Origin of the sequence: Ottowia thiooxydans DSM 14619 (assembly GCF_000422885.1) — a bacterium.
Lineage (GTDB): Bacteria > Pseudomonadota > Gammaproteobacteria > Burkholderiales > Burkholderiaceae_C > Ottowia > Ottowia thiooxydans.
The window spans coordinates 173015-260579 of sequence record NZ_AUGX01000013.1 but is presented as its reverse complement, the minus strand read 5'-3'; the positions used below and the strand labels follow the sequence as shown (position 1 = coordinate 260579).

Sequence of the window (87565 nt, the reverse complement as noted above, 5' to 3'; positions counted from 1 at the left end):
CCCCTACGCCAGTGCTCGATCTCCTACCGTCACTTTTGACAACGAAAACAAATCGACCCCGAAGATTGCGCCCACCAGGCTGGAGAGCATCAACTTGCGGGGTGTGTTTCGCTTCCCGGTTGACCGCTATGCTGACCAAATCCTGCCTTCGCGGCCAAATGCATCGATAACTGGCACCAATGGATGAAACCGACCACGGTTTGACGCCACGAATCGCAGATTTGAAAGTGAACAGGAAAGTCAATGAAATCAACGATCTACCAACACCACCTCCGCGCCAGTGCTAGCTTTTCGTACCGTCACTTATTGCACTGAAAACGAGGAGACCCCTCATAGAACTGGCTGCCGATCTGCCGGTCAAGCTGGCGCACGCTCCAGCCGCCACGCAGCGCCTCGGTTTCGTAGAACCGGCGGGCATGGTCGTCCTTGAGCACCAGCAGCCGGACATAAGCTGACCACGGCAGAGTGAACACCTGCGCCAGCTCGGCGAGGCTCAATTTCCCAGACACCGTCTGGGATTTCTGGCCGGGCGGCTCGTTTCCCAATTTCCCAGACAGTGTCTGGGAAATCTCGGAAACAGGGTATGCGAGGAAGAACCGCCGCATGTTCTCGAGGTTGTTGACGCCAAAGCCCCGCCCGAACCGCGCGGTCAGGTCGGCGGACAACCGGGCCATCAACTGTTCGCCGTACCCCGCGCGCCGCTTGCCCTGTTGTTCGGCCTCCACGATGCGGCGGCCAATCTCCCAGTAGCTGGCCGTCATCAGCGCATTGACGCTACGCGCTGCTGCCTGGCGCGCGGCATCGAGCAGTTCCACGATGCCGCCGTGGGTGCCGGCGTAGCCGGCAGGTACGGCGGCGGGTGCGGCTCCCACCGCCGCAGGCGTCTTCCTGGTCATGCGACCACCCCCGCAGGCCGCTGCGCCTCGGTGATTGTCTTGCGCCGGTTCGCCATCAACTCGGCGGCCTTGCGCACCGGGTCGTCCTCGGTGTGGACGTAGCGCATGAACATCGCCACGGTCTTGTGCGCCGTCAGCGCCATGCCGACCTTGACAGGGATGCCCGAGTTGGCAATGTCCGTGGCCGAGCGATGGCGGATGCCGTGCGTGCCCACATGGGCCGCGCCCGCCGCCTTGAGGGCGCGGCTCCAGCCCCCGTAGTACTCGCCCGTGGTCAGATGCTTGCCGGGATGGCTTGGGGACGGCAGCACGTAGGGAATGCCTTCCTGCCGTGGCGCCGCCGAGAGCAGCCGATAGGCTTCCTCGCTCATGGGCTTGGACATGCCGCCCGTCTTGCTGTCTGGCCAGACCACGCGGCGGTTGTCCAGGTCCACCCAAGCCCATTGGAGCGTCACGATTTCGGAGCGGCTGCCGGCGAACTCGAACTGCAGGCGAATCGCTAGCGGGATGACGTAGTTCTCCAGGCCCTCGGCCTCGATGTACTCCAGTCGCCGAAACAGCTTGCCCATGTCCTCGTCGCTGATGAGGTGGGTGGCCTTGCCGTTGGGGTACATCGGGACGTGGCGGCAGGGGTTGGTGCCATCGGGCCGATGGCCCACACCTCGGCCAGATTGAGCATCTTGCGCATCACGCTGAAAGCGCGGTTAGCCTCGGCCGGCTTGTGGGCCATCTTCTTCATCGCCGTGGTCACGTCCGGCCGCTTTACGTCCTGAACCTTCAAACGGCCCAGCATCGGAACGATGCAGCGGTCGATGACGGCCTGATACCCACGCAGGGTGCTGGGCTTGCTGCGCTGTTTGGAGTAGTCCTCCATGAACTTGGTGCACAGTTCCTTGACCGTGGGGGCTGAACGGGCGGCGGCCTTGGCCGCGCTGGGGTCGCCGCCCCGGCGTACCTCGGCCAGCCATTCCTGTGCCAGCGAGCGGGCCTGTTCGACCGTCAGTTCCCCGTACAGGCCCAGGGCGGGCTTGCGCCGCTCGCCGGCGTTCGTGCGGTACTGGAGCATGAAGACCTTGTGGCCCGCTGGTGTAATCTTGCACAGGAAGCCGGGCACCAGCGTGTCCCGGAGTTCGACGGCCTGCGCCTGGGGTTGTGCCGCATCGACTGCGGACTTGGTGAGCTTGAGTTTTTCCACGATGACTCCTCGGAAAGACCCGATTCCCAAGAGCCATGTAGGGGCCAGCAGAGGGGAAGCCGGGTCAGGTTTCGGAAAGCACCGGCAATGTTGGACTCGCCTAAGTTATTGATAAACCTGCTGTATCGGGCTTCGGCGTAGTCCAGCGAAGTTCGGTGCTGGAGTCATGGTGAAATGAAAAAAGCCCGCACATGGCGGGCTAAAAATTGTCCCCTTGGAGAGACCTGCTCGGCGCGAACCTTGCGCCGAGCTTGAGCAATTACCGGTTGTAAGCAGTTTCGCCGTGACTGCTGATGTCGAGACCTTGGCGTTCCTGCTCTTCAGTGACACGCAGACCCACCACCATATCGACGATCTTGTAGGCGATGAACGAGACCACGCCAGACCACACGATGGTCAGCAGCACGCTCTTGATCTGGATCCATACTTGAGTACCCATGGCATAGGTGTCAGGTGTCAGACCGCCCGTGCCGCCCAGACCTTGCGAGGCAAATACACCAGTCAAGATGGCACCGATGATGCCGCCTACGCCGTGAACGCCGAAGACATCGAAGGAATCATCCGCACGAAGCATGCGCTTCAGGCCACTCACGCCCCAGAGGCATACGAAGCCAGCGATGGCACCGATCACGATGGCGCCCATAGGGCCAACGAAGCCAGCTGCCGGCGTCACCGCCACCAGACCAGCCACCGCACCGGAGGCTGCGCCGAGCATGGAAGCCATGCCTTTGTGAAGCGCCTCGCCCAGGCACCATGCCAGGGTAGCGGCTGCGGTTGCCAGAACGGTGTTGATGAATGCCAAGCCAGCGTTGGCATTGGCGGCACCAGCGGAGCCAGCGTTGAAGCCGAACCAGCCAACCCACAGAAGCGAGGCACCCACCATGGTGAGCGTGAGCGAATGTGGCGTGAACGCTTCACGTCCGAACCCAAGCCGCTTGCCCAGCATGTAGGCACCTACCAAGCCAGCGATACCGGCGTTGATGTGCACCACGGTACCACCCGCAAAGTCGAGCGCTCCATCCTTGCCCAGCAAACCACCGCCCCAAACCATGTGAGCGATTGGAATGTAGCTGAACGTGAACCACAGCACAGCGAACAACAGCACAGCGCTGAACTTGATGCGCTCGGCAAAAGAGCCGACGATCAGGGCCACGGTGATGGCTGCAAAGGTGCCTTGGAAAGAGATAAACACGTACTCAGGAATGGTGGCCAGCGCACCAAAGGTTTCCTGCGACACGCCCTTGAGGAAGATCTTTTCAAGGCCGCCGAAGAAATTGCCTTCTCCGCTGAACGTCAGGCTGTAGCCATAGATAGCCCACAGCAGGCTGATCAAGGAAAAGATCACGAACACTTGCATCAGAACACTCAGCATGTTCTTGCTGCGAGCCAGGCCGCCATAGAACAACGCGAGGCCTGGAAGGGTCATCAAGATCACCAGCAAGGTAGAGGTCAGCATCCAGGCGGTGTCGCCTGAATCAACTTTCGGCACGACAGCCGCAGGCGCTGCCGCTTCAGCGGGCGCAACTACTGCTGACACCAGGAGAATCTCCACTGCCCGAGCTTCGTCTGGGCTGCCCGCCTTGGCTGTTTCCTCGGGCTTCTTCAGCTCGATGGCAGCTTCTGGCACGCCAGCACCTTTGAGTGCATCACGCACCGCGAAGGCGCGGTTCTTGGCCAACTCCGCATTGGCTGCGGGATCACCAGAGGTGTCGGTGTAGCCCGAAACCAGGAGTTTGGCACCGCTGTTCGCTGCCACGTAGGCTGCAGCGCCCTTGACGGCTTCCTGACCCTGTGGGCCCACGTCAACCGCGCCGGTTTCAAACAGTACCTTGGAGGCGGGGAAATCCGCTGCCATGGCTGGCACGCTCGCGAACAAGGCTAGCGCAAATACGAAAAATGAAAATATGCGTTTCATGATGCTGTCGCTCCAGATAATCACAGCGCGTCGACGCCGGTTTCGCCAGTGCGGATACGCACGACTTGCTCAATGTCGGTGACGAAAATCTTTCCGTCTCCGATTTTTCCGGTGCGCGCCGATGACTCGATGGCTTCGATTGCACGCTCCACGATGGAGGCGTCAACCGCGGCTTCGATCTTCACTTTGGGCAGGAAATCGATGACATATTCAGCACCGCGATACAGCTCGGTGTGGCCCTTCTGGCGGCCGAATCCCTTGACTTCCGTCACGGTGATTCCTTGTACGCCCAGTGACGAGAGCGCCTCTCGCACCTCGTCCAGCTTGAACGGCTTGATGATGGCTGTGATCATTTTCATGATGCTTTTCTCCTTGTGAATGCCGCTGTGAGATCAGAAGGTGTACTTGATGCCCACGACCAACCCAGTGCGGCCAGTGAAGCGGCCAGAAGGCGTGGCGTAGAGCGACTTGCTGGCGTCAGTACCGACAATGGCAGCACTGGCAGTGAAGCCGCTGCCGAGGTCTTTACCTACGGTGAGTGAATAGTCTGTGTAGGAAGCAGCGCCATTGTTCTTAATCCATTGACGGCCCACGTGCGGCGTCAGCGACCAGCCATTGCCGAGATCGAAGGCAGCAGACACGTCGAGGTAGCCGCTGTTCTTGCTGTTATCAAAACCGAACAGGTTAGTCACCGAGTGAGAGTATTTCACTGTGACCATCTCCCACGTCACAGCACCATAGATCTCAGTGGTGTTAGGGCTAACGCCCAGTTTGTTGCTGGGATACATATAGCGCAGCACACCGACGTCGTAGCCGATCGGGCCGGCTGTGCCCTTGTAGCCGCCGTAGACGTCCCACTCAGCCGAGGTATCTCCGCCTGCATCCTTGATCCATTGGATAGAGCTGAGCCAGGTGCCTACATAAAAGCCGCTGGAATGCGCGTAGTCAACGCCGCCGGAAAGTGCGGGGTTAAGCCGGCTTTGCGAAATGCCGCGATAGCGGTAGTCGCTGATCAGACCTACGTTGAAGGACAGCGGGCTGGCTGGTGCGGCTGCGGCAGGTGCGCTCTCAGCGGGCGGCGTAGCGGTCTGCGCCGACGCACTCATAGCTGCTGCCAGCAAAGCCATGCCAGCGATAAGTTGATGCGATTTGTTGAATGCGGTGGTCATGCTTGCTCCATAGGTTGACGGGACTTCGTCATTACCTAAGCAGGGAGCATGCCAATTTCGTTTTAGAGGCAGAACCGGGGATTGAGCGAGCTTGAAACTCGATTTTTGCACCAAAAAAGTGCAGATAGAGTTTGCAGTGCACACCGTTTAGGGGCATTAATTCAGAAACGGTGATTAACCACTCGTTACCTAATGCCCCATAAAGGTGTGGCCCCAAGGGGCCACACGGATACAGCTTGTCGGTCCCAGGTGACCCCTGCGCCACGGAATTTTTCACACTGCGTCAGCTAGGGTTGGGCAACGCACACGCCCAGGCCCAGGCCAACCAATCTCTTCTCAGATTGGATTGACCTTTAAGTTCTTAGTCGATCGTGATTTTGGCGATGCGCACGATCCGCGTGTATTTCTCCACATCCTTCTGAATGTGAGCCACAAACTCGGCGGAGGTATTGCCCACCGGAATGAGGCCCTGCGCCGCAAACGAATTGCGCATGGCCGGCACCTGCAAGGCCCGGACACTCTCCGTGCGTAATTTTTCAATCACGGCCGGTGGGGTGCCCGTGGGCGCAAACAAGCCAAACCAGGCGCTGGCCTCATACCCTTTGACGCCTGCTTCATCCAGCGTGGGGATATCTGGCAACGAGGGCGCACGCGTGGCGCCTGAGGTGGCCAGAGCCTTCAGCTTGCCACCTTTCAGTAGTGGCTGGACCGTGGGGATATTGATGATCATGGCGGCAACGTGGCCGGCTGCCACATCCGTCAGTGCAGGCGTGGCGCCTTTATAGGGCACATGCACCATATCGATATCCGCCATGTTCTTGAACATTTCCGCCGCCAGGTGCGAAAGGCTGCCGTTCCCGGCAGAGGCGATGTTGAGCTTTCCAGGGCGGGCTTTGGCGTAGGCGATGAATTCAGCCACCGTGTTCACAGGAAGCTCGCTGCCCACCACCAAGACGTTTGGCGCGGTCGCAACCAGTACAACCGGTGCGAAATCCTTCTGCGGAGAGTACGTGAGTTTCGTATAAAGCGCAGGCACCACGGCGTGAGAGCTGGCGTTGCCTAGCAGCAGCGTGTAGCCATCTGGTTTTGATTTGGCTGCCCTGTCTGACGCCAGGATACCGCCAGCTCCAGGCCGGTTGTCGACCGTGAAGGGCTGCTTCAGGCTGGTGCTGAGTTCTTGCGCAAGAAGGCGTCCGAGCACATCGGAGCCGTCACCGGGCGGAGAAGGCACCACGAGGGTCACCGCACGGTTGGGATAGTCGGTAGCTTGCGCATGCAGCGCGCCGGTGAACCCGGCGCCGCAAAGCAATGCGGTGGTGAAGATCGCTGCGCGCCGGGTGAAGTCGAATCTCATCATGTCTTACTTCCTTGCTTAAGATTTTCTCGATAGCGGAATATCAATTCAGAATGTCAGCTCAGGCCGAAGAACCGGCGTGCGTTGCCTGCCAGGATATCTTCACGCTGTGAAACTGAAAGAAACTCTGCGTCGGCGACGAGCTGGCCGATCTGCTGTTCGCCGAGCGGAAACGGATAGTCTGACCCCATCATCACGCGTTCCGTGCCCATCACGTCTGTCAGCAAGCGCAGAGCGCGCGGTTCAAACACCGCGCTGTCCACGCTGAACCGGTCCACATAGGACGATGGAATATTGGGGCAATCCTGGCGCACGATGTCACGATGCTTCCAGGCGTTATCCACCCGGCCCAGGACAAAGGCAAAGGCACCCCCACCATGGGCAAAGCACAGCTTCAACGAGCGAGGAATACGCTCAAACGCGCCAGACAAGATCAAGGACAAGATACCGAGCTGTGTTTCCGCCGGCATGGCAACCAGCCAAGGAAGCATCCACTTCTTCATGCGCTCGCCGCCCATCATGTCCCATGGGTGCGCCAGAACGGCGATGTCATTGTTCGCGCAGTGCACCAGGAAATTGACGAGATGGGGATCATCCATATCGCGATCGCCCAGGTGGTTGCCAATCTGCACGCCCACGTGGCCACTGGCCTTGGCGCGGCTGGCTTCAGCACATGCCAGATCAAGATCTTGTAAAGGCACCTGGGCCAACACCTTGAGGCGTGCGGGATTGGCGCTGGCAAACTGCAAGGCATGGTCGTTCATGCGTTGTGCCCAGTCCGCCGCCACTTTAGGCGGCGCGCTGTAGCCAAACATGATGGGCGTGGCGCAGCTGATCTGAATATCCACGCCTTGCTCGTCCATCTCAGCCAGGCGGGCATGTGCATCCCACAGCACTCGGTTCACGGGGCGGAACGCCTTGTCACCGGCCATGATCTGGCCGCGCTCACCATCAGGGTCTATGCGCAGCCACGGACCTGTTTCCGCATTCAATATGGCCGCTTCAGCCTGCGTGAGTTGTGGGAAGTGGTGGGCATGAATATCTATTTTCTCGGGCATCTTCTCGCCTTAAAGTGTGGGGTTCGCCGCATGAAGACTCTGGTGCCAGGTCTTGAAGTCACGCCCGGTATGCTGCTCGCCGCACTGGGGGCAGATACGCTCAGCGTCGCTGGTGGCGTAGAAGGCGTCGTAGACGGGTGGCAGATCTGTCACGATGCTGTTCAGCTGCATTTCGTAGCGCTTGACCACCGTTCCGCAACTCGCGCAGCTCCACTGCAATGCGTCAAATTCTCCCTTGGGGCGTTGACGTTCAATCACCAGGCACAGGCTGCCTGGTTCGGGACGCTGAGGCGAGTGGAGGGTGTGAGGTGCCATCAGGAAGATATCGCCTTCCTTGAGCTCAATCTTGTCATACTGCCCGCGATCCCAGATGAGCAGGTAGGCGTTGCCTTTGAATTGATGGAAATACTCCTCAACCGGATCGTCGTGAAAGTCGGTCCTCTGGTTGGGGCCACCCACCACGGTGACCATGAAGTCGCTGTCTTTCCAGATTTGCTTGTTGTTGACCGGAGGCTTGAGCAAATGGGCGTTGTCGTCCAGCCAGCGCTGGAAGTTGAGAGAGCGGCCGTACTTGTACGTCATGGAATTTCCTCGTGCGGGAAGGGAGGGTTCAGATGGCGGCTGACAAGGGCTTGTAAGCCACAGCCTTGATTTCGATCAGCAGGTGCGGGTGGGGCAACTGGTGCACCGCCACCGTCGTACGGGTAGGTCCGCTCTCGTCGAAAAACTCGGCATAGACTGCGTTGTAGCCGCCAAAATCGTTCATGTTCACCAGGTAGGCGCTAATTTCCACCAAGTCGGAAAGGCTGGCGCCGGCGCTGGTCAGGATGTCGCCAATGTTCTGGATGACGGCGCGGGTCTGCACACGGATGTCTAGCGCGGTGGTGCCCATTTCGTCCACCTGCACCCCCGCGAAACTGTTGTCAGGCAGGCGGGAGCTGGTACCTGAGACGAAGATGAAGTCGCCCGCGCGTTTGTAGTGCGGGAATCGTCCGCGCGGTTTTGCTTTGCCTGGAACGACCTGGCCATGGGTAGCTTGATTCATGATGCAGCTCCGGTAAAGAATTCGACCCTGTCCAGGCCATTGATATCGCAGCGAATATGGGAACCGGGCGTCAGCGCATGCGCCGCGGTGGCAGCACCGGCCATGACCAGCGAGCCTGCCGGCAGAGTGCGCTCGCATGCACTCAGCAATCTTGATGCTTGCACCAGCGTGCGCAGTGGGTGGCCCAAGATGGCAGCGGTAGAGCCTGACAACACCAGACGCCCATTGACCGTGACGCCCACGCCCGCATTGCCCAAGCCGTCAAACCGGCGTGACCAGGGACCAACCACCAAGCCTGCGGAGGAGCAGTTGTCGGCCACCACGTCTTCCAGGGTGAACTTGAAGTTGCGGTAGCGCGAGTCAATGATTTCCAGCGCGGGGGCTACAGCCTCCACGTAATCAGCAGCCTCCAGCGCCGTGATAGGTCGGTCTATGGTGCGGCGAGTGAGAAAGCACACCTCTGGCTCCACCCTGGGGTGGATGTAGCGAGCTAGGTCGACGAAGCCGCCTTCTTCCTCGATCATGGTCTCCGTCAGCCATCCCCAGATCAGGCTGTCTACGCCCATCTGGATCATCTTGGCGCGGCTGGTAAACCCCAGCTTGATGCCTCTGATGCCATCGCCACGTGCCACACGCCGCTGAATCGATGCCCGTTGAATGCGGTAGGCGTCGGCAAGGTCAAAACTGCCCGGGGCAAACTGATCCACAGCCTGAGCGTTGAAGGCCGCATCGTCCAGCAATGCGGCGGCGTTGGTGATGATGTTCCCGCTCATGCTGCAGTTCCTTCTGTTCCTTGCTTGCGTGCCTTGAGCATGTCCAGCGCCACATCCACGATCATGTCTTCCTGTCCGCCCACCATACGGCGGCGCCCCAGTTCGCAAAGAATGTCGAAGGCCGGAATGCCGTACTTCTCTGCAGCCGCTTCACTGTGTCTCAGGAAGCTGGAGTACACCCCCGCATACCCCAGTGCCAGCGTTTCACGGTCTACCCGCACAGGACGTTCTTGCAGGGGACGCACAATGTCTTCGGCTGCGTCGATCAGCTTTTTCACATCGCAACCGTGGTTCAGCCCCATGCGATCCACAGCGGCTATGAAAACCTCCAGCGGAGCGTTGCCTGCGCCTGCGCCCATGCCAGTGAGACTGGCATCAATGCGATCGCAGCCGTGCTCCAGTGCCACCAGACTGTTGGCAACGCCCAGACTCAGGTTATGGTGGGCATGCATGCCGGTCTCGGTCGTGGACTTCAGCACATCCTTGAAGGCCTTGAAGCGGTCGGCGATCTCATACATATTCATCGCCCCACCGGAGTCCACCACGTACACGCACTGGGCGCCGTAGCTTTCCATCAGCTTGGCCTGTTCAGCCAAGCCCTGTGGCGTGTTCATGTGGCTCATCATGAGAAAACCCGTGGCGTTCATGCCGAGCTTGCGGGCGTACTCGATGTGCTGCCGCGAGATGTCGGCTTCAGTGCAATGGGTCGCGACACGTACGATGCGAGCGCCCGCATCATACGCGGCGTGCAAGTCATGAATGGTGCCAATACCGGGCAGCAGCAAAGTGGCTACTTGTGCATGCTTGAGCACACCGGCCACGGCCTCAATCCACTCGAGGTCTGTGTGGGCTCCAAAACCATAGTTGAAACTGGATCCTCGCAGACCATCGCCATGGGCCACCTCGATGCTGTCGACCTTCGCCTCGTCCAGCGCGCGGGCAATGTCCACCGCGTTCTGCAAGGAATACTGGTGACGGATGGCGTGCATGCCATCGCGCAGCGTCACGTCTGAAACGTAAATCTTCTTGCTTTTGTCAAACATAGGGAATCCTCAGACCGTGGCATTCAGGGCGGCGAGCATGCGGACAGCTTGCTGCTCCGCTGCGGCCAGTGCGGCGCTGGTCATGATGTCCAGGTTGCCGGCATACGCGGGAAGGTAGTGCGCTGCGCCTTCCACTTCCAGAAAGATGCTGACCTTCAAGCCCGGCAACAGGCCTAAGCCAGGGACGTTAAGAGGGTTGCGTGCGTCAAAGCGCTCGAACTGCACCTCTTGCTTCAAGCGATAGCCCGGCACATAAGCCGCGACATCCTGCGCCATGCGCTGCACTGAATCGGCAATCGCCTCCTGATCAGCGTTCACATCCGCAAAGCAGTACACGGTGTCGCGCATGATCAAAGGAGGCTCAGCGGGATTGAGCACGATGATGGCCTTTCCGCTTTGGGCGCCGCCCACGTCCACGATGGCTTTGGAGGTGGTCTCAGTGAACTCGTCGATGTTGGCACGGGTGCCTGGGCCAGCTGATTTGCTGGCGATCGAGGCCACGATTTCGGCGTAATGCACCTTCGCTACCCGGGAAACCGCGCGCACCATGGGAATAGTGGCCTGGCCACCGCACGTCACCATGTTGATGTTCGGTGCATCCAGATGGTCTTCAAGGTTCACCACAGGCACCACATAAGGACCGATGGCAGCCGGCGTCAGGTCGATGACCTTGATTCCGTGCGGCTGAAGCAGGGCGTTATGCCGTGAGTGGGCGCCCGCGCTGGTGGCATCGAATGCGATACGGATCTCAGAAAACCCTGGCAGCGCCAGCAAGCCTTGTATGCCATCGGAGACAGCAGGTACGCCCATTCGAGCGGCGCGTGCCAGGCCTTCGGATTGGGCATCAATGCCCACCATGGCCCCCATGCTCAGGTGCCGCGCGTTGCGCAGCACCTTGATCATCAGATCGGTGCCGATGTTGCCCGAGCCAATGATGGCAACAGGGATTTTTTTGTCAGATGTATTCACGTTGATAACTCGCTTTGCTAGCCTCAGACGGCGGGGCTGAACATGGCGTCCACCGAGCCCAGGCCTTCGATGTGTGCGCTGAAAACATCCCCGGGCTGGGCCACCACCATGGGCCCAAGGGCGCCGGTCATGACCACGTCGCCCGCGCGCAATGGCGCACCCAGTGCGGCCATCGTGTTGGCCAACCAGACTGCAGCGTTGAGCGGATTCCCAAGGCAGGCAGCGCCGATGCCGGTGGACACCGGATCCCCGCGCCGCTCCATGGACATACCGCAGCGGATCAGATCGAAATCGGACAGCTTCACAGGCCGGGAACCCAGAACAAACAAGCCCGACGACGCGTTGTCAGCCACCGTGTCGGTCAGACGGATGTCCCAGTTGGCGATGCGGCTGCCCACAACCTCAATGGCAGGCAGGGCATACGCCGTGGCCGAGATGATGTCAGCCACGGTATGGCGTGTATGAGGCAGATCACGCTCCAGTACCAGCGCGATCTCGGCCTCCACCTTGGGTTGCATGAGCCGATGGGAAGCGATTTCCTCGCCATGGCCTACCGCCATGCTGGCAAAGAGTGCACCGAAATCGGGAGAGTCCACGCCAAGCTGCTTTTGCACAGCCAGAGAGGTCAGACCAATTTTTCGCCCCACCAGACGCTCACCTGCGGCCAGGCGGCGCTGAGTGTTGGTGGTCTGCACTGCATAGGCGGCTGCCAGCGCGTCGGCGGCCGTACTACCGGACGCTGCGGCGGCTATTGCCTCGCGCAGAGGGGCCACGGGTGTGCCGGTCTGCTCGGCCTGCCACAGGGCGTCGGCAATCTGTTGGATGCTTAGTGTCATGTCTCTTATGCTTTGGCGGACGGGGTTTTATAGAACGAGAACTCAATCTCTACGGCGGCACCCAGCGGCAAGGCCTGGACCCCCAGGGAAGTGCGAGCAGGCGCTGGAACCCCTGCCAGTATGGCTTCCCAGATAGCGTTGATCTCCGGGAACGCGGCGAAATCAGTGGTGTAGATTCTGGCAAGCACCATGTCTTGCAGGCTCAGGCCGTAGTCAGGCAGCGCGAGCAGCAAGTTGTCGAAGATGCGCTGTGTTTGCGCTGCAGTCCCTCCAGCCACCAGCTGCCCCGTGGCAGGGTCCAGCCCCACCATGCCAGATACGCTGTAATGCGCACCCGCTTGCACGCAAGGGGTGTAATGGAACTTGGGCGCCGGGATGGCCGATGAGCTGAAGCGTTTCATGAAAGGCGGATGCAAATATTGCTAATTTCTGAGTAGAAGTCCAGCGAATGCCGCCCGCCTTCGCGGCCCAGGCCCGACAGCTTGGCTCCCCCAAACGGAGTGCGCAGATCGCGCAGGAACCAGGTGTTCACCCAGGCGATCCCAACGCGGAACTGGCGTGAAACGTTGTGGGCACGCTTCAGATTAGTGGTCCAGACGCAGGCAGCCAAGCCATAGGGGCTGTCGTTGACACGAGCAATCACTTCCTCTTCTGTGTCGAACGGGGCAATGTGGCACACCGGGCCAAAGACCTCCTCACGCACGCAACGAGCCGTGTCCGGCAAGCCCGTCCAGATGGTGGGCTGCACGAAAGCGCCGTTGTCGCGTTCGTCGCCAAACTGAGGGACGCCGCCGCCAGTCACCACCGTGGCACCTTCCTCGACCGCGAGCTTGAAATACGACAGCACCTTGTCGCGGTGTCCATGGGAGATGAGCGAGCCCATGTTCACCCCACTCTCATCCGGAAAGCCGATCTTCAGCGCCTCAGTCTTTTCCTTCAGGGCAGCGACGAAGCGGTCAAAAATCGGGCGCTCCACGTAGACACGCTCAGAGCAGAGACAAACCTGGCCTGAGTTGGTGAACGATGAGCGGATCACGCCTGCGACGGCTTCATCAAAATCCGCATCCGCGAACACCACGGCGGCGTTCTTGCCACCCAGCTCGAAAGACACCTCACGCACGCCCTCCGCCGCAGCCTTCATGATGGTGCTGCCCGTGCGGGATTCACCCGTGAAAGTGATGGCATCCAGCTCAGGGTGACGCGTCAGGAATTCGCCAGCCGAATCCGGGCCAAAGCCATGCAGCAGATTGAACACACCAGGCGGAACGCCAGCTTCGTGCATTACTTCTGCCAGCAAGGTAGCAGATGAAGGCGTCTCTTCCGAAGGCTTGACCACCACCGTATTGCCGCATGCCAGCGCTGGCGCCACCTTCCACGTGAGCAGCAGCAGCGGAAGATTCCACGGCGAGATGATGCCGACCACCCCGTGCGGCTTGCGCACGGTGTAGTTCATGATGTCCTGGCCATCGGCGGTGCGCATGTCGAAGGTTTCTCCGCCCGCCAGCCGAACGAGATCCGCGAAGGTCCGGAAATTGGCAACACCCCGATAAACGTCCAGAGTGCGGGCCTGCGCTACAGGGCGCCCGGTGTCGGCCACCTCTGCTGCCACGAAATCCTCAAAGCGGCGCTCAATGCCATCGGCCACTTTATGCAGCACAGCAGCTCGCTCTGCCGGAGACATGCTGCCCCAAGGACCGTTTAGAGCTTTGCGTGCCGCCTGAACTGCGCGGTCCACCAAGCCAGCATCTGCCTCGTGAACATCGGCCAGCTTGACGCCGTTGATCGGGCAGATATTAGGGAAGGTTTTAGCCGTCGTGGCGAAAGCGCCGTCCACGTAGTTGCGCGTGGGCGATAGAGAGGCAGGCCAAGGAACAAGGTGCGGCAAGGTGGGGCTCCCGAAAAGTCCATCGATAGGGTGAACGCATCAAAGCGTCTTCTGCGACTGGACTTTAGGGAGAAAACACCGGCTTGGATAATGAAAGAGCCGGCTGTATGTATAACTAGCAGGAATAGTTTCCTAGGCTTGCACCTCTGCTCGCACTCCTATCGGCGGATGGCAACGAAATTTGCTGCACCGCAGCAACCGCAACAAGTACAACCAAACAATCTCAGCTGACCGTGCTCGGGCTGTTTTCAATCAGCTGCAACCGCACGCTTTCACCCACTTCGTGCAGCGTCTGCAGCAGCCGTTGCGTGGCGGCCGTGGGCGTGCGTGCAGCGTATAAGGTGTAGCCCACCTTGCCGAAACTGCTGACCAATTGCAGCGGCAGGATGCTGATGAGGCCGGAACGCACGAATTGCTCTGCCACTGCATGCGGCATGAGCGCCACCATGGACGATTCCAGCAAAAGACCCAAGTTGGTCAGAACGGACACCGACTCCACCAGGCGCTTGGGAACCGTGAGCCCAGCAGACTCGAAGAACGACTGCGCTGAACGCCAGGCAGCAGATTCCGGGGTGGGAACAATCCAACCCAGACCTTCGAGCTGATGGGCGTCGATAGTGGTGCTGCTGGCCAGGGGGTGGTGGCGTGCGACCACCGCGCACAGTGTCTCGTCATACAAGGGAACGTGGGTCAGATTGGCCAGCGGAGGTTCCGCACTATCACCCGGTAAAAGCCCCACCACCACATCCACCACGCCACGCGCGAGCTCTGGAAAGAGCACATCGTTGGAGCCCACACGCACAGTCACCACCACGTTGGGTGCTGTTTCGTGCAGGAGCACCACTGCGCGGGGCAGCAATCGGGCCGATGCTGAAAGCAGCACACCCACCACCACCTGCCCAGAAACGCCGTTGCTCCACGCATTCACGTCATCTGCCAGGAAACGCAAATCGGCCAGCAGCGACTGCGCATGGCGCTGCAGCATCACCCCAAACTCCGTGAGCTTCACGCCCCGCTTTCCCCTGGTGAAAACCAACTGCCCGAACTGACTTTCCAGTTCGTGGATCGATTTGCTCACTGCAGGCTGGGTCATGTGCAGCTCACGCGAAGCGGCAAGGATGGACCCGGTCTCCACCACCTTTTCGAAGATGGCCAGTTGCTGCAGCTTGAGTCGGCGCGCCAGGGAGAGCTTGGAGTGTTCCATGGAGCAACGATAGCGCATCGCAAAGGATGGGCGAATCCGTGCCGGTGGTCTGAGAAGGGCCCTTGATTTTCCTCTTCGCGCGCAGGGACCAAAAATCTAGGGCGTCGTGGGTAGTGCGTTGATGGAACGCAGAACACCGCGCGTAATGCTCTGACGCTTCGCCAGATCACCAAGCCGGTTAGGGGTGTCTATGTTCAAAGCGAAGAAGACAGGGCCATCGGGCCACTCCACCCAGCCTACCCACCAGCCAATTTTCCCCGTCCACCCCGTTTTGGCGCGCAATATCCAGTCAGCGCCCGCTTCACTGATCATCACGTCCTTCACGATCCGCTGGTGCTCAACTTGAAAGGGTAGTTGATTGCGGTAGAGCCGCTGCAAAAACGCAATCTGCTCGAACGATGAAATGGCGAGATCGCCTTCAACCCAAAATGGCTTTTCACCTGTAACAACCGCATTGCCATACCCCACCTTTTGCATGTAGGCGGTCTCGCTTGCATCGCCGAGTTCTTTCGCGAAACGCTCATACACCCAGACGGTGGAATTTCTCATCGCGGAACGCAGGTTCTGGTCTGCGTTCCAAGGCGCCGAAGAGCGTTTCACCCCGTCCCAGGGGATAACCTGGAATTCATCGCGCAGCAGCCCGGCATCCAGCGCAAAAAGGCTGTGAGGGATCTTGAAAGTAGAGGCGGGCGAATAACGCTTCTCAGCCCGCAACACGTTATAGACGTGGGTAGTTTCGGACTTACCCCGGGCGTCGAGTACGACGACGCTGCCTACGGCACCGGCCTCAGCAAAAAAACGAGACCACTCAGCCTTCTCCTGGCGCTGCTGGGCAACCACCGCCGCTGGTAAAAAGCCGGCGGCAATGGCCGACACCACTAAATTTCTTCGATTCATATCGATAGTTTAAAGAGAGCTGGAGGCGCCTTCTTTCGCTCTGCAACCCGGTCGAGGCAATTTCAGACCCGGTATTTTCTATATGAACGGAAGAGCTCCACCGATGCGACGCACATCGTCTGCGTACACACTGTCGAAGTGCTCAAGCAACATCGCTTCCCCATCCGACTTGCGCAATGCATAGAAAGCAGGGATGGCGGCGAGCGCTGCCCTCCCAGCTGAAAGCACCGCTTAGTGTCAGGTCGTTGCTGACTAGAGCGTGTTCACGCCCTAACCCAACCGGGGTGGCGAAATGGCCGCCCGGCCGTTGCCCAGCACCGCATCAAGCATCTCCAGGCGGTCCTGGCCCCAGAAGGGCTCATCACGGTAGAAATAAAACGGTGCGCCGAAGAGCTGGCGATCCACCGCTTCGCGGGTGAGTGCAGCTTCGCGCTCAGACAAAGCTGCACCACCATCGCCCGTGGCGCGGCGCAGCAGGGCTGGGCCGTCAAGCCCGCTAGCCGCCGCCAACTGCACCAGCGTGGTTGGATCTGCGATGTCCAACTCATCGGCCCAAACGGCTTTCAAACACAGGTGCACGAAACTCGCCACGTCGCGCCCCTCATCCAGCGCGGCCAGCAGCATCCGGTGACCCAGGGATGGGTCGGCAGGATAGTGGCGGGGGTGCAGCACCAGTTCAATGCCACGGATCTGAGCCCAGCGCTGCATCTCCACCAGGCGGTAAGCCTGGCGCTGGAGCGGGCGCTCACGCACTGGCTTGCCACCGCCCGCCGCGAACACCTGCAGCAGATTGATCGGTTTGTATTCGACCTGAACGCCACGGCGCTTTACCAGGTCCTGAAACACCAGGCTCCCCACATAAGACCAGAGCGAGATGAAGCTGAAGTAGTAGTCGATACGGGGAGCGGTGGTGTTCATGGTGTAACTGTGCCGATGTAGGCCTCAAGAATGGCCGGATCCGATGCGATGGTGGCGGCGCTGCCGTGGCTGACGGTTCGGCCCTGGTCGACGATGTAGACCTCATCGGCCATCTCCAGCGCAATGCCTACGTCTTGCTCCACCACCAGCAGGCAGGTGCCGTCAGAACGCACCTGCGCGAGCGTTTCGATGAGCTGGTCGACGACAGCGGGTGCGAGGCCTAGCGACAGCTCGTCGATCATGAGCAGCCGGGGCGCAGCCATCAAACCACGGGCAATAGCGCACATCTGCTGCTCACCGCCAGACATGGTGGTGGCGTCCTGCCGGCGCCGTTGCGCCAAGCGCGGGAACAGTGCGTACATGCGCTCAAGGTCGGCCTGAACGGCGCCACGCCCGTCCCGGCGGCAGTAAGCACCAAGCATCAGGTTGTCGTGCACCGTGAGCCCGGCGAACAGGCGCCGGCCTTCGGGTACGTGGGCAATGCGGTGCGCCACGAAGTCCGGTGGCGCCGCACCCGCAAGTTCGTGGCCGTCCATGAGGATGCTGCCCGATAGCGGAGTGATCAGACCTGAAAGGGTGCGCAGAAGAGTGCTCTTGCCGGCGCCGTTCGAGCCGATCAGCGCGGTGGTGGTGCCCGTGTGCAAGCGCAAGTCTGCGCCCCACACCACTTGCACGTCTCCGTAGCCAGCCTGCAGTCCGCGAACTTCGAGAAGAGTCGATTTCATTGTGCTTGCTCCGCCAGTCGCTGTGCGTAACGGCGGCCCAAGTAGGCTTCGACCACCGCCTCGTCGGCCAGCACTTCTGCCACCGGGCCGTCAGCCAGCAAGCGGCCGTGGTGCAACACCACCAAGCGCTGCGCTGTACGGGTGACCACCTTCATCAGGTGCTCAATCAGCAACACGGTAATGCCGCGAGCAGCGATGGCGGCGATCAGCTCCAGTGCATGGTCGATCTCCGCTGGGTTCAGCCCGGCATTGACCTCGTCGAGCAGCAGCACTTTAGGCCGCAGCGCCAGGCTCTTGGCCAGTTCCAGCCGCTTGCGGCCGGCAAGTGTCAACGTCGCCGCCGGCTTGTGCGACTGGCTGGCGAGGCCGCAGAATTCGAGTTGTTCCGCGGCCGCTTCGCGCGCCCGTGCAATGGTTCCCGCACCACCCGCGAACAGTGCTGCGGCAGTGACGTTTTCCAGCACCGTCATGGCCGGAAAGGGCTGAACCACCTGAAAAGTCCTGGCGATGCCCAGCCGGGCAATCTGGTCGGGCCGCTGGCGGGTGATTTCACGGTCGCCGAACAGCACCGCACCGGCGTCGGCGCGATGCACGCCAGTCATCACGTTGACCAGCGTGGTCTTGCCCGCGCCGTTAGGCCCAATCACCCCGATGATCTCGCCCGCCTTCAGACTCAGGCTCACATCATCAAGCGCCAGCAGCCCCCTGAAACGCTTGCTGACACCGCGGACCTCCAACAGCGCTGTCATGGCGCCCGCCTCGCCCATCGCAGCAGGCGCGGCCAACTGACACCGCGAACTTGGCCAAGCCCCTGCGGCAGAAACAACACCAACAGCACCACCATGAGGCCGAGTACACCCGCGTGGAATTCGAGGATGTTGCGCCAAAGCAGCTCCTCAAGACCCAAGTAGGCCAGCGTTCCAAACAACGGGCCCCAGAGCGTGCCCACGCCACCGAGCAACACCATCAGGATCGGCTTGACAGACAGTGCGCCATCGAACACGTCGGTGGGATCGATGTAGGTCACCCACGAGGCATAGACCCCACCGGCGCAACCCACGAATACGCTGGAGAGTACAAATGCCGCGGTCTTGGCCCGCCGGGTATCGACTCCCAGGATCTGCGCAGCATCCTCATTCTGTGCAATGCAGCGCAAGGCCATGCCCAGGCGCGATTGGTGAAGCCATAGCGTGACAGCGATGGTGGTCGCGGCGATCAGTAGCATGGCTGCCAAGTAGATCTGCGCCTGCCCGAATGTGCTGCCACCAACCAGTGGCAGGTTGATGCCCATGCCGCCGCCCGTGACAGCGGTCCAGGAATTGGTGAGCTGACGCAACACCTCGGCTATCACCAGGCTCGCGATAGCGAAGTACCTCCCGCGCAAATGCAAGATGGCCAAGCCCAGCAGGCTGGAGAAAGCTGATGCCACCAGACCAGCCAACACCACTGCCCAAGCCAACGAGAGGCCCTGACTCTGCGCTACTGCCGTGACATAGGCACCCAGGCCAAAGAACGCTGCGGTAGCGAAGGAGGGATAGCCCGCAAAACCTCCGATCACATTCCACGAGAAGGCCAGCGTGACGTACATGCCGAAGGTGGTGGCCAACCGGAGCAGGTAGGCATCGGTCTGGCTCAGCAGCGCGAATGCCAGGGCCGCTCCTGCGAATGGAAGCCACAGCTGCGTCCTCATGCGAAACCTCTGCGACCCAGCAATCCGGAAGGCCGCACCGCCAGCAACAGAACCAGCACCGCGAAAGCAAGGGTCAGGGCGTGCTCCGGCCCCAGGAACCAGGCACCAAAACTCTCGATGATGCCCAGCGCGAATCCGCCCAACACGGCGCCGGGAATACTGCCCAGCCCACCCAGCACACAAATGACAAAGGCCTTCCCCAGGTAGTCTGCCGACGCTACCGGAGAAATCGGGAAAATAGCGCTTAGCAATGCCCCGGCGCTTCCAGCCATGAAGGCACCCAGGCCAAAGGCGATGGCATAGGTACGCCGTACCGGGATGCCCAGCAGGGCTGCCGCCTCCCTATCCATACGGACAGCGACAATGGCCCGGCCCAACTGCGTGAACCGCATCAGCGCCGCCAATGCACCAATCAGCACCAGGCCGACCAGCGTGGCATAGACACGGTCAGCCGGCACCACCAGCGAGCCCAACTCGAAAACCCCGGGGCTAGGGTCAAGGATGACCTTGCGGTAGTTCGCGCTGAACAACCAGAGCATCGAGTTGTCCAGGAAAAGATTCAACCCGAAAGTCAGCAACAGGGTGATCAGAAACGGCCGCGCCATGACGTGGTTGATCACGAGCGATTGGATCGAAACGCCCAATATGAAAAGCGCCAGGCCAGCCACCGGCGCAAACAGGAAGGGATTTACCCCCGCATACTGGTTGGCAAAAAAGGCGAGGTAACCGCCGAGGATGATGAAAGAGCCGTGCAGAATATTGACCACATTCAACACCCCCCACACCACCGAGAAGCCCACCGCGATGCAGGCATAGAGCCCGCCCACGGCCAAGCCGTTAAGCAATATCTGAAGCCACAACATAGCTGGTTCCGGTACCGGCGGCGCCTCAATGGCGCTGCCGGTGCGCCCTGTCAGCGGCGCTGTCCGGTGCGAAACGGCGCGGTGGAGATTTCCGCAGGAAACACCACTTCCACCTTACCGTTCTGGATCTGCAGAACCGGCGGCACATAGGAATCAGCAATACCGATCTTTGAGAAAGTGATCGGGCCGAAGAAGGTCTTGAAGCCACCCTTTTGCAGCTCTGCACGCACCTTGCCATGATCGGTCGAGCCCGCGCGTTCGATAGCAGTCTGCAGCACGACGCCGACGGCAGCACCAGAAGCCTGCGTGAAGTCAGGCTCGGAACCGTACTTCTGCTTGAACAATTCAACAAAATTCCTGGACGAGCCGAATACGTCCTCGCTCTGGTACTTCACAACCGGATGGAACCAACTCGCGGTGGTGACGTTTTCAGCCAGCGGGCCCACCGCCTTGATCCACTCCTGATAGGCCGGGCCATTGATCAGTGTGAACACTTCGCCGCCCACCTTCAGATCCGAGGCCTGCTTGCGGATGGTGATCAGGTCGTTGATGTAGCCAGTGACGATCACCCAATCCGGCTTGGCAGCACGCAACTGAGTCAAGGCCGAGGCATGGTCAAGCGTGCCGATGGCGTATTTTTCAAAGTACACCACTTCAAAGCCGCGTTTGCGTGCGCTTTTCTCGAACTCGTTGGCCAGCGACAGCGGATAAAGATCGTTGCGGGCCAGGATGGCGACGCGCTTTGCGTTCGGCAGCTTGGTTTTCACAAGTTCAGCAATCGGCTCGCTGAACGTGCTGTTGTCCGTATAAATGCCGAAGATGTTTTTGTAGCCTTGGTCAAACACTTCCACCGAAGAAGCGGAAGACGCCAGCATCGGCACGCCGTATTTTTCAGAAACCGCACTCACCGCCTTGGCGGCGCCCGAGCCGAATGGCGAAAACAGAAAATCAACCTTGTCATCGGTGATCAGTTTTTCAGCCAGCTGTATGGCGCGCGGGGTTTGTGACTGGTAATCGTAATAACGAATATCCACCTTGAGCCGGCTATTGCCCACCTTGACACCGCCAGCCGCATTGACCTTTTCCTGCCAGAGCTCATAGCCCTGCTTGAGTTTGGCACCTTCGGGTGCGAGCGCTCCGGTAATGGGCAAAGGCGCCCCAATGGTGAGCTTGTCCTGCGCCAAGCTAGCTGTGACACTGACCGCCATCAAAAGGCCAAAGAGCGATTTTCTTAATTGGATTTTCATAGATTACCTAAGTCAATCTTGAATCTATCCCCTTGAAATCAATCGAACAAATAGGAAATGCGCATAAGGTTATTTGCTTTGAAATGCCATCTCCACCGTCAGCCCCATGCCAAGTTCATGTGGCTCGATGCACGCGCTTGTAGTGCTGACTTCCAGCTCAAAGCGCCCTGGCAATCAACGCCATTCGTCCAATACCTTCCTCTACACTCGGCCAATGGACGCCTTACCCACCCCCATGTCAGAGTCCCAGTTTTGGGAACTTGTGACGCAGATAGATCACCCTCTCCTGTTGTCCGGGCAAGACACCGAAAGTCTGCGTCCATTGCAGATAGCGCTAAGCGGTTTACCTCCCGACGAAATCATGGCCTTTGCGCTGCGATTAGCTGACCGATTGGGAGTGCTTCTCAACGCCTCGCGCGCAAGACAAGGGCCATTCGGTGATGACGCCCTGCTGTATGCCGCCTGCCACTCCATTGCACGTGGGCAAGCCTGGTTCGAGGCGTCACGGCATTGGCCAGGAATATTCGACCAACAAGGTGCGGATTCGGAGATGGCTTGGTGCGAGGCCCTGCTGTATGTGGGGCGCAAAGCGTGGAGTAGGGCGACGGGGCTTACGGAAGATGATTTTCCAGTTTGGACACTCGAAGAAGGTTTAAACCCCTTCGTGACCAAGCTACCTACGGCACAGCGCCTCGCTGAAGACCATTCCCGCGCCGCCGCTACTTGGCTCAGCCCCTTCACTGTCTATGCTCACTTCGAGCAACATCCAGGCCTTGAACGCACCGTGGAGCCTGATGCGCATGTCCCCGTCACGCTTGCCGAAGTTATGGCTGACTATTTCTGGTGCTTGCTGGATCTAGGCGACTATCTTGGCTTCATTGATGAGGATGGAAACAGCTTTCAGATCTTGTACGACGCCAGCAAAAATCTATATTGGGCTGAAGTCCCCAACGAAGCGGAGCGCATTTCCTACGGACAAGAATTTTCGAGGGAAGCCATCTTGGCTCTTCTTCACCAATTGCCCAAGCGCTTCAGTCCGACCATGTTCGAATCCCCACAGGCGCTGGCGTGGGATGAGTAGCGGTCAAAGACGAACCTGAGAGTTCGAGCGCCCGCCTCTTTTCAAGTACCTAGTCGGATCTGATCAACATCACATCCAGCGCGCGCACGCAGCGCCGCCCCTCCACGGGCTATGTCAAGAAAACCCCGGAGAGGGCGATCCTCCGAAAGCCTGAGAAATCTTTGCCGCTGCGGAGACTAATTGAGCAGCCATGTCGGGCCTTGCCGGAGCGGGCAAAAAGTGGATGGAGCCCACAATCGCCAATGAGCCGAACAATTGATTGCCGTTGCGAAAAAGAGGCGCGGCCAACGCATTGACCCCCATGAAAAGCTCTTCGGGCGCTTCGGCCCAACCCTTCTGGCGAATGTCTTCGAACTCTTCACGCAAAGTGTCCGCATCCAAGATGGTGTGCGGTGTGCAGCCTTCCAATGGGCGGCCGAGCGCGTGAGCGGTGTTCTGCTGATCGCCGAAGGCCAGAATGACTTTGCCCTGCGCAGAGGCATGCAGCATGTATTCCGTACCCGGCCTCAGGAAGATCTCCAGTGGAGTGCGCCCTCGTACCAGGTCAAGCACCACAACATGCTTTTCGTTGTATGTCGTGATGACAATGGTGTGCCCGACCAGATCACGAAGCTCTTGCATCACAGGTCGGGCCATGGCGACGACGTCGAAGCTCTTGACTAGCTTTTGCCCCAATAGGAACAGTCGCCAGCCAATCCGGTAGCGGCTGGTTTTTTCAGACTGCGTGACATAGCCGTCTTTGCGCAGCGCGGTCAGGTGCCGATGCACCCTAGCCTTGGGAATGCCTAGCACCGCCGCCAGTTGTGTCACACCCATTTCCTCTTCCGCGTCCGCCAATGCCTCCATGAGAGCCAGAGACACCAACGAGGTCGAGGCGCTGGCTTCTGAATCAGCCCCTGCGAGATCTTCGGCCATAGGATGAACCGCTTCGACACGGGCCTCGCTTTGAGCTGTAACGGACTTGGGGGAGCGGGGCATCATATTTTTGAGCAAGGGGTGTGCAATTATCTAATGGATAAAGCGCTCCCCAAACACGTGGTACTGCTGCGTCTTGGCCTTGGCGGCGTCTTCCGGCAACACATAGCGAATCGAGCTGCGGCCACGACAACTGCGCGGTAGCAAGAAGCAACGGATGAAGGTGGTGGGCGAGCTCGGCGTCGTAGGAGCAAGCACCGGCGCGTGGCCCAGCTCGAACCAGGCCTGGCCGACGGGATGCGTGTGTTCGGCCCCAAGGGTATCGATCGTGATCTCTCCCGACAACACGCACCGAATGCCCGGGCCCTGGTGCACGTGTGTCAGCGCCACGCCACCAGGCGGGAAGTCTACGCGGTCGCAACGCATGAGCCAATCCGTGCGCGAGTCCAACTCCACAACCTGCTCCAACTTGAGGGTGGAAGTTGTGCCTGGCGCTGAGCGGAGCTCAACCGGCAGCGGCTGCTGGGGGTCATGGAGTTCCCAGCGCCAAGTACGGACCGCTTCGCTACCGGCGAGCAGCGTGGCTTCACTATCGCCAAGCCACGCCGTCTGGGATGGAACGTGCTGTGCTCCCTCCGGAAACTCCACCGTGATACCGCCTTCGACGATGTAGAGCGCGCGGCTTGCTCTGGGCAGATAGATCGGCGCGTGGCCGGCGGGAATGCGATCTTCAACCAACCTCATCAGCAATTGACTCATGGAGACTCCTTAGAAAGTAAAAGTATCGCTGATCGATACACATAGATCTAGTAATGGTTTTTCCTAATGGATATCAGCAAAATTCTGTCAAACTCGCATCATTGATGATTATTCATGTATCGATCATCGAGACATTTTAATAATGAACGGAGATTCGGATGAAGACCACGCGTAGACAAGTTCTGGGGTTTGGAGCCGCTGTCGCCACCTTGGCCAGCAGTTCAGCCCTTTGGGCGCAAACGCTTTCGCAAAAGCCTGTCACGTTGATCGTGGGCTTCCCGCCGGGCGGGAATATCGACACGGTGGCGCGCAGCCTGTCGATCCCGTTGGCCAAGCTCCTTGGCACTACCGTTTTGGTCGACTACAAGGCCGGCGCAGGCGGCGCCATCGGGGCCACGCATGTGTCCAAATCTGCACCTGACGGACATACGCTGCTCGTCGGCATCCCAGAGCAGGTGACCACTCTGCCCCACATGTTCAAGACGAGCTACAAGCTCAGCAACTTTCAGCCATTAAGTCTGGCCAGCCGCACTTCGCTGGTCATGGTCGCGCGCAAGGCAGATACCCGGTTCAAGACCTACGAAGACGTGGTGGCCTATGCAAAAGCCAAGCCCGGTGCGCTCAACGTGGGGCATGCCGGACCAGGCACAACGAATCACCTGGGCATCCTTCAATTCGAGGATGCCACGAAGCTCAAGCTCAACACCATCGCCTACAAAGGTGCTGCGCCAGCCATCGTCGACTTGATTGGTGGCCAGGTGGACGTCGTCTTCGACCAGGTGACGACCTCCATGCCGCACATCAAGGCCGGTGCGCTTCAGCCCTTGGCGGTCATGGGAACCAGGCCAGACCCCGCGCTGCCAGGCGTGCCCACGATCCGCCAGCTAGGTTTGAAGGAATTTGACAGCACCACCTATGTAGGAGTGCTCGCGCCAGCAGGCACACCGGCGCCCTTGGTCGCGCTGCTCACCAAGGCCATACAGCAAGCCTTGACCGACGAGAAGATGGGTGCAACGTTGCGCGACCTGGGCAGCAGTGTCTATGGAGGAGAGGCTGATGAGTTCAACCGCATTCTCCGCACGGGAGATGCATTGGCCGCCACGATGGTTCAAGAGGCTCGCCTTCGCAGCGAATGATTTCGCGGGCGGGCTTCCAGCGGTAGCGGGTCTTGAGGTGTCCAAACTGGCGTTTGATAACCCGAAATGAGTGTTCGACCTTGGCGCGGATGGTGGCTTTGATCTTCTCGAGATTGTCGATCAAAACATCCTTGGCGTTTGCTTTGTCTAGCGCTCGGAGCTTGCCCGGGCGCATAGCAATGTGCCAAGTCAGCCCAGCATTTGCGTCTGCTCTTTTGCCTGGTATCCCGCATCGCCAAAGGCATCCGTCTCCTTGCTATGCAGCAGTGTAGTGGCCCACCACATCACTGACGTTGCCACTGGTGCCTCTGACGGTGTGCACTAGCCCTGAGTCTGCAGTCATGCCAATATGGCACTTCATGCCGGAATAGTACTGTTGGCCCTTCTTGCTCTGGCACATCTCGGGGTCTCGCTGGCCGTCTTTGTTCTTGGTTGAACTCGGCGCGGCGATCAGCGTGGCGTCTACCGCTGTGCCTTCGCGCAGTAACAAACCCTTGCTTTGCAACATTTCGTTGACTACAGACAGCATCTTCTCGGCCAGTTTGTAGCGCTCCAGTCGGTGGCGAAACCGCGGAATCGTGCTCTCTTCGGGCAGCCGAGTTTGACCATCAAGACCAGCGAACTGGCGGTACAGCGGTACATCGAACAGCGCCTCTTCCATCGCTTGGTCCGACAAGTTGAACCACTGCTGGATGAAGTGCAGCCTCCGCATGCTCTGCAGTGCAAACGGAGGGCGGCCAGTGCGACCTTCGCCGTAGTAAGGCGCGATCAACTCCTCTAGCGCCGTCCAGGCCACTACCTGCTCCATCTCCTGCAGGAACAACCGCTTGCGCGTCTTCTTCCTGCTTAAATCCAGATCAAGGCCCGATTGCTTCATGGACAGGGAGCATGCCTGAGAAAAATGACGCAGAGCACACAGTCGTGGGAGTTTTGCAGGATGTCCTTGGGCGTGACAAGAAATTCTTGAAGCTTTTGTTGAGCCTGTTGATAATCAGATTGGCCCATGAATCCGTATAGGGCACGTGTGCGCCTCTGAACCAGACCAATCCATATGACCTCTGTAAAAGTCAAAAACACACTTGCAATGATCTTCCTGCTGCATGCCAGCCTAGCGTTCTCGCAGCCAAAACTGGAGCCTGACTACAGAGAAGCCACCCGTGAGGACTACTTCGAGAACTACTGCATGGTGTTCACGATGACACCCAAGAACCTGATAGGCAGCTTGATTCAGAAGTTCGAGAAGTCGCCGTACACGCCAGAAGAATACTTTTTACATTCGAAGTGTCAGCCAACAGGTTACTCGTGGGCGGTGAAAAGCCCGATGGTCCACTACGTGATTGAGAAGCCTGAATCACGGGCAGAGTTTTTGAACAGTATCCGGCTCTACTACGACAAAAAAAGAAAGCAGCCGGAGATCTTCACTGAAATACTCAATGTCAAAAACACCAAGGGCGAGACCATGCTGGACTATATGGAGACATTGAGGCAGAGGGGTACGAATGTGCACCCTGATCTGCAGCTTCCCGTGGCAAACATGATTTCGTATATCTGCTCTTATGGCGGGAGGTATGCCGTTTACAACAAGAGCTGCCCTTGAGACGGGGCGATTGGCTTTGTTGCACAAAGCCGTGGCGTGGTCCTGATAGGCTGCGCGCATGAATGAAGCCAAGGGAGCCAGAGGTCGCTACAAGGCCGCCAACTGGGCTGCGCACAACGCGGCACTGAAGGCACGAGGGTCGCTGACGATTTGGCTAGACAAAGACATGCGGTGGTACGCCTCGGCCAGTGGTCACAGAGGTCGCCAACGGGTCTTCTCCGACGCCGCTCTTGTTCATCGCGATGACAAAGCTCGGGCCAAGCCTGAACCAGCTTGAGCGATGCAGTGCTCAATAAAGTTCAGACTGCTGGTTGAAGCGTGCGATGCAAGGTATGCGATGTCGATGGTTATGTCCAAGAGGCGTGACTTCCCGGCGATTGGCACACGAGCAAGCCCTCGGTGATTGCCTGCTGCCGAGCCTGGCACCAGTGCGACCCCGAAGTTCCCCGCCACCAAGGACTGAATCGTAAAGATATGGGCAGCCTCCTGGACGATGCGCGGTTGAAAACCAACCTCCAGGCATGCGCCGACGATTCGCTGCGAGAACGCAGGTACCCGGTCTGCCGAGAACGACACAAAGCGTTCCTGCGCAAGTGCAGACAACGGAATGCTCTTGCGCGAAGCCAATGGATGCTTGGCAGGAAGAATCGCGACGAGACGATCCGCGTGCACGGTTTGACAATCCATCGGAGTTGAAAAATTAACGGGTGGGCTCAAGAAACCTATATCTGCTTTCCCGGTTGAAAGAAGGTCCGCCACCTCCACAGATACCGCTTCCACCAGTCGCAGGCGCACTTCGGGGTAGCGCTCGGAGAACGTGGCGAGTACGTCAGGCAGGAAACTAACCATTGCTGAGGTAATGAAAGCGACACGGATCTCTCCTGCCAGACCAGCCGCCGTAGCCCGGGTCAACTCGATGGCGCGGTTCGCATGAGAAAGCAATGCCGTCGCTTCCCGCTCCAAGACCTTGCCTGCGTCGGTGAGCACGATGCCTGCCGCGGTTCTCTCAAAGAGCCGAGCTCCGATGTGGGCCTCCAAATTCCGCATCGCTACGCTCAATGGCGGCTGAGACATATTGAGTCGCTCAGCGGCTTGCCGGAGGCTGGTTGAAGTGGCCACCACGGAAAACTGCCGCAGAACCCGAAGTTCTGGCATGTGAAAGGGGGTATTCATAACGTATCACTCCTTACACCAATGATATTGGACGCGAAACCCGCACGCTTCTATATTTCGCCTACCCCCTCAATGCCAAGGCCCAAACCGTGAGCAACCTCCTCTGCCTCAGCGCCGCCATCGGCGGCGCATTACTCACCCTGTCTGTGTCCGCTCAAGCGCAGAACTACCCTGAGCGCCCTATCCGCATCGTCGTCGCCACACCTGCCGGGTCAACGCCCGACCTCGGCGCGCGTCTGGTGGGTGCGTTTGTATCGGCGGATTTGAAGCAGCCCGTCGTGATTGACAACCGCCCAGGGGTCAACGGCACGCTGGCGGCACGCGAAGTACTCAAGGCTGCTGCAGACGGATACACCTTCCTGATGGCGCCGCAGAGCACCATGTCGATCACGCCGCACGTGTATCCCAAGCAGGCCGGATCGTTTCTTACGGATTTCTATGCAGTCAGCCAGATCTACAGGACAGACTTCAGCCTGGTGGTGAATTCCGCGTCGAACCTGCACAGCGTCAACGACGTCATCGCAGCCGCCAAAAAGTCTCCGGGAAAACTCACTGCCGCCTATGCAGCTATTGGCAGCGCTTCCCATGCCTCTATCGAACTCTTCAAGCAAACGGCACGCGTTGACATCTACGCGGTGCCCTTCAACGGCAGCCCGGCCGCAGCTCTTGGTGTGGCGTCAGGTGAGGCGGACCTGCTGTTCGAATCCATTCCATCGACCGAATCCGTGGTGGCCAGCGGCAGAGTTCGCCGGATCGCAGTCACTGGTAGCAAGAGATTCCCGCTGGCGCCTGCGATCCCCACCGTTGCCGAGTCGGGATTGCCGAACTTTGCAGTGACGACGTGGGCGGGCCTCTTCGCAAGCAAGGACGTGCCCAGAGACAGAGCGGAAAAAATTGCGAGCGCTGTTGCACGCGCCTTTGCCAATCCCGAGCTGGTCAAGAAGCTGTCGGACGCAGGGTTCCTGCCCGGTGACAGCTCACTAGCGGCCTTTCAGAGATTCTGGCAATCCGAATCCGAGGTCTGGAAAACGACGGTTGCACACGCACCCGCACTACAACAGGAGCGTTGAACATGGATTTAGGCATCAACAAGAAAACGGCCCTCGTGATGGCCGGCGGCGGCGGCCTGGGAGGAGCGATTGCCCATGCACTCAGCAAAGAGGGATGCAATGTTGCAGTTGCCGACGTCAACCTGGAAGCAGCGGAGTCCATAGCCGCCGGGATCCGGGCGTCTGGAGGGAACGCAAGCGCGATGCAATGGGACCTTGCCATAACGGAGCATCACGCCGAAAGACTGGCCACCCTTGAGAAGAATTTCGGCCCAGTCGACATCCTCATCAACAACTCTGGCGGGCCTCGACCTGCCTCCACAGATCAGGTCTCGGACGAGCAGTGGCGCGGCTATTTCGATTCCATGGTTCTTTCTCTCATCTCTCTCACACGGCCTATCGCGCAAGGAATGCAAAACCGCGGATGGGGCCGAATCATCACCTCGACTTCGTCAGGGGTGGTCGCGCCTATTCCCAATCTCGCGGCTTCAAATGCGCTGCGTTTGGCCTTGGTCGGCTGGTCTAAAACGTTGGCAGCAGAGGTCGCCAGGCACGGGGTGACTGTCAACGTGACGGTGCCAGGCCGGATCGCGACTCAGCGAATAGTCAACCTCGACCATGCAAAAGCCACGGCGGCGGGGTCGACGCCGGAAGAAGTCTCGGCCAATAGCGTGGCAAGCATCCCGATCGGACGCTATGGCAACCCGAATGAATACGCGGACGCGATCACTTTCCTGGCGAGCGCACGCGCTAGCTACATCACCGGCACTGTTGTCCGAGTGGACGGCGGCCTGATTTCCAGCATCTGAAAGAGCAAACAATGCAATTGACTAGCCAACAGCGACGCGAGATCCGTGAGCGATTCTTAAACGTAGATACCGCCAACGTGGCGGATGTCCTCGACGAGATGGGCTTTCTGAACCAGGGCCTGGCGCCGGAGTTTCAACAGCTCAGCGGGACCGACCGCTTGGCCGGGTGGGCATTTACGATTCGGGGGCAAATGGTGCCCGGTCCGCAGGGTGGTGATCCCAAGAAAATGCTTGCGTGCAGCGAGATCAAGGAAGATGAGATCAGCGTGTGGTCCGGCGATGGGCAGGGTATCTGCTATTTCGGAGAACTGATCGCGATCGGAATGAGAGAGAAAGGCAGCGTGGGGGCACTGATCGACGGCGGCATCCGCGATCTTCTTTGGCTAGGGAAGATGAACTTTCCCATCTTCGCGCGCTATCGCACGCCGGTTCAGTCCATAGGCCGCTGGCAGGTAACGGGATGGCAGGAGCCGGTGTTTCTAGCGGGCGCCACTACAAAAACCGTTCAAGTCAGCCCTGGCGACTTTATTCTGGCCGACCTGGACGGCGCCATTGTCATTCCGGCTGCACAGGTGGAGGTCGTTCTGGCTGAGGCGGAAAGATTGACTCAGAAGGAAGCAGAGATTCGCAAAGAGCTTGCCGCCGGGTTGAGCTTGGCAGATGCTCTCAACAAGTATGGCCACGTCTGACGTGGGCATCAACGAACAGCAACCGTCTCGCAGTCGGGTTGAGCCCTCGAGCACCCAGGAGCTGTACGCTTTTCGCATTGCTCACTTCACGGCACATGCGTTCATTGCCCCTTCCGAGAGGGTCGTTTCGTCCTTCGGAGCGAGAAGCGAACGGGGAGCCCTTCTGGTCTCCTTGACCGACGAAAACGGTTGTACCGGTTGGGGCGAGGTGTGGTGCGGAATGCCTGCTGCAGGGGCTCTGCATCGATTCAACCTGCTGCGTGAGTTCGTTGCACCAGCGCTCGTAGGTTGCCATGTCACCGACATTTCCAGCGTCATCGGCCATCTGCAGGCGGCCCTCATGCCTTTGATTACCCTGGCAGGTGAACCGGGGCCTGTCTCGCAAGTGCTAGCTGGTGTGGACTGCGCGCTCTGGGACCTGCGAGCCCGCATCGCCGGGCAGCCGCTGTTCAAGCTCCTCGGTAGCCGCACCAACACCATGCGGTGCTATGCCAGCGGACTTGCTCCCGACATGCCCGCCGCAGGTCTTGATGCCCTCAGATCTCAGGGGCATCGTGCGTTCAAGTTCAAGGCGGGGTTTGACGACGCAAAGACGCTTACGTCGATCCTTGACCAAGGAAGCCGGCTGGCCCCATCTGAGCGAATGATGGTCGATGCCAATTGTGGTTGGACCATGGATGAAGCCCTGGATGCGGTAGCGGAGCTGAATCAGATTTCGCTGGAGTGGATTGAAGAGCCTATGTCGCCGCATCGGTCCGAAGACGACTGGGAGCGTTTGGCACGCGCATCGGTTGCTCCTTTGGCTGGCGGTGAAAACCTGCTGTCTGAAGGAGCATTCCGCGAGGCATGTCGTTGGCTGGGAGTGATCCAGCCAGATGTGGCAAAGTGGGGCGGCGTCAGCAGTTGCCACCCAATGGGCGTCGGCACTGAGAACGCGGGCCGTCTGTTTTGCCCCCATTCATTCGGAACGCACATTGCCGCCGCCACCTCTGCACACGTACTTGCCGCGACGGGTGGGCGTGGATACGCCGAAATCGACGTTAACCCTAATCCGCTCCGAGACTCCAGCAGCTATGCGTCATGGATTGACGATGGATTTCTTCGTCTGCCGACGACTCCTGGCATAGGCGTTGTGCCCCATCTAGCTCGGATCGACTGTTTTCTTCGCGATCGATTCGAGCTGTCGTATGGTGGACGGTCAAGGTGACCCAAATGCCGTGTCTTGACCTTAAGCGTACGAAGAAAGGCAGTCGCCGATATTCCCGGCTCCGCAACCGTCCGTCCATAGCCGTTCATGCGCCTATCAGTCCGCCTTGATGCTCGCGTCCTTGATGACTTTCGACCAACGTCCGACGCTCGACAAGAACATTGGCAGATGATTGAAGCGCTACGTGCCGGAAATCGAGCGGCACTGGTCAATTTGTGTGCCGAGTATCTTTTGCCGTCGCGCGATGCTTACCTCAACGCCCAACGGCAACGTATCTAGTGTCGTGAGTTGGAAGTTCGCTGTCTGCGGCGAGCCAAAATACACATTGGAGCGCCCAATTTCCAACTATCTGGGGTTAGCGCTTGGCCCTACACCTGTCTGCGGCACGGGATCACAGAGAGAAAGTATCCCCTGCTTCAGCCTGCGCCCGCAACCAGGGAAACAGTTGCTCTGCGTTTGACACGATGGGACTGAACACAGTGCTTTCGTCATGCGACCAGTAGTACACCACGCCCATGTGAGGGTCATCAGTGCGCAGCAGGAAGCAGTCGGACGACTGCTCATCGCCCACGATAGGCAGCATGCGCATCGGGTCGATGCCGTCATCGGCAATGGCCTGGCGGATCTCGGAAGCCAGCTCTGGTGAGCTGTCGTCGTGCAGGCTGAGCCAGTCCATCATGTCCGCATGCTTCTCCAGAGCCTGCGCTATGCTGAACAATTGATAGGCTTGGCGGTACTCACCATCTATTACGGTGAGTTGATGTGGCTGGTCCGGCGAGCTAACCCATTGCACATAGGCCGCGCAGGCAGCGTTCTTCATGGCGGCGGGAAAGTGCTGGCGGAGCAGATCGAGGTCCACAGCTGTGGCGCTTTGGCCCGGTGCGTATTCAAATTTCAACGCGTCGATGCGCAGGCGCTCGGATTCGTTGGCCTGCGCCGTTTCGCCCGCCACGAAGGCCTGGTAGGCGGGGTCATTCAGCACTTTAGGCATGCGCAGGCTCCATTTTCGATGGCATGCATGCGCCTCGTCGTTTCGACCCAGTTGAAGCAGAGCAGTGACGCGGTACTGCTCTATCTGCGTTGTGCCGCTGCTGGTGCTATCGGCCAAGGCAATGGCTTGTAACGCCTGCTCCGGCTGATCAGCAACACACAGTGCGTACTCGGCCATCGTCTGAGCAGCAGCAGCCAACTGCGAAGGGGCGCCCCCGTAGCTGTCGCCGAAATAGTAACTACTGCTGCCTGTGTGCATGTAGAACGGGTTGGTCTTTTGCTCCTCCGCGCTGGAGACGATGGCGATGCAGTGATTGAGCGCGGCGGTCCAGTCATCATCCGCATCAGGGCCGGGATTTGCGCGTGCGCGGTTGGCATGCGCTCGCCGTGCGGCTGTATGCAAGTACCACGCACCTTCGCTGTTTTGGCACTGCAGTAGCTGCGCCAACGCGCCATCGTTATCGCCGCATTCGGTGTGCAGCGCCGCCAGATCCATCCGACATTCATCCTGGGTCTTGGGCCTGTGGCCGGCGATGCTGCCAGGCCCGTACACCTTGTCCGGTGCAACCACCTCTTGAAAGCCACTGCCAGCCAGCGTACTGCGCAATTCGATGAAGCGCTGCAGCACCACCTGCGGCCCCACGTCGGCAGCAAAGGTGAGATCCTCCACCATCTTGAACCGCTCTGCCGAGGTGCGCGCCTCCTGCCGCTTCCAATAGGCCTGCCCGTCGTAGCCATTGGGGTGCAACGTGAGTTGGATGAGCAGCGGAGCGCTACTCTTGCGTTTGGGTGCGGTTTCGATCCAGTGGCAGGTGTAGGCAGTCATGCAAAGTCTCAGAGCTCGGGCAGGAGAAAGCGGATGTGGAAGCGCCGGCAAACTCCGATGGATGCAGCGTTGGCAATGCATTTCACAGCGGCTCGCGCCATTATAAAAACGAGGCAGCTTGCATCCCTCGCTTAGTGAATAGATACTCGGTTTTGCGGAGCTTCTCCAGCTCGCCTGACTCGTCTTCAACCACTCGATTGCCTGACTCAAACGGATGTGCGGCGATCTTCGACTAGGAGCAAACCATGAGCTACATCGACGGATTTGTGGTCCCCGTACCTTCCGACAAGCGCGACGAGTACATCGAACTGAGCAAGACGTTTTACGAGAAAGCCAAGAAACTCGGCGCCCTGCGACAGGTCGAATGCTGGGGAGACGATGTGCCCGACGGCAAGGTCACCGACTTCAAGCGTGCGGTTGATGCGAAGGTGGGCGAGACCGTAGTCTTCTCATGGATCGAGTGGCCATCAAAACAGGTGCGTGACGCCGCCAACAAGAAGATGATGGAAGATCCAGATATGCAAAACATGGATATGCCGTTTGATGGCAAACGCATGATCTTCGGTGGTTTCGTTCCCATGCTTGACATGGGCGAGTCCAAAGACTGACGTACGGCTGCGAGCCGTTAGGTCGAGTCAAAGAAATCGATTGAACGGCCGGCGACGGCCCTTCCTCTATCCGAAGTGCGTAATTATTAAAACTTATTTACTAAGTTTTTCTCAACTTCGCAGACAATAGAGTCCTGCGGCATCAGACCCACCCCAAGTTCGGGCTTGGTGCTGCCACCTACTGCGTTCGCTCCTGTGGATAGTTCGCGATCCAGGGAGTGTTTTCTCAGGGAGCATGCCCACTAAAGATTCGCAGAGTGAAAAAGCTCCAAGCGAACAGGCAGACACTTAGCGTGTGCCGCACCATCCGCGTGCGGAACACGCTTGGTGCATCACCCGTTTCTGATTGTTCATGAAAAGAAAAAATTCGGTATGGGCTTGAGTCTAGTTGCCAGCCGCGCGCTGATGGGTTTGGCGGCGCCACAAGTCACAGTGGAAGTTCATCTGGCCAACGGCCTGCCAAGCTTCACGCTGGTGGGGCTGGCTGATGTGGAGGTGAAGGAAGCGCGAGAGCGCGTGCGCAGCGCTCTGCAAAACAGCGGCCTTGAGTTTCCGCACAACCAGCGTATTACCGTGAACCTGGCACCGGCCGACCTGCCCAAGGATTCAGGCCGTTTTGATCTGCCCATCGCGCTCGGAATTCTGGCCGCCAGCGGTCAGATCAACGGCCAGCGCCTGGAAGGCTGGGAGTTTGCTGGGGAATTGTCGCTCTCGGGTGAGCTGCGGCCTGTTCGCGGTGCGTTGGCCATGGGGGTGGCGCTGCATCAACAAGGCGTCGGTGCTCAACTGGTACTGCCGCCCGGCAGTGCAGAAGAAGCGGCTCTGGTGCCCGGCATGGCTGTATACCGCGCGCGTCATCTGCTGGATGTGGTGGCCCAGTTCCTGCCCGCCGCCGAGCGATCGCAAGGGGAGGCAACCGACACGCCAGCCGACGGTTGGTCGCGCGTAGAGCCGGCGCCACGCTCAAGCATTCCGCGCTATGCGGATCTCGCTGACGTGAAAGGCCAGGCAGCAGCCAAGCGAGCGTTGGAGATCGCCGCCGCCGGAGCTCATTCGCTACTCATGATGGGCCCTCCTGGTACCGGAAAATCCATGTTGGCGCAGCGGTTTGCTGGTTTGCTGCCACCCATGGCGGTGAGCGAAGCCTTACAAAGCGCAGCCATTGCAAGCCTGGGCGGCACCTTCAAACTCGATCACTGGTGCCAACGACCCACGCGCGCGCCGCATCACTCTGCCAGCGCCGTGGCCCTTGTGGGAGGCGGCTCACCGCCGAGGCCAGGCGAGATTTCCATGGCACATGAAGGTGTGCTATTTCTGGACGAACTGCCTGAATTCCCACGGGCCGCACTGGAAGCCTTGCGCGAACCACTTGAAAGTGGGCAGATCACGATCTCCCGTGCGGCGCAGCGGGCCGATTTTCCCGCTCGCTTCCAACTTATTGCAGCCATGAACCCGTGCCCTTGCGGGTACCTGGGTTCTCGGGTGCGTGCCTGCCGCTGCACTCCTGATCAGGTTTCTCGCTACCAAGGCAAGCTCTCGGGCCCGTTGATCGACCGTATCGATCTACACGTGGAGATTGGCTCGCTCTCCACGGATGAGCTACTCGCCGCTCCTCTAGGCGAATCCACCGCCACATTGCGCGAGCGCTGCACGGTCGCTCGTGAGCGCGCCATGGCCCGACAAGGCCACGCCAATCAGGCATTACACGGGCAGGCCATCGACCAACACGTACAACTGGCCCCCAACGCTGCCAGCTTCCTGACCACAGCCGCTGCCCGGCTTGGCTGGAGTGCGCGCGCGACTCATCGCGCCATGAAAGTGGCGCGCACAGTAGCTGATCTGGAGGGCTGCGAAGACGTTGCGGTCAGCCACGTAGCGGAGGCCGTGCAGTACCGGAGGGGCTTGCAGGGGCGCTCCTGAAAGGCAACAACCTGGCGCCATGAGAGCGTGTTCACACCAAATTCACCCCCAGGCCGAAGGGTGGATTTAGTGCGAACACGCCCTGGTTCAGCACGCCCAGCTTTGAGTTGAGGGACTATCAACAGAGTGGAAGTTACAGATCACGAACACCGTATTTTTCGAGATAAGTTACCCGAAGCTCCTGCTCATTCACATCGCCGCCGAACTTGTACGCAGGTGAAAACAGTGGGCTTGCATCCGTCACTTCAACAGAGATGACTTCATGAACAGGATATTGCTTGCCATTCACTTCCCAGACCCACTCGGCAACAGATGCATAACCAGGATCTACAGGCGTCAGGATGGAAGCCTTTCCGGAAAATCTATAGCCCCGACGCGAGAAGATATCAACCACATTGATGGCAATTGCAGGATTTCTCTTCAAGTTCTCAACAGTGTGCGGAGACGCCATGTTCGCAAAGCAAAGTGCGTTCTCACGGACGGTCAAAGAGGCCTTGGGAGAAAGGTTCGGCGTCCCGTCCTCGTTGACAGTGGCAAAGAACGCCAGCTTCGCGCGGGCTATGACCGCCACCATATCTTCTGTAATAGTCATGATGTGATCCTTAAGGTGTAACCCGGCCACCGTTCACATGGATAACCTGCCCGGTAATGAATGCAGCGCTGGGACCTGCAAGGAACAGTACTGGACCGACCACGTCCTCAACTTGGGCAATTCGTCCCATTGGAATGGTCGGAACGTATTTGGTCATGTTCCTCAGCCATGCATCCCCGCCCGCCGCTGCAGCTGTTGCGCCTCGCTCACCGCCTCCCCCAGCAAGGAATGGCGTGTCGATCGCACTGGGTGCCACCAGGTTGGCTCGAATCTTCGGCGCGTTTTCTATGGCCAGCGACTTGGTAAGTGCCACCAAGCCCGCTTTTGCGGCAGCATATGGCGCTACTCCGGGCAGAGGGTTGTACGCGAGACTTGAACCCACATTCACAATACTGGGGCTTTCGGCTGCCCTCAACATCGGCAGCAACGCCCGACTGACAAGATACGCAGCCCGCAGGTTGCCCATGGCCACGCTGTCCCATTCCGCTGGGTCAATTTCGTCAACAGGGCGTGGTGGCACGGTCATGAACCCCACCAGGAACACCAGAGTGTCGAGGGAGTCCCAGTGACCCTGAAGCGATTTCACGCCTTCGGCTACTGACGCCTCATCCGCAACATCCACAGCAATGGATATCACCCCTTCAGGCGGTGGATTGGCCTTCAAAGAACGTGGAAGCGCGAAAACCGCGACTTCAAGCTTCATACGCACGCACTCAGAGACGAGCAACCGACCTATCGCACCGCACCCACCCACAACCAGTATTCGGTTGCCTGGAAGCGGAGCCAAACGAGAGAAATCTATAGCGGATGCTGAAGCTGTCATTGAGGTTCCTTGTTGTATTGCGCAAAGTATCTGCAAGCTGCTTTAATACGTCCAATATGATTTTTTATAGACTTTGATCTGATTTCCCTATCATGGATTTCCGCCAGATTCGCTATTTCATTGCCGTTGCCGAGGAGCGGCATTTCCGTCGTGCGGCGGAAAAATTGCATATCTCGCAGCCACCTTTGAGTCAACAAATTCAAGCTCTGGAAAAAGAACTGGGCACGGTCCTCCTGGCACGTAACCGACGATCTGTGGAACTTACCGCTGCGGGGGAGGCTTTTTTACGCCGCGCTCGGGCGCTTGTTGAGCAAGCGGCCAGTGCCGCCACAGAAGCCCGTCAAATTGGAAGAGGTGACGCGGGACGGCTGAAAGTGGGCTTCATGAGCTCAGCAATGCTCAGCCGCTTTGCGCCACTGCTGAGCGCGATTCGTGGCGAAAGTCCAAACACGACCATCGACCTTATTCAGTTGCCACCAAAGGAGCAGATCGAAGCGATTGCGGCGGGGGCGATTGACATAGGTTTTCTCGCCATTGAACCTTCGCTCGCCCCCTTCCCTGAACCTCAGGCTCGGCTAAATGTGTCGCAGATTTGGGAAGAGGAACTCGTCGCGGCAGTGCCCATGGGTCATCATCTCGCGGGCAAACCGGCCATACCACTGAGCGCCCTGGCATCAGAGCAATTCATCACTCTGTTGAGGTCTCCGGAAACGGGGCACTATGACCAGGTCACGAAGTTGTGCGAGCAAAGGGGAGGATTCCGCGTCAAGATTGGCCAGGAAGTTGAACAACTACCTGCAGCTCTGGCGCTCGTTGCAGCTGGATATGGTGTGAGCCTGATGCCAGCTTGCGTAACGAACGATTGGATTGGGCTAGTGGCCTTTGTGAGATTGAAGGAGCGCCCACGCATACCGGTCACTATCGTCTGGCGTATAGACAATGCGTCACCTGTCTTGGACGCATTCAGGCGCGTTCTTCTTAAAAAGGCAACGGCCAAGTTCTATCCTGCACTTTTACTGAAGAAGTAGAAACCAGGCAGCATGCTCAGTCCCATTCGCGCCCAGTCTGCGACAAAAACTGAGGTTGAACACAAACGCAAAAAACTCATGTCGTGACCGGCACGCCCAAAGCAGCATCGTCGCACAACACCATGGCCTCAGGCACCTTGTATTCTTCGGCTCGCGGTGGGTATTGCAGGCACAGAACTTCCAGACCATTGAGACCTGCGGTCACGGTGTAAGGTGCTTCATCCTCTGTGACGAAGATGTGCTCCCAGTCCAGCATCTCTACGCCGTCATGCACCATGCTGCCCGCCAGCACGACATAAAATTGCCCCCCCGATCCACCAGGGCTGCGCCCGGTGATGGACATCCCCGCAGGCAGTCGGGTGATGCTGGCGGCCAACTTATCAGGCTGCAGCGGAATCGGCTCGCTGGTCTCGATCTGCGTCAGATTTTCTAAGTACGCCGGGTCGGTTGCCGGTAACGATTCACTGGTGACCATGCGCTTGGGGCCGCGAACCATCTTGTCCCTGTTCTCGGGCATCAGCAGGGCGCCCTGCTCATACACAGGCCGCATTGTGAAATAGCCCAACCCTTCGGGGCCGGCCACCAGCGGCCCATAACCCGTGAAGGCGCCAGCGTAATGCACCGTGACCGGGCTGAGCTTCTGTTTGCCAATGGACCCATTACCGGTGAGGAAAAGCTGGAACTGATTGTTCCTGTGAAAGTGCGGGTTCACCGTCGAATCAGGGTCCATTTCCACCAGGAAAACCGTGGGAGAAGACTGACCATCACGCCCGGTATCCATCCACTCGCTCTTGTGATACGGCTTCATGCCCGTGATTTGCAGGCGGCGGCGTGTTTGCCGTGCGCGTTCAGCTGTGCCTTTGTAAATCATGGTGTCTCCAGTGCGCCGGTCAGAACCAGCAAAGTGTTGTGAATGAAAGTTTCATACTCTGAAGGCTTAGCCAGCTACGGCGGCCACGAGCCGGACAGGGACCGTGTGAGGCAATCCCGCACGTACGGATCCGGGCGGGGGTGTTGGGTGACTGGCATTCCCACTCTGATTTTCGTGGTTGTGAACAGCGTGTTATTGCACAGCAAGTTTGGCAGTCACCACGTAACCTCGCCACTTCACGCGCTCAGACCTGTTCAACTCAACACACTCCTGCAGGCTCATGGGCCGCGGTAAAAAAGACAGGCTTTCCAGTTTGGCCTTGACAGCTTCATCCGTCGTCGCCTCGTTGATCATCTTGTTCAATGATTCCTTCACCGCCAGCGGGGTAGCAGCTGGCACGGCAACTCCAAGAAAGCTGACCATCTCAAAGCCAGGGTACGTCTCCGCGATAGTCGGGATGTTGGGGTCACGAGGCAGGCGTTTTGTATGAGTCACTGCCAGGGCCCGCAACTGCCCTGAAGCAACATACGCTTCGGATGCAACTGTATCGATAAACATCATTTGCGTCTGCCCACCAAGCAGGTCAGTCACCGCGGTACCAATCTGCTTGTATGGCACGCCAGTCATCTCAATCCCTGCGCGTTCGGATAGCAATGCGGCAGGCACTGCGCTGGCAGCGCTGAACTGGCCGAAATTGATTCGGCCGGGCTTCGCCTTCGCCTGTGCCACAAAGTCGGCCAGTGTCTTCCAAGGGGCATCGGCACGTACCAGCAGATAGCTACCACCTACACCCAGAATACCCACGACGGTAAAGTCCTTTTCGGGGTCATAAGGCAGCTTTCTGAAAAGGCTCGGGTTAGCACCTTGCGTACCCGACGACACCACCACCAGCGTGCGACCATCTGCAGGCGCGAGCTTGCCGGCCTCCATGCCGATAATGCCGCTGGCGCCGGGCCGGTTGTCGATAACCGCAGATAGGCCGCTTTTCTCAGTCATGTAGTGCGCCACTAGCCGCGCCACAATGTCAGCTGAGCCCCCTGGGCCAAAGGGCACGATGATCTGCGTTGCTGCGCTGTTCCGCTGGGCAAACAAATGCGTCACAGATGACAGCAAACCTGCCCCTGCAAGGACGTGCACGATTTGTCGACGTTTCAAGTTTTTTCTCCTCAATGCTCAGGTGTATGCAAAGAGTTGCACCCTGCAAGAGATTATTTAGACCGCCACGTCAACCAGCAACGCATTAATTTCAATAACTGAAATTATTCAAAGTGGTACCGCCTCGATTCTTGCTCGCCACGTTTCAAGAATCTGCTCCTTCAACCGGAGCAGCATCTGCGCGTAACGTTTGACCTGTGCTGAGTTTTCCGCCTCCTTCTCGCCGATTGGGAAACTGATATTCAGCGCATACAAGGTCTGGTCGGGCGCGGGCAACGGCGCAGCAATAGCGATCACCCCGGTTTGCCAACTCGCCTGACAATAACCATTTTTCTTTATATGCATCACTCCGCGGTTTATTTCAGCCAGCAGCGCCGGCCAACCCTTATCGTGTTGCTGCGCAATGCGCCCCAGCAGTTGCTGACGCTCTGGCTTCGGAAGCCCTGAAAGATATGCTCGCCCCAAAGATGTCAGCTCAATCGGTATGCGCGAGCCCGCTGACAGGCGCCTGAATATCCCCATTCGGCTTTCGCGCGCTGACTCAAGGTAAACCATTTCCAACTGGTCGGGCACCGCCAGTCCCACGTTAATCTGCTCGCCCTCGGCCACCTTGCGCATCAGCGGCAGCGCTACTTCCAGCACCGGCAATCCATACCTGAAGGCTTGCGACAAACTCAGGGTCACTGCACCCAGCCGGTAAGCCTGCAGTTGCAGGTCGTATGACAAAAAGCCGGCATCGACCAGCGAGCGTGTGAGTCTGCTGACGGTCGGGCGCGGCAAGCCTGTGCGCCTGGCCAGCTCAGCATTAGTCAACTCCCCAATGCCAAGCCGAAAGGCGCGCAGTATCTGCAACCCGCGCTCCAGGGACTGGCTGCCCGGCGTCACACGCGTAAAGCGGCCTACCTCCTTCGTTAAGCGCCGGCTTGAAAGCACTTCCTTCGTCATGTGTGATTTTTCATAATTTCGTTTTCTGAAATCTTACGCTACTGCGATTGGCGCAATCACCGAATAATCAAGGCCATCTAAAGCCCGCTAGCGCGCACCGGCTGGCAATACCAAGAGACATGAACTATCAGCAGCTCCAGTACGAAGTGCGGGACAAGGTCGCCGTCATCACCTTCAACCGGCCTGATCGGCTGAATGCCTGGACAGCTGTACTCAAGGGCGAACTGCGCAACGCGGTCATGGCAGCCGATAGCGATGGCGCCGTTAACTGTATCGTGCTGACAGGCGCCGGCCGGGCTTTCTGCGCCGGCATGGATATGGAGGTGCTGGGCAGCATGCGTGGACAGTCCGCGGACACGTCTGACCCTACCGAGCGTTACAGCTATTTGATGGCCGTCAACAAGCCATTGATTGCTGCCATCAACGGAGCCGTGTCTGGCGTTGGCCTGTGTGTGGCCTTGTATTGCGACATCCGTTTCATGGCCAGTGGCACCAAGCTCAGTGCGCCCTACGCACGCCGAGGTCTGGCGGCGGAGCATGGCAGCGCTTGGCTGTTGCCGCGCCTGATTGGCCCCATGCATGCGGCAGATCTGCTGCTTTCTGGCCGCACCGTACTGGCTGAAGAGGCGGCCTACATGGGCCTCGTCAATCTGCTGCCGGCAGAAAGTTTTCGCGAGGCTGTTCAGCAGCGTGCTTCGGACATTGCCAACCTTGGATCGCCACGCTCAGTTCGCATCATGAAGCGACAAATGCTGCTTGCACAACAACAGTCGATTGAAGCGGCCATCGAACTGGCTGACGCAGAAATCGTTGCCTGCCGCACTACCAGCGACTTCAAGGAAGGCATTGCCCACTTCATGGAAAAGCGCGCCCCGAAATTCTCCGCACAGTAAGGCAAACGAGATGAACAAAGACAGCATGCAGAAACTGGCGCAATCACTGCCACTCAAAGGCATTCGCGTTGTAGAGCTCGGGCAAAACCTGGCTGGCCCCTACGCGAGCGCAGTGTTGGGATCGCTGGGGGCCGACATCGTCAAGGTCGAGCGACCGGGTTGCGGCGACGACGCTCGCGGCTGGGGGCCGCCCTTTTGGCGTGGAACCGCCACTACCTTCCAGGCCATGAACCATGGCAAACGCAGCCTGGCCGTCGATTTGAAAGACCCCGAATCCATTGCCTGGTTCAAGCTATACCTTGCTGAATGCGATGTACTGATTCAGAACCTGCGCCCCGGTGTGATGGACGAGCTTGGCCTTGGCGCCGAAGAGCTCTGCCAAGCCAACCCGCGTCTGATCTATTGCTCACTGGGCGCCTTCGGTCACATGGGCCCCATGAACATGAAGCCAGGGTATGAGCCCATCATTCAGGCCTTTTCCGGCATGTTCTCGATGAATGGCTCAGAAGACGCTCCCGGCGCTCGGGTCGGCATGCAAGTGCTGGACCTGGGCACCGGCATCTGGGCCGTCGTGGGCTGCCTTGCAGCCCTGTTCCAGCGCACCACTACGGGCAAGGGCTGCGTCATCGATACCTCGTTGCTCGAAACCGCCATGGGCTGGATGCAAGTTTTGTTGGCGGGCTTTAACGCCAGCGGTAAACAGCCGCCACGACATCGCAGCGGCAATCCAGCCGTGGTGGTCTTCCAGGCCTTCGATACGCAGGACGGCGAAATCTTGATCGCCGCCGCCAACGACCGTCTTTTTGCAAAGCTCTGTGTGGCGCTCGACCACCCTGAATGGGCGGCCGACGAGCGCTTGAAAACCAACGCCCTACGGGTAGAGCACAAACCATTCATCCTGCCCGTGCTGCAGGACGCATTGATTACTCGGGGCACCGATTACTGGATAGAAAAACTCGAAGCCGCCGGCGTTCCGTGCGCGCCCATCCTTGACCTAAAGCAGGCGTTGGCGCAGCCTCAAATCGAAGCCATCGGCATTTTGCAAGAGATTCCGGGACTTGATCTACGCATCGTTGGTCTACCGATTTCATTTAACGGGGAGCGCCCCCCAATTCGCCATCGCGCACCGGAGGTCGGTGAGCACACCGAAGAAATCTATCCATCGAAGCCACAAGCAACGACTAGCGTAGAAGCACCTACCTGAGCTGTACAGTTATCTTGAGGCACGTAGTCAGCCTTAGACAAACTCCTCACTTCCTCACTTCCTCAACGATCACAAGGCGCTCATGTCCGTAGAAACTGTAACCGTCATACATACCGGCCACGTAGCCACCATCGTCCTTAATCGCCCACCGCACAACTTTGCTGACGCTGACCTGCTGCGGGAGTTGGCCGAGCAACTTGAAGTGCTAGACGCTGATGCAAATTGCCGCGCCGTAGTGCTAGCCTCAGATGGGAAAACATTCTGTGCGGGTGCTGACTTCAGCAGTTCCGGTGCAACGGAACTAGCCTCGTTCTATACACATGCGATGCGGCTCTTTCGAACGAAAAAGCCCATCGTTGCTGCAGTACATGGTGCTGCTATCGGCGCGGGTCTGGGCCTGGCGCTGGTAGCGGATTTCCGCGTGACCTGCGAATCAGCGCGCTACAGCGCCAGCTTCACGCGACTTGGCTTTCACCCTGGTTTTGGCTTGACGGTCACCTTGCCTCATTTGATTGGCGAACAAAAAGCCGCACTGCTTTTCTACACCGGTCGCCGGATCGATGGTGCTCAGGCATTTGCCATGGGCCTGGCCGACGAGCTGGTGCCCGAAGCTGATGTACGCGCACGCGCCATGGCTTTGGCGCAAGAAATTGCAATAGGCGCTCCGCTAGCCATCATCTCGACCCGCTCCGAGATTCGCCGTGGGCTGGCAGATAGGGTCACCGAAGCCAACCTGCGCGAGCGTGGCCATCAGGAGTTGCAGTTTGCGACCGCCGACTTCAAAGAGGGCGTGACCGCGATGGCCGAGCGGCGCGCGCCCGTTTTTTCTGGGAAGTGAACGAGTCATGGATGCACGCAAGGCTATAGATGCATCATTCGAAACGTATGACATAGCGCAATCAGGTATCCGGTCGTGACGACGATGTGGAAGAACGCTGAATGATCGATGCAATGCGGCATGCTCTGGATCGGCTTATCGCCAGAAAGCAACTGTTGGAACAGGCTCATTGATGACGGGTTCGATTGAAGTAAAAGTAACCTGCAAGACAGAAGAAGCGACCGACATCGCGAGTTTCGAGCTAGCCCGGCTGGACGGCGCGCCGCTGCCTCGGTTCAGCGCCGGTTCCCACATCGACGTGCACATTCCCGGAGGTCTGACCCGCCAGTACTCGCTGTGCAACGACTCCACCGAGCAGCACCGTTATCGGATCGCCGTGCTACGCGATCCGGCCTCGCGCGGCGGCTCCACCGCCATGCACGACACGGTGAAGGAGGGCGATGTGATTCGAATCAGCACACCAAGAAATCACTTCCCGCTGCAACACGCCAAACGCTCGCTGCTGTTTGCTGGCGGCATCGGAGTCACCCCTTTGCTGTGCATGGCCCAGCGGCTGGCCGCGATCGATGCGGACTTCACACTGCACTATTGCACCCGCTCAGAAGATCGCACGGCCTTCATAAAGGAAATCGAGGCATCGGATTTTTCGAAGCGCGTCAAGCTCCATTTCGACGCGGGCCCGCCGATAAATAGGCTGGACATTGTCGAAACACTCGCAGAACCCGCCGCGGACAAACATCTCTATGTATGTGGGCCGGGCGGCTTTATCGACTTCGTGATCAATAGCGCGAAAAACAACGGCTGGGGCCACGAGCAGATCCACCTGGAGTATTTCGCCAACACGCCGCAAGACACGTCCGGCAACGGCAAGTTTGAAGTGAGGATTGCCAGCACCGGCAAGACCTATAGCGTTGAGGCCGGCCAGAGCATCACCAGGGTGCTACAGGATAACGGCATTGACGTACTCACCTCATGTGAGCAAGGCGTTTGCGGCACTTGCATTACCCGTGTGCTAGAAGGCGAGCCAGATCACCGTGACCTCTACTTCACAGACGAGGAAAAAGCTAAGAACGACCAATTCACGCCCTGCTGCTCGCGTTCAAAAAGCAAGCTGCTGGTGCTGGATTTGTAGTCCTTCCGTAAGCGCGCGGGCAATCCATCTTCACCGCATGTCATGGTCGTATTTTTGAGGCTTCTTTGTCAGTCCAGCTAGACAAAGAATTCAGCGGCGTGCCAGACAGATTGATGCCAGTACGCCTTGTTCAGGCACTTAAGCCAAACCAGCCTTGTCCAAGCCCCAGGCCTTGTCATGAGTACCAGGTACGTTGCGGAATGCGATGTTGGCGCGGTTCCACCCATTGATGGCCATCACGCGGTAGGTCAGGTCAGACAACTCTTTTTCAGAAAACTGCTCTCGCACCTCAGCGTAGAGTTCATCTGAAACGCCTGTGGGTGCAATCTGGGTCAAAGCCTCAGTCCAAGCCAACGCAGCGCGCTCGCGCGGGGTGAACAGGGGCGACTCGCGCCAAATCGCCACGTGATGCAGGCGTAACTCGCGCTCCTGATGGATTTTGGCCTGCTTGATATGCATATCCAGGCAGAAAGCACAGCCATTGAGTTGCGAAGCTCGAATATCGATCAGGTACGACAGGCTGGTCTCGATGCCCGCTGCACTGATCGCGTTGCTGAATTCAAAGAACTTCTTGAACAGCTCAGGCGATTGCTGCATGTAGTTCAGGCGGGGGATATGGGTTTGCTGGCTCATGGTCTTCGGCTCCTGTTGATGAAGGGATGTAATTGATGGCTACACCCTGAAGACGTACAAGCCTGGCCATTTGTGACAGCTCAAGAGAAAAAAATGCGACGTCGAGAAAACTATGCAGCGTCGTTGCCATCTCCATCGCTGTGACGGTTAGCAAAAATCATGGCGATGCGGGCCAACTTGTCCGGATTGCGCTGTACGTGCAAGCGCAAGATCCTTTCACCATCCGTCTCGAAGGCCTGAACCGACTCCAGCTCGCCATCAATGAAGCGCAGCAGGCTCCACTGCCCGTTGATGACAGCCATTTCAATGCGCTGCACTGCACCGTGGCGCATATGCGTGGCCAGGAACAGTTGGGCAATACGCTTGCCGCCAAGCAACACTTTGCCAAAGCTGGGCACCTTACCGCCACCATCTCCGATTAGCTCGGCGTCTTCCACCAACAAGGCTTGCATGGCTGCGAAGTCGCCACGCCGTGCGGCATCTGCAAAGCCGCTGAGCAGACGGAAATGCTGATCTGACGACACCGTATGCCGCGGTCGCGCATCCTTCAACTGAAGTTTGGCGCGCGAGACAATCTGTCGGCACGCGGTCTCGCTTTTGCCGAGAGCCTTCGCCACCTCCGAATACTCCGCGTCGAAAATCTCGCGCAACAAAAAGGCTGCGCGTGCCTCTGGTGTCAGCCGCTCCAGCAAGGCCAGAAAGGCCACTGAGATATCGTCAGCTCGCTCCAATAGCTGCTCGGGACTGGCCGGCGAGCTGTGTATATCGCCTTCATCGAGCTGAGGTTCTGGCAACCAAAACCCAGGGTAATGTATGCGTTGCTGCTTGGCCGCGCGCAGCCGATCAATGGCCAGCCGTGTGGTCACGGTGACCAGCCAGGCTTCGGGGTTGTCCAGCTCGGCCTGGTCGGCACCGTGCCAACGGAGCCAAGCGTCTTGCACAACCTCCTCAGCCTCAGCCACTGACCCAAGCATGCGGTAGGCAATGCCCTGCAGGCGCGGGCGCAGGAGATCGAAGCTGAAAGGTGTCAGATGGGAGGTGTGGGTGTCGTCCATGAAAGCCTAGACGTAGGGCGCTCTATTTTGTGACATTCCGCCCCCTATGCCAATGGGCGCGGCCTCGTCCGGAGCCAAGCATACGCCGGAGTCTTGTGAGCGATAGCCCAACCGCTCCTCACGCCGCCAACCCACTCACCCCCGGCGCTTACGGCTCAGGCGGCGCAATGCTCGCACATCGGCCTGCACCGCAGCCAGCGAGGTGTTCAACGCTCGCTCAGCTTGTATGCGCCGCCACTTGGTAACCAGGCCTGCCGCCGCAAATCCCCAGGAGGCCCACTTGGCAGGAACATGGCGTACTGTTGCTGCGGCGTGCAGCACGCGCGCTCCGGTAGCCGCCACCGCAGGCAAGGCCGCCGCTCGCCGCGGCGGCGGCGGCGGTGGTGGTGGCGGCACCCGGTTCACTTTTGATTGGGGCAGCAAAACGGCAGGTTTTTCGTATTTCCCGGCAAATCGCTTAGAAACCATGTACCCGCCAACCGCCGCGAGCGCTGCCCACAAACCTAGGGCAGGAGAGACTCCAGCGGGCTCAGGCAGCCAGCTCCCTTTTTCCCGGAACTCGGCGGCCGATGGCAGTAGAGCGCCAACTGGCTCCTGACCGCGCCTGGTCACCGTAGCAACAGCGCGCTCTCCTTGCGTCCGCATTGGAGTACCCCTCGACTGCGCAGTCTCGGCATTGACTGCTGCAGCCTCAGCCGCGGCGGGCGGAATGGCGGCGCGAGAGAAATCGCCTTCCTGTTCGGCCAGTACGCGTGCGCAACTCGCAGAATACAAAAGCACTGCCGAGGCAAAATATATCCACATCAGAAGCACGACCAGGGACCCTGCGGCGCCATAAGCCGACACGACGGCAGCCGTGGAGAGGTACAAGGCTAAGGCGTACTTGCCCAAGCCGAACAGCACCGCCCCCACCGCCGCCCCTACGACCAGATGCCGCATGCGAGGCTGCGGCCCCGCACTCATGCGCATCAAGGCAACAAATAGCGCCGCGATGATGACCACTGAGACCGCCTGATTGACGACTGCAAGCAATTCCTGCGAACCCATGTATGCGCCACCCCAGCGCTCCAGCATTCCCAATAAACTCGAGATCACGAGCGACACCAGCATGAGAAACCCGATCGCGAGGACATAGGCCACCCCGCGCAAACGCAAAGTCGCGCTGTGCCACCAATCGTCCTTCACCTTCAGATCAGAGCCTTGAGTCCACAGGCGCTCGAACGCGGATTGAAGCTCGGCAAATACCCCGGTCGCGCCCATCAGTAACAAGCCAGAAGCCAAAATGGACGCCAAGATGCCCTGCTGGGGTTCTCTGGCGCTCTCCAGCGCAGCGCTCACCACTTCTGCTCCGCGGCTGCCCACTAACTGACGGATCTGCTCTGTGAGCGAACCAACAAGCATCTCTCGATCCAGCCACCATCCTATGCCCGCCACAATCAACACCAACAGGGGCGCGAGACTCAGAATGCCGTAGAACGACATAGCCGCACTCATGCGTAAGCCATCGGCTTCAGACCAGAGTTCAAACGAACGGTACAGCGGATAGAGAGCCTTAAGGCGCCCCCGGAAAACTGCCGGCACCGCGGCACCGGTGGGGGACACGGCGGATGAGGCTCGTGCAAATGGAGTGGAAGGCGTCATCAACGCACTTTAGCGCGACATTCCTCAATTGAAAGCAGATAGCGCCGTGATCGCTTGTCAGCAAAATCTGATTCTTGAAGCGCGCCATGGTCGAAGCGACCGGTTTCACTCCATCTGAATGCCCGCAGTCTTGATCACCTTCGCCCAAGTGTTGCGCTCGCTCAGCAACCGCTCAGCCACTTTGGCGGGTTGTGTCGACGGGTATGACAGCAAGTTCTTCGAGTGCAGTTGCTCCTGGAACTCAGCGGAGGCCAATGCGCGGTTAATTTCCGCGTTGATCTCGGTCACGACGTTCCGAGGCGTGCCTACAGGCGCCAGAAGCACCGTACGCGAGGTCACCTCGTAATCGGAGAGCTCTTTCACGCCTTGCTCCATCAGCGTAGGGATGTTGGGGGTGAAACGGGAGCGCTCGCGCGAACTCACGCCAAACGCGCGCAGCCGGTTGGCCTGGAGAAAGGCGTTAGCGGTGGAAATGCCGGTCAACATTAGCGACACCTGCCCACCCACAAGGTCAGCCTCCGCCTGACTCGGGCCTCGATAAGGCACATGGTTAACAGACACGCCGAGGGACTGTTTGAACATCTCCATCGCAATGTGGGCGTAACTACCCACGCCGCTGGACGCGTAAGCGTAGTGGCCGGGGCGTTTACGCAGTTCCGCAATCAACTCTGGCAAGGTCTGAGCCGGGAACGAAGGATGGCTCACCAGCACCACCGGAATCCAAGCCAGGTCCGCAATGGGCGTGAAATCCTTGACGATGTCGTAGCCAAGGTCCTTCTTCAGCGACGGACTGATCACCAGCGGCCCACCTGTCGTGAGCAGCAGCGTATACCCATCAGGAGCGGAGCGAGCCACATGCAGCGTGCCGACTTCGCCACCGCCGCCAGGACGGTTGTCGATCACGAAGGGCTGCTTGAAGCGCATGCCGAGCCGCTCAACCAAGATGCGACCCACCATGTCGGCCGTGCTGCCCGCACTGTAGGGCACGACCAACCGCACCGGCTTGGTCGGCCACGTCGGTTCGTTCGCATGGCCCTGCAAACCGAACAGCGCCAGTGCCAGTGAGGCCACCAGCTTTCCCAATGATCTGACGCGCATTGTTGTCTCCTTTAATAATGTCCGACATTATGATTTAACCTTGCCTAGCAAAGTCAAATAGGTGGATACCCTTATTTTGATTGACGTAAATGAAAAATTTCGACTTCGGCGGGTTACTTCAATCTAAGAATCTCGCCATAATGTCAGACATTAATTCAAAAAACACATGATCTCCATTTCTATGGCTGCGGACATTCCGTCTGCACACCCCCGAGTTTTCCATTTCCGTTCACTAGCGCAGCGCTTGTCCGATGCAGGGATCTACTGCGAACTGCTGCTAGACGGCGATCGTTTTGCTGGCGCACGCAGCATGGCATCGCTGGCCCTTGGCGAGGTGGATGGGGTGTGGGTGAATGCGTCGCATCTCGAGATGCTCGCCTCGCCGCTGTCGGTTTTGCACGAACCCTTTGGGCCTGGCGATAAGCAATGGCAAGTGCCAGGACGTGCCCAGGCCTTGGTGGAGTGGGTGGACAGCCATACCGCGCGCGCAGGCATCCGCACCCTAGCCGTGATGCGCGGTGCTGACCAATTGTTCGCGTCGGCCCGAGCTCCTATCAGCGACCTCGCGCAGCTCCAGGGCCAACGCGTGCGCGTTGCGGGCTCGGGCATGTACCAGTCGCTCATGCGCGAACTCGGAGCCGAGCCGGTCGTCATGCCGATTCCGGAGATTCCCAACGCATTCACCGGCCAAAAACTCGACCACGTGTTCACCTCGCCCGGTGCCTGGCAAACCCAGCTCGGTGATCAGGCCCCCTTCGCCACCTGGGTACCTGGCCTGATGTTCATCACCTACTTTTTTCTCTGCCGCACCGATTGGCTTGCAGCACTGCCCGCCGCGGTACGAGCAGAACTCGAACGGGCCGCGCAGTGCCACGTCACCGAAGCCTGGGGACAGATGCAGACAGACGATGCGCTAGCGTTGAAGCAGGCTGTGGAACGCGGCGCCGAGGTGCGGACGATCGACGACACCGCGCACTGGCGCGAACGCACGCAGGCGCTGCGCCAGGCACTGAAGGCTCGCCATTCCGAAGCCTATGCACAGCTGGAGGTCATCGCAAATGGGCGTTGAGGTTAGCGCATTGTTCAAGGAGCATACGCAGGCCCAGGACTGGCCGTCCTTGCACCGCTACCTCGAAACCAGGGGGCATGATCTGGACTGGCAAGCACATCCGCCTCGCCAGTTCTCAGGTGGGCTGGGCAACTGGAACTTCCTCGTGCAGGTGGATGGGCAGGCATATGTGTTGCGTCGACCGCCAAGCGGCCCGGTGCCGGTAGGCGCTAACGACATGGCGCGCGAGTACCGCGTGCTGAGTGGCCTCCATCCTCACTTCCCGCTGGCGCCGCGCGCCCTCCTTCACTGCGCGGATGCTGCCGTACTCGGCGCGCCTTTTGTGCTAATCGAATACCGCGCAGGAACGGTGCTGCGCGAAGCGCTGCCACCGGGCTTGTGTCAACCCGCGCAAGCCGCGCAGGAGTTGACGCAGAATCTGGTTCGCACACTGGTGCGATTGCATGCGCTCGATCCAGGTGAGATGGGCCTACAGACACTAGGCCGCCCCGAAGGCATGGTGGCACGCCAAGCGCGCAATTGGACGCTGCGTGCAGCAGCCGCGTTTGACGGTGGCATGCCCCTGCCGTTACGCCGGGTGGCCGAATGGCTTCAGCGGCCGCCACCGACGCCCGAGCGCACCAGTCTGTTGCACTCCGACTTCAAGCTTGACAACTTGATCTTGCATCCCACCACCTTGTCGCCAGTAGCCTTGATCGACTGGGACATGGGCACCCTGGGCGACCCATTGTTCGATCTGGCCACCTTGCTGAGCTACTGGACCGAGCCCGACGACCACCCCGCGATGCACGCCCTGGCGCAAATGCCCACCGCTGCCCCCGGCTTCGCGCGCCGCGCAGAGGTACTCCAGCAATACGCCGTGAGCACAGGATTGTCGATTTCCCACTTTTCCTACTACCGCGTACTCGCGCTGTTCAAGCTGGTGGTGGTGTTTCAGCAACTGTACCGGCGCGCTACGGTCGACGCACCTGATGGTCCACGCGCCCGGAGTTTCGCCGCGCTGGTTCCCTTGCTCATTGATTTCTCACAACATTGTCTGGCCCAGGAAAGGTACTGAATGTTCCCCCACGCTTCAACACCGTCGCTCGAAGACGAGGCCCTTGCCGCGAAAGTGCGTGCCTTCGTTCTTGAGAAAGTCATCCCCTACGAAAAAGACTCGCGCAACGGCGCACACGGCCCCACCGATTCGCTGCGGCGAGAACTCAACACACTGGCACGCGAAGCGGGCATCCTCTCACCGCATGTGTCCCGAGAATACGGCGGTCTGGCGCTCACGCACCAGCAGCGTGCGATGGTGTTCGAGGCGGCGGGCTATTCGCCGCTGGGCCCCATTGCGTTGCATTGCGCCGCACCCGACGAAGGCAATATGCACCTGCTGGAGAAAGTGGCCTCCGAGGTGCAAAAAGAGCGTTTCCTGCGACCGCTGGCGCAGGCCGAACAACGCTCTTGCTTCGCTATGACCGAGCCACCGCCCGGCGCCGGTTCCGACCCATCGCTGCTCGCCACCACAGCAGAAGGCGACGGTCAGCGCTTCGTCGTGAATGGCCGTAAGTGGCTCATAACCGGTGCACCCCACGCCGGCTTCATGATCCTGATGGCGCGTACCCTGATACGAGGTGAAGACCGGGGTGCCACCATGTTCATGGTGTCGCTGCCCAATCCAGCGGTGCACATCACGCGTTTGCTGGATTCTCTGGATTCGTCGTTCACCGAGGGCCATGCCGAGGTAGCCATTGAGAACCTCGAGGTCACGGCGAATGATGTACTCGGCGAGATTGGCCAGGGCTTTCGGTACGCCCAAGTGCGACTGGCGCCCGCACGCCTAACGCACTGCATGCGCTGGCTCGGCGCGGCCGAACGCGCGCAGGACATTGCCAAGGCCCACGCACGTACTCGGCAAGCGTTCGGCTCGGCCATTGGGCACCACGAAGGCGTGTCCTACCAGATCTCGGATAACGATATGGATCTGCACATGTCACGGTTGGTCACACGTCACGCGGCGTGGACGCTGGACCAAGGCGATTCGGGTGGCTTTGTATCCAGCCGCGCAAAAGTAATGGTCTCGGAAGCGGTCTATCGTGTGGCGGACCGCTGCGTACAGATTCTGGGTGGACTAGGGCTCACCGCCGACACTATCGTCGTGCAGATCTTCCGTGAGGTGCGCGCGTTTCGCATCTACGACGGTCCTTCAGAAGTGCACCGCTGGTCCATGGGACGTAAGTTGCTGCGCGCGGACAAGCAGGAGAAGGCATGAGCGCCAGCGACCTGTTTTCCGTAAAGGGGTTGCGTGTGATTGTCACCGGCAGCACACGAGGCATTGGTCTGGCGATCGCGCAGGCGTTTGCGACCCATGGCGCGCGCGTTTGCATCACCGGCCGCGACGGCGTCACTGCCTCGCGGCTGGCCCGTGATCTGAGCGCCGAAGCAGTCGGCCTGGCAATGGATGTTGCGTCGGAAGCATCGGTGCAATCCGTCGCTGCACAGTTGCAGTCTCTATGGGGCGGACTGGACGTGCTGGTCAACAACGCCGGCATCGATCCTCATTACGCCTCGATGGAGTCCACCGAGAGTGCGCAGTGGCACGAAGTGCTAAAGACCAATCTGGACGGATGCTTCTTTTCCTGCAAACATTTGGGAGCGTTGATGTTACCTTCGGGCCGCGGGAACATCATCAACATCTCCTCTGTCGCAGGACAGACTGGCCTGCGCCGCCAGGTGCCCTACTGCGCCAGCAAAGGCGGTGTCGAACAACTCACACGCGCGTTGGCGCTCGACTGGGCGGACAAAGGTATTCGGGTGAACGCGATCGGCTATGGCTTCATTCGCACAGCGCTGACTGCTGGCATGACGGCGCACCCACACATCGCGCCACGCCTGCTGGCGCGAACGCCTATGGGTCGGTTTGGTGAAGTATCAGAAGTCGCAGGAGCCGCCTTGTTTCTCGCTTCACCGGGCGCCTCCTATGTGACGGGCCACAGCCTGATGGTCGACGGCGGATGGAGCGCTGCATGAGTTCCGAACCGAACGCCACACCTTCTAGCACCTCTAAGAAAAGGCACGCATTACAGGGCACCAAGGTGCTCGATCTCACACGACTTCTGCCCGGTGCCACATGCACCATGCTGATGGCCGACCTGGGTGCCGACGTACTCAAGATCGAGCAGCCCGGCATTGGCGATTACAACCGCAGCTTCGAGCCCATCGCCCGCAAGGAATCTGGCTCGTTCCTCCTGCTGAACCGCAACAAGCGCAGCATGACTCTCAACCTCAAATCGGCTGCGGGACGCGAGGTGTTTCTCCGCCTGGTGCGCGAGGCCGACGTCGTGGTGGAAGGCTTCCGGCCCGGGGTAATGGACCGCCTGGGCCTGAGCTACGAAAAGTTGCACGCGGTCAACCCACGTCTTGTCGTATGCGCGATCTCCGGCTTCGGGCAAACTGGTCCGCTGCGCGAGGCCTCCGGCCACGACCTAAACTACATGGCGCTTTCGGGTGCATTGCAACTGTTCGGCACGCCCGAGACTGGGCCTATTGTGCCGGGGCTCTCGATCGCCGATGTGGGTGGTGGTTCGTTAATGGCTGTCTACGGCATCCTCGCCGCCTTGCTCGCGCGCCAAGGCACAGGAGAAGGGCAGTACGTCGATGTGTCGATGTTCGATGGCGTGATGACCTGGTTGGCGTATCACGGCGCTGATACCCTGTTTGCCGGCATCGAGCCAAGGGGGGGGGAACGCCCCTTCATTGGGTCCGCGCCTTGCTACAACGTCTACCGTTGCGGCGACGGCCGCCACCTGTCGCTGGGCATCATCGAAGCCCATTTCTGGGAGCGCCTGTGCGAGATGGTGGCTCGGCCCGAATGGAAGACCGACCAATGGCCTCAGGGAGCGGCCGCCGCCGAGCAATTCCGCGAACTGTCGGCACTCTTCGCGTCCCTGCCGTTGGCACACTGGGTAGATCGTCTCGCACGGGCTGATATCCCGGCCGCACCGGTGAATGGCATTGCAGAGGCATTCGACCATCCGCAAGCACGGGCCAGGCAATTGCTCTACGAATGCGAACACCCGGTAGAGGGCATCATCCCGCAACTGGGCTTCCCGGTGAAGTTCTCCGGCACGCCCGCTGAACACCGCCTACCGCCCCCACTGCTGGGCCAGCACACCTCGCAGGTCCTGGCATCTCTGGGATACGACGGCGAATCGATCGCAGAAATGGAACGCGACGGCGTTGTCTGAACTAACGCCCCGAACACAAGGAGACCCCATGCAGATCCCAACGATGCACGACTATCGCCGCACCGTGGAACAGTTCCGTTGGGAACTGCCATCCCACTTCAACTTCGGACGCGATGTGGTCGACCATTTCGCGGCCGGCGAAGACCGACTCGCTCTGATCGCGTCACGAGACGACGGTACGGTGAGCCGTTACCGTTTCTCCGATATTGCTCGGGCTAGCGCACAGATCGCATCGGTGCTACGCCGTGGTGGTGTGGTCGCCGGTGACCGCGTGCTGGTGCAGTTACCCCGCATTGCGCAGTGGCACATGGTGATGACGGCTTGCGCCAAGCTCGGCGCTGTGCCGGTTCCTTGTGTGGAGATGCTCACTGAGAAAGATGTGGCCTACCGCATTCAGCATGCCGGTGCAGTGGCAGCCGTGACCACGCCGAACAACGTGCACAAGTACGCGACTGGTTGTGAACGCCTGCAATTACGCCTGTGCACCGAGCCTGCCCCGGGCTGGCTGTCGTTGGGTGACGAGATGGCCCGCGAGTCCACCGACTTCGCCTGCCACAACACACCCATCGAAGCGCCCGCCATCATCTACTACACCTCGGGCTCCAGCGGCATGCCCAAAGGCGTGACGCATGCCGCTCGTGGGCTTTTCGCGTGGCGCCTATCGGCGGCGTATTGGCAGGAGCTGTCACCGGGCGATGTGAACTGGTGCACCGCCGACACAGGATGGGCGAAATCCGGCACCGGTGTGCTCTACGCTCCCTGGAGCCGGGGTGCGACGGTAGTGATTCATGATGGGGCGTTTGATCCGGTGAGCCGTTTGCAGAACATGGCCAAGCTGGGCGTCACGGTGTTTTGCGCAGCTGCCACCGAGTTCCGTCATTTCCTGCAATGCGATCTGGGTGCACACAATCTTTCCCAGCTGCGCCTGTGCGTATCAGCTGGCGAGTCGGTCAACCCTGAGGTGATTCAGCGCTGGCGTGCCGGCACCGGTGTACCTTTGCTCGACGGTTACGGGCAAACGGAGACCTTGATGACCATCCTGAACTACAGCTGTCTGCCCGTAAAGCCCGGCTCGATGGGCAAGCCGATCCCTGGCACCACGTTCGACGTGCTGGACGAGCACAATAGCCCTGTGCCGATGGGCGAGGTGGGCCGCATAGCCATGAAGCTGCCAAATCCGCAGTTCATGCTTGGCTACTGGGACGACCCGATGCGCACGCAGGAGGGCATTGCAAAGGTGGACGGTGCTGACTACTGGATTACCGGCGACCTGGGCTACTGTGATAAGGATGGCTATTTTTTCTACACTGGCCGAGACGACGACATCATCAAGTCCTCCGGCTACCGGATCGGCCCCATGGAAGTGGAGAATGCGCTCATGGAACATCCCGCGGTATTGGAGACAGCAGTGATTGGCGTGCCCGACGCGGAGCGCGGCGCCATCGTCAAGGCATTCGTGGTGCTGCGAGCGGAAGAACGGGGTTCTCCTGAACTGGCGGCGGAGCTGCAGGCCTACGTCAAGCGAGTGACCGCACCCTACAAATACCCGCGTGAGATCGCTTTTTGCGAGACTCTGCCCAAAAGCGCGGCGGGTAAGGTGCTACGCCGGGTACTGCGCGACCAAGAGGCGCAACGCCACGCCGGCGACATGGAACAAAAAGGAAACAACAGTGGCCGATAGTCTGGACGGACGAAATCAGAAGCAGGGCGCAGAGCCAACTTACAAGGTGCTCTCGCAAAGCATCATCGATCAGATCCTGCGGGGCCATCTGAAGCCCGGCGACGCCCTTCCCACAGAAGCGGCGCTGTGCGAGAAGTTCGGAGTCAACCGCTCTACCGTACGCGAAGGGGTACGACTACTCGAAGAAACCGGCATGCTGCGACGGGTGAACGCCAAGCGCCTGGTGATCAGCCGGCCCAGCACCAATGAAATGGCGCAACAGTTGGAGCGCGCGATGCGCCTGCACGAGGTCACCTTCTTCGAGCTGTGGGAAACCGCCATGGTGCTTGAGCCAAAAACAGCGGCCCTGGCGGCCACCCAGCTCAATGCCCAGGATCTTGAGGCGCTGGAGCAGAACTTGGAGAAGACTGCTAAAAGTCTGGACGATCCCGAAACGCTGGCGGCGCTGGACGTCGACTTTCACACCCTGGTCGCACGCGGTGTCCACAACCGGGTGTTGCTCATGACCCGCGAGCCGATGGCCCGCATGTTCTACCCGGCCTTTGAGGCGGTCCTCTCCCGCGTCGGCGAAGCTGGGCCGCGCTTGTACAAGGCTCACCAGGCCATATACACCGCGCTGCGCGCAGGCCGGTCGGAGGAAGCCGCGCAGTGGATGGAAAAACACATCAAGGATTTCCGCGTGGGCTTTGAGCTGGCGTCTCTGGACTTCCAGAGCAATGCCATTTCGGAGCGTTCGGCGACTTGGAACGACTAGGACATGTCCTCATCAAATTGGTAGTTGCAATGTCTGCCAAACCTCGTGCCAGCTGAATCAGGGCGCAAGTCCAGCGGATGCCCCTCAGGAAGTGACAACGGTCTTGACAATCTGCGTAGCCATGGTTCTATGCAAGGGGCCACATGTCGAGAACGCGTTCCGGAGCAAAGTGAGCACAATTGCCTCCAAGCTCAATCAATTGCGGACTTGTCCGACACTTGGCCCAGGGCGCGCTTGGCACAATAGAGTCATTGTTTCGTGTCACGGGAGGATTCATCATGAGGCGTTGGACATTCGCCAGCTTGGCAGCAGCTGGACTCCTATGCATAGGCTGTGCCAGCACCACAACCGGAAGCGTGACCACGGGCGGCCAGGGCCGTTCACAGCTCTTGCTCGTGTCGCAGCAGGAAGTGATGCAGGAATCACTGAAGTACTACGACGCGCAAAACAAAGAGGCGCGTTCAGAGGGCGTGCTGGTCACCAGCGGAGCGGAATTCAATCGCGTGAACGCCGTGATGCAGCGCCTGGTGCCGCAAGTGGGGGTATTTCGTCCGGATGCGGCGAAATGGCCTTGGCAGTTGGTGCTGATCAACGAAGACACCGTCAACGCCCACGTGATGGCAGGCGGGAAGATCACTTTTTACACCGGCATTGTGCGCAAGCTGAAACTCACCGACGATGAAATCGCTGCTGTCATGGGTCATGAGATGGCTCATGCGCTGCGAGAGCACACGCGCGAGAAAATGTCGCAAAGCACCGCCAGCGATCTGGTGCTGAGCATTGGTGGGGCGCTGTTGGGTGTAGGCCAAGGTGTGACTCAGCTTGCCGGAATGGGTAAGCAAATTGCACTCGATCTGCCCTTCTCGCGCCATATGGAAAGCGAAGCTGATCTATACGGGCTCGAGCTATCCGCGCGTGCTGGCTACGATCCGCAGGCAGCCGTCACGCTTTGGCAGAAGATGGCCACCGTGGGCGGTGGTGGTGGCCCCCAATTCCTCTCCACTCATCCTTCGTCGGGTGATCGCATGGCGGCGTTGCAGGCAGCTATTCCTAGGGTGATGCCGCTGTACCAGGCTGCGCGGTCAGGGCGTCCCTAAGAGCCATCCTCAGGGGCTTGAGTCGATCTTTCCCCAGTGGGGGAAACTGGCAAGCGGAAGGCCAAGCGCAGCAATGGCCCGAATGAGGCTCCCCACCCCTCTGGCCGCGCTGAGAAGCGCAGGGTGAGGGGCGGGCAAGAGCACTGAAAGATGCCCTTGCTTCGTGATCTAGCTTGCCGCCGCTGTTTGAACGTAGAGAGCGAAGTGAACGCAGTGAGTTCGGCGGCACCGCCCCTCACACGAGCATCGCAGGCTGCCCGGAGCGCAGCGCAGGGACGCGTCCGGTGGGGCCGCCTTTCTTTGGCCTACATTTCTTGGGCCGGCCATCCGGTGGCGGGCAAAGAAACGTAGGTGCACTGCCGGGGGCAATCCCGGCCTCCGACCTTGAGAAAAGAGCAGAAGGTAGCTTTCCACTACAGCCGTTAATCCACCGCCGCTTGCCCTCACCGGTTGGCCGGCCCCGCCCAGCCCTCTCCCAGAGGGAGAGGGAGAGGAGAAAGGGAGCGCACTTAGCCGCGCGCTTCCTGCAACTGCGCCCGGGTCACCTGCGCAGCAGCACGCGCTTTCTCTGCGAAATCACGCCCGTTGCCCGCATACAAAATGGCGCGGGAGCTGTTAACGATGATGGGCCCGGTGGTTTGGCCACCCACACCCCGCAACCCCGCCCGAACCGTAGCCGCAGCATCACCGCCCTGAGCGCCAACCCCAGGAATCAACAAAGGCACCGTGGGTGCCAATTCACGCACGCGCTCAATTTCCTGAGGGTAGGTGGCACCCACCACCAACCCAAGCTGCCCGTTCAAGTTCCAGGGCCCCTGCGCCAGTTGAGCAACATGCTCATAAAGCAGCGGCTGCCCAGGAACAGACGCCAGGCGCTGGTTCTGCAAATCATCACCACCCGGATTGGACGTTCGGCACAGCAGAAATGCCCCTTTGCCAGGGTACTTGAGATAGGGCGCTACTGAGTCAAAACCCATGAAAGGCGACAGCGTGACCGCATCGGCTTCATAGCGCTCGAACGCCTCGCGAGCGTATTGCTCTGCAGTAGAGCCGATGTCTCCCCGCTTGGCATCCAGAATGATGGGCACGCGTGGCGCGACGGCCCGCATATGCGCCATCAGGCGTTCAAGCTGGGCTTCAGCGCGATGCGCGGCGAAATAGGCGATCTGCGGCTTGAATGCAATTACCAGGTCGGCCGTGGCCTCCACGATGGCAGCGCAAAAATCATAAATACCCTCGGCATCCTGGGCCATGCCCTCCGGAAACCGGGCTGGTTCGGGGTCGAGCCCCACGCACAGCATCGAGGCGTTGGCGATTTCAGCATTGCGCAGTTGGTCGAGAAAGTTCATTCACCCATTTTAAATAGGTGTTAGGGAAACCCTAGAATGTTCGATTGCTCCTTTTTGTCACAAAGCCCGAGATGCAAAAACCCCAGACCAAACCCCGGATTTCCAACTTCTCTTCGGGGCCCTGCGCCAAGCGGCCAGGCTACGACGTTGCCCAACTGGATGTGTCCAGCCTCGGGCGCTCCCACCGCTCCGCGCTTGGCAAAAAACTGCTAGGCGCCTGTTGCACCGAGACAGCCCGCATCCTGGGCTTGCCAGCCGGCTATCGCGTAGCTGTGGTGCCCGCTTCAGACACCGGCGCCGTAGAAATGGTGATGTGGTCGATGTTGGGTGCCCGCGGCGTCGACATGCTCGCATGGGAATCCTTTGGCTCCGGCTGGGTGACCGATGTCGTGAAGCAGCTCAAGCTGCCAAATGCACGCAAACTTGAAGCCGGCTATGGCGAAATCGTCGATTTCAGCCAAGTTAATTTCGACAACGACGTGGTCTTTACCTGGAACGGAACCACCAGCGGAGTCCGTGTACCCAATGGAGACTGGATTCCCGACGACCGTAAAGGCCTGACGATCTGTGACGCCACCAGCGCCGTGTTCGCCATGGACATGCCCTGGGAAAAACTGGACGTGATTACTTACTCCTGGCAGAAGGTGCTCGGCGGTGAAGGCGCCCACGGCATGCTGATTCTGGGACCTCGTGCGGTGGAGCGTCTGGAATCCTACAGCCCTCCATGGCCACTTCCCAAGATTTTCCGCATGACCAGCGGTGGGAAACTGACTGAGGGCCTGTTCAAGGGCGAGACGATCAACACGCCTTCCATGCTGTGCGTGGCCGATTACCTGGACGCGCTGAAGTGGTGCGAGAGCGTAGGCGGCGTGCAAGGCACCATCGCACGCAGTCAAGCCAACCTGAAGGTCCTTGAGAACTTCGTGGCCGCGCAGCCCTGGGTCAGCTTTCTTGCCAAGACGCCAGAAACCCGCTCTAACACCAGCGTCTGCCTGCTGCTTGATCTGCCGGAAGACAAGGTCAAGGCCTTGGTGAAACTGCTGGAGTCTGAAGGCGTAGCCTATGACATCGGTGCTTATAAAGACGCTCCTGCCGGCATCCGCATCTGGTGCGGCGCCACGGTGGAAACCAGCGATCTGGAAGCGCTGGTGCCTTGGTTAACCTGGGGTTATGAGCAGGTGAAATAACTATTGATTCGGCCTTGTGAAGTTGGAATTGCGTTCGCACTGCGAAGGGTCTAAGCCCTTCGACAAGCTCAGGGCGAACGGTTAATACATCACTAAACCGGATCAATAGGAGGCTGCCGGACTCGGGAAGCGCCGGCTGCAAATGGACCGCTGTGGCCCATCTGCAGCCCGCGACTTACGATTCCGACAGCCTCTCAGGTGACAGGGGTTACGCCCCTGTCACGGCATGGATGATGAATAACGGACCGGGTTTCTATCCGCACGCACCGCCGTGATGAATCGAGAGCACTGGTCAACGAGAGACAACGATGTTCAAGATCAAGACCTATAACGCCATCTCACCCAAAGGGCTGGTGCGCTTTAACCCTGCCGCATACGAGGTCGGCAGCTCCGTCAACCTGGCAGACGCTTACCTCTTGCGCAGCCAAAAGCTGCAGGGTGAGCCGGTTCCCGATTCCCTGCTCGCGGTGGCCCGGGCTGGTGCGGGGGTGAACAATATCCCTGTGGCTGAGTACGGACAAAAGGGCATTGTTGTATTCAACACCCCAGGCGCCAATGCCAATGCGGTCAAGGAACTGGTGTTGGCAGGCATGCTGCTGACCACGCGCGGCATTCTGCCGGGCATCGACTATGCACGCTCGCTCGGAACCATGACCGACTCCGCCGAGATGCACAAACTGCTCGAGAAAGAAAAGTCAAAGTTCGCAGGCACCGAGTTGCGTGGCAAGACCTTGGGCATCATCGGTCTGGGGGCCATTGGTTCGATGGTGGCGGATACCGCGCTCGCCCTGGGTATGAAAGTGCTGGGCTTTGACCCCGCGCTGTCGATTGATGCCGCATGGCGTCTCTCCAATGCTGTTCAGCGCATGGAGAATATGCAGTCTCTCCTGGCGCGCTCTGATTTTGTGAGCTTGCACGTGCCAGCGTTGGACAGTACCCGCCACATGATCGACGCTGCGGCGCTGGCCACAATCAAGCCAGGCGCGGTACTCTTGAACTTCGCGCGGGAAACCATCGTCGACCCTGCCGCCATTCTGGAAAGCCTGAACGCCGGTCACTTGGGCCGCTATGTGAGCGATTTTCCGGAGCCGGGGCTGTCTGCCCATGACAAAGCGATCGCCATGCCGCACATTGGTGCAAGCACGGAAGAGTCAGAAGAAAATTGCGCGGTGATGGCCGCTGATCAGCTGATGGATTTCCTGGAGCATGGGCACATCGTGAATTCGGTGAACTACCCTGCTGTCCGCATGGACCGCACGTCAGGCGCCACACGTTTGGCCATCGCCAACGAAAACGTGGCGGGGGTTCTGGGCAGCGTGCTCTCGGTGCTGGCAGATGCGCAACTGAACGTGATCGACATGATTAACCGCAGCCGGGATGCGCTGGCCTATAACCTTATCGATCTCGCCTCAGCGCCTGATGAAGCGGCGATCAAGGCCATTGGCAATGTGGCGCATGTGATTCGCCTGCGCGTGATCTAAAAGACAAAAGCACAGTGGCGGTAAAAACCGCTCGCTGTGCTCTGGCCTTGGCTGCAAAAATTTGCTGATAGCGAGATATGCTCAACCGAGAAAACCGTTCTGGTTGAGCTTGTCGAAACCTTGCGCAACGCTTCGACAGGCGCGAACGGTGGTTAACTATCAACCGCGAATAGATAGCACGCCTTCTGGCGTGGCCAACGAGATCACATCTTGATGTCGTATGTCTTGATCATGTCGCTCATGATGGGGAAGCCGTTTTCAATCAGCTTGCCGAATTCTGCGCTGGTAGCAGGATAGGCCTTGATCCCATACTCGTTAGCCAGGTAGTTCTTGTACTCATCGCTTGAAGCCACCTTATGAACGGCTTTTTCAAGCTTGGCTCTGATGTCGGCTGGGACGCCTTTTGGTGTGGCGACTCCGATTTTCCCTGTGATGGAAATATCGAAGCCCTGTTCCTTGATGGTGGGTGAATTGGGGAACCATGGCAGACGGGCATCGCTTGCGGAAGAGATGAATTTCAACTTCCCGGCCTTCACCAATGCCGCGTACTCTGATGGGCCTTGCAGGGCCACATCGACCTGCTTGCCAACCACCGCATGGATGGATTCAGCAGAGGATTTGTACGTCACCTGATCAAATTTTCCACCTGTCAGTTTCTGCAACTGCAAGAACGGGAAATTGTTAGGCGCCCCAGTGACGGCAAAGAACACGCCTTTCGGTGTCTTCGACTGCGCCACCAAGTCTTTGACGTTATTGATTGGAGAGTCTGGCGAGGCCACGATGCCGTAGACGAACTCTGCCACGCCACCGATCAGATCGAAGTCTTCCCTCTTGTAGGGCACTTTCATCAGCTGGGATGTGAACGTGGCCGTGCTGTATGAATACATCCCGATGGTGTAGCCGTCTGGTTTTGCACGAGACAAGTTACCCAGCTGCAGGGTACCGGCGGCGCCAGGTTGATTCAGAATGATCACGGACTGCTTCAGTTCGGACTCGAGCAGGTTTGCAAACTTCCTGGTGATGCCGTCTGTGGATCCACCCGCGCCATAAGGCACAGTCAGCGTCACCGAACGCTGCGGGTACTCAGACCCTTGTGCATAGGCACCGCAAGCGGCCACCAGCAAGGAGGCACACGTAAATAGTTTGTTGAGTTTCATAGTTGATCCCGATAAGAATAATGAGCTGAGTCACTTGCCCGTGGCAAGCACCCTGAAAAAAATGGGCTCAGATGTTGGTCAAAGTGATCCCGCCATCCACCAGCAGCGCCTGCGAAGTCACAAACCCAGCGTCGTCACTTGCGAGAAAGCAGATCGTGCGGGCGATGTCTTCAACCGTGCCCAAACGCCCCAGCGGTGTGCGCGCAACGCGATTGGCATCGCGCTCTGCGTTTCGGTTGCGTACCGTGCCTTCAGTCATCACGGCAGACGGGCAGACGGCGTTCACCCGAATATTGCGTGCACCCAACTCAGCCGCTGCAGCGCGCGTAATCCCCAAGATGCCAGACTTGATGGCGGAATAAACAACAGAATTGGCAGCAGAGCGCCAGGCTGCAGCAGAAGAGACGTTCACGATGGAGCCGCCACGTTCGGGGTCCATAACCTTCACAGCTTCCTGCAAACTCCATATGACAGACTTGAAGCCGATATCAATCATGCGGTCCAGGGTCTCCGGCATGATCTCTGGAATGGATTGGTAGCGCACCCAGGCAGCGTTGTTCACCAGAATGTCAAAGCGTTTTCCGTGCTCATGCGCACGGCGGATGGCCTCTTGAATGCCTTCCCGGCTTGCCACGTTAAGCGTGATGCCATGGGCCTTGCCGCCTCGCGATTCGATCTCGGCCACCACCGGGGCCACAAACTCTTCTTTCAAATCGTTCACGCAGACCACTGCACCTCTGGCCGCCATCTGCAGGGCAGTTTCACGCCCGATGCCAGCGCCACCACCTGTGATCAGGGCAACGCGTCCCGCTAGATCTTGATTCATTCCATGCTCCACTTTTTCAAACAGACTCAATGAAGTCCGCACCGACCTGCTGGGCTAACTGGCCCGAACCGAATGCGGCGTCAAACTTTCTAATTTCACGCAACGAGTAATGCAGTGGCACTTCCCAAGTGAAGCCCATGCCACCGTGCAAATGAATTGACTTTTCCAATACGAAGGCCGCACTGTTCAGTGCGTTGGTCAGTGCTGGTCTGGTATCACGCGAATCACCCTGCTCGTTCTGACGCAGCACCCGCTGAATGCTGGCGCTGCTCGCCTCTTGAAGCAACCGCATCTTGGCCAGCTGATGCCGCACCGCTTGCTTGGCCGTAAGCGGACGCCCGAACTGCACCCGGCCAGAGAGGTAAGTGGAGGTAGAGAGCAGCGCGCTTTCTGCTGCTCCATTGACCAGCCCCGCAATGAGGATGTCGCCTTCACGCTGAAGTTCAGAGAAGGCTTCAGCATCCAACTCAGCCACTATCTTCGCGCCTTCAAGGTGTATCCATGACTGGGGGAAGTCAGGGTCGAGCGCAGCGTCCAACGTCAAACGGACAGACTTGATATCCACCAGGGCTGCCTCCCCATTGCCTTTGGCCACAAGCACCCAATCAGCCAGCTCGGCATGGCGAGCGTGACCTGCCACGCCCGCGGATAAGCTGCCCTGAAGTGCCCAGGTTGCCGCGCGCTCTCCACTGCACAACTGCGCAGCCAGGGGAGAACTTCCCAAGGCTTTGGCAATGACCATGGTTTCCAGCAAGGGCCATTGCAACTGCAGCTTGCCGGCTTCCGCAATGATGGGCAAGGCGTACTCCACACCGAGGCCCAGGCCCCCCACTTCTTCCGCAGCACCCACGCCGCATAGCCCACCGCCTGCCAGGACTTCACCAGCCTCGCGCGCAGGTCGTGTTTGTGCTTCGGCGATCACCGCGGCAGCGGCCTGGCCAAACTCTTCAGGTCTGAGATCTTGATCAGTAGTCATCTCAAAGGTCCTTAGGCAATTCCATGATGCGCTGGGCAATGATGTCGAGTTGCACCTCCGTGACGCCGGCGTAGATGGTCTCTGCGCGGGCAAAGAGATACGCTGTCGTGAAGTGGTCTCGTGCACGTCTGGCCAAGGGGCTGGACAGCGGGTTCACATGCGAAACCAAGGCCAATGCAAGGCCCATGAAGGCTTGATGGCATTCAGACCAATAGAGTTTGGTTAATGAGCCTTGAGCGCCTATTTTTTCACCTGACACCATTTTTTCAACGGTGCGCTCCACCAGGCCCTTGTGCGCATCAATCTCACCAACCAGGTCACCTATCCGCCGTTGGTAGTAACCATCTTGAAGAAGCTTCGCGAGCTTGGGGTCAGACTTGCATGCGGCCACAAGTTGCCTCAGCTCACACTCGAAGCGCCAGGGTCGGTACATGCGGTTGGTCGCCCGCTCGATGGAAAGCACGCGAATGGCTGCATTCCAGCCTTCATCAGGTGCGCCCAAGCGTGCGGAATCAGGAACCACCACGTTGTCAAAGAAGACCTCTGCGAACGATTCCTTTCCATCAATCGATTTGATGGGAACCACTCGAATCCCGGGTGTGTTCATTGGCACGGCAAACATCAGCAATCCGCGGTGCTTGTCTGCCACGGTGCCGGTGCGGGTCAACAGAAGGCAGTAGTGCGCCTTGGCTGCTCCGCTGGTCCAGATTTTCTGGCCATTGATGCGCCAGTGATCTCCCTCCTGCGTCGCCTTGGTACGAAGACGCACAAGATCTGAACCAGCATCTGGCTCGGAAAAGCCTTGGCACCAGAAATCACCCATAGAAAGGATGCGTGGCAAGAACTGCTGCTTTTGCGCTTCTGTACCCACGGTCTGGATGATGGGTCCGGCCAGCTCTTTGCCGATGGAGCTCACGCTCTCAGGCATGGCCAAGGCGCCAACTTCCTTGTTCACCACCAGATGCTCACGCAACGTGAGGCCCAAGCCGCCGTAGGCCTTAGGCCATGTCATTCCGGCCAGACCGGCGCTATACATGGACGCTTCCCACGTACGGCATTCCTCCAGCGTGGGCGAGCGGTAGTCCAGTGTGTCCCAGCGCATGTGCGCTGGCAAGTTGCTGGCCAACCAGTTGCGGGCATACCGCCGATAGGCCGGAGGGCCGGCAGAGATGGCCTCCAGGGCCTGTGTTTGTTCGGTTTGCATATGCGTTGATCAACCTGCTGAGGCTGAGCGTGAAAGCGGAATCATCAAAGCGTCAAGAACCTCGACACCCTCACCGAGCGGCTTGACCAGAACGGGGTTCATATCAATCTCGCCCACGTTGCCCGCGTATTTGCACGCGAACTCGGAAAGCAAGGCCACAGTTCTCGCCGCGGCGGCGACATCAGCCTTAGGTTGCCCGCGCGCGCCATCAAGCAGCGGGAACATCTTCAGGGCTTGGAGCATGCGAAGGGCTTCGGCTTCGGATACCGGTGCCACCTGCACCGAAACATCCTTGAGAATTTCTGCGTAGACGCCGCCAATCCCCACCATGACCACAGGACCAAACACCGGATCGCGCGACACACCTGCGATCAACTCGACACCGCCTTGAGCCATGGGAGCCACCAGCACGCCGTCAACGCGCGCATTGGGCGCACGCTCGCGGACCTTGGTCATGATGCGTGTATACGCTTGGCGCACATCTTCGTCGCTTCGCAGGTTCAGAGCCACGCCTCCGATCTCGGTCTTGTGCGGAATATCTTCGGATGCAATTTTCAGCACGACCGGATAGCCAGTCGTTCGCGCGCAGGCCACAGCAGCTTCTTCGGAGGACACAATGTCTTCGCGCGGAACAGAGATTCCGAACTCACGCAAGGCCTTTTTCGCGTGAAACTCATTGCGAAAAGCCAGCTCATCGATGTTCTCTACAGCGCCGCTGTATGCCGGAGCAATTGAGATACGGTTCAACTGACCGAGCTTGAAGAGTCCCGCCATTCCGGCTGCCGCAGCCGGAATGCTTGGAAACACGGGGATGCCGAGCGCATTGATCTGAGCAACAGCTTCGCGCGGCCCTTGACTGATCATGACCATGAGTCGATCCGGATGGCTGGCGCGAATCTTGGTCAGAGCCTCGAGGTAGACATCCTTCAAGCGAGGGTTGTAGAGCGAGAGTGCGAGGAGCAGCACCAAGGTGCTGCCGGACTCATCGTTTTGCAACGCCGTCAACATCTTCAAGAGAATGTCAGGCCGCGCAGACATTTGCGCAGAAGCATCGACTGGATTGTTGGTGCCTGCCGTTGGCACCGCTTCGCGTATCTGGGCTTTGGTGGACTCTGCCAACTGCGGCAGCGTCATGCCTGCTTGCACCATGGAATCCGCCATCATGATGCCGAAGCCGCCGGATGCGGCGACCAGTGTCACTGCATCAGTTGTGGGCAGGCGCTGCGAACCCAATAGCGCCGCCGCATGTCCGAGATCGAGCAGTTCCTCAAACGAGTGCACGCGCAGTACGCCATAGCGCCGGAAGACGGCGTCAAACACCGCGTCAGACCCCATCATGGCGCCTGTGTGCGAAGCCGCAGCAGCCTGGCCCTGCTCCGTGGAGCCAATCTTGAGAGCAATCACGGGCTTGTTGGCCTTGCGCGCCATGTCCAACGCGGAGATCAAGCGCTCGGCATGCCGGCAGGTTTCCATGCAGCAGAGGATGATGTGCGTGTTCGGGTCTTGCGCGAGAGCTGCAATGCCGTCTGAAACATCAACGTCTGCTTCATTGCCGGTAGCGATGAAGCGACTCACCCCAAGGCCACGGTCGGCCATGTTGCGCATGGTGAAGCTGCCGATATTGCCCGATTGAGAAACGATGCCCACCTTGCCGGCAGGAGGCAAGCTTTGCTCCAGTGCAATCGAGAATGTTCCAATCAGCTTAGATTCAATATTGATAGCACCCAGGCAGTTTGGGCCCAGAAGGCGCATACCCTTGCTGCGTGCCACCCGAACCAACTCCTCCTGCAAGGCAACCCCTTCGGGGCCAGACTCGCCGAAGCCTGAAGACAACACAATCACGCCGCGTACGCCGCGGTTCGCACAGTCTGTCACGGCCTGTAGCGAGGCCTGCGCGGGAACCGCCAGTATGGCCAGCTCAGGCGCTTTCGGTGTATCGAGAATGGAAGGGTAGGCCTGGAGGCCCTGGATGATTCCACCCTTTGGATTGATGGGATAGATCGCGCCCGCGTAACCGTACTTGAGCAAAAGCTGTACCGGCCGGCCGCCAATCTTGGTGGGATCGTCGGATGCACCGATGATCGCAACACTGTCAGCAGAGAAAAAGGCATCTAACCCCTCGCCGGGGACGATGTGGTCGAGAGCGCTCATGTGATCAACGGCCCTTGAAAACGGGGGCGCGTTTTTCCAGGAATGCCATGCGCGCTTCCCGCGCATCCTCGGTCCTCGAGAGCGCCACAGTGAATTCCTGCTCAAAGCGGTACGCATCCCGCTGGGGCATCAAATCCACCATATTGGCGGCACGCTTGGCGTAGATCGTGGCCAGCGGTGCTTTTGAAGCGATCTCGCGTGCCAGCGCCATCGTGACTGGGAGCAGGTCTTTCTCAGCCACCACATCTTCAATGACGTTGCGCTTCAAAAGCTCTTGTGCCGTCAGTCGCTGTCCGGTGAAAAACATTCTGCGGAGAGTCGAACGTCCAAAGAGTGTCTTGAGCATGGAGGCCCCGCCTGCCAAGCCCACGTTGATCTCAGGCATTCCCACCGTAACGTTCTCAGAGGCGTAAAGAATGTCGCAGGCTGCAGCCAAACCTAGCCCGGCGCCCAATGCGGTACCGTTAATAGCGGCGATCACCGGCTTGGAGCACTCACGAATCGAATTGCCTGTCTCGCGTGTGATGCGGTTGTGGTCGAGAAAATCACCTGCGACCTCGCTGTCAGGCCTGTCCTTCAAATCAGCACCAGCGCAGAACACGTTGCCGGTAGCCGTCAATACTGCACAGCGAATGTCGTCGCGGTCAGAGATGGCATCGAAGGTGGCCACCAATTGGCGGCGCATCTCACGGTTCAATGCGTTGACGGGCTTGCGGTCCATGGTGACCAATGCAACGCCGTCGGTGACTTCGAGATGGACAAATTTTTCACTCATGATTTCAACTCCAATGGATGTGCTTCGTTAAGTTAAAGAGCCGGCCAAGGCCTCATACCCAGTTGCGCTTCCTCCATAAACACCGTTCGGTTTATGTTTTTGAAAGCAAATCGGTATGGACGCCTTGATCAACCCCGGAAAAATCCAAGTTCTATTCAGTGGGCCTGGAGGTCAAACGGAGTCGAGAAATCCGTTCAATGCATTGGCCACCGGCCCGGGCGCCTGGACATGCATGAAATGCCCAGCATCCAGTTCCAGATACCTGGCCCCCGAAATTTTTGACGCCACTTCCTTCGACAAAGCGACGGGCCGCAAAGGGTCATGGCGCCCGGCCACCACCAACACAGGGCAAACTACCTGATCGAATGCTGCGCGGATATCAAGGTCGGCGAGCATCCGGTATTGATAGGCAAAGCTGGTCGGATCGTTGGCCAGCCAACGGGCCCGAAACTCTTGGAAGACCGCTTGGTCATCTACAAGCTCAGCGGCATAGCTCGTCGCCAGGGAGGCGTCCACCATGGTGCGCAAACCATTGCGCTCCATCCGATCACCGACATCCAGAAGACTCAGCCGCCGCGCCACAGCCACCTCGGTCACCGGACTCATGGCAACGATCGCCGACACACGCTGAGGATGGCGGGCAGCGCACGTCAAAGCGACCGCGCTTCCAGTAGCGCACCCTGCAAGCGCAATGGGTTGGGTCATCCCCAGCATATCGAGCAGATGCACCAAATCATCCGCCAGCTCGTCCATGGTGGGCACATCACGCAACTTCTCGGACATACCGGAGCCGCGCGTGTCATAACGAAGTACCGGACGCGTGATCTCCGGCCGTGTGAGCAAACGATCCCAGCTGTTGAGGCTGCCGCCCATTTCATGAATGAACACCACTGGATCGCCAGACCCCTCCCGAAACTCGTATCGGATAGTCGTGCCGGCTACATCTGCCCACTTCATTTTTTTGTCTCCTGGTTCAGCGGATCGGAGCGGCTTCAGCGATCTAAGCAGTGCCCATGCAATAGACGCGCGCCACACCCCAAACAGCCCGACTTCTTCATCATTTGAAAGCTGCGTGGATTGGACATAGGCCCTATCGCCCGTTCCACGCTCTGGCCTTTCGTGAAGTTTATGGAGTGAGTGCGCGTCAATCCATAGTCGCGATCAACTATCGGATATTCGATCCCTCTATAGTTCGGGGGATGGACTTTAGCCAACTGAAGCATTTCGTTTGCATTGCACAGCTTGGAGGTTTTAGCAAAGCTGAGAGGGCGCTTGACATCTCTCAGCCCTCGCTGAGTCGGCAGATTCGCCTCCTGGAGGAGGATCTCAACACCAAGCTGTTTCTCCGCACGGGTCGCGGAGTTGCCCTCACGCCCACCGGGGAGGCGTTCTTGCCGCATGCACAGGCCATTCTTGAAGCCATTGCGAGCGGAAGGGAAGCGCTCCGAAGCGCGAGCTCCGATCTCACTGGGAAGATCTCCGTCGGGCTCGTTCCTCGCCTGGCACGGGTTCTGACCCCTCCTTTGGTCAAAGCGTTTCGGACTCGGTTTCCCAACGCAACGATCTCCATCATCGAGAACAAAACCCCGATGTTGGTCACCGCGCTCAACCAGGGGCACGTGGAAGTGGCCGTGCTATTCAATCTGGAGGAGCTCGACGATCTGGTGGTCGAACCCCTGACGGAGGAGCACTATGTGCTCATAGGATTGCGCGCGGGCGGCCAGGAACTCCCTCCGGCCATTCCATTCGAGGAGCTAGCGCGCTTTCCTCTGATTCTTCCGTCGCTCTCCAATTCCATTAGAGCGAACCTGGAATTGACCAGGCGCCGTACCAATACGCCATTGAACGTTGTGGTGGAGGCAGACACCATGCTGGCCGTGTTTGATCTGATCCGGCTGGGAATTGGCTACAGCGTTGTAGGCCATGGAGAAGCCAAGCTGGCGCAATCCAGCAAGGAATTCACCAGCGCGCGCATTGCAGGCATGGGCTCGCGCAACATCAGCTATTTGGCGCGATCACGGCGCCTGCCCTCCACTTACTTGGGCGAAGCCGTGGCTGAGCTCATTCGGGAGTTGAACCTTGCCGCACTGATTGGTGCCGATCCTGTGCAACCGGACAATGGAAGCCACGGCTAAGCACGTGTTCGCGATCTTTTCGGGCGCGCTGACTACCGAGCCCCCATCCGTACCAGCCGCGCCGCCTCTTCCGCCCGCGCATCGTCCACCTCGCGCAGCACGGACCCCACATCCACGGATCTTTTGGAGCGCTCAAACCGGCCGGTCAGCACCGACTCCACCGACAGCATGCCGCTGTGATAAAGGCTCCAGATTTCTTCGCCATAGCGTGTTCTCAGAAGCGCAGGGGCAAACTGGCCGAAGAAATTCTTGAGGTTGTCCACGTCGCGAAGCAGCATGCGCTGGGCGTGGTTATTGCCTGCGGCATCAATGGCCTGGGGCAGGTCAATTACGACGGGGCCGTCGGCGGCGAGCAGGATGTTGAACTCGGATAAATCGCCATGCACCACACCGGCACACAGCATGCGCACCACCTCCTTGATCAGCGTGGCGTGGTGGCGCAGCGCCTCGTCAGGGGTGAACACCACATCATTCAGGCGCGGCGCGGCGTCGCCATCCGCGTCCGTTACCAACTCCATCAGCAAAACACCGTCGCAGAAGTTGTAGGGCGTGGGCACCCGCACACCTGCCGCGGCCAGCCGGTAGAGCGCGTCAACCTCGGCGCTTTGCCAGGCTGCTTCCTGCTCCTGGCGACCAAACTTGCTGCCTTTGGCCATGGCGCGGGCCGATCGTGAATTCTTGACTTTGCGGTTTTCGGTGTAGTCCACGGCCTGGCGAAAGCTGCGATGGGTCGCTTCCTTGTAGATCTTGGCGCAGATGGTGTCGTCCCCCAGGCGCACGACATAGACCATGGCCTCCTTGCCGCTCATCAGTTGGCGCACCACGGTGTCGATCAGGCCTTCTTCGACCAGAGGTTGCAGTCTTGGTGGTGTTTTCATGGGGGGTATTTTGCGCTACAGGCTGAGGGCGATGAAGCGGCTAACTCCCTATGAACTCCTAACCTCATGATCGTGGCTCTAAAAACCTGGTCAAGGTCTTTAGTATGTTGCGATGGAAGCAAGGCTCATACAGGTGACTCACTCGATGTGGAAGTTCCTGCAAGCCATCAACCCCTTCCTTTAGCTGTTTCGTAGACGTCACTCGGTTACGAGAGACTCCCGATCCTTTAAAGATCGAATACTGAGAACTACATCGCTGAGCGTCGCTTATGAACGTAAGTTTCAACCCAAAATTCTGACGCCTAGGGTCCACCTCCTCACAGGCTCCACTCAGAGCCGCCAATCCATCCGTCTCTCGCGGCTTCTGCGCATTCCGTGCTCCTTGCGTACAGAAAATGCTTCAGTCTTCGAAAAAGCACCCCAGCTTCTCCAGCTTTGCGCGATAGCTGGCTGCATTATTGTCGGTGATGCCAATCGCAGCGAAAGTGTCGGTTTCGTGCTTGAACTTGGCTGCTGCTTTTGAATGCACGCTTGCCACTTCGGCCTGAGGAACACACACCAGCCCATCTTCGTCTCCAACGATCAAATCGCCCGGCATGACGACCATGCCACCTAGCGAGACCGGAACATTGATTTCGCCGGGGCCATTCTTGTAAGGCCCACGATGGGTCACTCCTACGGCATAGACCGGAAAGTCGTGTTGTCTGATCCACCCCATGTCGCGGATAGCGCCGTTGATGATGATGCCGGCGAATTTCTTGGCAATGCAATACGCCAGCATGCGCTCGCCGATGATGGCATTGGTAACCGCACCGTCCGCGTCAACCACGATCACGTCGCCTTCCACACCCATATTCAGCGCCATGTGTGTCATCAGGTTATCCCCCGGACAGGTCTTGACGGTAAGCGCAGGGCCACAGACGACGCCGCCGGAGTGCATCGGTCGAAGTGTTGAGCCTGCTCCCGACAGCCGTGACATCGAATCGCTGATATTGGCCACAGGAATGCCCTTGAATTTTTCAACCCATTTGAGGTCGACCGCGCTACGGCGCTTGAGGACCTGAAAGCCTGCTTGCATAACGAGTTCTTTCGGATAGAAAAGTGTGTGATGAAAGTTATAGTCGTGGTGGCGAATACGCGAGGCACCAACTCGTCAGGCAGGAAGTGGTGGGACACTCACCGCCGCTTGCTGCCAAGCGCTTGGAAGCCCTGGGAAACGGGTCCGTACGGTGTAGAGCGTGTCGTGCGCGCAGACGAACATGGTCTTCATATCCTCTCCACCAAAGGCCATATTGACCGCCGGCTTTGCAAATCCGAGTGTTGCCAGGTGTGTACCATCCGGCGCAAAAACCCAGATACCCCCTGCCCCGGTGCAGTACACATTGCCAGCAATGTCCACTTTGATGCCATCGGGGACGCCCGCGCTCGAACCGCCGCTCATGTCGGCAAAGATGCGTCGACCCACGACCGCGCCGGAGGCGTCGAGGTCAATGGCATGAATGTATTGCTGGAAGCGCGTGTTGGCGACATAAAGCCGTCTCTCGTCTGGAGAGAACGCCAGGCCGTTCGGGTATTCGCAATAGGCCACCAACTCCACGCTACCCTCAGGCCGAATTCGCCAGACTGCCGCGTCCAAGTCTCGTGCTTCCATCGGCACGCGCTGGCCCGGGTCAGTGAAGTAGAGCGTTCCATCACGCGCGCAAATGACGTCATTGGGTCGATTCAAGCGCTTGCCGTCGAGTTGATCGAGCACCACACTTTCCGTATCAGTTGCAGGGTCCCAGCGAGTCAATCGACGCGTGTCGCCCTCACACTGGACCAGTTTTCCGGTCAAATCAAAAGTGAGGCCGTTGCCGTTTTTCGTCCGCCGGACAAACGATGGAGCATCGCCAGGAACCACTCGATGCAGTTCGTCGCGACGGACATCGGCGAAATAGAAGAAACCCTGGGGATCCCAAAGCGGGCCTTCCGCGAAGGCGAACCCGTCAGCCACCAGGGTGATGCTCTCCACGTCAAAGATGGATCTGTCGTCATTCATACGCTGACCTGATTCAAGACACGCATTCTTGAGAGGCTGCCTCCGCGCATGACAGAGCCCGGTAGAGGATGCCCAACAATGCGCTCCGCCAAGCGAGCTGCGTCAATCAGGGCGTCCAGATCCAGCCCCGTGGAAATCCCCATTTCTTCGCACATAAACGCGAAATCTTCAGTGCAGAGATTGCCCGACGCACCCTTATGGGCAGCAAAGGGACATCCACCTAGACCACCAATGGACGTGTCGAATTCCGTCACGCCCATTTCAAGGCCGGCTAGCGCGTTGGCAACCGCCATTCCGCGTGTGTTGTGAAGGTGCAGCGAGATGTCTACATCAGGGTAGGTCTCCCGCAACGCATGAAGGGCGTGACGAATCTTGTTCGGCGTAGCCCAGGCCATGGTGTCTGAGAGGCCTAGCGATTCGATCTTCACATCGAACTCCTGCGCCAACTCAAAAACGTCCCGGGCTGTGTCCAGCAATGCAGGAATGCCGATGTCTCCCTGGAAGTTGCATCCAAATGCCGCGCTAATGTTGCCTACATTGGCAGGAGCAATGCCGCGCTCCTGCATCAGCCGCACCATGGCGCGTTTGCTCTCCTTCTGTTTCTCCACGCTGGCGTTGGCATTGCGAGCCAGGAACGCCGGCGAGGCACTCAATCCAAAGCTTGCTCGCGGCGAAAGCCTCCCAGTAGCAAGCGCACGCTCGAGCCCGCGTTCGTTCATGAAGAGCGCGGTGTATTCGACATCGGCTCGCATGCTGATGCCGGCGACGACAGCTTCAGCGTCAGCCATGCTGGGTACGCGCTTTGGGTGCACAAACGACGCGACCTGAATGGACTTCAGTCCGGTCTGCGATAGCGCGTCGATCAGTTCAATCTTGTCCTGCGAAGGGATGTCTGCTCTCTCGATCTGAAACCCTTCGCGCGGGCCATCTTCATTGATGCGCACACTGTTTGGGTAGTCCGCCATGGCTTGCCTCTCGTTTTACTGGTAGGAAAAATCAGTTGCCGGCACAGCCTCCACCTTGCCAGTGTGAATGACTCGAGCCTCTTCAAGTGCCTTACGCTCGTCTGGCGACATGGCAATCCAGCTGGTGACTTCTTCGTTGTGCTCACCAATGCGTGGCGCGGGACGGAAGAATTGCGCCGGCGTTCCGCTGAGTTTGTTGACAAACCCATACATAGGCACCATTCCCATGTCTTCATCAGGCAGCTCGACCACCGTTTCGGCCTCCTGGAAGTGGGGATCATCCAGAATTTGCCCAATGTCAAACACCGGAGCAACCGTCACTTCCTTCGCGTCGAAATACGCCACCACTTCGTCTTGCGTCATGTCCGCCATGAAGTCCTGAATCCACCCGCGAATCTCTTCCCCATGGTTGGCGCGTCCTGCCACACCGCGGTACTCTGCAATGAGGTTGTATTCGCCCTTTCCGATCGCCTCCAGCATGCGCTGAGGCATGGGCTCCATGGACGCGGTGTAGGTCACATACTTGCCATCGCCCGTCTGATAGAGATTGCTGTTGCTGTTTCGCGGCCGTTTTTTTCCGGTAGCACGGTAATTGGCCGCCTGAGCGCCCAGCGCCACGAACAGAGGGTTGAACAACGATTGGTCAATGACCTGTCCCCTGCCGCCATTGATTTCCACTTCGCGCAGCGCTGCCAGGGTGGCAATAGCCCCGCAGTAACCCGCGCAGGTATCGGCGAGTGGCCCTGGAGGGAGCACAGGCCCCCTGTCCGAGAATCCGGTGGCATCAGCCAGACCGCACATGCCTTCAATCAGCGTACCGAATCCAGGACGATGGCGATATGGGCCTGTCTGTCCGAAACCGCTGATACGCGCTATGACGAGTTTCGGATTCAACTCGTGAAGCACGTCAGGACCAATCCCCATTTTTTCCAGAGTCCCGGGTCTGAAGTTCTCCACCACAACTTGCACGTCGCGAACCAGGCGCTTGAAAAGCTCAAGCCCGGCCGGCTGACGCATGTCGATGCCCAGGCTTTTCTTGTTGCGAGCTAGCGACTTCCAATCAGTGGCAACCCCCCCTTTGATCCACGCACGGAGGTTGTCGCCCGAAGGCGATTCAATCTTCACCACCTCGGCCCCCAGGTCGGCCAACACCAATGTCAGGGTGTTTCCTGAGACCAGCCGACTCAGGTCGAGTACCCGTACCCCCTTCAGGGCACCAGTGGCTTCAGGCTGGAATTTTTTTTGATGGATAGCCATAGCTTCCTCTGTGATGTCGAGTCGATCAAATGGTGGGAGACAAACGTCAGGCTTACTGCGGTTCGATGCCTGCCGCCTTCATCCAAGGACCCCAGCGCTCAGGCAAAGCCTTGACGGCGTCCGTGAATTGCTGAGGTGTCATGTTCACTGGCAGGTAGCCCAGCTTCTGCATCTGAGCGCGAAAGGCTGGCTGCGCCTGGGCCTTGGCGATCGATTTCGCCAACTGGTCAACCACGGCTTTCGGCGTACCCTTTGGGGCGGACAGGCCGTAGAAGCCCCCGAACACTAGGCCGTCATACATGCTGGATAGCGTCGGGACATCTGGCCACAGCGGAAATGGCCGCGTGCCAGTGTCGGCAATGGGCACTAGCGTGGACGCGCCAATGGCCGCAGCAGCGCTACCGTAATCAAGAAATGCAAAACTAATCTGACCACCCATCAGATCAGTGGTGATCTGCGTGATGTTCTTGTAGGGGACACCCAGAATATCAACCCCCGCGCGCGCCTTGAGGACCTCAGCCGGAATCCTTGATGACGATGCGTAGTAACCGAACGAGACCTTGCCTGGGTTCTCGCGTGCATGGGCAATCAGTGCGGGAAGGCTTTTCATCGAACTTTTAGCCGAAACCAGTGCAACGGATCCGGACGCCGCGATCATGCCGATGTGCGTGAAATCGGCCACCGGGTCGTATGTCAGAGACTTGTAGAGAAACAGGTTAGCCCCCAGGATCGACGTATTGGTGATGAAAAGCGTGTGCCCGTCCGGTACCGTGCTTTTGACGCTTTGCGCAGCCAACACTCCCCCAGCCCCGGGCTTGTAGTCCATCACGATGGGCTGAGTCAGGTCCCCCTGGATCTGATTGACGTAGAGCCTCGCTAATGTGTCTGCTCCTCCACCGGGCGCTGATGGCACCACCAGTTTGATAGGGCGGCTAGGCCAATCCGCGGCATTGGCTGCCAAAGCCGCCGCACCGAGTGACAGAGCGCAAAGCACACTGCGAAGGTCAAATCTCCAGTCTGTTCGTTTCATCCGTTTGTCTCCAATCTGCGAAAAACCTGTCGAGTGCCAGGGATGGACGCAAGTATGCCGCATGGTTAACCAGATTGTCAACAATTTGGTTTTCTATTTAGGAGGCTATATCTTTCCCAAGATCGTTGAGAATCGCTTTGATCACTACCAAGAACCACCGCAGTACACGAGAAGCTATGGCCACCAAGAAAACACCCGACGAGTACGGTCTGCTGAAAAGCATGATCTTGAGAGGGGAGGTCATGCCCAATGAGCGCCTCGTTGAAGCGGACTACGCACTGCGACTAGGCACCAACCGCGCCAACATCCGCAAGGCGCTGGCACGCCTAGAACAAGACGGCCTGGTGGTCAGTGAGCCGTTTAAAGGCACACACGTTCGACGCATCACGGAAGCTGAGGCGATCGAGATATTTCAGGTCCGTGGCGCTCTGGAAGCCATGATGGTGCCATTCACGGTGGAAAAGATGACTGCCGCACATCGCGTAACCCTCAAGGCACTCGCGCAGCATATGCGCGTTGCTTTGTCGCATGACGATGCCTTAGCGGTAGGCCGCGCCTCGCGCGCGGTCCGAGAGCAGATGTGGCAGATCTCGGAGCACAGTACAGGTACGCGTGTACTCAGCATGCTCAATTCGCAACTGGTCAGGGTATGGTTCCAGGCCATCATGATGCCGGGCCGAGCATCGTCAATCGTGTCCGAATTGGAAGCCGTGGTCGATGCGGTTGTTGCGGGATCAACCGACGCAGCGGTCAGCGCTATCCGCAAATACCACGAGTCCTCGATCACCGCATTGAAGAAGGCGATCGCAAACCGGTCTGCCAGCGGCTAGATCATTCGCCTCGCGCTGCCCTGGGATGATCGGAACTGGGAAACGATCACCCTCAGAAGGTGTGAACGCGCACAAAGCGATACCGGCCCATTCGCAGACGGCGTTCGACTGCCTTCCGAGACCTTCAACCCACTGCAACGGGGCCGCTCTCAGCCACAGCGTCTGTACGCAAGCAACGTGCCCAGTGCTGCGAAGACATATGCACTGGGGCAGGCTGAGCGCGACGGCAGCGCTCCTCAGCCCAGTTGCATCGCTCAGCAAAGGCACAACCCGCAGGCAAGGCCGCAAGATCAGGTGGCGCTCCGCCAATGGTTTCGAGCCGGCTGCCTGGTGCCAAGGCACCATGGGCGCGGCTCTTGAGCAAGGCCACTGTGTATGGATGGCGTGGTGCTCGGATCAGCTCGCGTGCGGTGCCCTCTTCGACAATGCGCCCGGCATACATCACGGCAATGCGATCAGCCACTTCGACCGCCGCTCCAATGTCATGCGTAACAAACAAGACCGACAGGCCAAGATCCCTTTGGAGTTCACGCAGCAGGAGCAGAATCTGAATTTGCACCGTGGCGTCAAGCGCAGTAGTGGGTTCATCGGCCAGCAGCACCTGCGGCCGGCAAGCCAGGGCAAGCGCAATCATGGCGCGTTGGCGCATGCCGCCGGACATCTCGTGCGGATAGGCTTGCAGCCTGCGTTCAGGGCTGGGAATGCGCACACGCTCGAACAGTTCCAGCGCACGCCGCTGCGCTTCAGCCTTGGAAACGGGTTCGTGCCGGCGGATGGTTTCGGTGATCTGCGCGCCAACGGTGTAGACCGGATCCAGTGCCAACAGCGGCTCCTGGAAAATCATGGAGACGAATTTGCCCCGGTAGTCGGCCAGCTCACGACCCGACATGGCCAGTACATCCCGGCCGGCCACGCGCACCTCACCGGTGACCTGGCTACGCCGGGGCGGATGCAGACGCAAAAGGGTGCGCATGGTCACGCTTTTGCCGGAGCCCGACTCGCCTATCAGGGCGACAACTTCGCCCTGGCGGACGTTGAGGCTGACGCCGTTGACGGCATGTACGGGTTTTCGCCCACCCGTGAACGTGACGTGTAAATCACTCAGGCGGATGAGAGGTTCTGTTTCGGTATTCAAGGACACACCTTCCGCATTCATGCCGGTAGCGCTTGTGGGTGGCCGCTACCCCGTTGGTGGATCAAGCAGGCAACCGACTGCTGTGCGCGCAGCACACGTGGGGGCTCGATCGTGGAGCAGACCGCCGCCGCATGCGAGCAACGTGGGTGAAATCGACAACCGCTAGGGGGATCGATGGGGTTGGGTGGATCGCCAGACAACGGCACTTCTTCGGTGCGGTGGTCAGGATCCATGGACGGCATGGAGGACAGCAATGCACTCGTGTAGGGATGTGCGGGTTGATCGAACAGAGCTTCTGACGGGCCGACCTCTGCAACCTTGCCCAGGTACATGACCATCACACGGTCACTGATGAAACGCACCACATTGAGATCATGGCTGATGAACACATAGGTCAGCCCGAAGTCGGACTTGAGATCCAGCAACAGGTTGAGCACCTGTGCTTCGACCGACTTGTCGAGCGCGGACACAGCCTCGTCCAGGATCACCATGCGTGGCTGCAGCGCGAGTGCGCGGGCGATGTTTACGCGTTGACGTTGGCCGCCTGAGAGCTCGTGAGGGTAGCGTTCGGCGAAGCGATCCGGTTGCAAGCCCACTCGCGCCAGCAGGTCACGCGCTCGCGCCGTGGCCTCGCGCGCCGACACACCATGTACACGCGGGCCGAAGGCAATCGAATCCTCTATCGTCAGCCGGGGGTTCAAAGAAGCGTAACTGTCCTGGAACACCATCTGCACCTGGCGCCTGAATTCCTTTAGCGGCAATTCGCGGCTGCCCACTACGCGGCCGTCGAACACCACTTCTCCGGCACTTGGCTCAATCAATTGCATCAGCAAACGGGCCGTGGTCGATTTGCCGCAACCGGATTCGCCAACCACACCCAGCGTCTCGCCTTTCATGACTTCGAAGTCCACGCCGTCGACAGCGCGCACCACCTTGCGCTGCCCGCCAAACAAGGAAGTCCCCTTGGTCAGCGCAAAGTGTTTCTTCAGTCCACCGACCTTCAGCAGTGGTTCCGCTTGAGGACCTGAGTTGTCACCGCGGGGATTCTGAGCCATGTTGGGCATTGATTCCATCGACATACGGACTAGCCCTTGTTGTCCATGGCCGCTCGCAGGCCGTCGGACAGAAGATTGAACGAGATCGACGTGATGAAGATCATCAGGCCCGGCAGTGCAGCGATCCAGGGTTGCACATAGATCGCCGTGCGCAAAGTATTGAGCATCAGGCCCCACTCGGGTTCGGGCGGCTTGACGCCCATGCCAAGAAAGGACAAGCCAGAGGCCAGAATCATCGACACAGCGATAAGGCTGGTGGAGTAAACGAAGATCGGCCCCAGCACGTTGCCCAGCACATGCTCGCGCACGATCAGAAAAGGCCCTGCACCCGTGGCGCGCGCGGCCTCCACATAGTCTCGTCCGCGCACCTGGGTGGTGACGGTCTCGGCAATGCGTGCGATTTGCGGAATGAAGACGATGGTCAGCGAAATCAGTGAGTTCAGAACCCCGGCACCCAGCGCGCCAGACAGCGCAATGGCCAGCAGCACGGAAGGAAAAGCGTAGAACACGTCGACCGTGCGCATGATCACGCTATTGACCGCGCCGCCCGCATAACCGGCAGCTATACCAATAGCCGAGCCGATCACGAATGCGCACAGCACCGGTGTGATGCCAATGAATAGCGACAGCCGCGCACCCACGATCAAGCGTGACAGCATGTCTCGACCCAGTTCATCGGTGCCCAGAAGGTGCCCTTCCGTGCCAATCGGTTTGAGCCGTTTGAGCATGGAGGCTTGATAAGGATCGGCTGGCGCGAGCCAAGGCCCGAACACAGCCAAGGCAATCAGCAGCAGCACTGCGATGGCAGCGCCTATGGCCACCGGGTCGCGCCGCAGCCGAAGCCAGACCGATGCCCAATAGCCGCGTGAGCGCTGAACCGGCGGCGCTTGCACGGTAGCGGGAGACGAGAGCATGGTGTCCATGTCCATGTGCTCCTTCAATGTAGTGACTAGGCCCGCTCGATCCGAGGATCGAGCAGGGTTTGCAGGATGTCCACCAGCAGGTTGAGCACCACGAAAAACATGGCCAGTACCAGGATGGTGCCTTGCAGCAGCGGCAGATCGCGCTGGAAGATGGCTGAATTGAGGAGGAAGCCGGTTCCAGGCCAGTTGAAGACGGTCTCGATCAGGATGGAACCGCCCAGCAGGTAACCTAGTTGCAGGCCCATGACAGCCAGCGCGGTGGGTGCGGCGTTCTTGACGATGTGGCGGAAGACGCCAAAGTGCGTGAGCCCTTTGGCTCGCAAGCCCAATACAAACTCCTGCTCAAGAATGTCAGCGACCAAGGCACGCACGGTGCGCGCCACAATGCCCATGGGGATCACGGCCATGGTCACCGCCGGCAGGATCATGAACTTCATCTGTTCAAAGCTCCAACGCGATTCGCCGGCTTCGCTGGAGCCCGCGCCCGAAGCCGGTAACCAGCCCAATAGCGAGGAGAACACAATCACCATCACCATGCCTAACCAGTAGTGCGGCACTGACACGCCCAGCACCGACACCACAGACGCCGCCCGATCGACCCAAGAATTGCGGAAGTAGCCCGCTACGAAGCCGAACAGGCAACCCAGGATGAAGCCAATGGCCATCGCGACCACAGCCAGGCGCAGTGTATGACCAACAGCCGTCATGACTTCATCCACCACTGGCCGGCTGGTGGCGATGGAAGTCCCGAGATCGCCTTGCAACGCGCGCCAGATCCAGCTGAAGAACTGCTCGGGCAGGCTGCGGTTGAAGCCGTAGAGCTCGCGCAGTTGTGCTTGCAGTTCAGCCGTAGCGTCCGGCGGGAGAACCGCTACCAATGGATCGCCCGGTGCCAGGTGCACCAGCGCGAAGCAGACCAGCGCGACGCCCAGAATGGTGGGCATGGCATGAAGGAGACGGCGCAGGATATAGGCGAGCATGGGCTGAGATGATGGACCAGAGGAAGGGCGGGAGCGGAGATACCTTGGAGGAGATCGCCGCAGCGCCGCCTTCTGCTTTGGGCTTTAGTCTTTTGTCATTGTGGCGATGTCGATATACCAGCTGCGCGGCTGCACGACGTTCTTGACCTTGGAGGACATCGCGCGCGGACCTACGTCGTGGGCGACGAAGATGAACGGTGCGTCTTCCACCATGCGCGCATGGAGCTTGCCCAGCGCGGCATCACGGGATTTGTCGTCGAACGAGGTTCGCGCATCAGCCACCAGCTTGTCGACCTCCGCGTTACCGTAGTAACCCCAGTTGTTCGAAAGTGGTGGGAAAGTCTTGGTAGACGAGAAACGCACCAAGCCAAAGAACGGATCCATAGCCGAGAAGCTGACGTTGGTAGCGTTCGCGCCGTGGGCCGATGTATCCTTAGGACCGAGGCGCCAGTTGGTGGACAAAGTGTTCCACTCGACCACGTCGAACTCGACATCAAAGTAGCACTGCTTGAGCGATTGTTGAACGGCTTCGTTCATCGGCAGCGGTTGCATCTGGCCAGACCCGGAAGCCGAGATCTGCACCTTGACCTTCAGCGGCTTGGCGGCGGAATGGCCTGCCTGCTGCATCAAGGCTTGCGCGGCCTTGATGTCGTACTTGATATCAAACTTCGGATTACCCCACCATGGGTGGCCAGGTGGAACCACACCTTTTGGTTCTGCCATCATGCCGCCCAACATGGATTTCATACCTGCGCGATCCACGCACAGGTTGGCCGCATGCCGTACCCGCTTGTCCGCCCAAGGAGATCCCGGGAGCATGGATAGCTGCCAAGGCCACACGTGCGGCTGCGCGTTCGAGTGAATGACGAAACCACGTTGCTTGATGACCGGCATGGAATCCGGCGCTGGGGCCTCAATCCAATCAACCTGATTTCCCAGGAGTGCTGCGGTGCGCGCATTGGCCTCAGGCATGGGCAACAGCACCACCTTGTCGAGCTTGGGCGTACGCTTCGGATCCCAGTAAGCCTTGTTGGCGACCAGTTCCAGCCGTTCGCGCGGAACCAGGCGTGTCATCTTGAATGGTCCGGTGCCCGACGCGTCTGCCGCGAAGGCGCTCCAAGCTTGCTTGGCGCGCTCAGCCGGATCTTTCACGCTGGCCGGCACAGCTTTCAGCTTGGCCTCCCAGTGCGAAGGTGATGCCATGAACAGGTTGATCAGGTTCATCGGCAAGAAGGAATCAGGCTCGGTGGTGGTCAACTCCACCGTGAGGTCGTCGATCTTGCGGGCCGACACCAGAGTGGGTATGCGTGACGTCGTCACCCCGACTTGGCTGGCATCAAAATGAGGTGCGGATTTGTCCAGGACTTTCTGAACGTTCCAGACCACTGCGTCGGCGTTGAAGGCAGCGCCGTCATGAAACTTAACCCCGGGGCGAAGCTTGAACACCCACTTGGTCTTGTCTTTCGCATCAACCTGCCAATTCGTGGACAGAGCGGGGATCAACAAGCTGGGGCCGTCGGCTTTGGACAGGTCCCACTGCGTGAGAGCGTCGTACATAGGAATGCCGGTGAAACGCGTTCCTTCCAGCCCCTGATCTGGTTGACCATGGGTGCGCGGAATGTCGCCAACGGTCATGGCAATGCGCAACGTCTTCTCCTGCGCGTGCGCTGTGTTCAATAGCGACAGCAAGCTGATCGCGGCGCCGGCGGCGACAGATTTCAGGGCTAGATGGCGAGGAATACAGTTCATGGGAATGCTCCTGGAGGACATGGAAGAAATGGATGGGGCTCTGACGTATGGAAGGAGAAAAAACCGACTCAACCGGAGCGCAGCTTGTCTTGCAATTGCTGTGCCAATCCAAGCAAAAGAGAGTCGCTCCCGGCGTTCATGCTGAGTGAAATACCCACAGGCAATCCGTTGGTCGCTTGGCCTGCTGGCAGGCTGAGCGTGGGCATATTGAGGTAGCTGCCCAGCATGGTGTTCTGCAGTACACGCGCGTTGCAGGCGGCGAACCAGGCGGCATCTTCATCAAGTGGAGCGATCTCAGGGGCCGTCATGCAGACCGTGGGGTATAGCAGCACTTCGCCTGCCGGCAAATCTGCTTGCGACCGCGCGAGCAGAGACACCCGCTGACCTTTCACCTGCGCCGATGCAGACTCGCTCAACTGTGCACCCAGTTTCATCCGTGCAGCTACCCGTGGGTCGACCAAATTGAGAGCTTCGCTTTGCAGTAGTTCGCGATGCACCTGTGTGGCTTCAACGGCGACAAGCGTGCCATGCTGATCGAATAGATCTCGCGTTTTCTCGAACACATCAAAGACACGTTCTACGACCTTCACACCTTGCCTGCACAGGAGCTCCAACACGCCTTCAAAGACGGTTTGTACTTCTTGCGTGTTGACTGCCAATGCGCGCCCTTTGGGAACGACGAAGGTCCAGTCGCTTAGCTCAATGGTTGGTGCGGACGCGCCTGTCAGCACGGCATCCAGCAAGCTGGCGTCACGGACATCGCGCACCAGCGGACCGGCTGTATCTAGCGACGGGGCTAGAGGAAACATGCCGCCCGTCGCATATCTAGCGTGGCTGGGCTTGAACCCCACGAGACCTGTGAACGCTGCCGGGACCCTGAGAGAGCCGGAAGTGTCCGACCCCATTGCGCACGGAACCCAGCCACGGATCACTGCGGCAGCACTGCCCGAGGAGGACCCTCCGACGATACGTGGCGTTTTCGGATCCCAGGGATTGACTGGCGTTCCGGCGAATGGATTGATGCCCAAGCCAGAGTAAGCGAATTCGCTAAGCCCTGTCTTGGCCACGCTGAGCACACCGCTGGCCTCCAGTTGGCGCACCAACGCAGCATCCTCGGTGCTTGTGCTCGCGTTCTTCCTGACGGCAGAACCACATTTAGTGACCTGGCCTGACATGTCAAACACGTCTTTCCAAACCATTGGGATGCCATCCATTGCGCTCAGCGGCTGCCCCTTGCGCCAGCGCTGCGCACTTGCACGCGCTGATTCACGTGCTCGCTCGAAGGTGAGCGATGCAATCACACCGACAGCACCTGCGCTCTCCTCCTGGATGCGATGAATGCAGGCTTCCAGCACCTCGATCGGATCCGTCCTTCGGGAGAGATACGCGCTGGAAACTCCCGCGATGGTGGTGATGGTCATGCGCGGACCTCCGCGGACGCAGCGTCCACGCAATGTGCGGTAGCCCAACTAGCCAACGCATTCGCGAACGCCGCTTCAGCGCCCATATACCAATGGTTGCCTGCCAAGATGAGACTATCGAAGGAGGGGGCACGCACGGCGCGCTTTTTCAACAGTGCCAACGCCGATGCCGTGCCGCTTTCGCCAACGATTTCTCCGTGCTGCCCGTACACCGCCAGAATGGGCACGGTGACTTGCTCCAGCGCAAGAAAGGCTTTGGTGGATTCCCGGCCGAAGAAATCGAACGTGTCCGCTGTGCTGGTGTCCTCAAAGCGATCCAGCAGCGTCTGCGCTGACACCCGTTGGCGCAGCAAGCCAATGACGCAGTCTTCACCCATTAGGCTGCGGCCCTGGTCTTGTGCGACCTTGCTGCGTGCTTCGGCCATGAACTCCTCGAACCGCTGCAGGCCATGCAAAGCTATAAATGCTCCCTTCAGATCCGGCGCGGAGGCCAGCACAAGGCCTTTCACACGCGCATCCCTGCGCTGAGCCAGGTAGTGGGTCACCTTCGAGGCGCCGAGGGAGTGGCCCAAAAGAATGATGGGCCCTGAGGTGCACTGTGCGGCGTAGTCGACCCAGGCCGCCAGGTCTCCCACGCTTTCCTCGAAGCGTTCATAGGCCGACCCACCCAATCGGTATTCAAGCAACTGGCCTTGGCGTGCCATGGAAATGTTGCCCTGCCCGCTGGAGGCGATGGAGAGCACATGAAATGCGCTCAAAGGAGAACGGGTTTTGAAGAACTCGAAGACAAAGCTGGTGTCCAGGTGACCGCTCAAGCCATGCAGGCAAAGCAGCACGGGCGCGTCGCTTCCGCCAGGCGTATGAAAGCCGCTCATCTCCACCCC

The 87565-nt window shown here is 59.1% G+C and carries 82 protein-coding genes and 5 pseudogenes (1 of these 87 only partly in view); 29 read left to right on the top strand and 58 right to left on the bottom strand.

What is annotated here, in order from left to right; translation table 11 throughout:
* Positions 1-187: hypothetical protein (locus G518_RS40645; protein WP_028602972.1), on the top strand; the 187-nt coding region annotated here is incomplete at its 5' end.
* 142 nt (positions 188-329) lie between these two features.
* On the opposite strand, the pseudogene G518_RS35075 reads toward G518_RS40645, so the two are convergent.
* From G518_RS35075 to G518_RS0113235, 23 genes and pseudogenes are all read right to left on the bottom strand, one after another.
* A pseudogene (locus tag G518_RS35075) lies at positions 330-896 on the bottom strand (DUF1016 N-terminal domain-containing protein); the annotation flags it as partial.
* Positions 893-2091, bottom strand: a pseudogene (locus G518_RS35070) (tyrosine-type recombinase/integrase). The pseudogenes G518_RS35075 and G518_RS35070, both read right to left, overlap by 4 nt.
* Before the next feature lie 259 nt (positions 2092-2350).
* Positions 2351-4006, bottom strand: a complete 1656-nt coding sequence (gene amt, locus G518_RS0113335; RefSeq protein ID WP_156909381.1) for an ammonium transporter — start codon at positions 4004-4006, stop codon at positions 2351-2353.
* 20 nt (positions 4007-4026) lie between these two features.
* On the bottom strand, positions 4027-4365 hold the full coding sequence (locus tag G518_RS0113330) for a P-II family nitrogen regulator (RefSeq protein ID WP_028602970.1): 339 nt from the start codon (positions 4363-4365) through the stop codon (positions 4027-4029).
* A 33-nt stretch (positions 4366-4398) separates the two neighbouring features.
* Positions 4399-5175, bottom strand: a complete 777-nt coding sequence (locus G518_RS0113325; RefSeq protein WP_051236590.1) for a TorF family putative porin — start codon at positions 5173-5175, stop codon at positions 4399-4401.
* Positions 5176-5536: 361 nt separating this feature from the next.
* Positions 5537-6532 carry a Bug family tripartite tricarboxylate transporter substrate binding protein gene (locus tag G518_RS0113320; protein WP_051236588.1) on the bottom strand — a complete coding sequence of 332 codons (996 nt, stop codon included), beginning with the start codon at positions 6530-6532 and terminating at the stop codon, positions 5537-5539.
* 53 nt (positions 6533-6585) lie between these two features.
* Positions 6586-7587, bottom strand: coding sequence for an amidohydrolase family protein (locus tag G518_RS0113315; protein WP_028602967.1), 1002 nt, complete (start codon positions 7585-7587; stop codon positions 6586-6588).
* Positions 7588-7596: 9 nt separating this feature from the next.
* Entirely contained in the window at positions 7597-8169 is a 573-nt protein-coding gene (gene nbaC / locus G518_RS0113310; RefSeq protein WP_028602966.1) for a 3-hydroxyanthranilate 3,4-dioxygenase, read from the bottom strand.
* Positions 8170-8197: 28 nt separating this feature from the next.
* A complete protein-coding gene (locus tag G518_RS0113305) occupies positions 8198-8632 on the bottom strand; it encodes a RidA family protein (protein ID WP_028602965.1) in 435 nt (144 codons plus the stop codon).
* Complete coding sequence (locus G518_RS0113300) at positions 8629-9405, bottom strand: 2-keto-4-pentenoate hydratase (RefSeq protein WP_028602964.1); 777 nt, start codon at positions 9403-9405, stop codon at positions 8629-8631. Before G518_RS0113300 ends, G518_RS0113305 begins: the two co-directional genes overlap by 4 nt.
* On the bottom strand, positions 9402-10448 hold the full coding sequence (gene dmpG, locus G518_RS0113295; protein WP_028602963.1) for a 4-hydroxy-2-oxovalerate aldolase: 1047 nt from the start codon (positions 10446-10448) through the stop codon (positions 9402-9404). The genes G518_RS0113300 and dmpG overlap by 4 nt, the downstream gene beginning before the upstream one ends.
* 9 nt (positions 10449-10457) lie before the next feature.
* A complete protein-coding gene (locus G518_RS0113290; RefSeq protein WP_028602962.1) occupies positions 10458-11423 on the bottom strand; it encodes an acetaldehyde dehydrogenase (acetylating) in 966 nt (321 codons plus the stop codon).
* A 17-nt stretch (positions 11424-11440) separates the two neighbouring features.
* Entirely contained in the window at positions 11441-12253 is an 813-nt protein-coding gene (gene mhpD, locus G518_RS0113285) for a 2-keto-4-pentenoate hydratase (protein ID WP_028602961.1), read from the bottom strand.
* A gap of 5 nt (positions 12254-12258) precedes the next feature.
* Positions 12259-12654 (bottom strand): RidA family protein, encoded by a 396-nt coding sequence (locus tag G518_RS0113280; protein ID WP_028602960.1) that lies wholly within the window; start codon positions 12652-12654, stop codon positions 12259-12261.
* Complete coding sequence (locus tag G518_RS0113275; RefSeq protein ID WP_028602959.1) at positions 12651-14138, bottom strand: 2-hydroxymuconic semialdehyde dehydrogenase; 1488 nt, start codon at positions 14136-14138, stop codon at positions 12651-12653. The genes G518_RS0113280 and G518_RS0113275 overlap by 4 nt, the downstream gene beginning before the upstream one ends.
* A gap of 223 nt (positions 14139-14361) precedes the next feature.
* Complete coding sequence (locus tag G518_RS35065; RefSeq protein ID WP_036594612.1) at positions 14362-15342, bottom strand: LysR substrate-binding domain-containing protein; 981 nt, start codon at positions 15340-15342, stop codon at positions 14362-14364.
* A gap of 96 nt (positions 15343-15438) precedes the next feature.
* Positions 15439-16239 (bottom strand): class D beta-lactamase, encoded by an 801-nt coding sequence (gene blaOXA / locus G518_RS0113265; RefSeq protein WP_156909380.1) that lies wholly within the window; start codon positions 16237-16239, stop codon positions 15439-15441.
* Positions 16240-16509: 270 nt separating this feature from the next.
* Positions 16510-17157: a 2-hydroxychromene-2-carboxylate isomerase gene (locus G518_RS35060; protein ID WP_036594517.1), complete on the bottom strand. Its 648-nt coding sequence runs from the start codon at positions 17155-17157 to the stop codon at positions 16510-16512.
* Positions 17154-17882: an ABC transporter ATP-binding protein gene (locus G518_RS0113255; RefSeq protein WP_028602957.1), complete on the bottom strand. Its 729-nt coding sequence runs from the start codon at positions 17880-17882 to the stop codon at positions 17154-17156. The genes G518_RS35060 and G518_RS0113255 overlap by 4 nt, the downstream gene beginning before the upstream one ends.
* Positions 17879-18631: an ABC transporter ATP-binding protein gene (locus G518_RS0113250; protein ID WP_028602956.1), complete on the bottom strand. Its 753-nt coding sequence runs from the start codon at positions 18629-18631 to the stop codon at positions 17879-17881. The genes G518_RS0113255 and G518_RS0113250 overlap by 4 nt, the downstream gene beginning before the upstream one ends.
* Positions 18628-19572, bottom strand: a complete 945-nt coding sequence (locus G518_RS0113245; RefSeq protein WP_036594514.1) for a branched-chain amino acid ABC transporter permease — start codon at positions 19570-19572, stop codon at positions 18628-18630. Before G518_RS0113245 ends, G518_RS0113250 begins: the two co-directional genes overlap by 4 nt.
* On the bottom strand, positions 19569-20435 hold the full coding sequence (locus G518_RS0113240) for a branched-chain amino acid ABC transporter permease (RefSeq protein ID WP_028602954.1): 867 nt from the start codon (positions 20433-20435) through the stop codon (positions 19569-19571). The genes G518_RS0113245 and G518_RS0113240 overlap by 4 nt, the downstream gene beginning before the upstream one ends.
* A gap of 50 nt (positions 20436-20485) precedes the next feature.
* On the bottom strand, positions 20486-21643 hold the full coding sequence (locus G518_RS0113235) for an amino acid ABC transporter substrate-binding protein (protein WP_245597966.1): 1158 nt from the start codon (positions 21641-21643) through the stop codon (positions 20486-20488).
* A gap of 253 nt (positions 21644-21896) precedes the next feature.
* Here G518_RS0113235 and G518_RS0113230 point away from each other — a divergent pair, with 253 nt between their 5' ends.
* Positions 21897-22763, top strand: coding sequence for a DUF4240 domain-containing protein (locus G518_RS0113230; RefSeq protein ID WP_028602952.1), 867 nt, complete (start codon positions 21897-21899; stop codon positions 22761-22763).
* Between the two features lie 114 nt (positions 22764-22877).
* Here the strand turns inward: G518_RS0113230 and G518_RS0113225 are convergent, their stop codons facing one another.
* Both G518_RS0113225 and G518_RS0113220 read right to left on the bottom strand, forming a co-directional pair.
* Complete coding sequence (locus G518_RS0113225) at positions 22878-23744, bottom strand: IclR family transcriptional regulator (protein WP_084651776.1); 867 nt, start codon at positions 23742-23744, stop codon at positions 22878-22880.
* A gap of 27 nt (positions 23745-23771) precedes the next feature.
* On the bottom strand, positions 23772-24437 hold the full coding sequence (locus tag G518_RS0113220; RefSeq protein WP_028602950.1) for a cupin domain-containing protein: 666 nt from the start codon (positions 24435-24437) through the stop codon (positions 23772-23774).
* Positions 24438-24595: 158 nt separating this feature from the next.
* Between G518_RS0113220 and G518_RS0113215 the strand changes: the two genes are divergently transcribed.
* A complete protein-coding gene (locus G518_RS0113215; protein ID WP_051236584.1) occupies positions 24596-25573 on the top strand; it encodes a Bug family tripartite tricarboxylate transporter substrate binding protein in 978 nt (325 codons plus the stop codon).
* Here G518_RS0113215 and G518_RS35055 read toward each other — a convergent pair.
* Positions 25500-26450: pseudogene (locus G518_RS35055) on the bottom strand (IS5 family transposase). The gene G518_RS0113215 and the pseudogene G518_RS35055 sit on opposite strands and share 74 nt — an antisense overlap.
* 174 nt (positions 26451-26624) lie before the next feature.
* Here G518_RS35055 and G518_RS0113200 point away from each other — a divergent pair.
* Both G518_RS0113200 and G518_RS39300 read left to right on the top strand, forming a co-directional pair.
* Positions 26625-27170, top strand: coding sequence for a hypothetical protein (locus G518_RS0113200; protein ID WP_028602948.1), 546 nt, complete (start codon positions 26625-26627; stop codon positions 27168-27170).
* A gap of 58 nt (positions 27171-27228) precedes the next feature.
* Positions 27229-27402, top strand: a pseudogene (locus tag G518_RS39300) (transposase); the annotation flags it as partial.
* A gap of 2 nt (positions 27403-27404) precedes the next feature.
* On the opposite strand, the gene G518_RS35050 reads toward G518_RS39300, so the two are convergent.
* Entirely contained in the window at positions 27405-28343 is a 939-nt protein-coding gene (locus G518_RS35050; RefSeq protein ID WP_051236580.1) for a LysR family transcriptional regulator, read from the bottom strand.
* Positions 28344-28432: 89 nt separating this feature from the next.
* Between G518_RS35050 and G518_RS35045 the strand changes: the two genes are divergently transcribed.
* The 5 genes and pseudogenes from G518_RS35045 to G518_RS40995 form a co-directional block, all read left to right on the top strand.
* On the top strand, positions 28433-29413 hold the full coding sequence (locus G518_RS35045) for a Bug family tripartite tricarboxylate transporter substrate binding protein (protein ID WP_051236579.1): 981 nt from the start codon (positions 28433-28435) through the stop codon (positions 29411-29413).
* Positions 29414-29415: 2 nt separating this feature from the next.
* Positions 29416-30201: an SDR family oxidoreductase gene (locus G518_RS0113185; RefSeq protein WP_028602947.1), complete on the top strand. Its 786-nt coding sequence runs from the start codon at positions 29416-29418 to the stop codon at positions 30199-30201.
* 11 nt (positions 30202-30212) lie between these two features.
* On the top strand, positions 30213-30890 hold the full coding sequence (locus tag G518_RS0113180) for an RraA family protein (RefSeq protein WP_084651772.1): 678 nt from the start codon (positions 30213-30215) through the stop codon (positions 30888-30890).
* Positions 30862-32097, top strand: a complete 1236-nt coding sequence (locus G518_RS35040) for a mandelate racemase/muconate lactonizing enzyme family protein (RefSeq protein ID WP_084651770.1) — start codon at positions 30862-30864, stop codon at positions 32095-32097. The genes G518_RS0113180 and G518_RS35040 overlap by 29 nt, the downstream gene beginning before the upstream one ends.
* Before the next feature lie 147 nt (positions 32098-32244).
* Positions 32245-32376: pseudogene (locus G518_RS40995) on the top strand (GntR family transcriptional regulator); the annotation flags it as partial.
* A gap of 112 nt (positions 32377-32488) precedes the next feature.
* On the opposite strand, the gene G518_RS0113170 reads toward G518_RS40995, so the two are convergent.
* Complete coding sequence (locus G518_RS0113170) at positions 32489-33913, bottom strand: SMI1/KNR4 family protein (RefSeq protein WP_028602945.1); 1425 nt, start codon at positions 33911-33913, stop codon at positions 32489-32491.
* A gap of 245 nt (positions 33914-34158) precedes the next feature.
* Here G518_RS0113170 and G518_RS0113165 point away from each other — a divergent pair, with 245 nt between their 5' ends.
* Positions 34159-34521, top strand: coding sequence for a DUF1428 domain-containing protein (locus G518_RS0113165; protein WP_028602944.1), 363 nt, complete (start codon positions 34159-34161; stop codon positions 34519-34521).
* Between the two features lie 372 nt (positions 34522-34893).
* Complete coding sequence (locus tag G518_RS0113160) at positions 34894-36441, top strand: YifB family Mg chelatase-like AAA ATPase (protein WP_036594601.1); 1548 nt, start codon at positions 34894-34896, stop codon at positions 36439-36441.
* A 133-nt stretch (positions 36442-36574) separates the two neighbouring features.
* Here the strand turns inward: G518_RS0113160 and G518_RS0113155 are convergent, their stop codons facing one another.
* Positions 36575-37033 carry a pyridoxamine 5'-phosphate oxidase family protein gene (locus G518_RS0113155; protein WP_245597965.1) on the bottom strand — a complete coding sequence of 153 codons (459 nt, stop codon included), beginning with the start codon at positions 37031-37033 and terminating at the stop codon, positions 36575-36577.
* Positions 37034-37043: 10 nt separating this feature from the next.
* Entirely contained in the window at positions 37044-37856 is an 813-nt protein-coding gene (locus G518_RS0113150; protein ID WP_084651768.1) for an SDR family NAD(P)-dependent oxidoreductase, read from the bottom strand.
* Positions 37857-37948: 92 nt separating this feature from the next.
* Here G518_RS0113150 and G518_RS35035 point away from each other — a divergent pair, with 92 nt between their 5' ends.
* A complete protein-coding gene (locus G518_RS35035) occupies positions 37949-38884 on the top strand; it encodes a LysR substrate-binding domain-containing protein (protein ID WP_036594512.1) in 936 nt (311 codons plus the stop codon).
* A 76-nt stretch (positions 38885-38960) separates the two neighbouring features.
* Here the strand turns inward: G518_RS35035 and G518_RS0113140 are convergent, their stop codons facing one another.
* The 3 genes from G518_RS0113140 to G518_RS0113130 all read right to left on the bottom strand — a co-directional run bounded on the left by G518_RS0113140 (position 38961) and on the right by G518_RS0113130 (position 41855).
* Entirely contained in the window at positions 38961-39755 is a 795-nt protein-coding gene (locus G518_RS0113140; protein WP_028602940.1) for a hypothetical protein, read from the bottom strand.
* Positions 39756-39947: 192 nt separating this feature from the next.
* Positions 39948-40910, bottom strand: coding sequence for a Bug family tripartite tricarboxylate transporter substrate binding protein (locus G518_RS35030; protein ID WP_051236575.1), 963 nt, complete (start codon positions 40908-40910; stop codon positions 39948-39950).
* A gap of 108 nt (positions 40911-41018) precedes the next feature.
* On the bottom strand, positions 41019-41855 hold the full coding sequence (locus tag G518_RS0113130; RefSeq protein ID WP_028602939.1) for an IclR family transcriptional regulator: 837 nt from the start codon (positions 41853-41855) through the stop codon (positions 41019-41021).
* Between the two features lie 119 nt (positions 41856-41974).
* Here G518_RS0113130 and G518_RS0113125 point away from each other — a divergent pair, with 119 nt between their 5' ends.
* The 4 genes from G518_RS0113125 to G518_RS0113110 all read left to right on the top strand — a co-directional run bounded on the left by G518_RS0113125 (position 41975) and on the right by G518_RS0113110 (position 45922).
* On the top strand, positions 41975-42748 hold the full coding sequence (locus tag G518_RS0113125; protein WP_028602938.1) for an enoyl-CoA hydratase-related protein: 774 nt from the start codon (positions 41975-41977) through the stop codon (positions 42746-42748).
* 10 nt (positions 42749-42758) lie between these two features.
* On the top strand, positions 42759-43952 hold the full coding sequence (locus G518_RS0113120) for a CaiB/BaiF CoA transferase family protein (protein WP_051236572.1): 1194 nt from the start codon (positions 42759-42761) through the stop codon (positions 43950-43952).
* 82 nt (positions 43953-44034) lie between these two features.
* Entirely contained in the window at positions 44035-44790 is a 756-nt protein-coding gene (locus G518_RS0113115) for an enoyl-CoA hydratase/isomerase family protein (protein ID WP_028602936.1), read from the top strand.
* Between the two features lie 172 nt (positions 44791-44962).
* Complete coding sequence (locus tag G518_RS0113110; RefSeq protein WP_028602935.1) at positions 44963-45922, top strand: PDR/VanB family oxidoreductase; 960 nt, start codon at positions 44963-44965, stop codon at positions 45920-45922.
* A 138-nt stretch (positions 45923-46060) separates the two neighbouring features.
* Here the strand turns inward: G518_RS0113110 and G518_RS0113105 are convergent, their stop codons facing one another.
* The 4 genes from G518_RS0113105 to G518_RS0113090 all read right to left on the bottom strand — a co-directional run bounded on the left by G518_RS0113105 (position 46061) and on the right by G518_RS0113090 (position 50349).
* Positions 46061-46555: a carboxymuconolactone decarboxylase family protein gene (locus G518_RS0113105; protein ID WP_028602934.1), complete on the bottom strand. Its 495-nt coding sequence runs from the start codon at positions 46553-46555 to the stop codon at positions 46061-46063.
* 110 nt (positions 46556-46665) lie between these two features.
* Positions 46666-47610 carry an RNA polymerase sigma-70 factor gene (locus G518_RS0113100; RefSeq protein WP_028602933.1) on the bottom strand — a complete coding sequence of 315 codons (945 nt, stop codon included), beginning with the start codon at positions 47608-47610 and terminating at the stop codon, positions 46666-46668.
* A 135-nt stretch (positions 47611-47745) separates the two neighbouring features.
* A complete protein-coding gene (locus tag G518_RS41450) occupies positions 47746-49251 on the bottom strand; it encodes a YhjD/YihY/BrkB family envelope integrity protein (protein ID WP_084651766.1) in 1506 nt (501 codons plus the stop codon).
* Positions 49252-49356: 105 nt separating this feature from the next.
* Positions 49357-50349, bottom strand: coding sequence for a Bug family tripartite tricarboxylate transporter substrate binding protein (locus G518_RS0113090; RefSeq protein ID WP_028602932.1), 993 nt, complete (start codon positions 50347-50349; stop codon positions 49357-49359).
* 166 nt (positions 50350-50515) lie between these two features.
* Between G518_RS0113090 and G518_RS0113085 the strand changes: the two genes are divergently transcribed.
* The 8 genes from G518_RS0113085 (at position 50516) to G518_RS0113050 (ending at position 59179) form a co-directional block, all read left to right on the top strand.
* Entirely contained in the window at positions 50516-51418 is a 903-nt protein-coding gene (locus tag G518_RS0113085) for a TRAP transporter substrate-binding protein (protein ID WP_028602931.1), read from the top strand.
* Positions 51408-52475 (top strand): phosphotransferase family protein, encoded by a 1068-nt coding sequence (locus G518_RS35020; RefSeq protein ID WP_051236571.1) that lies wholly within the window; start codon positions 51408-51410, stop codon positions 52473-52475. The genes G518_RS0113085 and G518_RS35020 overlap by 11 nt, the downstream gene beginning before the upstream one ends.
* The gene (locus G518_RS0113075) at positions 52476-53672 is read left to right on the top strand and encodes an acyl-CoA dehydrogenase family protein (protein ID WP_028602930.1); all 1197 of its coding nucleotides are present in this window, start codon (positions 52476-52478) and stop codon (positions 53670-53672) included.
* Positions 53669-54430: an SDR family NAD(P)-dependent oxidoreductase gene (locus G518_RS0113070; RefSeq protein ID WP_028602929.1), complete on the top strand. Its 762-nt coding sequence runs from the start codon at positions 53669-53671 to the stop codon at positions 54428-54430. The genes G518_RS0113075 and G518_RS0113070 overlap by 4 nt, the downstream gene beginning before the upstream one ends.
* Positions 54427-55647, top strand: a complete 1221-nt coding sequence (locus tag G518_RS0113065) for a CaiB/BaiF CoA transferase family protein (RefSeq protein WP_051236569.1) — start codon at positions 54427-54429, stop codon at positions 55645-55647. The genes G518_RS0113070 and G518_RS0113065 overlap by 4 nt, the downstream gene beginning before the upstream one ends.
* 28 nt (positions 55648-55675) lie before the next feature.
* The gene (locus G518_RS35015; protein ID WP_211231710.1) at positions 55676-57328 is read left to right on the top strand and encodes an acetate--CoA ligase; all 1653 of its coding nucleotides are present in this window, start codon (positions 55676-55678) and stop codon (positions 57326-57328) included.
* Complete coding sequence (locus tag G518_RS0113055; protein WP_169457942.1) at positions 57318-58082, top strand: FadR/GntR family transcriptional regulator; 765 nt, start codon at positions 57318-57320, stop codon at positions 58080-58082. Before G518_RS35015 ends, G518_RS0113055 begins: the two co-directional genes overlap by 11 nt.
* Positions 58083-58360: 278 nt before the next feature.
* The gene (locus G518_RS0113050; protein WP_028602926.1) at positions 58361-59179 is read left to right on the top strand and encodes a M48 family metallopeptidase; all 819 of its coding nucleotides are present in this window, start codon (positions 58361-58363) and stop codon (positions 59177-59179) included.
* 509 nt (positions 59180-59688) lie between these two features.
* Here the strand turns inward: G518_RS0113050 and pyrF are convergent.
* On the bottom strand, positions 59689-60528 hold the full coding sequence (gene pyrF, locus G518_RS0113040) for an orotidine-5'-phosphate decarboxylase (protein ID WP_028602924.1): 840 nt from the start codon (positions 60526-60528) through the stop codon (positions 59689-59691).
* Positions 60529-60599: 71 nt separating this feature from the next.
* Here pyrF and G518_RS0113035 point away from each other — a divergent pair, with 71 nt between their 5' ends.
* A complete protein-coding gene (locus G518_RS0113035) occupies positions 60600-61715 on the top strand; it encodes a phosphoserine transaminase (RefSeq protein ID WP_036594509.1) in 1116 nt (371 codons plus the stop codon).
* Positions 61716-62023: 308 nt separating this feature from the next.
* The gene (locus G518_RS0113030) at positions 62024-63196 is read left to right on the top strand and encodes a 3-phosphoglycerate dehydrogenase family protein (RefSeq protein WP_028602922.1); all 1173 of its coding nucleotides are present in this window, start codon (positions 62024-62026) and stop codon (positions 63194-63196) included.
* Between the two features lie 203 nt (positions 63197-63399).
* Here G518_RS0113030 and G518_RS0113025 read toward each other — a convergent pair whose 3' ends face one another.
* The 7 genes from G518_RS0113025 to G518_RS35010 all read right to left on the bottom strand — a co-directional run bounded on the left by G518_RS0113025 (position 63400) and on the right by G518_RS35010 (position 71242).
* Positions 63400-64353 carry a tripartite tricarboxylate transporter substrate binding protein gene (locus G518_RS0113025; protein ID WP_028602921.1) on the bottom strand — a complete coding sequence of 318 codons (954 nt, stop codon included), beginning with the start codon at positions 64351-64353 and terminating at the stop codon, positions 63400-63402.
* A 67-nt stretch (positions 64354-64420) separates the two neighbouring features.
* The gene (locus G518_RS0113020) at positions 64421-65179 is read right to left on the bottom strand and encodes an SDR family NAD(P)-dependent oxidoreductase (RefSeq protein ID WP_028602920.1); all 759 of its coding nucleotides are present in this window, start codon (positions 65177-65179) and stop codon (positions 64421-64423) included.
* Positions 65180-65195: 16 nt separating this feature from the next.
* Positions 65196-66155: an acyl-CoA dehydrogenase family protein gene (locus G518_RS0113015; protein WP_028602919.1), complete on the bottom strand. Its 960-nt coding sequence runs from the start codon at positions 66153-66155 to the stop codon at positions 65196-65198.
* A 1-nt stretch (position 66156) separates the two neighbouring features.
* Positions 66157-67359, bottom strand: a complete 1203-nt coding sequence (locus G518_RS0113010; RefSeq protein ID WP_036594506.1) for an acyl-CoA dehydrogenase family protein — start codon at positions 67357-67359, stop codon at positions 66157-66159.
* A gap of 9 nt (positions 67360-67368) precedes the next feature.
* The gene (locus G518_RS0113005) at positions 67369-69510 is read right to left on the bottom strand and encodes an acetate--CoA ligase family protein (protein WP_028602917.1); all 2142 of its coding nucleotides are present in this window, start codon (positions 69508-69510) and stop codon (positions 67369-67371) included.
* Positions 69511-69514: 4 nt separating this feature from the next.
* Complete coding sequence (locus G518_RS0113000; protein WP_028602916.1) at positions 69515-70285, bottom strand: enoyl-CoA hydratase/isomerase family protein; 771 nt, start codon at positions 70283-70285, stop codon at positions 69515-69517.
* Between the two features lie 171 nt (positions 70286-70456).
* Entirely contained in the window at positions 70457-71242 is a 786-nt protein-coding gene (locus tag G518_RS35010) for an alpha/beta fold hydrolase (protein ID WP_051236567.1), read from the bottom strand.
* 242 nt (positions 71243-71484) lie between these two features.
* Between G518_RS35010 and G518_RS35005 the strand changes: the two genes are divergently transcribed.
* Entirely contained in the window at positions 71485-72420 is a 936-nt protein-coding gene (locus G518_RS35005) for a LysR family transcriptional regulator (RefSeq protein ID WP_051236565.1), read from the top strand.
* Between the two features lie 32 nt (positions 72421-72452).
* On the opposite strand, the gene G518_RS0112985 is transcribed toward G518_RS35005, so the two are convergent.
* From G518_RS0112985 to G518_RS0112960, 6 genes are all read right to left on the bottom strand, one after another.
* Positions 72453-73298 carry a PA4780 family RIO1-like protein kinase gene (locus G518_RS0112985; protein WP_028602915.1) on the bottom strand — a complete coding sequence of 282 codons (846 nt, stop codon included), beginning with the start codon at positions 73296-73298 and terminating at the stop codon, positions 72453-72455.
* Positions 73299-73698: 400 nt separating this feature from the next.
* Complete coding sequence (locus tag G518_RS0112980) at positions 73699-74376, bottom strand: RraA family protein (protein WP_028602914.1); 678 nt, start codon at positions 74374-74376, stop codon at positions 73699-73701.
* Positions 74377-74451: 75 nt separating this feature from the next.
* Positions 74452-75336 (bottom strand): SMP-30/gluconolactonase/LRE family protein, encoded by an 885-nt coding sequence (locus G518_RS35000; protein ID WP_051236564.1) that lies wholly within the window; start codon positions 75334-75336, stop codon positions 74452-74454.
* Entirely contained in the window at positions 75333-76301 is a 969-nt protein-coding gene (locus tag G518_RS0112970; protein ID WP_028602913.1) for a hydroxymethylglutaryl-CoA lyase, read from the bottom strand. Before G518_RS0112970 ends, G518_RS35000 begins: the two co-directional genes overlap by 4 nt.
* 15 nt (positions 76302-76316) lie before the next feature.
* A complete protein-coding gene (locus G518_RS34995; protein ID WP_051236563.1) occupies positions 76317-77558 on the bottom strand; it encodes a CaiB/BaiF CoA transferase family protein in 1242 nt (413 codons plus the stop codon).
* Positions 77559-77610: 52 nt separating this feature from the next.
* Positions 77611-78588, bottom strand: coding sequence for a Bug family tripartite tricarboxylate transporter substrate binding protein (locus G518_RS0112960; protein ID WP_028602912.1), 978 nt, complete (start codon positions 78586-78588; stop codon positions 77611-77613).
* A gap of 176 nt (positions 78589-78764) precedes the next feature.
* Here G518_RS0112960 and G518_RS0112955 point away from each other — a divergent pair, with 176 nt between their 5' ends.
* Positions 78765-79418: a GntR family transcriptional regulator gene (locus G518_RS0112955; protein ID WP_156909378.1), complete on the top strand. Its 654-nt coding sequence runs from the start codon at positions 78765-78767 to the stop codon at positions 79416-79418.
* 124 nt (positions 79419-79542) lie between these two features.
* Here G518_RS0112955 and G518_RS0112950 read toward each other — a convergent pair whose 3' ends face one another.
* From G518_RS0112950 to G518_RS0112920, 7 genes are all read right to left on the bottom strand, one after another.
* On the bottom strand, positions 79543-80553 hold the full coding sequence (locus G518_RS0112950; RefSeq protein ID WP_028602910.1) for an ABC transporter ATP-binding protein: 1011 nt from the start codon (positions 80551-80553) through the stop codon (positions 79543-79545).
* 17 nt (positions 80554-80570) lie between these two features.
* Positions 80571-81608 (bottom strand): ABC transporter ATP-binding protein, encoded by a 1038-nt coding sequence (locus G518_RS0112945; protein ID WP_028602909.1) that lies wholly within the window; start codon positions 81606-81608, stop codon positions 80571-80573.
* A 29-nt stretch (positions 81609-81637) separates the two neighbouring features.
* Positions 81638-82531: an ABC transporter permease gene (locus tag G518_RS0112940; RefSeq protein ID WP_028602908.1), complete on the bottom strand. Its 894-nt coding sequence runs from the start codon at positions 82529-82531 to the stop codon at positions 81638-81640.
* 26 nt (positions 82532-82557) lie between these two features.
* Positions 82558-83511 carry an ABC transporter permease gene (locus G518_RS0112935; RefSeq protein WP_028602907.1) on the bottom strand — a complete coding sequence of 318 codons (954 nt, stop codon included), beginning with the start codon at positions 83509-83511 and terminating at the stop codon, positions 82558-82560.
* Positions 83512-83595: 84 nt separating this feature from the next.
* Positions 83596-85260: an ABC transporter substrate-binding protein gene (locus G518_RS0112930; RefSeq protein ID WP_036594501.1), complete on the bottom strand. Its 1665-nt coding sequence runs from the start codon at positions 85258-85260 to the stop codon at positions 83596-83598.
* Between the two features lie 68 nt (positions 85261-85328).
* Positions 85329-86681: an amidase family protein gene (locus G518_RS0112925; RefSeq protein ID WP_028602905.1), complete on the bottom strand. Its 1353-nt coding sequence runs from the start codon at positions 86679-86681 to the stop codon at positions 85329-85331.
* Positions 86678-87565: the 3' portion of an alpha/beta hydrolase gene (locus G518_RS0112920; RefSeq protein ID WP_028602904.1), read on the bottom strand. The gene runs 66 nt beyond the window's last position; the window shows 888 of its 954 coding nt (coding positions 67-954); its start codon lies off the right edge, out of view; its stop codon occupies positions 86678-86680. The genes G518_RS0112925 and G518_RS0112920 overlap by 4 nt, the downstream gene beginning before the upstream one ends.

What these genes read in the sequence shown, in the direction of transcription:
- G518_RS0113320 (WP_051236588.1), bottom strand. Translation starts at nt 6,532, where the DNA reads ATGATGAGATTCGACTTCACCCGGCGCGCAGCGATCTTCACCACCGCA.
- G518_RS35005 (WP_051236565.1), top strand. Translation starts at nt 71,485, where the DNA reads ATGGACTTTAGCCAACTGAAGCATTTCGTTTGCATTGCACAGCTTGGA.
- G518_RS0112935 (WP_028602907.1), bottom strand. Translation starts at nt 83,511, where the DNA reads ATGCTCGCCTATATCCTGCGCCGTCTCCTTCATGCCATGCCCACCATT.
- G518_RS0113130 (WP_028602939.1), bottom strand. Translation starts at nt 41,855, where the DNA reads ATGACGAAGGAAGTGCTTTCAAGCCGGCGCTTAACGAAGGAGGTAGGC.
- G518_RS0112940 (WP_028602908.1), bottom strand. Translation starts at nt 82,531, where the DNA reads ATGGACACCATGCTCTCGTCTCCCGCTACCGTGCAAGCGCCGCCGGTT.
- G518_RS0113075 (WP_028602930.1), top strand. Translation starts at nt 52,476, where the DNA reads ATGTTCCCCCACGCTTCAACACCGTCGCTCGAAGACGAGGCCCTTGCC.
- G518_RS34995 (WP_051236563.1), bottom strand. Translation starts at nt 77,558, where the DNA reads ATGGCTATCCATCAAAAAAAATTCCAGCCTGAAGCCACTGGTGCCCTG.
- G518_RS0113005 (WP_028602917.1), bottom strand. Translation starts at nt 69,510, where the DNA reads ATGAGCGCTCTCGACCACATCGTCCCCGGCGAGGGGTTAGATGCCTTT.
- G518_RS0113025 (WP_028602921.1), bottom strand. Translation starts at nt 64,353, where the DNA reads ATGAAACTCAACAAACTATTTACGTGTGCCTCCTTGCTGGTGGCCGCT.
- G518_RS0113305 (WP_028602965.1), bottom strand. Translation starts at nt 8,632, where the DNA reads ATGAATCAAGCTACCCATGGCCAGGTCGTTCCAGGCAAAGCAAAACCG.
- G518_RS0113090 (WP_028602932.1), bottom strand. Translation starts at nt 50,349, where the DNA reads ATGCGCGTCAGATCATTGGGAAAGCTGGTGGCCTCACTGGCACTGGCG.
- dmpG (WP_028602963.1), bottom strand. Translation starts at nt 10,448, where the DNA reads ATGTTTGACAAAAGCAAGAAGATTTACGTTTCAGACGTGACGCTGCGC.
- G518_RS0113120 (WP_051236572.1), top strand. Translation starts at nt 42,759, where the DNA reads ATGAACAAAGACAGCATGCAGAAACTGGCGCAATCACTGCCACTCAAA.
- G518_RS0113105 (WP_028602934.1), bottom strand. Translation starts at nt 46,555, where the DNA reads ATGAGCCAGCAAACCCATATCCCCCGCCTGAACTACATGCAGCAATCG.
- amt (WP_156909381.1), bottom strand. Translation starts at nt 4,006, where the DNA reads ATGAAACGCATATTTTCATTTTTCGTATTTGCGCTAGCCTTGTTCGCG.
- G518_RS0113235 (WP_245597966.1), bottom strand. Translation starts at nt 21,643, where the DNA reads ATGGCGGTCAGTGTCACAGCTAGCTTGGCGCAGGACAAGCTCACCATT.
- G518_RS0112970 (WP_028602913.1), bottom strand. Translation starts at nt 76,301, where the DNA reads ATGGCGGACTACCCAAACAGTGTGCGCATCAATGAAGATGGCCCGCGC.
- G518_RS41450 (WP_084651766.1), bottom strand. Translation starts at nt 49,251, where the DNA reads ATGACGCCTTCCACTCCATTTGCACGAGCCTCATCCGCCGTGTCCCCC.
- G518_RS35040 (WP_084651770.1), top strand. Translation starts at nt 30,862, where the DNA reads ATGCTCTCAACAAGTATGGCCACGTCTGACGTGGGCATCAACGAACAG.
- G518_RS0112960 (WP_028602912.1), bottom strand. Translation starts at nt 78,588, where the DNA reads ATGAAACGAACAGACTGGAGATTTGACCTTCGCAGTGTGCTTTGCGCT.
- G518_RS0113165 (WP_028602944.1), top strand. Translation starts at nt 34,159, where the DNA reads ATGAGCTACATCGACGGATTTGTGGTCCCCGTACCTTCCGACAAGCGC.
- G518_RS35020 (WP_051236571.1), top strand. Translation starts at nt 51,408, where the DNA reads ATGGGCGTTGAGGTTAGCGCATTGTTCAAGGAGCATACGCAGGCCCAG.
- G518_RS0112955 (WP_156909378.1), top strand. Translation starts at nt 78,765, where the DNA reads ATGGCCACCAAGAAAACACCCGACGAGTACGGTCTGCTGAAAAGCATG.
- G518_RS0113330 (WP_028602970.1), bottom strand. Translation starts at nt 4,365, where the DNA reads ATGAAAATGATCACAGCCATCATCAAGCCGTTCAAGCTGGACGAGGTG.
- G518_RS0113085 (WP_028602931.1), top strand. Translation starts at nt 50,516, where the DNA reads ATGATCTCCATTTCTATGGCTGCGGACATTCCGTCTGCACACCCCCGA.
- G518_RS0113280 (WP_028602960.1), bottom strand. Translation starts at nt 12,654, where the DNA reads ATGAAACGCTTCAGCTCATCGGCCATCCCGGCGCCCAAGTTCCATTAC.
- G518_RS35035 (WP_036594512.1), top strand. Translation starts at nt 37,949, where the DNA reads ATGGATTTCCGCCAGATTCGCTATTTCATTGCCGTTGCCGAGGAGCGG.
- G518_RS0113230 (WP_028602952.1), top strand. Translation starts at nt 21,897, where the DNA reads ATGGACGCCTTACCCACCCCCATGTCAGAGTCCCAGTTTTGGGAACTT.
- G518_RS0113185 (WP_028602947.1), top strand. Translation starts at nt 29,416, where the DNA reads ATGGATTTAGGCATCAACAAGAAAACGGCCCTCGTGATGGCCGGCGGC.
- G518_RS0113250 (WP_028602956.1), bottom strand. Translation starts at nt 18,631, where the DNA reads ATGACAGCGCTGTTGGAGGTCCGCGGTGTCAGCAAGCGTTTCAGGGGG.
- G518_RS0113000 (WP_028602916.1), bottom strand. Translation starts at nt 70,285, where the DNA reads ATGAGTGAAAAATTTGTCCATCTCGAAGTCACCGACGGCGTTGCATTG.
- G518_RS0112945 (WP_028602909.1), bottom strand. Translation starts at nt 81,608, where the DNA reads ATGGCTCAGAATCCCCGCGGTGACAACTCAGGTCCTCAAGCGGAACCA.
- G518_RS0113030 (WP_028602922.1), top strand. Translation starts at nt 62,024, where the DNA reads ATGTTCAAGATCAAGACCTATAACGCCATCTCACCCAAAGGGCTGGTG.
- G518_RS0113035 (WP_036594509.1), top strand. Translation starts at nt 60,600, where the DNA reads ATGCAAAAACCCCAGACCAAACCCCGGATTTCCAACTTCTCTTCGGGG.
- G518_RS35000 (WP_051236564.1), bottom strand. Translation starts at nt 75,336, where the DNA reads ATGAATGACGACAGATCCATCTTTGACGTGGAGAGCATCACCCTGGTG.
- G518_RS0113170 (WP_028602945.1), bottom strand. Translation starts at nt 33,913, where the DNA reads ATGACTGCCTACACCTGCCACTGGATCGAAACCGCACCCAAACGCAAG.
- G518_RS0113110 (WP_028602935.1), top strand. Translation starts at nt 44,963, where the DNA reads ATGACGGGTTCGATTGAAGTAAAAGTAACCTGCAAGACAGAAGAAGCG.
- G518_RS0112980 (WP_028602914.1), bottom strand. Translation starts at nt 74,376, where the DNA reads ATGCAAGCAGGCTTTCAGGTCCTCAAGCGCCGTAGCGCGGTCGACCTC.
- G518_RS0113200 (WP_028602948.1), top strand. Translation starts at nt 26,625, where the DNA reads ATGACCTCTGTAAAAGTCAAAAACACACTTGCAATGATCTTCCTGCTG.
- G518_RS0113065 (WP_051236569.1), top strand. Translation starts at nt 54,427, where the DNA reads ATGAGTTCCGAACCGAACGCCACACCTTCTAGCACCTCTAAGAAAAGG.
- G518_RS0113155 (WP_245597965.1), bottom strand. Translation starts at nt 37,033, where the DNA reads ATGACTATTACAGAAGATATGGTGGCGGTCATAGCCCGCGCGAAGCTG.
- blaOXA (WP_156909380.1), bottom strand. Translation starts at nt 16,239, where the DNA reads ATGAATCGAAGAAATTTAGTGGTGTCGGCCATTGCCGCCGGCTTTTTA.
- G518_RS0113325 (WP_051236590.1), bottom strand. Translation starts at nt 5,175, where the DNA reads ATGACCACCGCATTCAACAAATCGCATCAACTTATCGCTGGCATGGCT.
- mhpD (WP_028602961.1), bottom strand. Translation starts at nt 12,253, where the DNA reads ATGACACTAAGCATCCAACAGATTGCCGACGCCCTGTGGCAGGCCGAG.
- nbaC (WP_028602966.1), bottom strand. Translation starts at nt 8,169, where the DNA reads ATGACGTACAAGTACGGCCGCTCTCTCAACTTCCAGCGCTGGCTGGAC.
- G518_RS35060 (WP_036594517.1), bottom strand. Translation starts at nt 17,157, where the DNA reads ATGAACACCACCGCTCCCCGTATCGACTACTACTTCAGCTTCATCTCG.
- G518_RS0113225 (WP_084651776.1), bottom strand. Translation starts at nt 23,744, where the DNA reads ATGATGCCCCGCTCCCCCAAGTCCGTTACAGCTCAAAGCGAGGCCCGT.
- G518_RS0113010 (WP_036594506.1), bottom strand. Translation starts at nt 67,359, where the DNA reads ATGCAAACCGAACAAACACAGGCCCTGGAGGCCATCTCTGCCGGCCCT.
- G518_RS35015 (WP_211231710.1), top strand. Translation starts at nt 55,676, where the DNA reads ATGCAGATCCCAACGATGCACGACTATCGCCGCACCGTGGAACAGTTC.
- G518_RS0113140 (WP_028602940.1), bottom strand. Translation starts at nt 39,755, where the DNA reads ATGATTTACAAAGGCACAGCTGAACGCGCACGGCAAACACGCCGCCGC.
- G518_RS0113180 (WP_084651772.1), top strand. Translation starts at nt 30,213, where the DNA reads ATGCAATTGACTAGCCAACAGCGACGCGAGATCCGTGAGCGATTCTTA.
- G518_RS0113100 (WP_028602933.1), bottom strand. Translation starts at nt 47,610, where the DNA reads ATGGACGACACCCACACCTCCCATCTGACACCTTTCAGCTTCGATCTC.
- G518_RS0113215 (WP_051236584.1), top strand. Translation starts at nt 24,596, where the DNA reads ATGAAGACCACGCGTAGACAAGTTCTGGGGTTTGGAGCCGCTGTCGCC.
- G518_RS0113070 (WP_028602929.1), top strand. Translation starts at nt 53,669, where the DNA reads ATGAGCGCCAGCGACCTGTTTTCCGTAAAGGGGTTGCGTGTGATTGTC.
- G518_RS0113220 (WP_028602950.1), bottom strand. Translation starts at nt 24,437, where the DNA reads ATGAGTCAATTGCTGATGAGGTTGGTTGAAGATCGCATTCCCGCCGGC.
- G518_RS0113150 (WP_084651768.1), bottom strand. Translation starts at nt 37,856, where the DNA reads ATGACAGCTTCAGCATCCGCTATAGATTTCTCTCGTTTGGCTCCGCTT.
- G518_RS0113315 (WP_028602967.1), bottom strand. Translation starts at nt 7,587, where the DNA reads ATGCCCGAGAAAATAGATATTCATGCCCACCACTTCCCACAACTCACG.
- G518_RS0113020 (WP_028602920.1), bottom strand. Translation starts at nt 65,179, where the DNA reads ATGAATCAAGATCTAGCGGGACGCGTTGCCCTGATCACAGGTGGTGGC.
- G518_RS0112930 (WP_036594501.1), bottom strand. Translation starts at nt 85,260, where the DNA reads ATGAACTGTATTCCTCGCCATCTAGCCCTGAAATCTGTCGCCGCCGGC.
- G518_RS0113015 (WP_028602919.1), bottom strand. Translation starts at nt 66,155, where the DNA reads ATGACTACTGATCAAGATCTCAGACCTGAAGAGTTTGGCCAGGCCGCT.
- G518_RS35050 (WP_051236580.1), bottom strand. Translation starts at nt 28,343, where the DNA reads ATGAATACCCCCTTTCACATGCCAGAACTTCGGGTTCTGCGGCAGTTT.
- G518_RS0113050 (WP_028602926.1), top strand. Translation starts at nt 58,361, where the DNA reads ATGAGGCGTTGGACATTCGCCAGCTTGGCAGCAGCTGGACTCCTATGC.
- G518_RS0113240 (WP_028602954.1), bottom strand. Translation starts at nt 20,435, where the DNA reads ATGTTGTGGCTTCAGATATTGCTTAACGGCTTGGCCGTGGGCGGGCTC.
- pyrF (WP_028602924.1), bottom strand. Translation starts at nt 60,528, where the DNA reads ATGAACTTTCTCGACCAACTGCGCAATGCTGAAATCGCCAACGCCTCG.
- G518_RS0112925 (WP_028602905.1), bottom strand. Translation starts at nt 86,681, where the DNA reads ATGACCATCACCACCATCGCGGGAGTTTCCAGCGCGTATCTCTCCCGA.
- G518_RS0112985 (WP_028602915.1), bottom strand. Translation starts at nt 73,298, where the DNA reads ATGAAAACACCACCAAGACTGCAACCTCTGGTCGAAGAAGGCCTGATC.
- G518_RS0113160 (WP_036594601.1), top strand. Translation starts at nt 34,894, where the DNA reads ATGGGCTTGAGTCTAGTTGCCAGCCGCGCGCTGATGGGTTTGGCGGCG.
- G518_RS35065 (WP_036594612.1), bottom strand. Translation starts at nt 15,342, where the DNA reads ATGGAACACTCCAAGCTCTCCCTGGCGCGCCGACTCAAGCTGCAGCAA.
- G518_RS0113245 (WP_036594514.1), bottom strand. Translation starts at nt 19,572, where the DNA reads ATGAGGACGCAGCTGTGGCTTCCATTCGCAGGAGCGGCCCTGGCATTC.
- G518_RS0113115 (WP_028602936.1), top strand. Translation starts at nt 44,035, where the DNA reads ATGTCCGTAGAAACTGTAACCGTCATACATACCGGCCACGTAGCCACC.
- G518_RS0113255 (WP_028602957.1), bottom strand. Translation starts at nt 17,882, where the DNA reads ATGAAATCGACTCTTCTCGAAGTTCGCGGACTGCAGGCTGGCTACGGA.
- G518_RS0113300 (WP_028602964.1), bottom strand. Translation starts at nt 9,405, where the DNA reads ATGAGCGGGAACATCATCACCAACGCCGCCGCATTGCTGGACGATGCG.
- G518_RS35010 (WP_051236567.1), bottom strand. Translation starts at nt 71,242, where the DNA reads ATGAAGTGGGCAGATGTAGCCGGCACGACTATCCGATACGAGTTTCGG.
- G518_RS0113125 (WP_028602938.1), top strand. Translation starts at nt 41,975, where the DNA reads ATGAACTATCAGCAGCTCCAGTACGAAGTGCGGGACAAGGTCGCCGTC.